The following is a 115343-nucleotide window of genomic DNA, read 5'->3' as shown; positions in this document are numbered from 1 at the left end:
AAGACTGGGTCAAGCTTTCGAAGGAACTGCAGTGACCGCGCTGCCAGCACTGCGGTGACCGATTCGGCTTCCGGCGGCCCCTTCCGCGCCATGACTTTCACGGTCAACCCGGACGCCGGATCGCGACGTAAAGATGAAGCAGACAACGTCACTCCTGCTCGAAGACGATCGACCAATCGGAACAGTCTCTGGCGCTACACCGGGTAACCCAACGCCGCCCGCACCGCCACGATGTCGGCGGCATCGACCTCCATTGGCTTGTCCCCCAACCGAATCAACGTGCCAGTGGGCAGCTCCTCTACCACCGCAGATTGGGGGAGTTTGCTGCGATCGAACGTAACTCCTGAATGGAAGTATGTTTCCCATCCCACCTCCACCTCACCTTTCGACCGATTCTGAAGGTGCCGGTAGTCGCCGATGCTCCACCGAGCCCGAACTGCCCACGATCGCGTCGCCGGGTACCTTGCGCTGAGGCGATGATTCGGTCCGGTGGTAGAGCACGGTGACGCGAGAGTCCCAGATATCGGCCAGCCCCTGTACGACCCTGAACGCCAGCGCAATCAGCGATTCGTCGGCAATGGTGCAGGAAAACGAGTCGATGCGTGAGGTACCCCCCGAAACCGATCATGACCTCGAGATCCCTTTTGGTCAGACAAATTGATCATCTGCTCTTGGGAGACTGGATCCCAGACACGTGCCACGTGGGGCAAGACCGCACACAAATTTCTTAGACTGTCTCCAGTCTGGATATCCAAGGCGCAGGCTCTAGGCACCGAGTCCGACGTTGGTCCAGATATCAAGGTAAGTGGAGTAATCGACCAATTCAGGGGGTTCCGTCGATGACCACACAACACCCCTTGTCGATTCCTCACCAAAGTACAAGCAAAGATAACCGCCGCCGCCCGATCTGAATGTCGCGATGCAACGAGCCGGATCTGGGTATTCTTCAGGGGACAGCCCGTCCAGAATAGACCATTCAAAGCTGTCAATTCGAAACATATCTTCAAGAGGCAGTGGCCCGACAGTCTTACCGGCAATATAATACCAACCGTTGTGCAAATTTGAATAGAAATTCTTTAGACTGGGGGGGAATTTATTCCAATACCCTGGAAGTTCATCACCATCCACTACCGGTGGCGTACCCAAATAGTAGAGATCGGTCCCGTCTGCCATTTTAATTTTATATAGAAGAAAAAACCTATTTTCAGACCTGAGCAACCGAACATCGGATAGATTCTCTTTAATGTTTCTGTAAGTGTCGCCCAATATCGGTCGCCCAAATACATCCCATTGGTCCAATATCCCCGAAATTCGAGCTGCAAGGTCACCATTTAGTGCATCCAACCAATAATTCGGAAGCGCCGTACGTTCAAGTGGTGTCAAGTCGTCAATCTCCACAAGCACGGGCGAGTCGATATACCGCGAAATCTTGACCAGATCCACTACTGAACTCCATTCAATATACTAGATATCATTTGACGAATTTCCTCAGTAAGATGAGTTTCGATTTCGATCATAGCATCCCGGAATTCAGGGGAAACCGGGATTCCGCCCTTCACATAGCCCCACCAGTCTGCCCAACTCTTGGCGCCCTTTGACGTATTCGCAGTCGGGCTCAAACCCAGGAAGTTATCGACGTAGTTCAATACTTGAATTTGCTGCTCGAAGGTCAACTGCGTAAAACCAGGCATGTCGAATATGACCCTCATCGGTACGGTGTGATCCGCCTCGAGGACGTCGGGCAATGTGAGCCCGGGAAGAACCGGGTCCGGTCCGCCACCTTCGTGGTCAAGGTTAACTATGTCGCGGATCACATTTGTCGGCGTTTTTCGACGCAGCGACGCATACAATTGAGCTAAGTCAGCGGCCGTCAGCGGGTTGCCTTCGGAATCCAAGCGAGGATCCTCGGGTGCAGCCTCACCCGAATCAGATGACTGCTGCGGAGGTGATTCTGGACTTGTCTCGGCACCATCGGTGAGTGAATCTACGACTTCTTGCACCGCGTGAATGAAGTTCGACGCTAGTACCCGCTCGACGGATGAACGTTCGGTGGGATCTGGGCGGACCGTCGGATCGGCGATCGTGCTCGGGTCGGGATCAAAGGGGTCGAACTCCGGGGGTCCGGGCTGGGTCGGCGCACCGGGAGTCTCGGGATCGACCGGAATGTGGCCTGGGTTGACCGGATCGACGGCCGGTTGCTCGCCAGGTTCGGGAGCCGAAGGTTGTTCGGGGTCAACTAATCCAGGTGTGGTGGTGCCGGGGTCTACTGGTGGTTCGAAACCCGGATCCGACGGTGTTGCCGGATCGCCTGAATCCGGCTCGCTGGAGGGATCTTGCGGCTGGGTCGGATCGTGATCACCAGGCAGACGCGGTACAGGCCGCGGCGTGGGCCTCCGAGGCGGCGGCTTCGCGGCAGGTCCGGCCGGCCCGGGCTGGGTGTGGCCGGGAGTGTCCTGCTCATGCGCTGGGGGCAGTTTCACGAACGGAGAAAGGACAGTGCGAAGAAGTGCCTGATCCTGCGGAGAAAGCAGGGCTATAGCCTTCACAAGCACTTCGGCGAGATCTACTCCGGCCTCGAGCGCCCATTCCTCGAGGCTTTCCATGCGGCCGAACAGTTCCGAATCCCCCAGACCCACACCTGCAAGGATTTGCGCGAACAAAGCTGCGATTCCAGCGGTGAGCATGAGCCCGGCTTCGGCTGCACTGAAGATGCCGCCGATGATCGGAATTCCTGCCAATTCTGCTTGCGGTGTGTCGGTTTCGTTCGGTGTAGCGGGCGCTGGGTCGATGGATGGGGATGTCCCGGCACCTGGTCCGTCCCCGCCGATGTCCTCGGCCGGCGACTGCTGCGGGATCTGCTCCGGCACTTGCGCCGGAGCCTGCTCAGGGACTTGCGCCGGTGCCTGCTCAGGGACTTGTGGTTCGGGCTCGACCGCGGGTGGGACTGGTGGTTGAGTGGGTTTCGGTTTCTGGACTGGTGGATTGGGGGCCTTGTGGCCTTCGACCTGCGGTGTCTCGTTCCAATGTGGACCGTCATCTGAGCGGGTGCCGTCGTCCTCACCGGAGATTTTGGTCGGGCGCGCCGGAGCAGAGGATTTCTTGCCGCTCTGTGTGCGATCCTGCGGGTCCGCCAAAATCGGATACAGCACGTTCTCGATACCCGTGGTGTCGACGACCTGCACGAGTTGCCCGTCCCGGATCTCGTAATGCGTCGGGATGGGTGTGCCGTTGGCGTCGTACGCCCACGGGGCATCGATTGTCGAGACCGGATTCCCGTCGGCGTCGAAGACGGTGACCGTGCCATCGGGGTTGACACTCATGTGACCGCCGGGCGGCACCGTCACCGGAATCACGGATTCGTGCGACGACGTTTCGTCGTGGATCAGGAAGAAGAACCGGCTTCCGCCGGTGATCGGATCGAACACCCGCAACGAGGACTGCCCGCCAGGTGCGTACGCAGTCAACGGCGACGCGACAGTCCCGACCGCCTGGGAGAGTACTGATTCGGGCGTGCGGGGGCTGAAAGGTCCCGGCCGCCCGCGCACTCCGATACCCGCAGCGGTGAACGCTGCAGCGCCGATCAGGGCGAGTTCGAGATACCGGTCACGGCCCGAGTCCTCCCCGGCGGTGGAAACATCTGTTGCCGGGTCCGGAACCGTTTGGGCCGGTGCGATATTCGAATCCGAATCCGCGGGGATCGGTCCGGGACCACGATCGGTGGTGGTTCCCTCACCCGGGGTGGGTGTGGGTGAGGGAACCGCTGATGCCGATGCATTGGGGAATGCACCGACACCAGTTTCCGAGGCCGGGGACTCGGAAGCAATGGGCGGAACCTCGATCGTCGGAACCGGGACGATGGGGGTGCCGTTGTAGGTGGGAAAGTTCGTCGGAGCATTGGCCCCGACATTCGGGCCACCGCCTGGAGCCTGCGCACCGGGGAGCCCGACAGTGGTCGTCGGCGCAGCTGTCGACGTCGTGGACGGCGCACTCAGGCACGGGTTGATGATCTCTGGCGGGATGGGCGCACCAGGTGGCAGCGACGCAATGAGATTCAGGTAGATCTGATGATCACGTGCCCGCACCGCCGCGCAGTCTTCTTCCGGCGTCGCGTTCGCCGGAGCGGCGGAGAGTGCGATTCCCGCACCGATCGCTCCGGCCGCTCCGGCCGCTCCGGTCAACAGCGCCCCAGCGGCAAGCACTCCCGCGAGAGTCCGGCGAAGTCGTCTACCGGACTTCACCGGTGCGCACCACGATTGTCACTCTTCTTCGTTCGGAGTAGCGCGATGAGTTTGTCTGCGCCCCAGAAGAACAACCGTCCGGAGATCGACATCCACAAGAAGAACGCCAGGTAAACCAGGATCGTCCCGTAGTCGTTCGCCCAGCCGGCAAGCTTCCCGATCACCGCGAATGCCGCGATCAGCAACCCCAGTCCAACTGCCGTAGCGATCACAGCCTTGGAGAGTGGACTGAGTTCACTGTCCGGATCCCAGTCATCAACGTCTGCAACGTCTTTGCTGTCGACGGCAGCGGGTTCCGGTTGGACACTGCGACGTTCGGCGTTGTTGACGGTCATGGATGGAACTCCAAATAGGAAGGGGGAGCGGGGACAACGGGTCGCCGGCGTTCGGCCTGGTATCAGTTCCAGTACTGCTCCGTCAGCACTATGTGCCCCTCACTGGCGGGGTGATTCGGGTCGGAGACAAAGACATTGGCATGCCCACCACGCGCGGCTGCTTCACCGAGCACAGCTCCTTCGAGGGCGTCGACCTTGCCATCGGTAACAGTTATCGCGGAACCAGGCGCCAACCAGACCCCCCTCAGCGAACCTGGAACGATGTTCGCAATCGCATCAGGAATCGGGCTCGCCGCCAGCGCCGCCGTTTCGGCGTTCGAAAGCGAAAGTCCGATCCGGCCATGTTCCGGTTGCACGATCGGAGTTGCAGCAGATGCCACGCCGGCGCCGAGAACACCGATCAGGGCAATACCTGCGGTGAGGGTTCCGGCAGTGGCCAAGGTACGAATCTTCATGATTTCTCCTTTGTGAGCATGATGAGTAACCACCCCGGGACGGGACGGATCGGGAATAGTCGCCAGCAGCGCTGACGACGGCTGCGTGGGTTAGAGCCAGGTGGGATCGGAGTACACGAACAACGTGTTGTCGGACGTCGCCGTCGACACCGAGAGTTGTGCGTACGAGCGGATCGTCACCGGCCCCATGCACGCATCAACCTTCACGTGCACGTTCTCTGCCGTGATCGACGCCTTCGACGACTCGAGATCCTTCTTCCCCAACGGAATCGTCGTGATCGTGCCCGGCGCAATCGTCGACTGAATACTCGGATTCACCGACGCATTCACACCCACGTTCGCCGACGGGACACCCGAAATACTCACACCGACAGACGGGCCGAGCGAAAAGCCAAGCCCCAAGCCAAGTCCGGAGGAGACATCGATCTGGCAGCCGATCTGCAATCCCTGCTCGACATATCCGGTCTTCACTGCCGAATCGCCCTGACCACCGATCGTGCCGGTCACCTTCGCCGACACGAACCCCTCACGGGTGAACGCCGTCGTAGCCAGATTCGGCACCGGGTTCGCCGACAGTTTTGTGGCCGCAAGATCCAACGACCAACCGTCATCGGTGACCGTGCTCGCGAATTTGTCCGCCAACGCCGTCGGCGTTGCCGATGCACTCCCTGCGAAGACCACACCAGACGACAGCGCGGCAACCGCACACGCCGCGAGCCCTACCGCGACCCTCGATCGACGATGGGATAGGCCGTTTTGCGATTCGAGCGACATGAACTGCTCCTCCACGTGACACAGCAACCAGAGCGGTAGCCGACAACTAACTGAATTAGTTACCGGACGGTACCAATCGTCCCGTTTGCCCGCCAGCGCGCCATCTCCCCCATCCTGGATTTAGGGTGAACTTTCGGTAACAGATATATATCGACAGGCTTATCAGCAGCGAAAAGGACTTAGGTCCCACTATGAGCAAGGTCACCGTTTACGAACGAGAAGATCCCTCAGAAACAGTGCGGCAAATCGAATTGAATCCGCATTTCGCGGGCCTCAGAGCAGTTGAAGGCCGAAAGTGCGGGTACCAGGCCGGTGCGCGTACTTGAACATGAAACTAACAGGCATTACTTGGCAATCAATCGTGAAGTACGGCGCCCGAGCGGGGCCTGGGAGCGCAACTCTGCACGGTAGACGCGGAAATACGCACTTCGTGGTCGGCGCGAAATCGTAGAACCCACTGGCATCGCATCGTTAGCTTGTCAATCACTGATTCGCGCAGACGACGCACACAAGTAGTACGCAAGTACGAGAAAAGGCTCTGACCAAGACCGCAGTCCTTGATCAGAGCCCTACCAACTCGGGGTCGAAAGTTATGCCGGTTCTCTCATGATGCCGATATGCCGTGCAGTCCCGGACACCCCAGGAACCTCTTGCACCGGAGACCAGGTGTTCAGCCCGTCCGTGCTGTCGGAGTAGAGATACTTTCCTTCGGTATAGGCGTCGAGATAGATCCGCCAGTCGCCGCTCGGCAACTGAACCACGGCCGGACCTTCGACAAGCGAACCCCAATTCCCGGGCGGGACAAACGAATAAGGTCCCGTCACCGAAGGAGCGACCGCATGCTCGACGACCTTCTTCGTCTCGTTCTTGGTAAACGCATGATAGGTCGATCCGACTTTGACCACGGTGGTGTCGATGTGGTCCGCACCGATCCCGGCGAGCGGAACAGGCGGGCTCCACAACCGGAGCGACGGTTCCAACGCCGTCATCAGATACGGCACAAATCCTCCACCGGTCGACATCGACAGGATGACGTTGACGCGATCGCCGTCCACAAACCATTCAGGCGCCCAGGCCTTGGTGACGAATGGTGACAGCGACGGTCCGTCGCTGAATCCGGCCGAACCCGAGAAGCCCGGGGGGCTCGCAGAACCGGTGCCATCTCCCGTGCCAGGCATCAAGGCGCAGCAAAACGGAACCGGATAGTTCCCCAGCGGCGTCCAGTTGATGCGGTCGCTGCTGCGTGCGAACCCGATATTCGCCCCACCACCCGTCGTGTAGGTGAGGTAGTACAACCCGTCCGTGTTCCGGAAGATGCTCGGATCACGCACGAGCCCAGACGGCGGCCTGTACGCCGACTGCTGGACGAGCTGAAAGCCGGTGCCGTCGACCGACTCGTAGACATCCATGTCACGGTCGCTGGCATTGCTGAACGCCACCATTGTGTATTTCCAGTCAGGCGGCGGCGCGGCGCTGCTGGCAGGGGCTGCGACCAGCAACCCCGCGACGACGAGGATCACCAGCGATACAACAGAAAGGCCGGTCCGTTTTGTCGGAATCACCGATGAAGTATGTATGACAGCAGGCCCACTATGGGTAACTTCGGTCGGAGGCAGAGCAGGATCGTTACCTAAGGCGATTCGTCTTGTAGTGACGGCGGGACGCCGGCAAGGTCGGCCGTTAGCATCACGCCATGGAACTTGGGGTGCATTTCGCGCTGTCAGACAGCGTGGCAGCGGAACTTCTGGACGCGCGCGGCGACGACGACAAACTCGGCGCTGTGGTCGAGGACATCGAGGAGACGGGCCGATCCGAGTTCTCGTGCGACACGGACAAGGCGTGGGATCCGATCCTGTGCGCCCTCTCCAGCACGGGGTACGAGCGCGTGTCCGAGAACTGGCCGGCCTACGGCGTGATCTTGGGGGACGAAGACCTCAACACCGACACCGACGACCAACTCGTCACCTACCTGGCACCCGATCGGGTCGCCGAAGTCTCCTCGTACCTGGCGGAAGTCACCGAATCCGAGTTCGGCGTGCGCTACGACGCGATGCCACTCGACGACCGCAACCCGGAGTACGGTTCCGACGAGCGCGGGTACGCCTGGGGCTGGCTTCAGGAAGTGGCGGACTTTTTCCAGCGCGCGGCCCGCGAGCGTCGCCACGTGGTATTCACCGTGCGGTTCTGACAGTCGAGAGCCCACTGCCGAAGCAGCGCGCCCTCGAAGAATGAAAGACCGCTTTTACAGTGGCGCTCAACTGCGGAGAACCCTCTGCGCGGGTTCTTGCTCTGACAATTCCTGTGCCGCAGCGTTTCTGGGTGACCGCGTACGTGCCCTTCTCGCAGTTAGACCGGGCAGTAACGGAACCGTAACGACAGCCCGCGCACTTCTCCGGCATTCACGATCTTGACCAGCAGTTTCACTGAAACAGTTTATTCTTCAACAGATTTCCAGTAGTGAGCTGCATCTCAAACCAACCCAATGGATTGCTCATTGTTTGCGACATGTCGTTGACTGTTACCGGAAGAATCAGACAAAGTGGCCCGTGGAGGCGCCAACACGAGTGGGCCACCGACGAGGGAGAAGCCGAATGACGCACCTACGCAAGATGATTACCGCGGCCGCATTGATACCTGCCGGTATCGCAGCCATCGCACTCAGCGGCGCGGGCGCCGCATCAGCTGTTACTCCGATCGCCGACAACGGGCGCATCGGCGTGCAACTGAACCAAGGGGAGACGGCATTGTTCGGCCAGCTCAATGCCGGCGCTGCGATCGAAAGCATCACTAACTCCAACCAGATCGGCGTGCGCCTCGCACCAGGATCGCGCTTCGAGAGCGGCCCCAACGTCGTCTGGGGACGTCTCGACCAGTTCGCCAACGAAGCAGCCTCCCGTGGTGGAGAAATTTCTCTCGGCGTACTCAACCCGGCGAGGGGTTCACAGCAGTTCTTCTTCATTCAGAACTGGTAATACGCTCCGCCGTCGAATTGATGCTTCACTCTTCCTCCGGCGGGGCGGAGCATTTTTCGTTTCCCGTGGCAATGTTCGTCGCCGAGTGTTGAACAGGCGACGTTATCCCGGACGACTTTTGCGAGGACTGCAAACGGGCACCGATGCGTGCGGGAAATTCCCTGTGCCGCTGCGTAATAACGCATCCACAACCGACCCGTGAGGCGAACGAATGAGCTGGACTCGAAAAGAGATAGCGAACATCGTGACCGCCACCGCGGTCGGGCTGGTCGTCGTCCTGGTGGCCGGGGTCAATCTCGCCGCCTCCGTGGTGAAACGGGTGCTGCCGTCATATGAAGCGGTCGCCGAAACCAGCCAGCGATTGACCGACACGGATATGCAGTTCCCGGATATCGACTGCACGCCAGTCGAATGGCGCGGCGACATCACCCGTCAGAAGAGGTATGCGGAAGGGGTGGTGGCCTGCCTGGACGAGATGTGGAGCCCCGCTGTCGACAGAGAACTCAGAGGCGGCAACCTCGTGACACCTCACGTCGACATGCGCCTCGAAGGCGACGATGCACCCATCCTCTGCGGAGAAGGCGCAGACGTCTACGGGATCAGTTTCTACTGCCCCAGAAACCAGACCATCCGCATCTGGACGTACGACAGTTTCAACGAACTCGACCTCGTCAGAGTCGCCACCCACGAATACGGACATCACCTTCAGGAGGCGATGGGGATCGAATCGCAGCTGTCGTCATTGGCCGCGCAGGAAAACGATCACCGCGAGGTGATGTTGATGACCAAACGCCTGGAAGCTCAAGCTGAATGCCTGTCCGGCGTCAGCGCGAATCACATCCTGCCCTACCTCGCCGAACTGTCCGTACAAGAAGACGACATCAACATCCCTGGCGAAGACCCCGAAGACACCCACCCGAGTCAGGCCAACAACAGAATGTGGTTCAACCGAGGAATGCAGGAGGGACTCAGCTCCTGCGACGCGTGGAACGCACCGGAATCAGAGATTCGATGAATGCGTAACGCCGCCTGAGTCCTTTTTTGGGGGCATGGCTAGTCATTCATTTCGGACGGAACTGGGGCGGTGGAGTGGTTGCGAGATTGCGGGAAGTCCCCGACAAGAGTGATCCGCGATTCTCCGACATTTTCAACGACCTACTCGCCCACGAGTACCTCCCCGACGAGGTCAAAGATCTGCTGCGTTCTGCCAATGCAGCTTCGTTCGCTTCTGCGGTCGACTGCACCGGAACTCGACGGGTACTCGACGGGTACTCGACGCCAGAGCCTGCTCGACTGCGCCGTTTCCGGGCAAAAACTACCCAACGAGCGATACATGCCGCCGTCAAAGGCCGGATCGAGCCCTCGATGGAACTGGCAGCGATGTTGCTCGACACCGACGCGGACCTCGTCGACGACGATCTTGGCGCGATCGGACACGAAAGGGCCCTCACCTGTATGAACAAGTGCGGGGCATCTGCGGAAGCGGAGGGAATTTGAACCCTAATCGACCCTCAGGTCAGAGGCTCGATTCCGCTCCTACCTGCATAAACACGACACTGCAACTCACTTAGGTTCACCCCGTTTCGTGGGCAAGTGTGGGCAGGCTAGCTAAGTGGGGTGCCCATGTTGAACTCCTCAAAGTTCAGGAACATCCGCTCGATACCCTCGATCGCCTTGAAACCACCAAGGGCGTAGAACTCGCGTACTTTCGGATGATCAATGGGGTCAGTCACGAAGAACACACCACCAATCAAACGGACAGCTTCGTAGGCGGTCACGTAAGCGTCAGCCAGCAGCTCGATACCAAACCCAGAGCCCCGCAGTTGCTGGTTGAGCGCCAACTTGCCAAGGAGCACACCCGGAGCCGTCATATCGGGGTAGTGGCGTGGTCGAAGCTTCTTGAAAAATGGCTCATCGTCGTCTGCTTCAGCGACCGTAGTCTGAAGCAATGTGAAGTAGGCGAGGACAATGTCGTCATCATCGACCCAGACATGCGTCCGCGATCGTCCGAGAGCTTGATCCTTTAACGCCTGCTTATCCAGCCACCGATCGAGCGACGGCACCCCACAATCGAGGTAGCACGTTCGATGGTCGTCAGTAAGAGGCGTGGCTGCAAACGCCACCGGCGCTACTTGCCAGAAGCCTTGGCGCGACGCTCTACGGCTGCCCGGAAGGAAGTTGACGGCGTTGCCGCGGTCGTGCGCATCTGCTGAATCTGCCCACGCCGGACCTTTGTGACGTCGGCGGAGGGAGTCTTACGTGCAGTAGCAGCCATGCAACGAGAATACACGCGCGCGGAAGGCGTTGACGGGTTGTGACGAAGACGTGCCGCAGAAGAGTTTGGCACCCCTCCAATGTGGACTGCCAGGTAGTCCATGTTTGTATCCCTCCCAGTTGTTTCCGTCACGGGGGAATTGACCACCTGGTGTGGTCCTTGGCGTTCGGTGATCGGCGTCTGGTGTCAGCGACATGCAGCAGGTCGGACCGGTCGCAGTCGCGGACTACGGCGGGCGAATGAGAAAATCGGGAGCTTCTGCCCCGGGATCGCCCCTGATCAGCATCGGTTTCCGGCCATACGCAAAAATTTTGACTACCGGGCAGTCATGCTTTGGGGGCACTTCGATATTCTCAGGAGTCGGCTCCGGGTGCGATGAAGAGTGGTCGATAGCTCCGCGCACCCTCCGAATGGTCATAGCGACTCCAACCGAGTGACGCCCAGAACTCGTCAGCGTCCTCGCTGAACGCGACGAGCGTGCGATCTGGCTGGATCTCGGCGACGGCCAGCACGACCTCGGTAGCGATCCCCTTCCTCCGATACGGCGAGGCGACTTCGATGAATTGAATCTCAAGCGCCTTTTCTCCGAGCGAAGGAGTGTTCTCGTAGTGGCCGAAGCTCACACTGTTGTCCAGTTGCATTCGTGCGACCTCGACACCGTCTTGCTGAAATTCGAGGCACCATGGGTCGGAGATCTGGTGCCAGCTTCTAAACGACCACCAATGCGGTGTGAAGCCCGCATCGTCTCCGAATGGCCGCCAGTTGTATTTGTTGTCGCGACTGGTTCGTCGCTTCTCAATGAGCTGCAGGGGCATCGCTTCAGGATCGCAGAACACCCCGCGCTGTCCTGGCTGCGGGGTGTTCTGGTGGCGCTGGGCCGCAATCGGAGTTACTGATCCTGCCAGGCCTATTCGCGGTCCATCCGTTCCGCGCTCGGCCGGTTTAGGAGTTCGGCCGCGGTGGGGTTGACGCCAAATCTGCGAAGGTCAGTGGAACCAGGCGCCTCTTCGGCGAGGTTCTTGCCGTCGTCGCCCTGGCTGTGTGCGATCTCTGAAATCGGATCGCGTCACTGGGCAGGGAGGCGAGGACTTCGCCGAGTGCGCTGTCGTTGCTGAACAGGTGATCCAGTGGTCTCGGCGTGACGGTGGGATCTTGCCGGCCCTGATGGTGGCGGTGACCTTGCCCTCGACCTGGCGGCGCGCGACTGCTGCGATGAGGTCGCGGCCCTTCTGCGCTTCGGCCTACAGGTGAGTCAGCGACTCGGGGTCGATCGCCGCCAGGCCGGCCTTCTTGGCTGCGGGAACCGGGTCGCCGGCGTCAACCTTGGCCAGGTCCTCGACCACTGCCAGGATGGCAGTGGTCGGCGGGGTAGGTATCGATGGGCAGGTCGAGTAGCGCGAGCAGCGTGGTGCCCTGTTCGTTGTCGAATTCGATGGCAGTCATGATGTCCTCTCGGGTCAGCCGGCCAGGGCGGTGATCTTCTTGGCGGCGTAGGGCTTGTCGACGGCAAACGCCGGTACGGCGAAGGCCTGCACCCACGTCGATCGGGTGGCTTTGTCGTCCCAGACTTCGACGGTCAGCGGGTGCTCGAATCCAACGGTGCTGACCGGACTGGACGGTCCCCGTGCCGGCTGTGACGCGAGGGTTGGAGAACAGTCCGACCCCTGCGCTTTTGAGCATGTCGTCGAGGTTGTCGCCGTAGGCCACGCGCAGCGCATGAGCCTGGTTGGTCTGCACGATCAACAGGCCATGCTTGATGCCGAGCTCTTGCAAGTCCGAGGCAAGCTGTGCGGCCGATAGGTCGGCGGTCAGGCGGCTGGCCGAGGGGGTGATGTCGTCGAGCGGGCTCACGGTGACCAGGTTGGTCCAATTGTGTCCGGTCACGATGTTGTCATCGATGACGAGCGCCACGACCATGGCCATTGCGACCACGTCGAGTTTGCGGGCGATGGTGTTCGACAGTTGCGTGACCTGCTGATCGAGGTAGGACACATCGTTGCGGCTGATCTGCTCCGAAGTGATCTGGAACTTGCCGCCGTAGTCCTCGACGGTGGCGAGCTTCTGTTCGGGGTCGGCGCCTTCGACGACCTTATATTCCGAACCGGGCGAACGTCGTTCGATGTCGGAGGTGAAAAAGTCCGAGGCCTTGATCACTGAGTAGAGCATTCCGCCGTCTTCGACCCGGGCGCCGAGGTTGTGGAAAACTTCGGCAACAGGATCTGTCGTCAAGCGAGCTTGGCGATCCTATTCCGGATGCTGGTCGGCTGCTTGAGAGCGGTGTCGACGGTGAGGCGCCGGCCGGACAGTTCCGGGATGAGTGGAGAGGTCATGATCTGTCAATCCTGTTAATTAGAGGGAGATTTCGGGGACACCTGATGCGGCACCGATGAGGGCGTAGCCGACTGCCACGCCGCTGGTCTTGGTGACGGCCTTGCCGGCGGTACCGACCTCAACTTGCCGATCATCAGCAGCGGTCCGTAGCGTCCCGCCCGCTCGATGACTCGCCAGAGATCGGAGTACGTCAGCGCACAGGACACCTCACGCGATTCTGCAGGGTCCGAGAGTAATTCGGGTAGCTCGACGCCTGATTTTATTGTCTGCACCGATCACGGTGGTGGCGATGTGACGGCCATTGGATTGGTCATCCCTTTCGGTTCGTAGAGCGCCCCAGCTCGGGAGTGAGCTGGGGCTCTTGCGTTTCCTGGTGTCGGTGCAGCGGCACCAGGAAGATTGAGATAGAGCAGGGACTGGTAGTTTTCGAGGAAGTCAGGTTGGTTGCGTCAGAACGGATCAGCGATCTCGATGGCACGCGTGAGATCGGCCAGCACCTTGCGGGCTTCGACGATGCCCATGAGGGCCTCAGTGTCATCGCCGACCGTGATGACGCTCGACGGCACAAGGTCCTGGGCATCGAGCCACATCCCAACAATGAGCGGCGTCGACTCGTCGAGGTCGCGGCGTTCACCGTTCTTGCCCAGGCTCGCCTGCGTGTAGCCCTGCCAGAGGTGCTCACCCATGCTGCACGGATGCGGTGCGCATCCGTTGTCGCACCAGGACCGGGAGAAAAAGAACGCCCCACCTGCGTAAACAGGTGGGACGTTTCTGCGGAAGCGGAGGGATTTGAACCCCCGGTGGGTTTAACGCCACGCTCGCTTTCAAGGCGAGTGCATTCGGCCGCTCTGCCACGCTTCCGTGGGCGATCCTATCGGGTGTTCCCACGGACCGCGAAAACGGCTCCGGCCTCAGCGCTCGCCAATGGCTTTGTCGACCTTCTCGAAGACGTCTGCCAGCACGTCCAGTTCCTGGGGAGTCAGCAGATCGACCAGATTGTTCCGCACTCCGGCCACGTGAGTAGGCGCTGCCTCGGCGAGACGACGCCTACCCTCTTCCGTGATCCGCGCGAGCACCCCGCGACCGTCTTCGACGCAGGTGTCTCGCACGACGATGCCCTGGGATTCCATCCGCCTGATCTGGTGTGTGAGGCGACTCCGCGAAGACAGCACGCCGTCTGCCAGGTCACTCATCCGCAACGACCCGTCAGCTGACTCCGAGAGCATGACCAGAATGCGGTAATCGGCCAAGGACAGGTCGTGCGAATCCTGTAGTTCGCGGTTGAGAACCTCCATGAGGCGCTGATTACCGTCCATGTAACCGCGCCATGCACGCATCTCGCATGGCGTCAGCCACGGTGTCTCACCGTGCGCCGCCTGCGATGTCTCCTCGGTTGTCGCTTCAGCTGTCACAGGTTCCAAGTTTAGACCTGTGTCCGCCCGTCACAGTAAGACTCACCCTAAAGTCACGAATTGGACATGAGGATCGAGGAATCGATTTCGGCGACCGATGCCAGCCCCGCCAGCCCCATGGTGAGATCCAGGTCTGCCAGGAGACTGCGCAATGCATGACGCACTCCGTCCGCTCCGGCCAATCCCAACCCGTACACCCACGGTCGCCCATACAGCACTGCGTCGGCACCCAAGGCCAGAGCCTTGATTACGTCTGCGCCACAACGAATTCCGGAGTCCATCAGGATGTCCACCTCATGCCCCACCGCATCAGCGACGGGACCGAGAGCGTCGAGTGCCGAAATCGACCCGTCGACCTGACGCCCACCATGGTTGCTCACGACAATGCCGTTGGCGCCGGCCGCGACGGCCTCACGTGCGTCGTCGGGATGGACAATTCCCTTCACCGCGATCGGAAGTGTCGTCCACTGGCGAAGTTTCGCGATATCCGCGATCCGCACCGCGTGATTGCCGAACAACGACACCCACGTCAGAACCGCGATCTGCAGGGCTTCTGCACTCTCCTCGGGAGGCGTGGCCAGTTTTGCGCGGAACACCGGATCCGACAGATAGTTGGCAATACCCTTCGCCTGCAGGAACGGGAGGTGACCGAGTTCGAGATCCCTTGGACGCCAACCCATACCGGGAGTGTCGGCAGTCAGGACGATTGCCTTCGCACCCGCCGTCTCCGCCCGACGGACAAACGACTCGGCAAGCTCGTCGTCGGCCGGCCAGTACAGCTGGTACCACCAGTTCTCGCCCGAGGCCGCCGCTACGTCTTCGATGGTCGAGGACGCCGCCGTCGAGAGAATCGATCCGATCCCCAACTCGGCAGTGACCGAACCGACCGCAACCTCGGCGTCGTCGTGGACCAAGCCGAGCACTCCCACCGGAGCCGTCAGAATCGGTGCGGCCAACCGCGTCCCCAACACCTCGACGCTCAGATCGCGCGCGTCGGGCGCCGCAGTCCCCCGCAACATCCGCGGCACGATCGCATGCTTGTCGAACGCCCGCAGATTCGACACCGCGGTCCGTTCGGTCGACGCGCTACCGGCGATGTACCCGAAAGCCTCTGGTGAGAGTTGCTCGCGCGCGGCATCTTCCAAGCCCGCCGCAGTCATCGGCAAAGCCGGCTTCGCGCCGCTCAGTCCCGTCAGATAGATCTCGTTCTGCATGTTCCCGAAGTAAGTCACGTCCGCGACGGTAGCGGCAAAACACCCGTCAGCGGGGAGATTCGCTAGCGTCGTATCCATGTACGCCATAACGATCGATCAGCCCGGCGGTCCCGAGGTCATGAAATGGGCGCAGCAGCCCGATCCCGAACTGCCTCGCGGGCACGTACTCGTCGAGGTCGCCGCGACCGCCGTCAACCGCGCCGACCTGCTCCAACGCCAAGGCTTCTACCCGCCGCCGCCCGGCGCGAGTGACATCCTCGGCCTCGAATGCTCGGGCGTGATCGTCGAACTCGGCGAAGACGTCACCGGTTGGTCCGTCGGCGACGAAGTCTGCGCACTGCTGGCCGGCGGCGGTTACGCCGAGAAGGTTGCGGTCCCGGCAACACAACTTCTCCCGGTTCCCGCGGGCGTCGATCTCCGAGTCGCAGCGTCACTGCCGGAAGTTGCGTGCACGGTGTGGTCCAACGTCGTGATGCGCGGCGGCCTACGACGCGGACAGGTCCTCCTCGTCCATGGCGGTGGCGGCGGAATCGGCACCCACGCCATCCAGGTCGGCAAAGCCCTCGGCGCCCGCGTCGCAGTTACCGCGGGTTTGGAGGACAAATTGAACCGCTGCCGCGAATTGGGCGCGGATATTCTCATCAACTATCGCGACAGCGACTTCGTAGCATCACTCGCCGAAGCCACCGACAACCACGGCGCCGACGTGGTTCTGGACAACATGGGAGCGTCGTACCTCGGACGCAACGTCGACGCACTCGCCATGGACGGCCACGTCGTGATCATCGGAATGCAGGGTGGCCGCAAGGGCGAAGTCGACATCGCCAAGCTGATGGGAAAGCGCGGAAACATCACGTCGACGGGCCTACGCGGGCGTCCGCTCACCGGCCCCGGAGGTAAAGCGGACATCGTCGCCGACGTCCGTGCGAAGTTGTGGCCGTTGATCGCCGACGGATCGGTTCAACCGATCGTGTCGACCGAACTTCCGATCACCGAGGCACCATTAGCCCATCAATTGCTGGATTCGCCGGAAACCGTAGGCAAGGTCATCCTCACCGTCACGTGAGCCGAGCGGGGTCGATCAGCCCAGGGCGCCGAGTTCGGCGACCAGCTGATTGATCTCGTACCGAGTCGTGTACGGCGCGAGGCCGACGGTGACGGCACCGCCTTCGTCGTTGACACCGAGTGCGTCGAGCAGCCTGGAACCACCGTGCGTGCCGCTGACCGTCGCGATGCGCTTGTCGGCCAGGTGCGCCGCGACCTTGTCTGCCGCCATCCCCTCGAGCGTGAAGCTGAGCGTCGGCACCCGCGTGGGTGCGCCGCCGATCACCATCACGTTGGGCAGGGCTGCGAGAGAACGCATGAGGTGATCGAACAGTCCGTCCTGGTAGTCCTGCAACGAGCTGATCGAGGTTTCGAGGCGCTCACGCCTGGTTCCCGTTGCCGATTCGTCCAAGCCCGCGAGGAAATCGATCGACGACGTGAGACCGGACAGCAGCGCGAACTGATGACCGCCCACCTCGAGTCGCTCGGCGCCACGTGCATACGGATTGAGCGACACGGCCGGAATTCGGTCGAGCAGTCCGGGATCACGGAAGACGAGCGCGCCCACCTGCGGACCGCCCCACGACGGTGCACTGACGGCAACGATGTCCGCTCCGAGATCAGCCATGTTCACATGCGCATATGGCGCTGCACCGACGGCATCGACCACCATCAGCCCACCGAACTCGTGCAGACGATCAGCTGCGGCACGGACGTTCGGAGCCGAACCGACGATCGGCGACGCGGCCGTCAGGGCCACCAAGCGAGTAGTCGAGGTGATGAGATCGTTGAACTGCCAACTCGGGAGCTCGCACGTTTCGATTTCGACTTCGGCCCATCGCACCTGAGCGCCGTAACGACTGGCCACACGGAGCCAGGGCGCGACGTTCGCCTCTTCGTCGAGGCGCGAGAGCACCAGACCGGTTCCGAGGCCCAACCGCGAACTCAGCGACTCGGCGAGCCAAGCCAACAACACCGCTCGGTCTGATCCGAGAACGACTCCCGCAGGGTCTCCGCCGACCAGATCGGCGACAGCGGTGCGCGCACTCTCGAGGATGGCAGCACTACGACGGTTCGAGACGTGGCGACCGGAAGAAGAAGATGCAGAGGCACGGAACGCGGTGGAGACCGTCCGCGAGACGGCGTCCGGGATCTGCATTCCGGCCTGCGGATCGAGGTGGATCCAGCCGTCACCGAGTGAGGGAATCAACCCCCGTACGCGGGCAACGTCGTAAGCCATGCTCGACACTCTAGGTGCAGACGCCCGCTTAGTCGAAGGCAGTCACCCAATTACCCGTCAGTACAGTTATTCCATAGCTAACTTTTTGGGGGTTACGCGGCGTTTGTCGCCCACACACGACAAGATGGAAGCATGACGAACCCCGACAAAGAGCAGGTACTCGTTATCGGACCCGACGGTCGACCCGTCGCGATGCCGGCGGCCGAGGCAGAAGCCGCCACCTCCGGCACCACCGAAGGCGCGGAAACAGAAGCCGAGTCCGTCGCCGAGATGGTCGAGCAGCCGGCGAAGGTCATGCGAATCGGCACGATGATCAAACAACTCTTGGAAGAAGTGCGCGCCGCGCCGCTCGACGACGCCAGCCGCAAGCGCCTCAAGGACATCCACACCTCGTCCATCCGAGAACTGGAACAAGGCCTGGCACCCGAACTCCGTGAAGAACTCGAGCGACTGAGCCTCCCGTTCACCGACGACTCCATTCCCTCCGACGCCGAACTGCGAATCGCGCAGGCCCAACTCGTCGGCTGGCTCGAAGGACTGTTCCACGGAATTCAAACCGCACTGTTCGCCCAGCAGATGGCAGCGCGCGCTCAGCTCGAACAAATGCGTCAAGGCGCACTCCCTCCCGGCATGAGCATCGGGGCTCCGCATTCGCCTGCGCATCCAGACCAACAGAGCCCGGGAACCGGCCAGTATCTGTAACGAGCAGCGCTGCGTCCCCAGCTGAAGTCTTCACGGTGTTGCGCCCCGGTAGGCTCGGTGCTCGTGCCCGACTCCGCGAACTGAGCGGATTCAATCCCGGCGACGCCGAACCGGGGAGCCCGCCCAACCAGGCGCTCCACCGGATGCAAGGAGCAGAATGACCGAGAACGTCAGCATCGAAACACGCGGAGCGTGCGTCGACTTCCCGATCTTCGACGCGAAATCGCGTTCGCTGAAAAAGGCGTTCCTCGGTCGTGCAGGCGGCGCAATCGGACGAAACGACTCCGACGTCGTTGTCGTCGAAGCTTTGAGGGATGTGACGTTGTCCCTGAAGGAAGGCGACCGCATCGGACTCGTCGGCCACAACGGTGCAGGCAAATCCACATTGCTCCGACTGTTGTCCGGGATCTACGAGCCGACTCGCGGATCAGCCACAATTCGTGGCCGCGTGGCCCCTGTCTTCGATCTTGGGGTGGGTATGGATCCCGAGATCTCGGGATACGAAAACATCATCATCCGCGGAATGTTCCTCGGAATGACCCGTAAACAGATGCTCGCGAAAATGGATGAGATCGCAGACTTCACCGAGTTGGGCGACTACCTCTCGATGCCGCTTCGTACCTACTCGACCGGAATGCGGGTCCGAGTGGCGCTCGGTGTGGTGACCAGCATCGATCCGGAGATCCTGCTCCTCGACGAAGGCATCGGTGCCGTCGACGCAGAATTCATGAAGAAGGCGCGAACCCGTCTCCAAGACCTCGTCAAACGATCTGGAATCTTGGTTTTCGCGAGCCACTCGAACGAATTTCTGGCGCAACTGTGCGACCGCGCGATGTGGATCGATCACGGAACGGTCAGACAGTCCGGTGGAATCGAAGAAATCGTCCGCGCGTACGAGGGCAACGATGCCGGCGACCACGTCGCTCATGTGATTCGCGAAATGGAACGCGAAGATGCCGCGGCATCGGCGATTGCCGAAGCGAGCTCGGACGATGCCTGAGCGGATAATCGGCGTCGTCGTCACTCATCGGCGTCGTGAACTTCTCGCTTCGTCCTTGAAAGTACTCACAACCCAGACGCGCCCACTCGACCATCTCGTCGTCGTCGACAACGCCGACGAATCCGATGTCCGGACGCTCGTGGACAACTGCTCGATCCCCACCACGTATATCGGGTCGGCACACAATCTCGGCGGCGCCGGTGGTTTCGCCCTCGGAATGCTGCTGGCATTGTCGCTCGGTGCAGACCGAGTCTGGCTTGCCGACGACGACGGCCGCCCCGAGGGACCCGAGGTACTCTCGACGCTTCTCGATTGCGCAATTCGTCACAACCTGGCGGAGGTATCTCCCGTCGTCTGCGACATCTCCGAACCCGACAAGCTGGCCTTCCCGCTGCGTCGTGGGGTCGAATGGCGTCGACGACGTAGCGAGCTGGGTGAAGGTGATCTACTCCCGGGAATCGCGTCCCTCTTCAACGGTGCGCTGTTCACCGCGGAAGCGATCGAGACCGTTGGCGTTCCCGATTTGCGGCTCTTCGTCCGTGGCGACGAGGTGGAGGTTCATCGCCGACTGATCCGTTCAGGACTTCGGTTCGGCACATGCTTGCAGACTGCGTACCTGCACCCCGACGGCGCCGACGAATTCAAACCCATTCTCGGCGGCCGCATGCATACGCAGTACCCGGACAACGAGACCAAGCGTTTCTACACCTATCGCAACCGTGGCTATTTACTCTCGCAACCCGGGATGCGACGGCTCCTTCCACAGGAATGGGTGCGATTCGGTTGGTACTTCCTCGTCACCAGGCGTGACGTCTCCGGACTGCGTGAGTGGAAGAGGTTACGCAAGCTGGGTAGATCCGAACGCTTCTCTCGCATCTGATCGGGCCCGCTCGGCGACCGAGTAGGCTTGGCGGCTGTGTCTGCCCCAACCCTTGCCGACAAGGCCCCCATAGCGCCGGCGTCCCGCACGTTCGCGCGAGCAATCCAGGATCTGCGCGAGGGTCTCGGCCATCGTGAACTGTGGTTCCATCTCGGGTGGCAGGACATCAAGCAGCGCTACCGACGATCCATCCTCGGACCGTTTTGGATCACTATCGCCACTGGCACCACTGCAGTCGCGATGGGCATCCTCTACTCGTCATTGTTCAATCTGGACATCGCGGAGTTCCTCCCGTACGTCACTCTTGGCTTCATCGTGTGGAACATGATCTCCGGTGCCATCCTCGAGGGCGCCGAAGTCTTTATTTCCAACGAGGGACTGATCAAACAACTACCCACGCCGTTGAGCGTTCACGTGTATCGGCTGGTCTGGCGCCAGTTGATTCTCTTCGCCCACAACTTCGTGATCTACATCGTCATTTTGATCGTGTTCCCGAAACAGCTGTCCTGGACGGATCTTTCGTTCATTCCCGCTTTGGCGTTGATCGCGATCAACGCCGTGTGGGTTTCCCTGGTTTTCGGCATCCTCTCCACTCGGTACCGTGACATCGGCCCGTTGCTCGCGAGCGTCGTTCAACTCTTGTTCTTCATGACTCCCATCATTTGGACCGAGAAGTCACTGCAAGGAACAGCCAACGCTGAACGAGCACGAATCGCGGAGCTCAATCCCCTGTATCACTTCCTCGACATCGTGCGAACGCCGCTCCTGGGCGGGGACCAGCAGCTATACCACTGGGTCATCGTGCTCGCCGTCACCGTCGTCGGGTGGGGCCTGGCACTTCTGGCCATGCGCAACTACCGTTCACGCGTCGCGTACTGGGTGTAGTCACCTGTGTGTGGAAGGAACCATCTGCACGATCTGTAGGTGGTTCAGCGGTGTCGCTGTTTCGACAACGAACCCTCGCTCTGAAAGTTGCGTGAACAGTTCCGTGTCGATGAAATGGAATGGCTCGAAATTCCACACGACATTGGCCGTATGAAGTAGTGCCTCATAGCTCTGACGCTCACCGTCGGTGACGACCCACACGGTCTGGCAGCCCTGTGCCCGCTCGGCCGTCTCGTCCACTGAATATTCGGAATCCCATAGCTCGTCGATCGAGTTCGCATCATGCTCGAGGCCGACATCTCGCAAACCTTCGATCGAGTCGGGCCGCACCTCGGCGATGGCATGCAACGAACTCGGCGCCCAGGACACCACCGGTTGGAACGCGACGCAATCGCCCGCATTCGCATTGGCTTTCAGAAAATCCGCAGCCGTGCTGTAGTCCATCCCACCCGATTTTCCCCACGGCTCTCGCTGGCTGACGTACGAAGGTAGCGACGCCGCAGCAAGAAGTATCATCGCCGCCGAGGCCAGGACCCAGCTCGACGTCAGGCGGCTGATCATGACACCCAGCAGCAACGCCACACCTGGCGCAGTGAATATGACGTACCGATCGATGTAGATGTTTCCCAGGACGAACGAATACACGAGAAACAGCGCCATCGGGACCAAAATCCACACCAGTGCGACAGTCGACGCACCGCGATCCCCGACAGTCCACCGACTGCGTGCGAAGAAATAGCCCGCCGTCCCTGAAAGCACGATGATCCCCGCTACGACAGCAAACAAGGGACTCGAAAGGAACCATTGGTCAAGGGCAATCGTCGTGAAAATATGCCGATCCAGCGGTGGTATCCAACTGACTTGCCTCGATTGTCCGAGCGACAGGGCGATCAGCGGGGACACAAGCAGGACCGCGGACGCGGAAGCACCGACAAAACACAACCCGTTGAAGCGACTCCGCTTCGAATCCGCCTCCGGAATCACCTGGGCGCCGAACACCACGATGACAGCGTGTACCAGTAGCAGCGCGGCACTGTAGAGGAACAGCGCTACAGAGACAGCAGCCAACAAGCCGTACAGGATCCACCACGCGCGCTTCGACGTTCGTAGCGAACACACCAGCACCAGCATTGTGACCGTGGACAATGCCAGCACCATTGCATACGAGCGTGCCTCGGTGGCTGCCCAGGTAACTCGGGGAAGCACCATGAAGGTCACGCCGACAATAACGCCGAGCCTGGTACCCCCGAACATCCGCGCCAGCACAACCAACGCTGCCGTCGCGATTCCGACTGCCAGCCCACTCGGTGCTCGCGCAGAGAATTCCGATACCCCGAAAACCTGAAACCACCAGTGGATCAGCACGTAATAGAGCCCATGGACCGCATCCACGTGTCCGAGGGTGGCCAACGTCGAACGGATCGATCGGTCCGCCATCGAGACCGTCGCCGCTTCGTCCCACCAGAACGACGGACGACCGGACCACGCGACACCCACGACGGTAGCCGTGAGCCCCAGTAGAGCCGGCAAGCGCCACTGGGCTAACCTCTGCCCCAGCGGGAGGGCCACAAGCTATCCGATCTTGTTTCCGTACAGACGTGTCCAGTTCTCGGCGCTCGTGAGGCGCGGCATGGCGTCCGAATACGCCTTCTTCATCTCAGGCGCGCGCTTGCGCAGCTCCCAACAGACTTTGGCCGCACGCTTGGCCAACTCGGTAGCCTGCTTCTTGTTGCGCCGACGGACGCGAACGCCGTTCTGCGACGCGTCCGTGACAGCCGCATTTTCGAACAACGACACATGCCACCAGTCGCCGAAGATCGCAGGAACCGTTACCGGTCGACGGTCGACACGCCCAGTCCACTGTTGAACTACACGTTTGAGAAGCACCAGACCCTCGCGGTTCTCGTCGGGCTCGAACTCCCACACCGTCATCTGCGTATGTGGATCGGACTCCGCACCGACCGCCGAGGCCGGCTGCATTTTCGTCTCAGGGTATTCATCACGTAGAGCGCGAACGTCGACAAGAGCAGATTGCCCGCCGTCGTTAAGGAAGTCAGGCCCCTGCAGGAAATCCTCAGCCGCCTTGACGAATGTTGCCGCCAACCCGTACTGCATTCCTACGATGAGCTGAGTAATCTTGCGCAACAAGAACTTCGAGATCACCTTACCGTCGAACGGGCCGTAGATCGAAGAAACGATCAACCCATTTCGAATGCTGAAGTACCGGGACCAGTCGTCGTAATCCTTCAGGTGGAAATCCGCATGCCAGACACCGGCATTGGGCAGAGTAATCGTCGGGTGGCCCGCGAAGCGCGCTCGGATTCCGTACTCGATGTCATCCCACTGGAAGAAAAGCGGTATCGGCAAGCCCAGCTCGGAGATGATCTCTGCCGGCAACAGGCAAGTCCACCAACCATTCCAGCCGGCGTCGAAGCGCATCTCCTGCTTCTTCTTCAACAGGTCGACGCCCATCATCGCGCCAGGAGTCAGGACCCCGGCCTTGAGCTCGTCGAGGACCTCTCGCTCCGCACTGACATGCAACATGGTCGGATTGTTCAGTGACAACATCTGAGCCCCGACGATTGCCGGCTCGACCGTCATGTTTGCGAATGCATTCATCCTGAGCACCGATTCGGGCTCACAGAGAATGTCGTCGTCCATGAGGATGACGTTGGCGTGCTCAGAACCTGACGAGGAGGTGATTTCGAGCATTCCACGCGAGAATCCGCCCGCGCCGCCAAGATTCGGCTGCGTCAGGTAAATCAACTTCTTGCCGAGATCATGCGCGACAGTCTTGAAACGATCCCTGGATTGAACCTGATCCGTGCCCTGATCGACCACACAGACGGCGTCGATTCCGGTCATCGCACCCGTATCGGACGCCATGGTTGCGACGGTTTCGACACAGTCGTCGGCGCGATTGAAAGTGCAGATGACAACAGCCGCCGGGCGTATGAACTCGGGGGCCGAGACAGTCCATGACACGCCGGAAACCACAACTGAACCTTTGGTCGCGACGAATTCCAACCACATTGCCCCGCCGTCGACGAAATGAGCGAGCGGCGCGTCGATCGAGAGTTCACCCGATCCGGCGACCGAGTGAAGCGAAATCGTCCGCTTGCGTCCGCGCACATCCGATGCACGCAGGCTGACGTCGAGCCCGCCGTCGCCGACGTAGCTCAGCTGAATCCGCACCGAGCTCACACGCGTCCACCGCTGCCAGAAACTGGCAGCAAATCGTCCGAAATACGTGTTGGTGCTCGCGGTCGCCGCTTCGCCCAATGTCAGAGAATGCCGACCGACGAGCGCGTCTCCCTTGGTAACCACATACATTGCCTCTGGCACCTTGGGGGACATCGATCGGAAGATGCCACGCTGGACCAGAAATCGATCCCCGTGTGGATGCTCGACCATTACCTCGTCAAGCACAGCCGTGTCATTTGCGACCGGCGTATCCGCGGAGGCCTCGTTCATCTACTGATCCCTACCGTTGTTGATGTAGCTACATCTGAGCACGTATCGGGCTCGAGGGTATCAACCGCGGCGATCGGAGATTCAGCGGACGACGGATTCTCCGGCTGAATACGTTGCCTCGACACCGGCCTTCTGCGGACGCCACCACTGTTCGTTGTCGCGGTACCACTCGACGGTGGCTTCCAGACCGCTTCGGAAATCGCGGTACTGCGGCTTCCACCCAAGTTCCTGCTGCAGTCGCGTCGAATCGATCGCATACCGCAGATCGTGACCGGGGCGGTCGGTGACGAAGTCGAAATCGTCCGGCTTGCGTCCGAAGATTTCGAGCAGGGCCGCGATCACCGTTCGGTTGTCGGTTTCACCGTCGGCGCCGATCAGATACGTCTCGCCGGACTTGCCTCGGTCCATGATGTCCCAGACTGCACGGTTGTGATCCTCGACGTGAATCCAGTCGCGGACGTTGCGGCCCTCGCCGTACAACCGAGGACGTACCCCGTCGATCAGGTTCGTGATCTGGCGCGGGATGAACTTTTCCACATGCTGATAGGGGCCGTAATTGTTGGAGCAGTTGGAGATGGTCGCCGCGATCCCGAACGACCGCACCCAGGCGCGCACGAACAGATCACTCGATGCCTTCGACGCCGAGTACGGACTCGACGGGTTGTACGGTGTCGTCTCCGTGAACCTCGTCGGATCATCCAGTTCGAGGTCGCCGTACACCTCGTCGGTGGAAATGTGGTGATAGCGGACCCCGTGCGAACGCACTGCCTGCAAGAGCGAGAACGTCCCCATGACGTTGGTCCGCAGGAACGGTTCCGGATCGGCGAGGGAATTGTCGTTGTGGCTTTCGGCAGCAAAGTGCACGACTGCGTCGGAACGCGAGACAAGGTCGTCGACCAGAGGCTCGTCGGCAACGTTGCCGTGAACAAACGTGATCCGGTCCTCGACGGACGCAAGGGACTGGCGATTTCCGGCGTAGGTCAGAGCGTCGAGAACCGTGACTTCCACGTCGGGACGAGTCGACACCGTCTGATGAACGAAATTGGCACCGATGAAGCCGGCACCCCCGGTTACCAGTAGTCGCACTTCATCTCCTCAGGTTCATCGAACGAACTCCCACTTTAGCGGCCGAATTCGCAGTGTCCCGTTTGCGTCGGCAGGCAGGAGTGCAGGACACTGCACGCATGCGCGGAATCATTCTGGCCGGTGGCACCGGGTCGCGGTTGCACCCGATCACCCTCGGAGTGAGCAAGCAACTCTTGCCTGTTTACGACAAGCCGATGATCTATTACCCGCTCTCCACTCTCATGCTCGCCGATATTCGCGATATCTTGATCATCACGACTCCGCACGATGCGGAGCAATTCCGTCGAGTGCTCGGCGACGGCTCACAATTCGGCGTGAACCTCACGTACGCGATCCAGCACGAACCCAATGGCCTTGCAACGGCATTCACCCTCGGCGCGGATCACATCGGATCCGAGTCCGTGGCGCTCGTCCTCGGCGACAACATCTTCTACGGCCCCGGCCTCGGAACCCAACTCAGGCGTTTCTCCGATATCGACGGTGGCGCCGTGTTCGCTTACTGGGTATCGAATCCGACCGCCTACGGTGTTGTCGAATTCGACGACTCGGGTCGGGCGGTGTCCATCGAGGAAAAACCGACGTCACCGAAATCCAATTACGCCGTCCCCGGTCTCTACTTCTACGACAGTGACGTCGTGGACATCGCACGCACTCTGAAGCCCTCTGCGCGTGGTGAATACGAAATCAGCGACATCAATCAGCACTATCTCGAAGCTGGCAAACTTTCTGTCGACGTCCTCCCTCGCGGAACCGCGTGGCTCGACACCGGCACACCCGATTCCCTGCTCGAGGCAGCGAACTACGTGCGGACCATCGAACACCGCCAAGGCCTCAAGATCGGTTCACCTGAAGAGGTCGCGTGGCGTCAGGGATTCATCAACTCCGACCAATTACGCACTCAGGCAGAAGCATTGGGAAAATCCGGCTACGGCAACTATCTACTCGAACTGCTCGAGCACGGCAAGGAATGGTGACGTGGAAATTCGTCCACTGAAAATCGCCGGAGCCTGGGAGATCACGCCGAAGCAGTTCGGCGACCATCGCGGCGTCTTTCTCGAATGGTTCAAAAGCTCCACCTTCACCGCCGCGACCGGCCGCACTCTCGACCTCGCTCAGGCCAACTGCTCGGTTTCCGAAGCCGGCAGCCTCCGCGGGATCCACTTCACCGACAATCCGCCCGGACAGGCGAAGTACATCACCTGCGTCAAAGGTGCCTTCCTCGACGTCGTCGTCGACCTGCGCGTCGGATCACCGACCTTCGGCGAGTGGGATGCGGTGGTGATCGACGACGTCGATCGACGAGCAGTATTCCTGGCGGAAGGCCTCGGCCACGCGATCCTTTCACTCGAAGACGGATCGACAGTGATGTACCTCTGCAGCATCGAATACTCCCCCCATCTGGACCGCGACCTCGATCCCTTCGATCCGGAACTCGCGATCGACTGGCCGAGGACGGATCGTCAGGGCAAGCCCCTGACCTACGAACTCTCCGCAAAGGACGCTGCTGCACCGTCCCTGACAACGCTCCGCGCAGACGGTCTGTTGCCCGGTTTTGTGGCCGAAGAATCGCCGAATCGGTAATCTTCACCTTTCACACTCGATGGGGTGACGACCGGCGGGACGGACGGCTGGATGACCAAACGCGCGAGCAGACGCGGCCTGTGGACGGCAGTCGTTCTCGCAGCCGGCCTCGGCGGTCTCGCGCTGGTCGCCCCACCCCTGACTCCAGGCACGATCGAGTCCGCCCCCGTCACGGTCATCACGACCACCCCACCCGCGCCCGTTGTTCCACTCACTCCGGAGGAGCTCTCGGCCCGGGTGGTCCCCACCATCGTCACCATCACGGCGCCGGCCGGATTCACCACCACTGCCGGGACCGGGATCGTGCTCTCCCCTGACGGGGTGGTGCTCACGAATCACCACGTCATCAGCGGAGCCTCGGACGTCACCGCCGTCAGCATGTCCAACGGGTTGATCTACGACGCCGAGATCCTCGGGTACGACAGCGTCAGCGACCTTGCCGTCCTGCGCCTCGCGGGCGCCACCGATCTGCCGGTGGCAGTGGTCGGGAAGTCCGCGGAAGCCGCTCGCGGGGATGCCGTCACCGCAATCGGAAATGCCGAAGGTGGCGGCGTACCCGTCCCAGCTCCCGGCGTCATCACCAACCTCGGTGTCACCGTCAACACCCGCAACGCGTCCGACGGATCGCGAAACCAGTTGAAAGGCCTCATCGAGGTGGACGCGGACATCCGGCCAGGCGATTCCGGTGGCCCGCTGGTCAACGCCGTGGGCGAACTGATCGGCGTCAGCAGCGCGGGCAACGCCGTCACCGACCGCACCGAAACCTCGCCGGCGCCTCAGTCCTACGCGATACCGATCGACACGGCACTACCGATCGTCGATCAGGTACTCGGTGGCCGCTCCTCCGAAACCGTGCGCGTGGGACCGACTCCCGTGCTCGGTGTCGCGGTGAAGGACCACGCAGACATGCCGGCCGGCGCCGAAGTTGTTGCCGTGAGCTTCGATTCGCCGGCCGAGCGGGTGGGGCTCACCAAAGGTGCGGTCATCACGGAGTTCGGGGGTAGCCGGATCGCGTCGTCGGCCGATCTCAATGCGGCGATGAGCTCGCACCGCCCCGGCGACACCGTCGCAGTGACGTGGGTGGACGCAACGGGACAACCCGGGACCGGTTCCCTCGTCCTCGACGAGGGGCCACCTCGCTAGTCGGACAATGCGCCAGCCGTGAAAGCATCGTGGCATGACCACGGTTCTCCTGCTCACCTGTGACGGCGCCGCCCGCGAGGCGGATGTCGAAAGCAAACTCGTCATGGAAGCTCTCACCACCTACGGCATTGCGTCGACAATGGCGCCGTGGTCGAGTCCGTCCCTCCACGACATCGACGCCGACCTGGTTCTGATCCGTTCGACCTGGGACTACACCCAGCGCCTCGACGAATTTCTTGCCGTTCTCGCTCAGCTGACCGCTCCGATCGCCAATCCGCTCTCGATCGTGAAGTGGAACGCCCACAAGGGATACCTGACCGAACTTGCCGCGGCCGGCGTCCCCATCGTCCCCACTGCGGTGATCACCCCCGGAAGGAGCGAAACACTCACCCTCCCTTCGTTCGAGAGTGCCGACGTCATCGTCAAGCCTGCGGTGTCAGCCGGCGCTGTCGGAGTGGGAAAGTTTGCCGCGGGGTCCGCGCAGGCCCGCACTCACCTCAGCTCGATCCTCGACGGCGGTAACGACGCATTGGTTCAGCCCTTCATCTCGGACGTCGTCGACGGTGAGCGCTCGATCATCCACCTCGGTGGGCGCTACTCCCATGCCGTCCGGAAGATCCCGGCCACCAACGACTTCCGTGTGCAGGAGTTCCACGGCGGAACCAACCACGTCCACGAACCGTCCACCGCCGAACTCGCGGTGGCCGACGCGGCGCTGGCCGCAGCCCCCTGCGGTCCCGGCGAATTGCTTTATGCGCGTGTGGACGTCGTGGGGCCGGTGGATCAACCACTGCTCATGGAAGTGGAATTGATCGAGCCCGAACTCTTTCTGCCCTTCGCCCCCGGATCTGCCGACGCCCTCGCAAGTGCAGTTGTCGCGTCTCTAGGTCTGTGAAGCGCCTCGGAGTGCCTTCTTGTCGACCTTCCCCAAGGCAGTGAGCGGCAACGCTTCCAGAATTGAAATCTCCTTGGGCGCCCAGATCGGGCCCTTGTGTGATCTCACGTGTGCGACGAGCTGCTCGGGCGTGACCGACCATCCCGTCTTCAGTACGACTGCCGCGGTAACCGCTTCTCCCCATTGAGGATCGGGGACACCGAATACTGCACAGGCGGCCACTGCGGGATGATGTCCGAGCGAGTCCTCGACTTCGCGCGGGTAGACATTGAATCCACCACTGATGATCGTGTCCTTGATGCGGTCGACGATCGAGATGAGCCCAGTTTCGTCGATCCGAGCAACGTCGCCGGTGTGCAACCACCCATTCGCGAGCGCTGCAGCGGTTTGTTCAGGTTTGTTCCAATAGCCGTCCATCACGAGCGGACCTCGCACACAAAGCTCGCCGGGTACGCCCGTCGCGGTCTCGTTTCCCTGCTCGTCGAACAACACCACTTCGACACCTGGCATCGCGCGCCCACAACTCCCCAGAACTGCGGGATCGTCCGTGTGCTCACGTGTATCGAGCACCGTCAACGCATTCGGGGCTTCGGCCTGACCGTAGTGCTGGCTGAGGATCGGCCCGAACACCGCCCCTGCCTGCGCGAGCCTGGTGGGGTCGATGGGTGCAGCACCGTAAAGCATCCAGTTCAGCCCGGACAGATTCGCATCCGACAGACGTGGATGGTCGAGCAAGGCGTAGAGCATCGTAGGAACGACGAATGTAGCTGTGACTCCGTCATTTTCGATTGAATCGACAACCCTGTCCGGGTCGAACGACCGGTGCAACTCGAAGCTTGCACCTCGCAGCAGACCGGGTGCGACGAGCAGACCGGCAGCATGAGACATCGGCGTAGTGAGCAGCATGGTGGTATCAGCCGGCCACTCCCACGTGGTGCAGGCCCAGGCATTGGCGACCAAGGATCGATCCCTGAGCATGACGCCCTTCGGCTCACCGGTAGTTCCACCGGTGTAGAAGAGATACAAAGCTCGACCCTGACCGCCGAAGCCTGAACCTGTTCCCGCCGTAACTAATTCACACGCCGATTCGAGGGCTGACAGTGACATCACTCGAGTCTGCGCCGCTTCGGCGCGCGCCTGGAACTGTCCGTCGGCAACCAACAGGAGATCGGTACCACTGTCTTTCAGCACCATCCTGTCGTTCTCTTCGGTCGCGAGCGGATGGAGTGCCGTGTAGCGCACGCCCGCCAGACACGCCGCGGCCATGACCGTGAATGCTTCAGGACACGGACCCGCCAGCAGGGCTACCCCGCCTCCGTCCGGCAGAGCGAGGCTACCGAGGACACCTGCAATCCGCTCGATCTGTTCCGCGGTCTGCCGATATGTCAGCTCGGCCCGATCACCGTTCCGATCCGTGAATCGAAACGCGATGTGGTCTGGTCGGCGTCGCAGCGCCGACAGAATCAGATCCGCATATCCCGCTTGCTCGTGCAAGCCTGGCGCCATCGGTTCATCGTTCATCATGTCCGCGTTCATCGTGGCCCTCCCAAGATCGTGACCGCGGCGACGGCTTCCTCGATGCCGTAGAGACCTCCGCCGTTCTCTGCGACCGCGATTCGAGCCCCGGGAACCTGTCGCCGCGCTGCTTGTCCACGCAACTGCGTGACAAGCTCGAAGACCTGCGCCAGTCCCGTTGCCGAGACCGGATGACCACGGGATTCGAGCCCACCTGACGGATTGACCGGACGCACGCCTCCCAATGAACTCGCACCGGACGCCGACCATGCGCCGCCCTCACCGATCGGGCAGAACCCCAAATTCTCGACCTGCTGTACTTCACCGAAGGCCGTGGCGTCGTGGACCTCTGCCACATCCACATCGCCTGGCCCGACTCCGGCTTCCTCGTATGCGCTCACTGCCGCTCGGCGACCGATGTGACTCTCCACGTCATCTGCGGCCCGATCCGTGCCTGACACCAAGCTGCAACCGAGTACCCGCGCCGCCCGCCGAGAGGAATCGTGCCTTCGCGCAAAGTCTGCAGTGGTCACAACGACCGCCGCTGCACCGTCACTGACGGGCGAGCACATCGGAACGGTCAGAGGCCACGCGACTCGCCTCGCGGCAAGCACCTCGTCGACAGTGAAGGGTTTGCGAAAGTGCGACCGCGGATTGTGCACGGAATGCGCATGATTTTTGGCTGCTACGGACGCGAGTTCGAACTCGGTCGTTCCGAATCTCTCCATGTGCGCCCGGGCAAGAGAAGCGTAGATCTCCATGAACACCGAACGCTCACCCTGCGATCCGAGTTCACCCGGCACCGGAGCGGACAGCGAAGCAAGGCTGGCGAGCGTCTCGTCGCGATGCGCAACGTCGAGCGCACCGTCGAACACCTCCAGACTTCGAGCCGGATCCGAGCACACCAGCTTGTCCACCCCGACCGCCAATGCGACCTCGGACAGACCGGCGCGAACGTGGGCGATCGCCAGCCAGAGTGCCGTTGCCCCGCCGGCGCAGGCATTTTCGACATTGACGACCGGGACTCCACCGAAACCGTAAGGCCTCAAGGCAATCTGGCCTGGGATCATGTGCTGCCGGTCGATCGCCTTCTGACTGACGGTCGCGTAGAAGACTGCACCGACGTCACCGCGGGTCAGGCCCGCGTCTTCGACGGCATCGATCGCCGCACGCCCCGCCAATTCCGAGGCCGAGGTATCCGCGTGCCGCCCGAAGGGAGTCGCGCCGACACCGAGAACCATGACTTCGCCGCTCACGCCACCACTCGATTCCTCAATACACCGAGGCCGGCGACCTCGAGTTCGACTACGTCTCCCGGTTCGAGGAACCGCCCGTGTTCCAAGCCGCATCCACTCGGCACGGTGCCGGAACAGAAGACTTCACCCGGGTACAGCCGCGTGGAAGTCGAGGCGAACGAAATCACGTCCTCGAAACGATGGTCCATGTCGGCGCTGGTTCCTCGGCTCACCTCGTCTCCGTTGATTCTCGCGGTCATCTCGAGTTGGTAGGGGTCACCGACTTCGTCGGCCGTCACGATCCAGGGGCCGAGGACATTCGCGTTCGAAAAGTCCTTGCTCTTACTGAGACCGAGTCCGGTGGAGATCTCCTCGAGCTGAGTATCGCGGGCGCTGAAATCGTTGAAGATGGTGTAACCGAAGATATGCGCAGAGGCATCCGCGCGTGAGATGTCGGTTCCACCGCGCCCCAGCACACAGGCGAATTCGAGTTCGTAATCGCGCAGGCTCGAGTACTCGGGCCACACGACGTCGGATTCGTGTCCGGTCACCGCCAATCGGTTCGCTATGTAATACAGCGGGCGCTCCAACTGGATCTTCGGCAGTTCGACGTCCTCGAGTGCGACCCCTTGAATTCGGGCGCGAGCGTTGCGGAAGTGATCCATGAAGCAGCCGAAGTCTCGGATCTGGACCGGCTGAGGAAGCGGCGACATCCAGCGCACATCACCCGCGTCGACGATTGCACTTGCCGGCTGCTCGTCTGCAAGCCGATCCAGGATCTCCCGTGCCGCCGGACCACCTTCGATGATGGTTTGCATGGTTTCCAGTTCTGGAGCCGGTTTTCCCGTCACATCATGATGAGCTCGCTCGAGTAACAACAGTTGCTCGCCGCTGCCCGTCACCAGAGCCGTCTGCTGGGTCTTTTCGTATTCGACGGTCGCAAGTTTCACTGTGAATCAATACCTTTCACTGAATTGTTCGTTAGTTGAGGCGGGAATTCTGCTCAGACGAACGCGACCACACGAGCCGGGGCAGCGCTGGCTCGCGCAAGCTTGATCGGGAAAAACGCCACGTGAAATCCCGAGGGCGGAAGCGCGGCGAGGTTCGACAGCTGCTGAACGATGAATACTTCACGTTCGCGTCCGGCCCGGTGCCCGTCCCAGAGAACCGAGTTGTCGCCGGTGTCGCGAAATTTCTGCGCCATGACTGCAAAGCTCAAGTCCCAGCCGGCAGCGTCGGTGCCCAGCACCTTCGCGCCTTGCTCGGCGAGAAACAGCGTGCCTTCGCGACTCATCCCTGGATACTGAAAGAACCCTGGATCGGCCAAGGTGAAGCTCTCTTGTCCGGTACGGAGCAACACGGCACCACCCTGGGGAACGGACGCACCGTTTTCCGCCAGGGCAGCTTTCAGCGCGTCCACCGAGATCGGCTGATTCGCCTCGCACCGGCCGCGCAAGTCGAGCACCACTGTCTCGCAGAATAATTCATCCAACGCGATGTCTGTGATCGTGCGAGAAGGCTTACCCTCTGAGGTTGATCCGTAGTGCAACGGCGCGTCGACGTGTGTGCCCAGATGGCTGTTGAACTCACTCAACATCTCCGATCCCCACCCCTCACCGTCCGGAAGATCATGAACTCCGCACTGCAGTGCTGCCGCGAACTCGTCGCGTCCGGCACCTGCGGGGTGCGAGTAGGCCACCGAGGGGGCAACGACGGAAGCCAGTGCCTTCAAACCCTCGGGGAGCAGTTCCCGATCGGCCGGATCGAGAGTTCTAGTCAGATCGATGAGTTCCATGTCCGCCCATTTCCGTTAAGTTATTGGACGCTCAGCATAGAACTGGACTATCAACATAGGCAAGAGGGTATCGAGAGAGGAATACGGCCGTCCGATGGCCGGCCTCGTAGCATGAGTGCCGGTGCGCAGGTCTCGGCCCCGACGGGCACGTCGACGTCACCGCGTGCCGGAATTGGCTGCACTCGAGAACGAAAGAAGGCAGGAACACCGAATGGCGTCGACACGCAAGCAGGAGATTTCCGAGGAAACCAGACGGCGACTGGTGAAGGCCGCGGCCGAACTGGCTGCGGAAGGCGGGTCGGCCGCTATGTCCGTACAAGCCGTGGCGGAAAGATCCGGCATCAGCCGAGGGTCTGTGGCCTGGCACTTCGGATCGAAAGACGGGCTTCTACGAGCCGTCGTCGAAGACGCATTCCGGTGGGGCATGGAGAAGTTGCGCGCAGAGTTGGCATCATCCTCGGCGACCGGAATCGAAGCATTGATCGAAGCCAACTTCGTGTTGATGTCGTACCCCGAGGCACGAATTTTCTCGACCATCCTGATCGAAGCCGTGATTCCCGGGTCCACCATCCGCGAGACCTACGCAGAGCAGTACGTCGCAATGCGAACGCTGTACGCGGACTACCTGCGTTCGATCGACACACCGGTCGCCAATCCGGAGTTGGTTGCCGTCACCCTTCTGGCCGGCACTCTCGGGATCAACCTCCAACATCGCCTCGATCCCGACAACGTCGATCGACGTTCGGCGGTAACCGAACTCGAATCGATCTATGCCCGAGCACACGAGAATCCATAGGTGGAACGGAAGTTCAACTTCCCGAACAACTTTCGCCCGCGGCCTGGGGTGGGACCGCATCGAGCCTGGTGCGAATGAACCTGGCAACGTCGCGTAACGCAGCCCGGCTCTCCGGCAAGCCAGGCCACACGGCGGGAAACGCGTGAACCTGACCGTTCCAGATCTGCAGCGAGCATGGCACCCCCGCGGCGGCGAGCCGCTGCGCCATCACCTCCGAATCAACTCTGAGAACCTCGGATTCGGCGGCGATCAGCAACGACGGTGGCAGCGCGGCCAGATCGCCGTCGACAGGTGAGTTCGTCTGTCCGCCAAGCTTTCCGATCGCTATCAATGCCGACACCGGGGCGATGACATCGCGTCGAGCGTTGGCGTGAACCGATTTGGTGGTGCAATCGAGATCGAGGAGCGGCGAGAGTCCGACCAGTCCGGCCGGAACCTCGAGCCCGGCGGAAACAGCTGCAAGCGCCGTCGCGAAAACCAGGAAACCTCCGGCCGAATCACCAACGAAGACAACCTTTTCCGGCAATACTCCCTGTTCGAGGAGCCACCGGTATGCACCCAGACAGTCGTCGACGGACCCACTGATGCTCGTGCTCGGCAACTGCCGATACGCGACGTGCAGGACCGGAAGGCCGGTTCGCTTGGCGATGCCGGCAACCACCGGTCGATGCGTGTTGAGCCCGCAACACATGAACCCGCCGCCGTGCAGGTAGAGAACTACACCGTCGCGCAGATCAGCCGTCGAGCCTGCCGTCCGCACGAGCTCACCGTCGAAACCTGGAAAACGAATCGCTTCCCGATCGATCCCGGAGGGAATGCGTACACCCGCGGCCGAGTCCAGCACTGCGGCGCGGCGCATGGCGCCAGGCGTCAGCGGAGCAATCCCGACCACTGGCCGAAGCATCCATCGACACGCGTTGTAGAGGACTTGCGATTCGATACTCGGCCTGCCGTATCGAGTTCCGGTCCTACGACTGACAGTCGGCAACAGAGACATCTGTCCAGATTAGAAGCGATCAGGCACCGAAGAGGTCGACTTCGTCGAGATCGTCGACGATCGTGACCTTTCGTTTCCGCCCGCCGATGACCTTGCCCAGACCGCGCAGTCCACCGGACTGAGCTTTCGGGGCGGGTTCGATGCGCTGCGGCGCAACTCTCGTCCGCGCTGCGCGCTGTACGGGCTTGGGCGCGGGAGCTGATGGCGGTGCCTCCGGAACGACGGGCGCTGCGGGAACCACAGGGGCCGCGGGTTCGGGAATCTCTGCTGGAACGACCGCTTCCGGCTCCACGAAGCCCTGAGCAACCGGGGCCTCGGGTGCGACCTCAGCCACCTGCTCCACCTGCACCGGTCCGTCGATCAGCGGGATGTCCGACGCCCACCGGATCCGATACTCGAGGCCGCGCGCCGCCAGTTCACGCGCGAGATCCGCGTGCCAGACCCCGTCTTCGCCGTCGCCGTACGCCCGTGCGTCGGAACTGACCCAGATCACGTCGACGCCCGGGTTCCGGTCGGCAAGATCGAGCACGGTCAGCCAGTTCAGGGTCGCCGGATATCCGTCACGTTTCTTCTTGTCGGTGTAGGGCCGACGCAGCGAGATCGCCCTCTCGGCCACCTCGAGATGCGAGACGTCAACTGGATCGACCACTTCGACGCCGATCGCCACGAGGTCTTCGATCACGTCGTCGACATAGCCGTCGGCCTTGTCGTGTGCTGCGTCGACGAATCTCGTGAGGTCGCGCCGCAATCCCAGTCGGTCGTACATACGCGCCTGGACGCTCAGGGCCGCGATCATCTCCGCCGATTCCTCGCGATAGCGACTCGCAACTTCGAGAACGACCAATCGCGGCACGACGACGCGGTGTCCGAGTGCGCGAGCGTCGGCGATGGCGGCGTCGAACCGTGCGCCCCTGGTCAGGGCCGAGGAATCGAGAACGATGATCATGGGCTCGATTCTCTCCCACGAAACCGGACGAATGCGCTAATCCACCCCGAACCGTTACTTGATCTTGAAGATCACTGCCCGCTGAACGATGAAGTTGATGACCGTCGCGGTGCCCTGCGCGATGACGAAGGCCAGCGGTGTCCGCCACCAATGTTCGTCGAAGACATGGACCATCACTTCGTTGAGTCCGACCTGGACCGCAAAAGTGACCGCGTACAGCGCAACAACCGCGATGAAGCGGGCGCGAGAAGGCTCGGCCTTGAACGTCCACCGACGATTGATGAGGTACGCCGTCGTGGTGCCCGCGACGAAGCTCAGCGATTTTGCGGCGACGCGCGGCAATCCCAACGCAAAGAGCAGCACGTACAGCCCGTAGTCCACGACCGCCGACAGCCCACCCGTCGCGACGAACCGGACGATCTGCGTTTTCAGGTCCATCGCGTCGTCAGCGATGTCCGTCGTGACAGGAATCTCGACGGGCAGCGGGACGTGGGGTTCGTGCTGGTGACTTGCAGGTGTTTCGGGCACGACGACGAGAGTAACCACTCGAGTCGGAGCCGTCGGCACTACTCCCAGGTAACCTCTACCTTGATGTCCACGACAGCAGAAGAGACGCCGAAGCCGGCTCTCCACACCCAAGCCCGCACCCTCACCGGTTGGGGACGCACCGCCGCCACCACCGCACAGGTGCTGTCCACCCCCGACGTGGAAGTGATCGCGAACGCGGTCGCCCAGGTTGCGGAACAGAACGATTCCAAGCCCTCGCATCTGCGACGCGGCGTCATCGCGCGCGGCCTCGGCCGCTCGTACGGCGACCCGGCGCAGAACGCCGGCGGGCTGGTCGTCGACATGAATGCACTCAGCCGCATTCATCGCATCGATCGCGACACCGCTCTGGTGGACGTCGACGCCGGCGTGAATCTGGACCAGCTGATGAAGGCTGCTCTGCCGTTCGGCCTGTGGGTTCCGGTCCTGCCGGGTACTCGCCAGGTCACGATCGGCGGCGCCATCGGCTCGGATATCCACGGCAAGAACCACCACAGCGCGGGCAGCTTCGGCAACCACGTCGTGTCGTTGGATCTGCTGACGGCCGACGGCAAGGTTCGCACTCTCACCCCCAAGGGCGGGCGCAACGATCCCAAGGCCGCGCTGTTCTGGGCCACGATCGGCGGCATGGGCCTGACGGGCATCATCCTGCGCGCCACCATCAAGATGACACCGACCGAGACGGCGTACTTCATTGCCGACGGCGACGTCACCAACAGCCTCGACGAGACCATCGCGCTGCACAGCGACGGCAGCGAGGCCAACTACGAGTACTCGAGCGCCTGGTTCGACGCGATTTCCGCGCCCCCGAAGCTCGGTCGTGCGGCAGTCTCGCGCGGATCGTTGGCGAAGCTCGATCAGCTTCCGGCCAAACTGCAGAAGAACCCGCTCGCATTCGATGCACCGCAGTTGCTGACGTTCCCCGACGTCTTCCCGAACGGGCTGGCCAACAAGTTCAACTTCACCGCGATCGGTGAGGTCTGGTTCCGCAAGTCCGGCAAGTATCGCGGCAAGGTCCAGAATCTGACGCAGTTCTACCACCCCCTCGACATGTTCGGTGAGTGGAACCGCGCGTACGGATCCAACGGATTCCTGCAGTACCAGTTCGTGGTTCCGCCCGAGGCCGTCGACGAGTTCAAGAAGATCATCGTCGACATCCAGCGCAGCGGGCACTACTCGTTCCTCAACGTGTTCAAACTGTTCGGCGAGGGCAACCAGGCGCCGCTGAGCTTCCCGATCCCGGGCTGGAACATCTGCGTCGACTTCCGTATCAAGCCGGGCCTGAACGAGTTCGTCACCGAACTCGACAAGCGTGTCCTCGAATTCGGTGGACGCCTCTACACGGCCAAGGATTCGCGAACGTCCGCGGAAACCTTCCACGCCATGTACCCGCGCATCGACGAGTGGATCGCGACGCGCCGCAAGTACGACCCCACAGGCGTTTTCGCCTCCGATATGTCCAGAAGGCTGGAACTGTGATCAACGCTGTAGGTAACCCGCAAACCGTTTTGCTTCTCGGTGGAACCTCCGAGATCGGCCTCGCCATCTGTGAGGAATACCTGAAGAAGGCGCCGCTCCGCGTCATTCTGGCGGCTCTTCCCGGCGACCCGGGACGCGAAGCTGCGGTCAAGCAGCTCGAAGCGAAGGGCGCCACCTCGGTGGAGCTCATCGACTTCGACGCCGTTGATTTCGAATCGCACCCGAAGGTCATCGACCAGGCGTTCTCCAACGGGGACGTCGACGTCGCCATCGTCGCCTTCGCGCTGGACGGTGACTCCGAAGAGCTGTGGCAGAACCAGCGCAAGGCCGTTCTGGTGGCAAACGTCAACTACACCGCGTCCGTCTCGGTCGGCGTTCTTCTCGGCGAGAAGATGAAGGCTCAGGGCTTCGGCAAGATCATCGCGATGTCGTCGGTTGCCGGCGAGCGCGTCAAGCGTGCCAACTTCGTCTACGGCTCCACCAAGGCGGGCCTTGACGGCTTCTACCTCGGACTCGGCGAGGCTCTCGCGGAATTCGGACCGCAGGTAACCGTCGTTCGCCCCGGCATGGTGCGCACCCAGTTCAGCGCCCACGTCAAGGAAGCTCCGCTGACGGTCAACAAGGACATCGTCGCGAAGCTCGCTGTTGCCGCCTCGGACAAGGGCAAGGAAATCGTCTGGACTCCCGGCCCGTGGCGCTTCGTCATGATGGGTCTTCGCCACGTGCCGCGCCCGATCTTCCGGAAGTTGCCGGTTTAAGCTCCTCCCGTGCCAGAAACAACAACTGCTCCGAGTACAGACCTTTCGACCCCGTCGCCGTGGCGTAATGCCGCGGCGACGGTGGTGGAAATGGTCCTCGGAGCGCTGGTCGCCGCTGTTGTAGCCGCTGTCGGGCTCTTTGCTTTCGGCCGAGTGCAGTGGCCGGCGTTCACGTCGTCCAACGTCACGCAGGCGGTCACGACGGTCCTGCAGGTGCTCTGCATCGCGGTGATCGGAATCGCGGTTCTGATGTTCCGCGCCCGCAAAGCCGAGCGGGTCGCGAAGCTCCTCTCGTGGGCAGGGCTCTCCGGCTTCGTCACCACGACGCTCGGTCTTCCCCTCGCGGCGACAAGTCTGTATCTGCACGGCGTCTCCGTCGATCAGCAGTTTCGCACCGAATACCTGACCCGATTGACGGATTCTGCTGCGCTGCAGGACATGACGTACGTGGATCTGCCGCCGTTCTACCCGGCCGGCTGGTTCTGGATCGGTGGACGCGTCGCGAACCTACTGGGCATGGACGGCTGGGAAGCCTTCAAGCCATATGCGATCGGTTCCCTGGCAGTCGTCGCCGTCGTCGCACTCGTGTTGTGGACCAAGCTGATTCGACGCGATTGGGCCGTCGTCGCAGCACTGGCCGTCACTGCCGTCGTGTTGGCGTACAACTCTCCCGAGGCGTACGGCGCCGTCATCAACCTCCTGATCCCGCCGGTGCTGATCCTGGCGTGGGGGGCTCTCGATCGCCCGGGTGCCTCTCGATTTGCCGGAGCCGGCGCAATTCTCGGAACGGGCCTGTTCCTCGGTTTCGCCGCAACCGTCTACACGCTGTACCTCGGATTCGCCGCATTCGCCGTGACTCTGATGGCCGTCGTTGCCGCAGTACTTGCCGCACGCGCCCAGAACACGTGGAAAGCCGCGCTTGGCCCCCTCGTCAGGCTCGCTGTCATCGCCGTGATCTCCGGACTGGTCGCTCTGACCGTGTGGACTCCGTACCTGTTGAAGGCACTCTCCGGTGCCACCGCAGAATCCGGCACGGCAATGCATTACCTCCCCGATTCCGGTGCGGTGCTGCCCTTCCCGATGCTGAGTTTCTCGCTCGTCGGCGGCCTGTGCCTACTCGGCACGGTCTGGCTGATTTCGCGGTTCCTGTTCTCCCGCCGCGCCCGAGCACTCGGTATCGGTGTCATTGCCGTCTATCTGTGGGCGCTGCTGTCCATGACGTTCACCGTTGCCGGCAGCACGCTCCTCGGATTCCGGCTGGAGCCAGTGCTGATCGGACTGCTTGCCGCCGCCGGTGTGTTCGGTTTCTTCGAGTTCGCCGGCTGGATCGTCCTGGCCACCAGCGAAAATCCCCGCGTCAAAGCGGTACTGGTTGCACTCGGTGTCATCGGAGCCATCGCCTTCGCGCAGAACATCCCGCAGGTGCTGGCACCGGATATCGCTGTGGCATACAGCGATACCGACGGCAACGGTGAGCGCGGCGACAAGAGGCCACCCGGGGCCGAAGCCAATTACGCCGACATCGACCGGATCATCCGCAAGCAGTTGGGACGCGAACCCCACGACACGGTGGTGCTCACTGCCGACATCGGCTTCCTGAGCTTCTACCCGTACTTCGGCTTCCAAGGATTGACGTCGCACTACGCGAACCCGCTCGCCGACTTCCGCGCCCGCGCCGCGCTGATCGAGCAGTGGTCGGAACTGAAGACCCCTGACGAACTGATAGCTGCACTGGACTCGGCGCCGTGGCGCAGCCCCGACGCCTTAGTCTTCCGCCAGGGCGCCGACGGGTACACCCTGCGGTTGGCAGAGGACGTCTATCCCAACGACCCGAACGTCCGCCGCTACACGGTCACGTTCCCCAAGGAACTGTTCGACGATCCGCGATTCACGGTCACAGAGCAGGGCCCGTTTGTGGTCGTTACCCGCTCTGACGCGATCTAACCAGGAGATACGTCACAAAAGGCTTACCGCCGGGGTCGTTGACGCGACCCCGGCGCACCCCTAACTTCATACCGTGACCCGAACCGATGCCCGAGCGGCAATGATCGATGCAGCCGAGCGTCTGGTTGCCGAACGAGGTCTGGCCGCTCTGACGCTTCGAGATGTTCAGACCGAAGCCGGGCAGGCCAACAAGTCGGCTGCGCAGTATCACTTCGGTTCACGCGAGGGTTTGCTGGCGGCGGTCGTCGAGTCCAGAATGCGACCTGCCGGCGACCGTCGGCGTGACTTGCTCGATGCATTGGACCTGGAGTCGGATCCGTCCACGATGCGTGCTCTCGTCGAGGCTCTGGTCCTGCCGTTGGCGGAACAGACCATCTACCGTGAGGGCACTTTGTACGCACGGTTCCTGGTGCAGTCGATCTTCGACCCGGCCATGTCGTCGACCATCCGCGATCACATGCAGGCCGAGAGCTTCCGCGAAGTCCAGCGACGGATCGTCGCTGCGTCCTCGTTGCCGGCAGAAATCGCCGAGCTTCGGGCGGGAACTCTGACCGTGCTCGCCGTCGTCACTTTTGCCACCTGGGAGGGCCGCGTCGACAGCCGAGAACGTGCTCACGTCATCGTGGCCGACCTGATCGAAAGTTGCCTCGGAGCACTCTCGGCCCCGGCTGCGCAAATCTGACACGCCACCCGGCGAGTTTGTTTCCGAAACTGCCGGGGTACTCAGCCCCTCCAAGCGCAGTCGAGCAAACGGCCGCATCAACCACCGGCGGGGTAGGTGATGACAGTGAGCGAACTCGTTGCGCAAAGCCGCGAGCTTGTACCGCATCGTGCAGTTCTCGATTCCGCAGAGCATGTTCTGGTCATTGCACGTGGCAAACCGTTCGGGCGCGAGCAGGCCTTTCACGAAGTGTTGAGTGTCGCGATTCGCAACCGCATCGAAGTCCTCACTCTGGCAAGGGCTCTCATCGACGTGTCCGAGTCTCGCGACTACCGCGCGATCCCGACCGACACCGCGCACACCGTTGCGGTGCTCGAATGGGGCGAACTGCTCGAGATCCCGACCGAACACCACGAGAAGTCCAGAGCCGAATCGGCTGGGGACGTCGATGAATCGAGCGAACCCGACGACCCGGTCGAACCCGAGTATCTGGTCGAGACCGACGTGGGCGGGCGCGTGGTCTTTGTCGCCCTCGCGTTCACGATCGGCGGGATAGTCGGATTCTTCGCGCACGACTGGGCACTCCTGCTTCTGATCACCGCCGTGTACCTCGTGTGGATCGCGGCACGACTGGTCGCGAAGCTCGTGAGTGTTTCCCGCAGCGCTCATTGGGCGGACGCGGAGCCTATTCGTGGCACCGCGTCAACCACTCACAGCGCGGAACGCTCCCACCACCACGCTGTTGCAGCGTGACGGCGGGAGCGCCGGTACTGCACTACAACCGTTGCGGCACACCGTAAGTAACTACGGTATCGCCATTCGAGGTGACAGCCTTCGCGTACGGCCTGATGGTCACCGGCCCGATTGCTCCCTGAACGTATCCGTGAACTCCGGAAAGCCGAACGGCCGCTTCGGGACCGTCGAATTCCTGATCTTCGAGCAGCGCGACGTCGGTGATACCGCCCGGCGCCAGATCGACGTCCAGTTCCTGTGAAGGAATGATGTCGCCGCCGATGGCGAACCCGTTCGAAATGTCCAGGCCCAGTTCGAAGTCCGGAACCAGACCGATACCGAGGTTGGTTCCACTCTCGACAGCCCAGTCGAGACCGGGGCTGTTGAGAACGACCGTCGCGCCGGTCAACGCGATCGGATAGCCGATCTGATAACCGATCGTCAGCTTCGTGCCGGTGAAACTTGCTGCGTCCGGCCCGTCGATCTTCACGCCGGCAACCCCGTCGTGGAAGAACTCGACGCTCAGCGGTGAGCTGTCGAGAGGCGGAAAGACGTGGATAGCGGTATCAGCCTGGTAGACCTCTATCCGATTTCCTTTGACGTCGGTGATCGAACTGGTGTTGTCGACGCCTGCCGACGCCGTCCCACCCCCCAGGACAACGGCCAACAGGGCCACTGCCCCCACTGCGCTACTGCGAACTGCTGTCTTCGACATGCACAAGCACCATCCCATCCGGTATAGGCCCCGGACGTAGGTTCCAACTCTTCGTCGAGGATGGGATTCGTCGGGGCTGCCTGAACAAACGCGAGCAAGATCCTTGTTGCGATACCCCGGTCACGAACCCGTCAAACGATGCACGAAAACATTACTTTCCGGACAAGTCGGTCGGACCGGTTTGTCCCGCTGGCTACGCCCGCTCGCGGACGCGAACCGTTTTGTTCGTTACTCTGACAGTGGAAGTTATCGAATCGAGACCTAAATAGGCCACCCCGAACTTCTGAGAACTGCGACTTCAGGGATGGGCGCCAGAACCGAAAGGCACCGACTGCATGACCGAGACCTTGCCCGACGTCCAACTGCTCGAAGAAGCACGTCCAGGGCGGGTCCGTTCAGCAGTGCGGCGCTCGGTCGTCCAGCGTGGGCGTCTTGTGGACCTCGCGATCATGGCGACGTTCACCGTTGCGGCGATCTACGTGATGTCGAACCTGTGGAGCGATCTTCAGTCCGGCTACCTCTTCAACGCAGGACGCGATCAGGCGATGTGGGAATGGTTCTTCGCCGACACCGCCCACGCGCTCGCCCAGTTCCGCAGCCCGCTGTTCAGTGACCTGCAGAATTACCCGCTCGGTGTGAACCTGATGGCCAACACCGCGATGTTCGGCATCAGCATCCCGCTGGCCCCGATCACGCTGATCTTCGGACCGACGGCCACGTATGCGATCGGGCTGACCGCCGGCCTCGGCGGCACTGCCATCGCTTGGTACTGGGCATTCTCGCGGCACGTACTGACCGGTGTCTCCGTCCGCTCCAAGATCGCCGCCGCCGTCGGAGCGGGGTTCTGCGGATTCGCGCCCGCCATGATCTCGCACGCCAACGGTCATCCGAACTTCGTCGCTTTCTTCGTACTCCCCTTCATCTTCTTGCAGGTAGTACGCATTTCGAACGGCAAGCGTCCGGTTCGCGACGGAATCGTTCTCGGCCTACTCGTCGCGTGGCAGATCTTCCTCGGCGAAGAGCCGCTCCTCATCTTCACGATGTCAGCCATGGTGTTCGGCGCCGCATACGCCCTGCCCGACCTGGCCAAGTCCCGCCAGGCGATCAAGCGCGCGATGCCCGGCCTCGTGATCGGCGGCGCAGTCACACTCCTGATCACCGCGGTGCCGCTGTGGTCGCAGTTCTTCGGCCCGGCGAGCTACGACGGCGTCTCACACGGTCAGGCCGGCAACGACACCGCTGCACTCACCACGTTCCCGACCGAATCGGTCGCGGGCGATCCCGAGGGCGCGGAGTTCCGGATGAACCCGACCGAGGAGAACGCATACTTCGGCTGGCCGTTGGTGCTCCTGCTTCTCGGTGCAACGGTGTGGTTGTGGCGCATCCGCCTGACCCGCGCTGCGGCCGCAGTGATCGTCGTCATGGGTGTGCTCTCACTCGGGTCAGAACTGACCATCGACGGTGACAAGACCGGCATCACCCTGCCGTGGAAACTCCTCGCCGACTTGCCGTTGTTCGAATCGGTGCTCGAATCCCGATTCGCCATGGGCGCGATTCCGGCGATCGGACTGCTGCTCACCCTCGGCACCTACCGCGCTTTCGTCGAACTTCGTGGACCGCGCCGCACGGCAGCCGGTGTCTGGCTGGTGGCGCTCGCCGTCGCGATGATTCCCCTCATCCCGACGCCCATCGACGCCGATCAGCGATCTGCGACCCCAGAATTCATCACCAGCGGCTCGTGGGAGAACTACGTCAGCGACGGCACCTTGGTGACGGTCCCCGTCGCGAGCGCCGAAGACGCCCGCGCACTGAGCTGGCAGGTCGACGCCGACTTCGGCTTCCCCATCGCCGGCGGGTACTTCGTCGGCCCGGATTCGAAGACCCGCGCCGGAATCTACGGCGCCGAGTCCCGGCCCACCTCGACCCTGCTGGTCAATGCCAAACAAACCGGCAAGGTTCCGTTGATCGACGTGGGCACCAGAGCCAACGCGCTGACCGACCTACGGTACTGGCACGCCGACGTCCTGGTGCTTCCCCGATTCTCCGGCGACGACGCCCTGCGCCACACGGTCGACGAGCTGGTCGGCTTCGACGCCAAGCGCGTCGACGACGTGTGGGTGTGGGACGTACGAGACCTCGTGAGCGGCAAGACCTCGAACCAGAGCTAGCCAACTGCAGGGTTGATCAGCGGGTCATGATCACCGGACCGTCTTCGGTGATCGCGACCGTGTGCTCACTGTGCGCAGCCCTGGCGCCCGAAACGGTACGGAGGGTCCACCCGTCGGCGTCGTGCCGGTAGTCGTCGGTTCCGTCGGCGATGAGCATCGGTTCGATGGCGATGACCAGGCCGGGCCGTAGCCGGAAGCCTTTGCCTGCTCGACCTTCGTTGGGCACGTCCGGCCCTTCGTGCATCTCGCGGCCGATGCCGTGCCCACCGTGATCGGCCAGCATGCCGTACCCGCGTCCGCGCGCGTACTGTCCGATCGCGGCACCGATGTCGCCCAATCGGTTTCCGGGCTGAGCGGCGGCAATGCCACGGGCAAGTGCCTCGTCGGTCGCGTCGATCAGTGCCTGATCCTCATTGCTCCCCTTCCCGACGGTGAAGCTGATGGCGGAGTCACCACACCAACCGTCGAGTCTCGCACCGCAGTCGATGCTGACCAGATCACCGTCACGGAGTCGGTACCCATTCGGGATACCGTGCACCACGGCATCGTTCACACTCGCACAAATGGCGCCGGGGAACGGTGTCGGTGCCGTTGCCGGCCGGTAGTTCAAGAACAGCGCCGAGGCACCGGCTGCCGAGATAACCTCCACGGCAACGGCGTCCAGTTCGAGCAACGTCACCCCGACGTTCGCCGCCGCACGCGCCGCAGCCAGAGCCTGCGCCGTGATTCTTCCCGCCGCCGTCATCGCCTCGATTTCGCCTGCGGTCTTGATTTCGACCATCTCGAACACCTTCCTTGTCGAATAACTATACCGGTATTACTATAAGCACATGGTGCGCGTGCCGCTGACGGCGGAAGAACTCGAACGAGGACTACGACTGGGTGAACTGCTTCGATCAGCGCGGGGGGACCGAAGCATGGTTCAAGTAGCGCTCGACGCCGGGATCTCGGTCGAAACTCTGCGCAAGATCGAAACCGGACGCATCGCGACACCCGCCTTCTTCACCATCAGCGCGGTCGCGGAAGTGTTGGGTATTTCACTCGACACCATCGCCCGAACACTTGAAACACCACAATCCGAACAGGAAGTTGCATCCTGAGTAGTTCTCTCAGGATGTGCGGGCCCGCACTCGCCTAACATCGTTCCTTGTGCCGTCTGAAGTAGTAGTGCCCCCGAAACCCGTGCCCACTGGCCCCGACGCTCCCCGAGAATCGGATTCCCAGAGAGTCCGGACGGCACGACTCATCGCGATAGTCACCGGCCTTCTGGGCTTGCTACTTGCACTCGCGACGCCCTTCCTGCCCGTCAAGCAAGAAGCCGCGAGCATCGACTGGCCGCAGGGTGGGACCGTCAACAGCGTCTCGTCGCCGCTGATCTCCTACTCGCCCACATCGCTGGACATCAGCATCCCGTGTTCGACCTTCGGCCAATTGGGCGAGCGCGGCGGCACACTGCTCTCGACCATGCCGAACGGTGCTCCGGACCGAAACGCTCGCGGCCTCACCGTCCGCACCACGGCCGACCGCCTCGAAGCACTCACCCGCGATTCGGTGCTGATCTCGGCCCCGCTCGATCAACTGAGCGGATGCACCGCGCTCACCATCACGACCAACTCCGAGCAGACCGTCGCGGCCGTCACCGGAATCGACGGCGTCGGCGCCCCCTTGACCGGCGACTACCGCCCACAGGTGGTCGGCATCTTCACCGACCTGCAGGGCGCAGCGCCCGCCGGACTGTCCGCCCACATGGACGTCGACTCCCGGTTCTCGTCCAGCCCCACACTTCTCAAACTGTTCGCGATGATCGTCGCGGCACTCTCGACCATCGTCTCGCTGTACGCACTGCACCGGATCGACGGCGTCGACGGCCGTCGTGCGCGGCGGTTCCTACCGGCACGGTGGTGGAAGTTCACCGGCATCGACGCCCTGGTTATCGGCACGCTGGCGCTCTGGCATGTGTTCGGCGCCAACACTTCCGACGACGGCTACCTGCTCGGCATGGCCAGAGTCTCGGAGCACTCCGGGTACATGGCGAACTACTTCCGTTGGTTCGGGGTCCCCGAAGCCCCCTTCGGTTGGTATTACGACGTGCTGGCGCTGTTCGCGAAGGTCAGCACCGCGAGCATGTGGATGCGCCTGCCCGCGTTGATCGCCGGCATTCTGTGCTGGATGGTGATCAGCCGCGAGGTGATACCGCGACTCGGTGTTGCGGTGCGCCGCAACAAGGTTGCCATCTGGACCGGCGGGCTCGTGTTCCTCGCCTTCTGGTTGCCGTACAACAACGGCCTGCGTCCCGAGCCCATCATCGCCCTCGGCGCTCTGCTGACGTGGTGCTCCATCGAACGCGCCATCGCCACCGGACGTCTGTTGCCCGCCGCGATGGCGGTGCTGATCGCCGCATTCTCGTTGGCCGCCGGGCCTTCGGGCCTGATCGCGATCGGCGCGTTGATCGCCGGCGCCCGGCCGATCCTGCAGATCCTGATCGCCCGCGGCAAGCGCGTCGGCTTCCTGTCCCAGATCATGCCGATCCTCGCGGCCGGAACCGTGGTGCTCGTCGCCGTCTTCGCAGATCAAACCCTCGCGACAGTTCTCGAATCCACCAGGGTGCGAACCGCCGTCGGGCCGAACGTTCCGTGGTTCGAGGAACGGTTGCGGTGGGACGCACTGATGACCATCTCCCCCGACGGTTCACTGGCGCGCCGCTTCGGCATGTTCGTCATGATCGTCGGACTCGTCTTCTGCGTGATGATGATTTTGCGCAAGGGCCGGATCCCCGGCACCGCGATCGGACCGTCGCGCCGAATCCTCGGCATCGTGTTCGCATCGCTGCTCCTGATGCAGTTCACCCCGACGAAGTGGACTCACCACTTCGGCGTGTACGCCGGGCTGGCCGCCACGGTCGCCGTGCTCGCTGCCGTCGGTGTGAGTGCGTCGAGCATGCGTTCCAAACGAAACCGCGCGCTGTTCGCCGCTGGCATCCTGTTCATACTCGCTGTGGCGTTCACGAGTTCCAACGGCTGGTGGTACGTCTCGAGTTACGGCGTCCCGTGGTGGGACAAGCCGCCGTCAATCGCCGGCAAGGGATTCTCGACGGCCTTCCTCGGTCTCACCATCCTCGCGCTGCTGCTGGCAGCCTGGTACCACGTCATGGAGCCGCGCGAGCGAAACGGCACAGAAGACGGCGTCGAGAAGACGGACAGCGTCGAGACGACAAGGCGCCTTCGCCTCCTCGCCCCGTCACCGTTGACCATCGCAGCGGGAGCTGTCGTGCTCTTCGAGGTGCTGTCCCTACTCAAGGGAGCAGTCGCGCAGTACCCGGCGTATTCGATCGGCAAGTCCAACATCGAATCGGTCTTCGGTGGCAGCTGCGGTCTCGCAGGCGAGGTACTCGTCGAGTCCGATCCGAACGCCGGCGTTCTGCAATTGGTCGACAGGCCCACCGATCTCGCCGGCGCCGGTGCATTCGGCGCGAGCGAATCGACCGGATTCTCCCCGGACGGGGTCGCAGGCGATCTCACGGCCGATGCCGAAGACTCGACGGCAGGTAGTGCAAACAGCCTCGACACGACCACATCTCAGTCCGGCACCACCACCACGCCCGGAACCGGATCCGGAACTGCCGGCGGCTCGCAGTCCACGGCGGGCGTCAACGGCAGCAACGTCGCGCTCCCGTTCGGGCTCGATCCCGCAAAGACGCCGGTGCTCGGCAGCTACGGAGCACCCCAGAACGCGTCGCTGACCACCGGTTGGTACTCACTACCCGAGCGCAACGACGCCGCACCGCTCCTCACCGTCGCGGCGGCGGGACGTATTCGCTACGTCAATTCCGACGGCATCGTCACCCCCGGCGCGGTACTGCAGGTCGAGTACGGCAAGAAGCAGGCCGACGGAAGCGTCGACGCGCTGGGACGAGTCGATCCGATCGACATCGGCCCGTCGCCGTCGTGGCGCAACCTGCGCGTTCCGATGGATCAGCTGCCCGCCGACGCCGACACCGTGCGTCTGGTGGCCAGTGACACCGACATCAGTGCGGACCAGTGGCTGGCGGTCACACCGCCGCGAGTGCCGACGATGCGCACGCTGCAGGACGTCGTCGGATCCACCGATCCGGTCCTGATGGACTGGGCCGTCGGTCTGGCCTTCCCGTGCCAACGTCCGGTCGATCATCTGTACGGCGTCGCCGAGATCCCCGAGTGGCGCATCCTGCCCGACCGCATCGGCGCAGAGTCCACCAACGCCTGGCAGGACCACTACGGTGGCGGACCACTCGGTTGGACCAGCGAACTGCTCTCGGCCAGAGCGTTGCCCACCTATCTGGACAACGACTGGGATCGGGACTGGGGTTCGCTCGAGCAGTACACACCGCTCGATTCGGACGCGGTTCCCGCGCAGATGAACGTCACCACCGAGACCCGGTCGGGCACCTGGACACCGGGCCCGATTCGTTACCAGTCGTAACTGTTACGCGTGGACCTACCAACCACCCGGGCACGGTAGGTCCACGCTCAGCCCTGACATACCATCGGTAGCCGTGCCCGACGCCGTGACAGCTTCACCTCAGACTTCGAGTTCGCCGCCTCCTGCTGGTCAGGATGCCCGCGAGCGTTTCCATCGCACTCGATGGGTCGCGATCATCGCCGGCTTGCTCGGCTTCGTGCTCGCACTGGCAACTCCGTTGCTTCCTGTCGTGCAGACGACGGCCACGGTCAACTGGCCACAGAACGGCGTGATCGGCGACGTCGAGGCACCTCTGATGGCGCAGGTTCCCATCGACGTCAACGCGTCGATCCCCTGCACCGCGGTCAGCTCGCTCCCCGACGGTGGCGGCATTCTCATGTCGACAGCGCCTGCTCAGGGCGACGGCGCCGCACTCTCCTCGATGTTCGTCCGCGTGTCCGCGACCAGCGTCGACGTGCTCGATCGCAACGTCGTGGTCGCTTCGGCGGCGCGCGAGGACGTCGAGTCGAGTCGCTGCGGAGCCATCGTGTTCAGCTCGGACGTCAATCGGACCGCCGCCGAGTTCGTCGGACTGACCTATCCCGACGGCAACCCAATTCGTGGCCAGCTCGACGGCGACTTCCGCCCGCAGGTGGTCGGCGTCTTCAGCGATCTGCCCGACGGCGCTGCCCCCGACGGCCTCGGCTTCTCGATGACGATCGACTCACGATTCTCGTCGAGCCCCAGCGTCCTGAAGCTGGTCGCGATGATCGTGGCCGTCCTCTCGACCATCGTCGCGCTCATCGCCCTGGCCCGCCTCGACGGCACCGACGGCCGCAAGCACCGACGCTTCCTGCCTGCACGCTGGTGGAAGTTCTCCGGCATCGACGGAGTTGTGGTCGGCACACTGGTCGTCTGGCACTTCATCGGCGCGAACACCGCCGACGACGGTTATCTCCTCACCATGGCCCGAGTCTCGCCGGACGCGGGATACATGGCCAACTACTTCCGTTGGTTCGGCGTTCCCGAGGCTCCGTTCGGTTGGTACTACGAAGTGCTGGCCGTGATGGCGAAGATCTCGACCGCGAGCCCGTTCATGCGCCTGCCCGCTCTGCTCGCCGGAATCCTCTGCTGGATGGTCATCAGCCGCGAGGTCGTCCCGCGTCTCGGCCGGGCGGTTCGCCGGAGCAACGTCGCCCTGTGGACCGGCGGGCTGGTGTTCCTGTCCTTCTGGCTGGCATACAACAACGGTCTTCGCCCCGAGCCCATCGTGGCTCTCGGCGCACTGCTCACCTGGTGCTCCATCGAGCGCGCCATCGCCACCGGACGCCTGCTTCCCGCGGCCACCGCAATCTTGATCGGTGCCTTCACTCTTGCCGCCGCGCCCACCGGATTGATGTGTATCGCAGCTCTTCTCGCCGGTGTGCGCCCATTGGTGCGCATCGTCGTCAAGCGTCACCGACTGGTCGGCACACTGCCGCTTCTCGCTCCGATCGCCGCTGCCGGAACCATCGTGCTGGTGGTCATCTTCGCCGATCAGACCTTTGCCGGCGTCATGGAAGCCACGCGCGTCCGAACGATCATCGGCCCCAATCTCGAGTGGTACCAGGACTTCCTGCGCTACTACTACCTCTTCGTCCAGACCGTCGACGGCTCGGTTGCCCGACGCTTCGCGTTCTTGACGATGATCCTGTGCCTCTTCACGACGCTCTTCGTGTTGTTGCGCCGCGGCCGCGTCCCCGGCGCGGCAACCGGTCCGTCGTGGCGCCTGGTCGGCGTCGTCTTCGGCACGATGTTCCTGATGATGTTCAACCCCACCAAGTGGACTCACCACTTCGGTGCGTACGCGGGCATCGCCGGTTCTCTCGCCGCGCTGACCGCCGTCGCCGTGTCCGCGTCGGCCCTGCGCTCACGTCGTAACCGATCGGTGTTCGTGGCCGGACTGCTCCTGATGCTGGCGTTGACGTTCGCCGGTATCAACGGCTACTGGTACGTCTCGAGTTACGGCGTGCCGTGGTTCGACAAGACCATCTCCTACGACGGCCGTGAATCCAACACACTGTTCCTCGCGCTCTTTGCTCTCGCCTTGGCCTTTGCCGCCTGGCAGTATCTGCGTGAGGGATTTGCAGCTCCGCCCGAGAAGCCGAACACAGCCAAGGGCAGACGAATTCGCAAGTTCGCGGCCGCTCCGCTCACCGTGATCGCCGGTCTGATGGTCCTGTTCGAGGTGCTCTCGCTGCTCAAGGGAGCGGTGTCGCAGTACCCGGCGTACTCGCTGGGCCGAAGCAACATCGAGGCACTCGCGGGCAAGACCTGCGGCATGGCCGAGGACGTTCTGGTCGAGACCGACGTCAATTCCGGGAATCTACGGCCGCTCACCGCTCCCGGATTCAACGCCGAGGATCCGTTGTCCGGAGTTGATTCGAAGGGCTTCTCCCCCAATGGGGTTCCGAGCGATCTGACTGCGGATTACATCGAAGTCAAGCAGGGCATGGGCAATACCGACACCCAGAGTGTCGGCCCCAGCTTCGCCACCGGTTCCGGCGCCGGAACCAGCGGCGGCACCGGCAACATCGGCGTCAACGGCAGCACGGCCAAACTCCCCTTCGGTCTCGATCCGTCGAAGACGCCGGTCATGGGCAGCTACCAGCCCGGCGTGCAGGAACCTGCTTCCCTCATCTCGAGTTGGTACGGATTGCCCACTCGCAGTGAAGAATCACCGCTGGTGGTCATGTCCGTGGCGGGCCGCGTGTGGTCCGTCGACAACACCGGTGCGATCACGTACGGCCAGTCGCTGCTGGTCGAGTACGGAAAAACTCAGCCCGACGGAACCGTGCAGGTCCAGGGTTCGTACATGCCGCGGGACATCGGGCCCGCGCCGTCGTGGCGCAACGTCCGCATCCCCATCGACGAACTCGCGCCGGACGCCGACGCCGTTCGAGTGGTCGCGTTCGATCCCAACCTCACAGGCGATCAGTGGATGGCATTCACGCCGCCGCGCGTGCCGAAGCTCGAGTCCCTGAACTCGTACATCGGCAACGAGCAGCCGGTCCTCCTGGACTGGGCTGTCGGCCTTCAGTTCCCGTGCCAACGTCCGTTCACACATCAGAACGGTGTGGCCGAGATGCCGAACTTCCGCATCCTCCCGGACCGTCCCCTGGCCGTCAGCTCCACCGACACCTGGCAGTCCGCGGACAACGGTGGCCCACTCGGATTCACCGAGGTCCTCGCCGGTGCGACGACGGTTCCGACGTACCTGAAGGACGACTGGGCGCGGGACTGGGGATCACTCGAGCGGTACGACCGGTACTTCCCGAATGCTGTTCCGGCAGAGGTGGAGACGGGCACGGCAACCCGCTCGGGCATGTGGATGCCCGGCGAGATGCGGGTGCACTAGCCTGCGCTGCCTACTCGGGTGACTGCTCGGGTGCGACGTACGGAGACGGCCGAGACCGCTCCGACAACGACGACGCACCCGAGTAGTTGCCCAAGGCCTGGCCGTTCGCCGAGCAGCACAACCGCCAGCAGTACCGCGAGCACCGGTTGCATGAGCAGGAGCGTCGCGCCCACCTCGGCGGGAAGCCGAGGGAGCGAGTGTCCCATCAGCATCCAGCCGAACACCTGGCCCACCAGCGCCAGTGCCGCGAGCCAGCCGAACGCTTCCCAACCCGGGACGAAATCGATCCGGCCCCACAGTGATCCGATCACGGAGCCGGCGATGCCCGCGGACGTCGTCGAGATCAACACCTGGCTCGCTGCCCGATCCGCCTCGCCCGTCCGGCCGACCACGAAGATGTAGCCGCCGTAGGCGATTCCGGAGACGAGCGAGAGCGCCGTTCCCCACAGGAGTTCGTCGCCAGTGCCCCCGCCCCCGAACACGCCGCCCGCCAAGGCGATTCCCGTGAACATGAACGGCAGGGCAAAGACGAAGCGCATCGGAACCTTGTTGCCGAACACCAACCAGGACAGTGTGGGCACCACGATCACCTGCACGTTCACGACGACGCTCGCCATACCCGCGCCGATCATGAGAATCGACTGCGACCACAACGCGAAATCCAGTCCGAGCAGCAGACCACCCAGCACCTGCAGAACGACTGCCCGCCTGCTCGGCTTGCCCACCCGGCGGTACTCCCGCCACGCCAACCACAACAGCGGCGGCAAAGCCAGGAAGCAACGGAAGAAGACTGCCGTCGAAGGCCCGGCATCGGCCAGCTTGATGAGGAGCGAACTGATCGAGATCGCAGCTGCGCCTCCCACGACAAGCAGTCGAGGGTCGATGCGCCCCCGAGGAGTTCGGGTGGGTGTCGGTGTCTGCGCAGTCGCGGAGGTCAGAGTAGTCACTCGACAATGTTCCTGCCGCTAACTATTCAGCACAAGCAAATGTTCAGACCGTATATTCAGTAGTATTACTACCGTGTTGAATCTCGAAAGACTTCGCGCCCTGCACGCTGTCGCCGAGAACGGATCAGTGGCGGCAGCCGCCCGCACCTTGCATGTCACACCGTCCGGCATTTCGCAGCAGTTGAACAAACTCGAGCGCGAGGTCGGTGTTCCGCTCCTCGAACCACAGGGCCGCGGTGTGCGACTCACCGAAGCGGGCCGGATCCTCGCGCGCCGAACCGCAGAGGTTCTCTCGACGCTTGCTCAGGCCGAGGCGGAAATCGCGTCGCTGCAGAGCGAAGTGACGGGCCGCGTCCGTATCGGCGCCCTGGTCTCCCCCAGCAGGACGGTGCTGCCGCGAGCCATCGCCGAGATCAGGCACGCACACCCCCAGCTCGAAATCACCTTCAACGAAGGCGAATCCGAAGAACTGCTCCCCGCACTGATTCGCCGCGACCTCGACGTCGTGGTGGTAGACAGCTGGAGCACTCTGCCCGTCGAACTTCCCGACGGACTCTCCTTCACACCCGTGTACGACGACGTGGCGCTACTTGCACTCCCGGCATCACATCCGCTGGCGGAGAACAAGGTTGTCGCACTGAGCGAGCTGTCCGAGCATGCCTGGGCGACGTGGACGCGGGGAACGGATTTTCACACCTTCACCGTCAGGACCCTGCGTGCGCAGGGGTTCGACCCTCGAATCGAGTACGAGGTCGCCGAGTTTCCCACCCAGGTCGAATTCGTCGCTCAGGGTCTCGCCGTCGCTTTGATCCCGCGACTGGCGAGAGTTGTACCGCCGGAAGGTGTTCGAATGCTCGACACTGTTCCGCCGTTGGGGCGCGACATCTACCTCGCCTGGCGGACCGACAGCGAGAGGCCTGCCGTCCTGGCGGCGATAGAAGCGCTACGCCGCCAGTTCGACCTTCTGGGATGAACCTCAGTGATCGCTTCGCCAACCCGTTCCGTCGAATGACGGACACCGTCGGCCAACAGCATGATGTTTGAGGGCTAACCGACCGATACCCTTTGTCATACATGCCTTTTAGGCTCGAGGGTATCCACCCCTTCGAGTACCAGGAGCATCATGATCGATCTGACCGGCAAAGTTGCACTCGTAACGGGGGGCTCTTCGGGTATCGGCAGGGCTATCGCTGAAACACTGTCGGCGGCGGGTGCCCGAATCGTGGTCGCCGATCTTTCCGAACAACCGCGAGAGGGTGGACCCACGACTACGGAGTTGCTCGAATCGCGTGGAGGAGTGTCCGAGCACGTCCACCTCGACGTCTCGGACAGCAGAGAAGTGACAACCGTTTTCACCGAGACCTCTCAGCGACACAACGGAATAGACATACTCGTGAATAACGCCGGCATTCTCGTCGCCGGGACTGTCCTCGAAACCGACGACGATCTGTGGCGTCGACAGATGTCGATCAATGTTGACGGCACGTTCTATTGCACCAGGGAGATGATCCGACAGCTTCGCGCAATCAATCGGGGTGGAAAGATCGTGAACATCAGTTCCATCAGCGGGTTTCGAGGAAACCCCGGCTTCGCGGCCTACTGCGCCTCGAAGGGCGCGATCGTCAACTTCACACGACAGGTAGCGCTCGACTACGCACCTTACGGCATCAACGTCAACGCAGTAGCTCCCGGATTCGTAACGACTGCGATGACGGATTCATACGACCAACCAACACGCGAGATATTGACCGGCCAAACCCCGAGGGGGCAGTGGGCCACTCCGAAAGATATTGCAAACGCTACCTTGTTCCTGGCATCCGATCTCTCCGATCATGTTGTCGGAGAGAATATCCTGGTCGACGGAGGTTGGACCATCGGCACTCCGACGGGCGGACAGTAGCAAAATCGTCGGGCGGTCTCGGTGTCGAGCGACGCCGAGACCGCTTCGTTGTCACCGCAGCGGCAGGACAATGCCCTCAGCAGTCGCGATTCCCGCCGCCGCCACTCGTGAGTGGCAGTCGAGTTTGTCGAGTATGCGTTCGACATGTGTTGCAACAGTGCGATGACTCGCATGTAATTCTCTGCCTATTTCGGCGTTACTGAGCCCGCGGGCGAGATACGTGAGTACCTCGAGTTCCCGAGCCGTCAGATTCCGGGGCGCCTTTTCGTGACGGAGCGTCACCAGCGATCCAGCAGCTACGGGTGTGACGGACATACGCATCGTATGTCCGTCGGGCGAAACCCAATAGAGACTTCGAGGGCCGCCGAGGGAAACTGCAATACGCATTTGTTGGTACAGCGCACCATCCTCGTGGAGATGTTCTCCACGCGCCGTGCCCTCAACATCGGACACCGATCCTTCGTCGGTCAAGAATGCAGCCTCTTCCGAACCATCGACCAACAGTTCCCAACTGTCCCCATCGTTTGCCCGCAAACCGTCGGTCAGCGTCGCGATGAGGGGCTGAACAGCGATCAAACAGTCTACGGCCGCGTCACTCAATGGAACCGGAAATGTTGTGCTCAGGTGAAGTGAGCCTGTATATCGACCGTCCCGTGTGAACAGACAAGTCGTGACTCCTTCGTAGAAACCGGAAGGTTGAAAGACCTCTCGCGCACTGAAGTTGTCAGCGTAATTCGGAATATCGCACCAGCGCAGCGGCCGCGAACGTCGAAATCGCATAGCGAGAAAGGCGGGGTCGTCGACGGTGAACCCCTGATTGAGATACGAACTCACTTCTCCCGGGTATTCGGATGCTGCAACGGTGAAGTGACGCTGCCTTCCCATGTCGTAACTCGCGATCGATGCGGCCTCGAACGGTATCTCCTCGTTCAGCCGATCCATGACTGCCGATGCTCTCTGGCCGACAGGTGCATTTTCTAAGCATATCGACGCGATGTCCGCCACAGTGGCGAGCGTGTGATGAGTGAGCGCCATGTCGCCATCCTCACTTCGATCGATGCGCGCCACATGGCGACAATCGACCAGTCGGTTTCTCGTGCACGATCCCTGTCGAAAGTTGAAGCGCATCAAGACTTTTCCAGGGATTCATCCGAAGATTCATCGGCTGATAGCACCGTAGAATACCGCGGAACCACGCTTTTCGGGTGACAATGACCGCTTTGCCGAGACAGTGGGCTGCCTCCCCGGGCGGCCATCAACAGATCGCTCGCAGTCGGCCGGAGCCGCTGCCCGAGGATTCCGCGAAACGGACTCCTAGCAGCGACTCCGACCGAATAGTGAGAACGAAGCGATGGGTGTGTGAACGGCATCCAGTCAGGACGCTCGCAGTGCCCCGTCCTGTCGCACACGCACCGGGCTCCGACCGGCCTCGAAAAGGGTATCGACGCGACGACGATCTGCGTCGGTCCGACCAGTGATCGCCGAGACCGACAGGAAGACAACGAGGTTCACTGCCATTCCGACGATACCGGCGGTGAGCCCGCCAAGGCCCGCAATGTCGTCAGGGTAGATCCAGGTCAAGATCACCGCGACGCTGAACCCGGAGAGCATGCCGGCAACAGCACCATGCTTGTTACCACCGCGCCAGAAGAGTCCCAGAAACAGAGGAATCGACAATTGCACGATCCCCTGGTACGAGATCTGAGCAAGGAGCTGCAAACGAGCCATGTCGAACGTGAGATACGCGACGACGCCGGCGACCGCCATGAATACGACCATGCTGGACTTTGCAACAGCCGTCAACTGTCGATCCGATAGCGGACGCTTTTCCGAATTGATGATGTCGTTCGCAATCTGCAGACCGCACACCTGGACGCTGCCGTCGATATGCCCCATGGATGCTGCGAAAACAATCGTGACCGCCAGACCCAGCATCCAGGTTCCACCGTATTGGTACATCAGGGTGAACCAACCATTCTGCGGCACCTCGTGCACTTCTGCGATGGTCGACGCAGCGAGTCCCACAAGCATCAACAAGCTGTAGAAGACCCCCGAGATCAAGACGGTGCGGATAGTGCCCGCCTTGACTGATCGCACTCCGGAGGCCGTGTAGATACGCTGGAAACTTGTTGGCCAACACAGTGATCCGACAACACCAGTGAAGATCAGTGCAAACAGGTAGAAGGGCCCGTATGCGTCGCCATCACCTGGTACCCGCAACATCTCCACCGGCAGTTCCGCCAACGCCCCGAAGCTGATGGGTGATCCACCAAATCCGACGAGCATGAGCAGACACACCAATCCGGCAACCACGTAAGCGACTATCCCCTGGAACAGGTCGGTCATGATAAGCCCGCGCATGCCCATCTTGACTGTCCAGATCTGGCGAACGACGATGAGCGCCAAGCCGACCAACAGGCAGGTTGTGACGGACCATTTGCCTTCGCTGGCAACTTCGAGGAGTTGCCCCAGCGCTTGCATTCCGAGCACCACCCACGGGAACAACGACACCACACCGATCACACTGGCAATCTTCTTGACCAATGTCGAGTCGAACCGCAGCCCAAGAAGGTCTGGTTGAGAACGTAATTCGTATCGAGCTCCCCATCGCCAGGCCTTTGTGGCCATGAAATACATCATCGCGACGCCTAGCCCCGAGTAGGCCAGTCCGTAAAATCCGAATACTCCGGCACCAGCCGCCAAACCGAAGAAGGCGATGAAAACCGCACCCGGCCACCAAGAGTTGACGTAGGACATCGCGACGAACCATGGACCATAGCTACGACCACCCACCGAATACTCGGTGAAGGACGGCGCTTCGCTGCGCTTGGTGGCGTAGAGGATATAGACGACGACAGCATAGAAGACTGTCAACATTCCGAGCATGATCAACATGTCATTCTCCAGTCGGCGAACTCGGTGACCCAACAGAGGGGCCGGATACCACAGCGAAGGCCTCGTCCAGCTCGCCCCTGATGCCTTCGACCAGATAGAGCGCCCACAGACTCAGCCCGACCAACAACCCGTCGAAGAGCCAGTAGAAGACACTGAACGGCAGCCCCAAGATTCGTGTCGAGACACCACTTGCTGCGAGATACAACGGAGGAAACAGCGCGAGCAGAAGGCTTATGCCATATAGGAAACCGAATGTCACATGAATTGTTCGCGGCTCGAGTTGCCGAATGAACTCTTTCATTCTGCCTGCTCCTCGAGTCCACACCAGTCGATCGCAAGCGCGGCAAAAGTTCTTGCAGCAGTGTGAACTTCGTCGATCAGACAGTACTCGTCATCTGCATGAGACACCCGCAGGTCGCCGGGTCCGTAGCTGATCGCGGGAACGCCTGCCATTGTGAGAAAAGAAGTATCCTCAACCGCACAGAACCCGGCAACGGTTGGTGCACCGGCAAACCGTGTCCCACCCGCGGCAGCGATGTGTGCCTGGGAGATCGCTTGGGTGATCTCAGCTGCCGACTCTCCCGGGTCGTTCGCCGGCCAACTGAGTTTCCATTCGACGGTCGGCGGATTGTCCCGCAGCCAGCCGTCGGTCCGCGCTATCGAGTCGATTTGCGCCTCGATCTCCTGCTTGACTGTTTCAGGGTCGTCCTGAGGTGGGTACCAAACGCAGTACTCGATGGTCATGTATTCCGAAAGAATGAACGGCACAAGCACTCCGTGTGGACCACCCGTCACTACACCGGGATGAATCGAGAAATGCCCAGGAGCGAAGAGCGGGTGCGTCTTCGTGAATGCCCATTCTTCTTCGAGGCGTTGAAGTGCCTGAAAGACGAGAAACCCCTTGTCGATTGCGTTGACGCCGACCTTGGACCCGCCACCGCCGGCTCTGATCGTCTGACCACGCATCGACGAGTGAGTAGCTTTTCCTGCCACTGTCACCGAGAACCAGAGCAGACCTGGGGTCACCGGGATTACGCCGAGTTGAGTCGGACCGCTCGGTTCGGCCACGACAGCAGCATCAGCCCGGTACCCGCGTTCCAGGGTCGACGAGATCCCGCATTCATGGTCCATGACCTCTTCCCCGACAACCGCCTGGATGATCAGATCGCCACGAAGTGAGATACCGGCACGTTGCAGTGCCTTGACCGCGAAAGCCTGTGCGACCAGCCCTGCTTTCATATCGCTTGCGCCGCGACCCCACACTCGGTCACCGTCGACTCGACCAGAGAACGGGTCTCCCGATTCCCACCGCGCAACATTTCCTGGGGGTACGACGTCCACGTGCCCGTTGTAGATCAACGAACGCCCACCACCGGAGCCGGAAACAGTCCCCACAGCGTTGGTCCGCTTGGCTTCGACTTCCCATCTCTCCACATCGGCGCCACTGTCCTGATAGATCTCGGACAGCACGTTACTGACTTTGCCCTCCAGGCCTACGACTTGGTCGTAGGCCTGGCCGGGATATTTCGGATTCACGCTGGGAATAGCGATGATCTCCGACAACACTGTGACCATGTCCTCAGCCAACGCATCGACAGCGTCGAACGCGCGACGTTTCGCTGCCACTTCGGATGGGGGTCCGGACAACTCCGTGGGATTACTCACCATGTGCTCCTGGAATGTAGGTGAATCGACTTGAACCAGAAAGAGTCCCGTGCATTCATGGACGGAATACTTACTGCGGCAGCAGATTCGCCGCGAGTAGACAAAGACTAGATGTGAACAAGGTCACGCAACATCAGCAACTCGACCCCAGATGAGCACCTGCGGGGACACGTTCATCCGTCAATCAACGGATCCCTGGATCGTCCGACAGGCAGCCCGCACCCGGATCGACCCAGATTTCGGCACCGGCTGGCAGCCGGATCACACAATCCGACGCTATCTTGTTTTATTGCAACAGAACTCAGGATTCGGAGTCGGTACGAACTTCCAGGACGGTGGTTTTGGTCTCTGTTCGTCCAGCCGGTCCCCGGGCAGTCACCGAGATTCGAGTTCGATCGGCGCGAAACAGGTCGCGTGAGTATTCGAACGGAACGCCCGTCTGGTCTCGGGTGGTGCGCGTGATCAACAACAGAGCAGCATCAACGCGGGTGCCGAGTACCGAAGCCTCAGTCGTGGTGGCGTTGACAGCTTCGATCTGCTCCTCGGCCGCACCGGGAACCAAACCGTATGCCTGCTCCATCAATTCGTAGAGCGAGCCGCCGAGAGGACGCTCCAGCAGACCCGGAAACCTACCAGCCGGGAGTTGTACGTGTTCCAACGAGATGGGAGACCCGTCGGCGAGCCGAATGCGCCGAATATCGATCACGAACTCGTCCTCGCCCAAACCCAGCGCATCTCGCGCGCTACGGTCGGGAACGGTCATTTGAGTGGAAAGGATCCTGCTGCCGGCTACGTATCCTTGGCTCGCCAGATACGCGGGTAACCCGATGACACCGGAGAGATCTCGCTCGACCGTTGCATGACTGATGAACGTCCCGCCGGAACGCCCGATCGCTCGACGAACGACCCCGGCTTCCTCCAATGCAGCAAGAACCTGCCGCAGACTCGAGCGGCTGACTCCGTAGTGTTCTGCCAGTTCCCGCTCGCTCCCGAGCCTCGACCCGGGAGGCAATGCTCCGGAATTGATCTCGGCAACGATACGCCGCCGGACCTCCTCAGTTTGCGCACCCATGGGGCAGCCTCCTGAACATGGCGGGTATTCGGTCTGACCAAATAATAGCCGTGCGCGCCGACGACGGATTCACCGGGGACAGGTGAATCCGTCGTCGCTTGTCTTACATTTCGCCGAGCGCCATCGCCGACTCCGGAAGGACCTGTCCCCCATCCACGATCAACGACTGACCGGTGATGTACGCGGCTTCGTCCAGGGCAAAGAACAGTGCCGCATTGGCGATATCCTCGACGCTGCCCAGACTGCCGGCCGGGACACTGGACGCCATTTCGTCCAGATACTGCTGTCCCAAACCGTCGAGTCCCTCGGTGATCACATTGCCGGGCAAGACGGCGTTGATCGTTATCTTCTTCGGGGCCAACTCAATGGCAGCAGTTCGGATGAAGCCCATCTGCGCGGCCTTGCTTGCCCCGTAGTGCGACCAACCCGGATAACCGGTCACGGGCCCGGTGATCGAAGATGTCACGACGACCCTTCCATGCCCGGAAGTTTCGAGCCACGGCATGCACGCTTGCACGGCGTGGATGGTGCCCTTGACGTTGACGCCGAATACGCTGTCCATGTCCTCCGAGGTCATCTCCCCCAGCCGCTTCGACGGGAAGATCCCAGCGTTCGCGCACAACACGTCAATTCCCCCGTGTCGCTCAGCCGCAACTTCTGCCATACCGGCCAAGGAGTCAGGATTCGTGACGTCGACTTGAAGCGTGGAGACGGTGCCAGGAAGATCGTTCAAACCCTCCGCCGCACGTGCGAGAGTCGGAGCGTCTCGCGCGGTCATGAGCACATTGGCCCCTGCGCGCGCGAATACCCGAACCATTCCCAAGCCGATGCCCTTGCTACCGCCGGTGACGACGACCGAACGACCTTCAATGGAGTTGAACATTTGGACCTCATCAGAGTTGATTGATCGGGACTAGTCGGTCAGCGAACAGAACCGGTTCGTTCGAGTGAGGAACCGGCGGAATCGAGGTATCTAGTCGCCAGATCGCACGTTCCCGCCGCATAACTCGAACTCTTTGTGCGCGACTCTTGGGAATGCGAGTGGGAACCCATCCAGGCCACCAGGAGCATCCTGCGCAGCATGACGAATGTAGCGAGCATGTCTTCGTCCTCGTCGGACAATTCCGCGACGGTTCGGTACCCGGACATCCACGCTTCCTGCCAACGCGGCAATGCCGGGTCGTGCTCGATGAAAGACACGGCGGTACCGAAGTCGTACAGGAACCAGCCGAAACCACAATCGTCGAAATCGATCACGTTGACCTGATCTGCATCGACGAGAAGATTCGCCAGTCGGAGGTCTGCGTGCACCAAACCAAATCGGTCCGGGCCCTGCCCGTATCGTTCCAACCTCCGGTGGATCAATTCCACGGCAGGCTCCAACGTCGCAATCTCGTTGGTCCCGATGCCGACGGCATCTTGCCAGCGCCCCCACCGCGGTGTCTCGCCGAGTGTATTGGTCCAATCCCAGGAGAAGCGAGCGAAACCCGCCGGCTTGCGCCAACGCTTCGAATGAGAATGAAGTCTCGCTGTCACCGCTCCGAGTGTATGAAAGTCGTTTGCACAAATTCCCGCTTCATCCGGCTCCAAGCCACCCATCGTCTCGAAAAGGACGGCGTGCCGCGTTCGTCCGGAAACTTCCGTCGTCACGATTCGACGCCCGTCCGATGTCCGAATAACTTTGGAGGCATCAACGATGTTCTCCTCGTGGAGGGCATCGAGCCAATCCAGTTCTGACTCGATCGCCTGCGCATTGTGGTAACCCTCCCGATGCACGCGGAGGATTCCACCCGAGCCTGTCCCCGGGTCTTCGACCAGATAGGTCGCATTTTCCGACAAATTGATCATGCGCCACTGCGCATCTCGCGAGAACGTGTATTCCTTGATCGCACGATCTGCGACCAGATCTTCGGCCGATCCCGCACCTTCGACAAACATCAGGTGGTCCTCCTCTCCTCTCAGAAAACTGACTCAGCCGTGTTCGCGGCCTTCGATACCTGCCAAGACGTCCGTGATCCTGTCTCGGGCCGACGTCACCTCTTCGGTCGATCCTGCGATATACAGCCGTCCGGCTGCACCGATCATCTGCACGTCTACGAGAGTGATTCCCGGAGCTGCGCGTTCGGCCTCGTTGGCGGCCACCGTCGCGAACAGCGCCGGGGTCATTTCGTACACGAGCAGTGACTGCCCAGGCATTACCATCGATGCCTGTCTGTTCCGATTGATGATCACCGCATGCTGATCCGTGATGTCCTCGATCACGTCGTGGTAGAGCACCTTCGGTCGCAGCTGATCAGCTGCCTCGCTACCAGTGCCGTCCAAGATCGCCTGACCCGCACGTTCCACATCGGCGAGGTTGTTCGCATGAATCTCGAGAACTCCGAATTGCCTTTCCACGTAAAGTATCCCGGGCTCGACCGAAGGAACCGCCCTCAGCGCGAGGTCCATCACGCGTTCGATCGCGAGAGCTGGTGACACCTCGACGATGAGTGCGTAATCGTGCTCATACGGCGGGTACCCACGCGCGCGAGTGGGTGTACCCATGTACGCCGCAAACTGACGTTGCAGGTCGTGCACCATCAGGTAGACACGGATATCCGTTGTTGATTGCACTTGTGCGGACACCGAGGTGCCTCCTCCTCAGATTTTGATCCCGCCAGGACGTTGACCCTGCTGGGCCTAACCGATGCGAGCGAGCTACTTGGAGACCACCGAGAAGTGCGCACCGAGTTCGGCATGCGGACGCGGAATCACATGGACGCTTACCAATTCGCCTACCTGAGAAGCTGTTTCAGCACCAGCCTCCGTGGCGGCCTTCACCGCCCCCACTTCACCGGTGACGATGACCGCCACCAATCCGTCCCCGACCTCTTGCCGATCCGTGATGGTGACGTTGGCTGCCTTGACCATTGCATCGGCGGCCGCCAACGCTGCAACGAATCCCTTGGTCTCGATCATTCCGATTGCTGTGCTGGACATTTGTCGACTCCTTTGTTGACGGTTCTGTCGCGAGGTACGCAGACAGGAGGATCACGATCCGGTCAGAGACCGGAGTTCGGGGGAACTTCGGGGGTGGCGTCTCGATCGATCGATCCGATGACGAGAGCGTCCACAGGTGGTGGTGTACCGGGAAACCAGTTGGATGCGACGGAGCCCTGCGCAACGAGGACGTGCTCGCCGACACCCGAACCCAGAACATCGAACGCGATGAATCGGTCGCCCGACTCCAGAGCCTCGACGCGCAGAAGCGCGCCGTTCGGCAGTCCGTCGATGCGTCGCGACGACCAGATGCTTCCCGTGACAACTGCGGCAATCATCAGCGCTCCTTTTCGAATGAGACCCCGAGAGCGCGTGCCTTCTCGCGAGCCAGCGGGGTTATCACTGCTTTGCGCCCGAGAACAAGGCGCGCACCGGATTCTGCAAAGCGAGCTATGTGCCGCTCGGTCACCACACCCTCGTCGATACGGTGAACTGCCGATGTTGGTCCTGCCGCCTTGGGGCCGGGGGCGAGTGTGAATTTCAATCGGCCGGCACGCAGGTCTTGCCGCGATTTCGGATTCTCGAACAATTCCAGCAGCTTGAACACGAAGGTCTGCAGTTCGGCGCTGGTGCTCAGCCGCACTGCTTCGGTCTTGTTTCGACGAGAGACAGCCATCGGACCAGTCGGCGTCGGAGCGAGCTGAGATGAGGCGGGCTTGCTCGGGGCGGGTTTATCCGGAGTGAGTTTATTCGGGACCTCAGGTGTGACTTCCCGGATGATCTCTCGAATCATAGTCCGAAGCTCTTCGGGCGGAGGCAATTTCATCAGAATTCACCTCCCAGAGCACTCTGAGCTGCCTCGGCGGCCTGCCGCACATCTGCTTCACTACCCGATAGATACACTCGACCAGTTGCACCCATCATGCGAAAGTCGACCACCTTGACGTCGGCTGCCTTCTCCGCCTCGTTCGTGGCCAGGATCGCATATGAGGCAGGCTGAACTTCCAGAACGAACAGCGAATCTCCAGCCAGCACCATCGATCCGATCTTGTTGCGATTGATCAGGAACGCATGCTGCGGTTCGATACTGGAAATGATCTTCGAAGCGAGAATTGTCGGCGAGATCGCAGAAGATCTGGTCGCCTCGAGTGCGTCCAGCGCCGCGTCTGCGGCAGAAGTCACCGCCCCTGTTTCACCGTGAAATTCCAAGTACCCGAATTGCCTTTCGACAACCAACACGCCAGCCTGCACATCAGCATGTTTGAGGGCAACGTCGGTTATGCCTTCGATATCGAGTCCTGGCGCAACCTCGATAATTTGAGCGGCAGAATCGGCCCGCGGAAGCGTTCCGCGGATGAAGGTACCCAGATAGGACATCGTCTGTGGTTGCAGCCTGTCAATGAAAATGAACGATCGAAGTTCAGCCATGGGTCACCTCTTGTTCAGTTGGGAGAGTTCTTCGACGACTATCCGACGAAGCTCTGCACGGAGCCGATCCGCATCTGTCGACGAGCCTCGAACAGGCGAGTCAGCGCGGATTATCCGCGGAACCGATTTCGGCACAGCCACTCCCGACCTGGGGGCAGCGTTCGAAGCGATGGGGTAAACCGGCACGGCACCGGCCGGCACCTGCCAGATTTCGACGCCCGAAAGATTCGCCATGCGGACACTTTCGTCCGAGTTGTAGGCGACGCGAGCCCAGTTCAGTAGATGCTTCGGCTCGAGATTGTCACCGATCGAACTGCGCCCGGCGAATCCGGTACCGATCGTCATCGATGGAGCCAGATTCGTGTCGAGTCCAGCGCTACCCGTACTGTTTCCGACGTTCACCGAAATACGCAGCACCGGCACCAGCGCCGCATAGTTCATGATCGTGTGCGAATTCTCGCTGTGAATCGCCGCAGAATGACCGGCGCCGGCGATACGGACCACTGCCCGCGCAGCTCGTACACCTCGATCAGCGTCAGGGACCCGCACCATCCCGATCACCGGTGACAGTTTCTCGTGCGCCAGAACCTCTTCGGAGCGAACAACATCGAACGGAGCTACGAGCAGTCTGGTTTTCGCGGTCAGTCGCAGTCCGATCTTGTCCGCGATCCACACTGCATCCTTGCCGACGACGTCCGTGTTGAGGTGGCCCTCGGGAAACATATACTCGCGCAGTCGATTCACGTCATCGACATCCAGGAAGTGAGCCCCCACACGCTGCATCTCGCGCGTCAAGCCATCCGCAACTGCATCCTCGGCGATGAGTACGGATTCGTTGGTGCACAGAAGAGAATTGTCGAAAGCCTTGCTGTCGACGATTCGTTGTGCAGCCAAACGCACATCCGCGGTGGCGTCCACGAACACAGGTACATTGCCCGGACCCACTCCTAGAGCCGGATTGCCCGACGAGTAAGCCGCGCGGACAACGCTGGACCCACCCGTTGCCACGATGACGTCTGTTCGATCGTCCGACATCAGCGCTTCCATCAACGGAATCGTCGGCTCGTCGACCACCTGAATGATGCCGTCCGGTGCGCCTGCTTCCACCGCTGCGGCACTGAGCATGTGCGCCGCATCCGCACACGACAGCTTTGCCCTCGGATGTGGTGCAACCACGATGGCATTTCGGGTCAACATCGCGATCAATACTTTGAAGTACACCGACGAAACAGGATTGGTAGTAGGAGTGAGAGCAAGCACGACACCGGCAGGGCGTGGAATCTCGACTATCTTGTCGAGCTCGTCCACCCTGGGGCTGACAAAATCTTGCCCACGGTAAAACTCGAGGATTCCGCGTGAGCATGCCTGATTCTTCCGAATCTTGTCTGCAACCACCCCCATTCCCGTCTCGCGAACTGCCCATTCGGCATAGTGCCCAGACGCTTCGTATGCCGCGTCGGCTACCGCCTGTGCAATACGACCCACCGAGTCGGCGTCGTAAGTGGCAAATGACTCGGCGGCCCAAACGGCGCGTTCGAGCATATGTCCGGCAAAAGCCGTACTCATCAGATTGCCCTCCGGTCAGAGTTGTGAACGTCGTCGCGTGCTCGTCCGACAGCAACTTCAACGCGGTCGAGGACGTCTTCGCATAGCTCACGCGACATGAGAATGCCTGGTTTGAACTGCAGCACACGCGGATCCAAAGTCGAAAAGATCGCCCATACTCCCAGTTCGTACAGCTGGCGCATCACGAACTTCGCCCCTTCGGGGTGGTCGAATCGCAAACCGAGGATCACTCCGTTCTGACGAATCTCGGCGAACCAACCGGGGTATTGATCTTGAATTCTGCGAAGCCCGGCACCCATGAGTTCGGAGATGTAATGCACCATCGATCTCACCTCTGGGCGGGTGGTGATCTCGAGTGTCTTGAGCGCTGCGACACAACCGAGTTCGGCGCCACCGAACGTCGAGATGTGACCGAAGCCGTCCTGCTCGAGCCACTGCCCCGCCCGATCACTGAGCAGCACAGCCGCGATCGGATAGATGCCGCCTGAAATTCCCTTACCGGTCACCATGATGTCGGGGTCGATCCCGTGCTTGGTGATACCCCACAGTTCACCGGTACGCATCAGCCCTGTCTGCACCTCGTCTGCGATGTACAGAGCGTCGTACGCTTCCGTCATCGCTTTGACCGCCTCGAGGTAGCCCGGCTCCGGTAGTGGAAATCCGTACGTTGCCGGAATCGTTTCCATGATCACCGCTGCTACGTCACGGCCAGACAAGGCCTTGTCCATTGCATCCAGATCACCGAACGGCACTTGAATGAACTCGTCCGGTCGATCCGCGAGGAAGAGCTTCGCGAACCGATCGTCACCGGTGCCTACCGCAAGTCCGGTATGACCGTGATATGCCTTCACGATCGATACGATCTTTCGCTTCTGCGTTGCGTGCCGAGCACTTTTGAGCGCGATGTCTATCGCCTCTCCACCTCCGGACGCGAACGCAACCTTCGTCAGACCTGCAGGAGCCGTCTGGACCAACGCTTCAGCGAGTGCGGTGCGCGCGACCGAGGGAAAGTGGTGGTTTCCGATGTCGAACAGTTCGAGTCCCTCGGCCACTGCCGCCACCACCTCCGGATTTCGATGCCCGAGGTTGTAGGTGCCGCCATTCAAATGAAGGTCGATGAGGCGGCGGCCCTCCATATCCCACAGCACGTAACCCTCGCGTCGGCCGATGACCAGATCGATGCCACTGTCGGTCCAGAACTGAGTCTTGTCGGGGTTCCAGTACCGTTTGGCCTTCTCCAGCACTTCGCTCTTGGAATCGAAGCTGAATGAGCCGTAGTCGTACATATCCCACCTGTCCTGACTCGGGCCCGATTCGTTCGGGCTTTCGACTCTCTGTACATGTGAATCATTAATGGTCGGACCAATAAAGTCAATGCCTTGGGTAGGAAAAGGTTGAATCTGCCGACTTTGCACCTCAATAATGCTGCACAACATCATGATTCGAACGCCAACCGGCTTACTCGCAACCAGACATACCCGGTACGCCATGATTGGTCATACCAAATGAGAATCAGTTGATCGAAGGTTCAGCTTCCGGTTCCGATTCAGGTGTGTCATCCAAGACGATGCGTCCGATTCGGGCGTATCGTTCGGGAGCTCGGTACTTGTACCAAACTGCGACGAGCATTCCGAAAAGAAACAGTCCGCCCACGATGTACGGACTCAAGCGGAACAGCAGGGTATCCGCAGCAGCACCCGCCGCGAAACTGCGGTTCTCCCACAAGAGGTACACCACGTACAGCATTCCCAACCCGCCGAGGAGGGGAGCCAGAAGAGTTCGAAACCAGTTGGCCGTTTCCGGGTGGTTCCGGGAAACATGGAAATAACCGATGACTGCAAAAGCGCAGAGCGACTGAACAATCAGGATTGCCATCGTACCGAGAATCGCCAACAACCCGAATAGGTGGATGTACGGATCCATACCGGCAACCGCGAAGGCGATCACAATCGCAGTGGCCACGACGGTCTGGACGAACGACGCGATGTGTGGCGACCCGTGCACGGGGTGGGTTCGACCGACGGAGGCTTCGGAACCGGGAATCAGCCCCTCCCGCCCCAGCGCATAGATGTATCGAGATGCGCACTGATGGAAGGCCATTCCGCACGCGAAAGACCCTGAAATGAGTAGTACCTCAAAGACACTTACGGCCCAACCACCGACGAAATCACGTGTCGGACCGAAGAATATTTCACTGGAAGTCGAGGAATCTTGCGCCAGCTCGATGGCCCGGGCCGGACCGGTGCCGGCGATGGCCATCCAGGAAACGAATACGTAGAACAGTCCAATTCCCAGAACCGACAGCAGAATTGCACGCGGAATGATTCGTTTGGGGTCGCGCGACTCCTCGCCGTACATTGCCGTCGACTCGAAGCCTACCCACGACCAGAAGGCGAAGAACAGTCCGATACCTGCCACTGCACCGCCGACGCCTGCCGCAGGCTCGAATGCATTCACCGGGTTGATCGAAGACACCGCGAACCCGTCCGGACCACCGCCGTGAACGAGCACTGCAACGGCCATCAGTCCCAACATCAAGATTTCCGTTACCAGAAAGGCCCCCAAAACCTTTGCAGCCAAATTGATATCGAAGTAGGAGAGGATCGCGTTGGCCGCGAGCATCACCAAAGCGAACACGATCCACGGAACGGATATGCCGGTGTATTTCTCCACCGTGCTGTGCGAGAAGAAGCTGAAGATGCCGACGAGAGATGCCTCGAACACCACGTAGGCCATCGTGATGATCGTCCCCGAGGCCATCCCGAGTACCCGTCCCAGCCCATGACTGATGAATCCGTAAAACGCCCCGGTCGCGGTGATATGGCGTGCCATCGCTGCATATCCGACTCCGAAGAGGCCAAGCACGATGGTCGCGACCAGATACCCCGCCGGAGCGCCACTGCCGTTGCCGAAGCCGATAGCAATCGGAACATTCCCGACCATGGCAGTAATCGGCGCAGCGGTCGCAACAGCCATGAAAACCACACCTGCGAGGCCGACTGAATTCTTCTTCAGACGTTGGACTGGCTGACCAGACTTGTTCTCACCGGCGGCGGCCGCACCGTCGGCCTCGGATACATCGGTCACGACGAAGGTCCTCTCAGTATTTGCCGAACGGATTCGACGACTCGAACTGCGACCTGTCGCCGCAGCGCACCTTGCGATCGACTGAGTGTGACACACGTAACATACCAAAACAAGACCTGTCTAAACCTTTTAAATGGCTATGTACTGCGGTTATTCCAATTGGATTGAAATTTGGTATGGCCGTTGGTTGAGAATAATCAGCGTTTGGTCCAACTCTCTCAGTGCTCATTTAAAGGGGTCAACCATTCGACCCCGCCAAGACGCTAGAAGCTCCGATCAACCGCCCACCATGCGATAAGCTGCCGAAACAGACCGCAGCGGCTCCAGCAGTGTGCGGGATTGGCGAATGGGTGATGAACGTGCCGCACTCCGGCGCCGGGGCGGGAGGCGATTCCGATGACGACTGGCATGGGTGGGCCGGTAGCCGAGCAGGTTCGCCGAAAGATTCTGAGCGACATCAGTTCCGGGATTCTCAAACCTGGGGATCGTCTCCCGAGCGAGCGAGACCTGGCCGAACACTTCCAAGTGAGTCGATCCACATTGCGGGGCGTTCTGACAGGTCTGTGCCAGGCAGGAATCACACATCGCCTACCAGGCCGGGCTGGAGGCACCTTCATCGCGCAGCGGAAGTTCGAGCGGGACCTTGATCGAGTTGACGGGTTGCCGTCCTATCTCGCGAGGCAGGGGATGACATCCGGGTCACAGGTGCTGTCAGCCGTCTTGCAAAACCCTGAACAGTCGATTCGAATCCGACTCGGCCTCGACGACGAAGCCTCGCTGGCGTTCAGCATCCTCCGATTGCGTTTCGCCGACGGAACTCCATTGTCCATAGAGCAGGCATGGCTCCCTGCTCAACGCTTCCCCGGGCTACTGGAGCGGCCATTGGGTGGCTCCGTCTACGAACTTCTACGAAGTGAGTACGACGTCGAGGTCGTGAGCAGCGAGGAAAGACTCGAAGTAGCCTCGGCGACACCGGAAGAGGCTCGATTGCTTTCCGTCCACACCGACGCGCCACTCATTTCAATTCAGCGAACTGCGCGGGACGCGGCCGGCGCAATCATCGAATGCTCGAACGACCTGTTCCGAGCCGACCGCACCCAGATCCTCGTTCGCTCGGCCGGTCACGGGATACGTGCCGAATCGGATAATTCTGATTCGGGGGTAGAACTCAACCTCATCTATTGAGCCAACCCCCCGACCGAACCCGCCAGTCAGTACCCCTCAGAAAATTAGAGCGGCATCAAGTTGTGCTTGCGCGGGTTCTTGAAGATCGTCTTGTCCTTGAGCAACTTCAGAGCCTTGCGGATTTCGAGACGCGTCTGCGAAGGCTCGATCACCGCGTCGATGTATCCGCGCTCGGCCGCGATGTACGGCGTCGCGACGAACTCGTTGTAGAAGTTGATCAGCTGCGCACGCACTGCGGGAGCATTCTCGCCCGCCTCGGCGAGCTGACGACGTCCCATGATGTTGACGGCACCCTCGGCGCCCATCACGGCGATACGAGCGGTCGGCCACGCGAGGTTGATGTCGGCACCGAGCTGCTTGCAGCCCATGACGGCGTAACCGCCGCCGTACGCCTTACGGACCACCACGGTCACCTTCGGCACGGTGGCTTCGATGTACGAGAACAGGAAACGTCCGCCGCGCTTGATGACGCCGACCTTTTCCTGATCGACGCCGGGAAGGAAGCCCGGTGTGTCGACGACGAACACGAGCGGGATGTTGAACGCGTCGCACAGGCGCACGAAGTGTGCGGCCTTGTCGGAGCTGTCCGCGTCGAGGGCGCCACTGAGGTAGGTGGGCTGGTTGGCCACGACACCGACGGGCAGTCCGTCGACGCGGGAGAACCCGGTGATCACGTTGTGCGCGACCTGGGCTCCGATTTCGTGGAAGGTTCCGTCGTCGAAGATTCGGAGAATGATGTCGTGCATGTCGTAGCCGGCGTTGTCGGCATCCGGCATGAAGGCATCGAGTTCGAGATCCGACTCGGTGATCTCGGGTTCGAGACCCGGGTTGATCAGCGGAGCCTTCTCCTGGCACGAGGACGGCATGAAGCTCAGGTACTCACGCACCCAGTCGAAGGCAGCCTTCTCGTCGGGAGCGACGTGATGGATGTTTCCGTACTCCGCCTGCTTACGCGCTCCGCCCAGGTCCTCGAGGCTGACCTCTTCGCCGGTGACCGACTTGATGACGTCGGGTCCGGTGACGAACATGTACGACTCTTCGGTCGCGACCACGACATCGGTGTTGATCGGGGCGTACACGGCACCGCCGGCGCACTTGCCGAGGATGACCGAGATCTGCGGGCACAGGCCCGACAGCGGCTCCTGACGTGAACCCATGTTGGCGTACCAGGCCAACGAGGAAACCGCGTCCTGGATACGGGCTCCACCGGAATCGTTGATACCGACGACCGGGCAGCCCACCTTCAGTGCAAAGTCGTTGACAGCCGCGACCTTACGGCCGAACATCTCTCCGGCGGCACCGCCGAACACCGTCTGATCGTGCGCGAACACGGCAACCGGACGCCCGTCGACGGTTCCGTGACCGGTCATGACGCCGTCGCTGTACGGGTTGCCCTCGCCCGCCATCTTCACCAGGGCGCCGATCTCGATGAAGCTACCGGGGTCGAGCAACATGTCGATGCGCTGGCGCGGCGTACTGTGCCCTGCTGCATCGCGCTTGGCAATGGCCCGAGCCGAGCCGGGTTCCTTTGCCTTCTCCAACTTTTCGCGGAGTTCAGCGAGCTTCTCCGCGGTGGTTGTCGTCACTTCTGAACTCCGGTTTCCGCTGCTTTGGTCTGAGCTGTCTCGATCTGGGCCAGCTTGGTGGTGAGGTCTGCCGCAACCTTCGCGATGTACGGCTCGTCGACGATCTGCAGGTGGTCCCCGCCGATGTAGACGACCTCGAGGTTCTTCACGTAGTCACCCCAGCCACCATCCGCCTTGCGAGTCTTGAATGCAGGCTCGAGCGTCATCAGCTCGTCGTGGTACTTGTCGGCCATGTAGAGCACGACGTCGCCGTCGTAGCTGCTGAACTCGGCGGTCTGGATGGCGCGGTTGTCCAACCAGGACGTTCGCTGATGCTCGATGATGCCGCCGGGAATCTTGGCGCCGCTCATCTTGATCATGTCCATCAAGATCTGGATCTGATCCTCGTCGGCTTCGGTGGAGGCCAGAACATCGAGCGGCAGCGGAACATCCAGGTTGTAGGTGCGCTTGGCGAACTTGCCGTAGCGCTCCCACCGCTTGCGTCGTTCCGCCTCGGTGTCCGGCACGACCTCGCCGGCCATGACGGTGTCGAGCAGTCCGACCACACGCACGTCAGCGCCCTGCTCACGCAGCAACTTCGCGACCGCATACGACATCACGCCGCCGAACGACCAGCCGCACAGCACGTACGGCCCGTCACCCTGGATCTCACGAAGCAGCGGAACGTAGGCCGCAGCGCGGGTTTCGATCGAGCCTTCGACCCGCTCGAACCCGTACATCGGCGTGCCGGCAGGCAGGCGCTTGAGCAAAGGCTCGTACGTCACCGTCGAACCACCGGCAGCATGGAAGACGAATACCGGTACGGCCGTGGAGCCTTCGGGACGAGCACGCAGCGTACGAACGAGTCCGTCGATCTTGCCGTCGTCCTCGAGGTACTGGCGAACGACGTCCGCGAGTTCTTCGATGGTGGTGGAGTCGAGCACGTCGTCGAGAGTGATCTCGCCGCCCGCACGCTCGGAAAGCCGAGCTGCCAGCTTCTCGGCGACCTCGTCACCGACGATCGGCAGATCGTTGAAGATGCCCTTGGCCGACTTCCCGGTGACGACGGCCCACGTCGCAAACGTCAAGCGCTCGGCCGCATCTCGCGGCGGAACGTCGGAGCCGGCGTCGTCGGCAGTTCCGGCACGGGAGGGATCGGCAGGCGCGGCAGCAACCGGAGCAGTCGCCGGCAGTTCCACCGACACCTCGGCGGGAGCAGCGTCCTCGTCAGCAGCATCGGCCGCCAGCTTCTCCGCGGCCTGCTTGGCGGCCATCGCCTGAACCTCTTCGCGATTGTCGATCGCGTAGCGCAGGTACTTGTTGACCTCGTTGAGGCTCGCGTCCTTGACTGCCTGGAGCTGGAGTTGCGGAATGTCGAACTCGTACTCGACGCGGTTCTTGATACGCATCGCCATGAGCGAGTCGAGGCCCAGTTCGATCAGCGGAACCTCGGCCGGAAGATCCTCCGGCGAGTACCCCATCGACTCGGCAACGACGATCTTGAGGCGGTCGTCGAGGCTCTGCGAACCGTTCGGATCCCACTTGTCTCCGGCGTCTTCGACGACCTCGGCCAGGGTTTCCATCGGCGCACTGGTCTTGACCGGCGCACTGACGACCAGCTCGGGAAGCGGCTCACCGGACGTGACGACGGCGTCGAACAGCAAACGGAACGTAGCGCCCTCACGAGCGTGCACCTGCACCGACGCTCCACCCGGGTGCGGGTTGAGAGTTGTCGTCAGGGTCGCAGCACCGGCCAGCTCACCGTGGGGAACCGCAGCCGTCAGAGCGACGTCCGAAAGAACCTGTCCGGCAGCGGCAGTCACGAGCACCGCCAGGTCGGTGACGGCGGAAGCGTCGACCTCCCACACGTGACGGCCGTCGGGCAGAGCGACGTGCGAACCGGGAACGCGAGCCGACCCGCCGGCACTGACGCGAATGTCGAGCCAGTACGGCTTACGCACGAATGCGGTGCGTGGCACCGACGCGAAATCGCCTGCGGGAAGCAGAGACTCGAGATTCACGGCATGACCGTGGACGTACAGCTGCGCGAGAGCTGCAAGCACACCCGCGGACTCGTCTTCCTTACGCTTGAGCGTCTGGATGAGCTCCATGTCGTGCAGACCCGAATCGAAAGCAGTAGCCGCCACCGACATCAGCGTCACCGGGTTGGGTGCGAGCTCGACGAAGGTGGTGTGGCCGTGGGCAACCGCACCGCGCACCGCGTTGGTGAAGTACACGCTGTGGCGAAGACCCTTGACCCAGTACGCCTCTTGATGGATCGGCTCGTGGCCGGGACGATAGAAGGTGTCCTTGTCGACGGACGAGTAGACACCGAGCTTCAACGTCGTCGGCTCGATACCGGCCAACTCCGCGGCAAGCTCACCGAGCAACGGATCTACCTGCGAAGTATGGCTGGCACCCTTGGTCTGCAGGACACGCGCCATCTTGCCGTCAGCCTCGGCGGCCGCGACGATCGCCTCGATGTCCGGCTGCGGTCCACCGATCACCGTGTGCGTCGGAGCTGCGTAGACGCAGACCTCGAGCTTGGGGTACGTAGGCAGCAACGCCTCGATCTCGGATGCGCTGTACTCGAGCAGTGCCATCAGACGGATGTCGTCACCGACGAGTGCGCCCTCGGCCTCACCCATCAGCCGTGAACGTGAACAGATCACGCGCACAGCGTCTTCCAGGTTCAGACCACCGGACACGTATGCGGCAGCGGCCTCACCCATCGAGTGCGGAACCACGGCTTCCGCCTCGGCGCCGTGGTGACGCAGCAACGCGGCAAGACCGACCTGGATGGTGAAGATTCCCACCTGTGCGGTCTCGACGTTGTACTCGATTGCATCGTCGAGGAACATCTCGACCATCGAGTAACCGGCCTCGTCCTGGATCAGCGCGTCGACCTCGTCGACGGCTGCCTTGAAAGCCGAGTTCTCCGTGTAGAGCTGCTTGGCCATCTTGCGGTGCTGCGAGCCGAAGCCCGAGAACACCCACACCGCGCCCTTGGGCGACGGCGAGTCGGCCGAGAAGACTCCCTGGGCCGGCTTGCCCGCGGCGACGGCGCGCAGCGAGCTGATGGCCTCGGACCGCGTCTTTGCCAGAACAGCGGCACGCGAGCGGCCGTGGTTGCGACGCGCGAGTGTGCGGGCGACATCGGCGAGGGGTGTCTTGCTTCCCTCTTCGGTTTCGAGCCAGTCAGCCAGATCTGCAGCTGCGCGACGACGACGCGACGGCAGCGCGCCGGACACAGCCAGCACAACGGTGCTCTCGTCTTCCACAGGTGCATCGACGACAGGGGCATCCACTACCGTCTCGGCGGGCACGTATTCCTTGACGACGACGTGCGCGTTGGTACCACCGAAACCGAAACCGGAAACACCGGCGACGGCCTTGCCGGTGTAGCGCGGCCAATCGGTGGCCTCGGGCGTCACCTGCAGGTGTGCCTTCTCGAAGTCGATGTGCGGGTTCGGGCCCAGGTAGTTGATCGTCGCGGGAATCTTGTTTTCCTGCATCGCCAGAACGACCTTGATGAGGCCGGCGGCGCCTGCCGCTGCCTCCAGGTGCCCGAAGTTGGTCTTCGCACTACCGAGCAGTGCCGGCTTGTCGTCGTCACGGCCACGACCGACGACACGGCTGAGCGCGTCGGCCTCGATCGGATCACCGAGATCGGTACCCGTCCCGTGTGCCTCGATGTAGTCGACTGTGGTCGGCACGATGCCGGCGTCGCGGTACGCGAAACGCAACACGTCGGCCTGGGCGTCCGGGTTGGGCGCGAGCAATCCGTTGGAACGGCCGTCCTGGTTGACCGCGGATCCGGCGATCACGGCGAGGATGGAATCGCCGTCACGCTCGGCGTCTTCGAGACGCTTGAGCACGACGAGTCCGCCGCCCTCGCTGCGAACGATTCCCTGAGCCCGTGCGGAGAAGGCACGCAGTTTGCCGTCGGGAGCGAGCATCCCGGTCTGGTCGAAACCGAGGGTTCCGGGAGGGGCCAGCAGCATGTTGACGCCACCGGCCAGCGCGATGTTGGAATCACCACTACGCAGCGAACGCACAGCCTCGTGAACGGCAACCAACGACGACGAGCATGCGGTGTCCAGAGCGATGGACGGTCCACGGAAGTCGAAGAAGTACGAGACACGGTTAGCGACGATGGCCGTCGACGTTCCGGTCAACGCGTAAGGATGCGCCGTCGTCGGATCGCTGACCGCGAGCAGCTGGTAGTCGTTGGCGGAACTGCCGATGAAAACACCGACCTGCTTGCCCTTGAGCCCACTTGCCGGAATGCGCGCGTGCTCGAGCGCTTCCCACGCGAGCTCGAGCGCGAGGCGCTGCTGCGGATCGACGTTGACGACCTCGAGCGGAGACATCGCGAAGAACTCGGCGTCGAAGCCCTTGACATCGTCGAGGTACCCACCCTTGGTGTTGGCGTTCTCGACCGCGGCCTTGATGGCGGGATCCGACATGAACTCGGCCCAGCGGTCCTCGGGGAGGTCGCTGATGCCGTCGCGTCCGGCTGCCAGCATTTCCCACATGTCCGAAGGCGTGTGCCCGGCACCGGGGAATCGTGTGGACAGTCCGACGATGGCGATGTCGTGCGCGTCCGTCGCGCCGCCTGAGACGTAGTACGACGCGTCGACGGTCTCCTCCGGCGCCTCGGGCTCACCTTCGATGATCCGAGTCGCCAGCGAAGCGATGGTGGGGTGTTGATAGGCAACCGTGGCGGTCAGCGTGACGCCGAGCAGATCCTCGATGTCTCCGCTCAGAGCGACTGCGTCTCGCGAGGCGAGCCCGAACTCTTCCATCGGGCGATCGTCCGTGATCGCCCCGACCGGCTGACCGGTCGCGTTGGCGATCCAATTGCGAAGCCACTCCCGCAGCTGCGCGACACTCATCTCGCTCACGACGTCTTTGCTCTGCGCACCATCTTGTTCAACCATCAACTCGCCAAGCCACCGATCATGAAGGGACTGCTCCTCAAACGCTATCGGGGAATGCGGTCTGCTGATAGCCGCCTCGCAGCGTTCCCTCGATATAGCTCGCCTTACATGCGCGGCGAGCGATCTTGCCGCTGGACGTTCGCGGAATCGAACCGGCAGGAACGAGCAGGATGTCTCGGGCTGTAACGCCGTGACGGGAAGAAATCGCCGCACGCACGGTGTCCGCGATCGGCTGCGGATCGGCCTTGCCTGCGCCGGGAGCACGCTCGGCCACGATGACCAACTGCTCCGAGGAATCGTCGTCGTCGAACTTCAGACCCGAATGCGTGTTGGAGAACACGACGGAGGGCAGCTGGTTGGCCGGCACGGCAAACGCAGCGATGAAGCCGGGGCGCAGGGCGGGGCTGGCTTCCTGAGCCGAAGCCTCGAGATCCTGCGGGTAATGATTGCGGCCGTCGACGATCACGAGGTCCTTGACGCGACCGGTGATGTACAGCTCGCCGTCGACGTAGACGCCGAAGTCGCCGGTACGCATCCAGTTGGCATCCGCGGGCGTGCCCTCGGTGTGGCTGTCTTCGCTCAGCCGGTTGTCCAGCTTGTTGTGGAAGGTCTCCGCCGTCTCGTCGGGGCGTCCCCAGTAGCCGATGCCGATGTTCTCGCCGTGCAACCAGATTTCACCGACGTGATTGTCGGGGACCTCGGTCAGCGTCTCGGGATCGACGATCGCCGCCCACTGACTGCGCGAGACGTACCCACAGGAGACCTGCGCGATGGCGTTCTCGGAGTACTGGTCGACGATGACCATGCGGCCCTTGTTGAGTTCCGTGCGGTCGACGTAGATGACCTTGGCCTCGTCGGAATGCTTGGTCGAGGAGACGAAGAGCGTCGCTTCGGCCATGCCGTACGACGGCTTGATCGCAGTCTTGGGCAGACCGTACTGAGCAAAAGCGTCGTTGAACTTGCGCATCGACGACGTCGTGACCGGCTCACTGCCGTTGATCAGTCCGATGACATTGCTCAGGTCCAGGGTCTCGCCGTCCTTCGGCAGGCCGCGCGCGGCAGCGTGCTCGAAAGCGAAGTTGGGAGCGGCAGCGAAGGTGCCGGCGCCGTCGGAGACCGCAGCCAGTTCCTTGATCCACCGGTACGGCCGCTGCACGAAAGCACGCGGGCTCATGATGGTGATGTACTTGCCGCCCAGAGCAGGCAGGATGACCGTCAGCAGGCCCATGTCGTGGAACAGCGGCAGCCACGTGACGCCGCGTGAGTCCTCGTTGAGTTCGATCGAGTCGACCATCTGGAGCGCGTTCGTTCCGACAGCGCGGTGGGTGATCTCCACGCCGGCGGGAACTCGGGTCGAACCGGAGGTGTACTGCAGGTACGCGATGTCGTCGAGTTCGATGTCGGGACGAACCCACGTCTCACCGACGGTGTCGGGAATCGCGTCGACGGCGATGATGCGCGGACGCTCGGCAGCGGGAAGCGAGCGGAACAACTGACGAACACCGGCCGCCGACGATGCGGCAGTCAGAATCGCAGTCGGCTTGCAGTCACCGAGAACAGCGTGAAGACGGTCGGTGTGCCCGGGCTCGTCCGGATCGAAGAGCGGCACCGCGATGGAACCGGCCTGGATGGCGGCGAAGAACGAAATGACGTAGTCGAGTCCCTGCGGAGCAAGAATCGCGACACGGTCGCCACGCTTGGTGACCTGCTGCAGACGGGCCGCAACAGCGCGCAGACGCACACCGAACTGCTCCCAGGTCAGCTCCAGGGCTTCACCGTCACGTTCGCGTGAGTAATCGATGTACCGATACGCGAGCTCGTCCGCGTTGACACGCGAGTGTTGCTCGACGTAGTCGACCAGCGTGAAGCCTGGTTGCAGGCGGATCTGGCCCTTCTCGTCGAGAAAGCCATCGAACAGCGCGTTCATTCCATCTCCTCCGAAGCGATCACACAAGCACTGTCTTTCATGCCTGCGCCCCAGACTTCCTTCGCTCTCTCGGGTCCATCTTCGATCAATCGAATCGCACTTTGTGCGCAACTCACCTGAATCACTTCATCGATCCCAAACCATCGATATGTTACAGATTCGCATCGTCCGTATTCTCCGGCCTACTCGCCCGCCAGTAACGGGATGATCGGGGCGAACGCTTCCATCTGCGTCGGGAAGACCCCCACATACGACATCGACGTCTTCTCGCGGACCAGTCGAATCTGGTCTGCGATCTCCTCGAAAGTGCCCACAGCCAGGTATGGAGAGTTCAGCAACTCCTCCACGCTCAGCTTACGATCCACTTCGATGTTCGGCGGAAAACCTTGGCCCAGAGCGGCGATTGCCATCTCGGCAGCCTGCTCTCGGTCGTCGGTGATCATGATCATGGTGATGGTCCAGTTGAGTTCGATCTCATCGAAACGCTCGCCGGCAGCTTCGCGGATGCGCTCGACACGTTCGATGGTCTTTTCCATCGTGATTCCGGAGAGCAGAAGTCGCCCGTCACGGTTGGTCGGTGTGGCGACCGAGATGATGTCCGCGTACTTCGCGGCGAGAGCGAGCATCTTCGGTCCGCCGCCACCGACGATGATCGGCGGCCGCGGGCCCTGCCGCGGTCGCGGGCTGCCCTTGAGACCACGCACCTGATAGTGCTTGCCTTCGAAAGTGCATTCCTGCCCGCGCAGCAGTGTGTCGAGAATCTGCAGAGACTCCTCGAGTTTCTCGATTCGAACGCCGGGGCTTTCGTAGGCGATGCCGCCCTTGTCGAACTCTTCCTTCATCCAGCCTGCGCCGATACCGAGTTCGAGTCGACCACCGGACAGCACGTCGATGGTCGCCGCGTCCTTCGCGAGCACAGCAGGATGACGGAAGCCGTTGGCCAACACGGCAGTGCCGAGACGAATCTTGTCCGTGGCCACCGCGAGCGCTCCCAGAGCGGCAATCGGGCCGACCTGATTACCCAGGTGATCCGGAATCATGAACGAGTCGTAGCCGAGTTCCTCGGCCTTCTGCGCAAGCTTGACGAAGCGTCGCGCACCACCCTCTTCGGCGTTGCCCTCGCCACCGGCCGCAAACCGGAATTTGCGTAGGGCATCGCTGCCGTGGGTGGAACTCATATAACGATTCTCCTGTGATGGACACGTACGTCGTACTCGGACTTCGAAACCGGACAAATCGAACCTACTCGCCAGTCACTTACGTGACAGCACTGTAGAGGAAGCCCCCGGACCGTGCAGCACTCTACCGGGACCAAACGAGCAGATTACCCGCGAGCGAACTCCCGAGACGCCCGATTGTGACGAATCAACAGTGCGGCGGTGACTCAACTGTGGGGCGGCGTCGGCGCGGCGTCGATCTTCTCCGCAGCCCACTGTGCCATCCATTGGGTGGCCGTCGTGCCGTTCGGATCGACTTGGAAGGAGTTGTACATCGCGTGCACAGGGTTGTTGTAGTACTCGAGCAGGCGCGGCGCCGAACTCAGCCAGTTGGTCGGATTGAGAGCGGCGGCCGGAGCGTCGCAGATACCGTCACTGGGCGCGCATATCTGATAGGTCCGATCGTTGAGGTCACCGAACCCGCCGGGCCTCGGGCCGGTCATCGTGAGACCGGGAAGTTTCAGCCCGTTCAGTGACAGCTCGGCACCGACGCCGGCAACGCTCGGGCCAACGGTGTTCCCGAACGCCGGATCGCGCCGACCGTCGGCGATCAGACCGACGCCGAGAACCAGATCGGCCGGTACCGCACCGGTACCGTCACCGATGCTCGCGGCGACGTCACCCGCGATCACCGCGCCCTGGGAAAATCCGGTCAGGACGTAGCTCGTGAGCGGGCACTCGGCGTGCCGCTTCATCAGAAAGTCGTTAGTGGCAGCAGTTCCCGCCGCCCGACTGTTGTTGTAGGACTGCTGTCCGTCCGGCGGGATCGCAACCGGATTCGAAAACTGTGCGACGTACGGAACGGTGTAGACGTCGGCCCTCGAAGTATCGAACTGCTCCTGCAGAGGACGGGTCACGTTCAGCATCAGCGACGCCGGATTGGCCGTCGGGTTGTACGGGTCGTCGGCAGCGCTCGACTCCCACGTACCCGGTATGGCTACTACCTGGACATCGGGGCAACTGGCCGGCTGAGACACCGGCGGCTCCGGACTCGGCGGGATCGGAGTCGGCGAAGGCACCCGCCCGGCCAGGATGTACCAACCGCCGATCACGACCGCTGCGACCACAAGAATGATCAGCAGCGGGATCAGGCACCCACGACGCTTTCCAGACCTCGCCATGACCCGCGCCTACTTGCAGTAGGTGGCGTTGGCGACGTCGACGTAGATCTGAGCGTTCGCACCTGCCTGCTCGGGAGTGATCTGCTTGCCTTCCGCCGACGCTTCCTGGCCGACGAAGGCAGTCACGAAGGTCAGGACCTCGTCGTCGGTCTGAGGACCGGCAGCACAGATGTAATTGGCTGTATTGACGGCGATGCTTCCGTCACCGGCCGGGGTGATGCCCTTCGCCTTCAGTCCGTCGAGGAACTTCTGAGCCTCGGGACTGACCTCGACGACTGTGGGACCCGGGAAGCCTTCGATGCTCTGCGGCTGCTCCGGCGGCGCGGTGGCCGCTGCTCCCGGACTGGTGGGCGCAGCCGACGCCGTCGTGGTCGCAGAGGCGGACGCAGACGCCGAACCGCTCGAGGACGAAGCCGCAGCGGACGTCGTGGTGACCGGATTGGAGGTTGCAGTGGAGTCGTCACTACCGCACGCGACCAGTGCGCCACCCGTGGCGAGCGCCAAGGCGCCGACCGCGATCGCGCGTGCACAAGTGTTTCGGTTACCCGAGAAAAGCGACATCAATGTCCGTCCTTGCCTTCAGTCGAAAGTCCATCAACAGGTTACGCAACGCACGCGGGCGGGCACCGATCCGTGATCGGGCCCGCCCGTCGTGCACCACTGTGAGTTAGTGAACTTCTGTCTTGTCACCGATCACCGTGATGTAGCCGAACTGGAAGTTCTGCTGGACACCACCGGGAATGTCGAACTTGTCACTGATCGGGAATCCGAGGCGGCCGCCTTCGTATCCGACGCTCTTCCAACCGTCGAACAGCGGGCCGTTCTCGACGGACCATGCACCGGTGCCGGGGCTCCAGTAGATGTTGCCGCCCTCGAACTCGGTGAAGCGTCCGTTGTCCTTGATCGGAACCTCGTTCGACTTCGGGAATCCGAGCCAGCCGTTTTCCCAACCGAGTTCGCCGTACTTGCCCATGATCATTCCGAGAACGGCATGAGTTCCGTTGGCGCTGCTATACATCGCGCCGATCTCGAATCCCTGAACCTTGCCGGGCTTGCCGGGGGTCGCGATCTCGTCGGCTGTCGGGTAGCCGAGCGGGCCGCCTTCCCATCCCTGTGCGGACCACTCGGTGAGGATGTCGCCGCTGACGGGGTGAGCGCCGGTCTGCGGGGTCCAGTAGATGGAGCCGTTCTGGAAGTGGTTGAAGCGTCCGCGTCCGTCGGGGGTACCGAGTTCCGGGGTACGCGGGAAGCCGAGCGGGCCGGCCGCTGCTCCGGTGTTCATGTACGCGCCAGCGATACGACCGGCGACAGGCTGGGCGCCCGTTCCACTGGTGAAGTAGATGCGACCGTTGCGGAAGTCCTGTGCCAGGCCACCCGCGACGCTGTACTCGGGGGTGATGCAGTCGCCGATCCAGCCGTTGGCTGCGGCCGTCGCACCGATCGCACCCGAAGTGCCACAAGCCGGCTTCTCGACCTCGACGCCGATGGCGTTGGCCAACTGCGGCCACAGCTGATGAAGCTCGAACTGCCAGTACGGCCACGAGTGGGTTCCGGACGGGCGGTAGTTGACCTGTGCGGGGATACCGAGCTGGTTGAGCTTGGTGGCGAAAGTCTGCGAAGTCAGGCGAGCGAGAATCTCGAGGCCCATACCTGCGTAGTTGGTGCTGACACCGGGAATTCCCGACGGCTGGTCGTAGGGGCCGGTCGTACCGCTACCGCTCGAGACGTACAGGCTGACGCCCTTGAGCTTCTCGGCGAGCGCGTACGGATCATGTGCGGCCCACTGCGGGTTGGACGGGGGTCCCCACATCGCGGCGGAGTTGTATCCACCGGCGTCGGTCATCGCGAACTGGATTGCCTGAGGCATTCCGAGCGAGGTGGTGGTGAGGATGCCGGAGAGCGAAGCGGCGAACTTGAAGAAGCCGGGGTTGCGCGCCGTGAGGAACATCGCGGACGTGCCACCCATCGACAGTCCGACGACACCGCGTGTCTGCGTGGTCCGCCAGTCCTTTTCGAGGATGGGGGGCAGTTCCTTGGTCAGGAACGTCTCCCACTGGTAGTTCTTGCCGTTGTCGGGCTGGAGCCAGTCGGAGTAGAAGCTGGACTGACCGCCGACCGGGAGGATGACGTTGACGTTCTTGTCCGCGTAGAAGGACTCGGCGTCGGTCTCGTAGGTCCAGGCGTTCTCGTTGTCGGTCGCGCGAAGACCGTCGAGCATCCAGACCGAGGGGAAGCTGGCCGACGGATTGACGTTCCAATCGCGGGCCAACAGGATCTGCACCTGAATCGGGGCGCCCATCGCGGGAGAGTTCACCCACAGCGCGACGCGACGCTCGCTGAGCCAGTCGACTTTCGTGACCGCTGCACCGGTGGGGTTCTGGGTGGCGGCCGGTGCGGCCTGAGCAGGTGCCGGCGCGGCTGCCGCGGTTCCGGCCGTGGTCAAGCCCGCGGCGATCGGCAGAACCAGCATCGCTGCCAGTGCGCCGACGACCTTTGTCCGGAAGGTTGCCCGGGACCGGCGACGGTCCTCCGTGGCAAGGCCTACTCGCATGAGCTCACTCTCTTTCCTTACAGTCGGTCCGCGCGTCGATCGTGTGGCCGCCTGAGCAGCCAGACCCCCGTTGAAACTATTTCTACACGCAAACGATCCCCGCTTGGGGTAGCCGCGCTGTTACTGGTGGTGCAATTGTTACTGACATCGGGCGCTTGTGCAGCACCTGAATACACAAGTGCCGTCCCGGTTCTCCTTCGAGGGAGTCCGGAACGGCACTGGTGAAGTGACTAGGTCACGGGATCGCGCACGATCACCAAGCGTTCATGGTGTCGAGGATCTGGCCGCGAGCCTTCCACAGCTCTGCCGACCAGTACGGCCACGAGTGCGTGCCGTTGGGCGGGAAGCTGTAGGTGGCCGGGATACCCAGCGAGTTCATGCGGATCTGGAATGCACGGGTGTTGACCAGAGCGAGAGCTTCGAGGCCCATGCCGTTGGCCGTGTTGTAGTAGTCGATCGGTGCGCGCGGGTGGTCGTATTCACCGGGCAGGCCGCTTGCCGACGAGATGTACATCGACAGGCCCTGCAGACGCGGTGCGAAGACGAACGGGTCGTTGCGCAGCCAGGACGGGCTCCACGGCGGTCCCCACATGGAGTCGACGTTGAAGCGACCGGCATCGAGCATTGCGACGCGGATTGCTTCGCGCATGCCGGGAGCCGAGATGTTCAGGTAACCCGAGAGCGAGCCGGCGAACTTGAACTGGTCACGGTGGTACGCAGCCAGCGTCAGAGCAGCGCTGCCGCCCATCGAGAGACCGAGAACCGCGTTGTTGGTGGGCGAAACGCCGTAGTTCGCGAGGAAGTTGGGGAGTTCCTGCGTGAGGAACGTTTCCCACTTGTACGTGATCTGCTGGCCGTTGAAGTTCGACGGTGCGTACCAGTCGCTGTAGAAGCTGGACTCGCCACCGACGGGCATCACGAGGGTGATGTTGTCGTTCTTGTACTGGTCCCTCGCGTTGGTCTCGAAGCTCCACGCGTTGGCGTCGTTACGCGCACGCAGGCCGTCGAGGAGGTAGAGAGCAGCGTTTCCGCCGCGTGCGGCCCACTGGACCTGGACCTTGATGTTGCCCATCGAGGAGGGCACCCACAGCTCGTCGTATCCGCCCGAGGGAGCGGTGTGGCTCGGAGCAGTGTGCGCGGGCGCAGCAGAGGCGACAGCACTACCGGCAACACCTGCAGCAAGGGGGAGCACAAGTGCTGCGGCACCGATGGCCAACGCTCGGTGCTTGAGGCGCTGGGTCAGCCTCTTTCTGGCAAAACGCATGGATACTGCTCTCTCTCTTCGTCTGCGGAACCCACTCGGTGGAGTGGTTCCGGCGGATTCCGTCGGGGAACAGGCTTTTCTGCCAGCCCGAACGAGTTCGGGTCGGCAGCGGACCTCTTCCAAGTCACACTGCGCTCGCTGGACTTTATGTCACAGGTTCAGCTGTGACAAATAGGTGGACCGTTACGTCCCAGTCTGCGAGCGACGCCGTCTTCACCCCTGGGGGTGATTCAGGTTAGGTGAATCGTCTTCGAGTACATCGTGGTCAATCAATTCGGTGTTACTGAATCGAAATATTCAAACCTTCAACAGCCGGTGATGCTGATCACATCACCGGGGTGGCTCTGGCGGAACGAGCCCGCAGCGTTCCAATTCGTAGGCCGGAACCCGGTCGAATCGGTACTTCGCGAAGTCGAATGCCTGCTGGAAATTCTGCTTGAATCTCGCCCAGGTCAACTCGGAGCGGTACGACGTGAGCAGCTCCTGTGTTTCCGGGCAGGTGATGGCCAGCTTCGCATCGGCAACCCAGTCTTCGTCGAGGAAGAACGGCAGCCACGGGCGAACGTCGATCATTCCCGTATCCGCGACCACCCAGTCCGGATAGAGATTCTTGTCGTGGCCGATCCGGCCGTCCTCGAGTCGCTCGGTGTGAGCGGCCAAGGGGTACGCCAGCCCCATCTGATCGAGCACCCGAACGTCGAGCCCGACGTTCATGCTCGTCATTCCGAGGTTGAGGAAGAAGACCACGTGCTCGGCCGGCTCCTCGAGCGGCCCCGGCGGGGGGACGACGAACCAGGAATCGTAGTTGGCGGACGGCAACAGCAGCCCGCCCTCCGGAGTCCGTGCGATGGTCTCGACCATGGCACGCATCCGTGGATAGTCGAGGTAGTCCTCGGCAAGGATCGGGTGCTTGTGACCGGTGTTGAGGGCGTAGAACGCTCGCTCGTCGACGATTCCCGAGCGCCCCACCACGGACCCTTCGGGCATACCCGTCGTGTTCGCGGCGAAGAAGGCCCAGATGATCGTGCCGATCCACAGCACCGCCGAGACCCCGAAGATCGCGGTGTCTCGGTTGCTCCCGAACGCTGTCCGCGCCGGAACTCGCAACGGAATGACGGCGACCGGGATGAGCAGGCAGAACAGCACCGGCAACAGGACGCGTCCGTGCATGAAGTCACCGCCGACGCGCAGAGAGTAGATCCCGAGAATCAGTCCGCTGCCGAGAATGAACGTGACGACGGCCCGCGGCGTGCGCAGAAACTGTTGAAAGCGCTGCCACAGCGGGCGTGCAGGTCGATCGGTGGTGGTGGCCGGTGCGTCCGCTCGGTTTCGCCACACGAGCAGCAGCGCACCGATGAGCAGGAACAGCAGCGGCAGCCAGAGCAGGTACGGCCCGACGAGGTTCCACAGGTACGCAAATCCCTGCGCCCACTTCGCGCCACCGGCGTCCTTCGACACTGCCGTGTTCGGGTACGGCAGGGCGTAATAGCCCATTCGCCAGATCTGATAGCCCACCGGGACAAGTCCCGCCACGACCACGATCAGTGCGCGAATCTTCCAGGTCAGGCCGGCGGAGAGAACGATCATCATCAACGCGGCGGCACCGGGAATTGCCATCTCGGGTCGGACCAGTGGTCCGAGTCCTGCCACGAACGAGAGAATCAGGATCGACGCCGTGGACGGCGTCGACGCCTGCGCCCACCGAACGAGCAGTAGCCATAAGAGCGCGATCCAGAAGATCACCAAGCACGTCTCGAGGCCGGAAGTGGCGAAATCTCGCGCAGGCGGAACCGCGATGTAGACGAGAACACCGGCCGGTACCAGCAGGATCGTTCCGCCCGCCGACGGCCGTACGCCTCGGTACAGACGACCGGTACCGAGCATCGCCAACACGACGGCAGCAGTCGAGAGTACGAGCGCGATCGTCAGAACGACGTATTCGAGGCGGATCTGCGTGAGCCAGCTGAATGCGTAGACGATGTACGTCCACGCGGTACTCGTGTTCGCCTCGACGCGCTCACCCGCGTTGAAGACCGGGCCGTTCCCCGCGAGCAGGTTGCGGACGGTTCGCAAGACGATGAGTCCGTCGTCGGCGATCCAACGACGCTCCCACGCACCCCAGAACATGAGGGCAGCAGCAAGCACCACCCCGCCGAGAAAAACTCCTCGACTGAGGGTGGTGCGGTTCGCCGCAGTGTCGACGTGCGGGTCGGCCTCGGTGCGTGGCTCAGACGAGGTAGACAGCGACACCCACTACTCCGATCCACGCAATCGCGAGGAGTTGCAGCACCCGGTCACCGAGCGCGATCTCCTCAGGCTCTCCGGCTTCGCCGCCGTCGACGTCCACCGCGTATCGCAGCACCGCGATGGTGAACGGCACCATCGAGATGGCGTACCAGTTGGTGCCCTTGATGGCGTCCTGCTGGAACGCCCACAGTCCGTAGCAGAGGACCAGCGTCGTCGCTGCCATCGTCCACACGAAACGCAGGTACGTCATCGTGTAGCTCTCGAGGGACTTACGGATCTTCGCGCCGGTCTTCTCGGCCAACTGCAGTTCGGCGTAGCGCTTGCCTGCCGCCATGAACAGTGAACCGAACGCCATCATCAGCAGGAACCACTGCGAGAGGTCGATCTCGGCGGCAACGCCACCGGCGATCGCTCGAAGCAGGAAGCCGGACGAGACGATGCAGATGTCGATCACGGCCTGATGCTTGAGACCGAAGCAGTAGGCGAGCTGGATGACGATGTACACGCCCATGACCACGGCGAGTTGCCAGTTGGCCAGGAACGACAGTCCGATCGCACCGGCCAGCAGCACGACTGCCATGCCGTACGCGATGTTGACGGGTAGAACTCCGGCCGCGATGGGACGGAAACGCTTCGTGGGGTGAGCGCGGTCGGCTTCGACATCCATCGCGTCGTTGACGAGGTAGATGCCCGATGCCGCCATACAGAACACGACGAACGCCAGCGCGACGGGCAACAGCACGTCGGCTTCGGTGGCGGTTCCGGCCGCGATGGGCGCTGCCAGCACAAGGACGTTCTTGACCCACTGACGTGGGCGAAGCGCCTTGACGATGCCGGCGGGCAGGGACTTCGGGGGTCCGCTGACCGTAGCCGGTTCCTCGCTCATTTATCTCCACATTTCTGTTCGGCTCTGGCTTCTTCGACCCGGCGAACTACCGCCGCGGATGCGGCTCCCAGTGCCGCTCCGGCGAGTACGTCGGTCGGGTAGTGAACTCCCAGGACCAGACGCGAGAGCATCATCGGGGGCACCAGCAACGCCGGTAAGGGTAGCCCGGTGAGCCGACCGATCAGCACAGCCGCCGCCGTCGTCGACGTCGCGTGTGAGGACGGGAAGCTGAGCTTGCTCGGTGTCGAGACGTTGACCTGCACCGAAGGGTCGGAAGGTCGCTTGCGCCTGACCACTCGTTTGATCACGACGGAGGCGGCGTGTGCACCGAAAGCTCCGACGGCTGCTCCGGCCCATTCACGTCGACGCGGCTTGTCCACGGCAGCTCCGACGGCAGCGATCGCGATCCACCCGAGGGAGTGCTCACCGAAGTGAGACATACCGCGAGCGACCTTCACTGCTCCCGGAAGCTGCCCGACGGTCGATTGAATCCCGGCCAGAATCTGTACTTCAGGAGATGCCGAAGACACGTTCCCACCTTTCCGTGCTGGTCAGTGAAGGAACGGCGTCCTGGTACTGCTTCTTGAGCTCAGGGAAACGTGCGGCGAGTTCGCGGCGCAAACGCATGGCTTCCTTGAGCAGTTCGAGGGCCTGCTTGGGGTTGCGCTTGCGGTAGACCACGCCGCGGCCGTCGGCGGTGGTGACGGTGACGCCGTCGACCTGCGAGAGCAGGTACCACCGGGCGTCGATGGTCGGCACGTTGAGCTGAGGACGCTCGTGATGCTCGGAGTGCGCAGGCTTGAGGTTGTGTACCACGGCCTTGCCGACGCGGACGATTTTCGCGACGGGGTTGGTCGGCGCGCTGACGTCCCCGACCTCCGCGCCGGAGGGCAGCGGTAGTGCGGTTGCCGAGGACACCACGACAGCGTCGGGATACTCCTTGCGCTGCGCATGGACCTCACCGAGTGCGGTGGGCAGCATGTTCGCGACGTGTTCCGGTCCGGCGAGGAAGTCCGCGATGGCCTTGTTCTGGATCGCAACGGTGGAGTACTCGAGGCACAGCAGGTGCTTGAGAGTCGCCTTCACCGTGTTGACGACCAGGCCGCGGCCGTTGCCCGGCATGTGGAGCGCGGCCACCACCAGACGGTTACGGAGGTGGAAGTACGCCTGCCAGTCGATGGCGTCGTCCTTGTCGCTCCACGCCATGTGCCAGATCGCGGCACCGGGCAGCGTGACGGTCGGGTATCCGGCTTCCTTTGCGCGCAAACCGTATTCGCAGTCGTCCCACTTGATGAACAGCGGCAGCGGTTGCTTGAGCTCTTCCGCGACCTGGCGCGGGATCATGCACATCCACCAACCGTTGAAGTCGACGTCGATGCGGCGGTGCAGGAGTTTCGAATCACGTAGCGAATTCTTGGAGAAATCGTGATCGTATTCGACGTTCGGCGCCGCAGACCACATGAAGATCCCGCGGTTGACCACTTCACCCATCACGTGGAGGTGGCTGCGTTCCTGCAGGTTGAGCATCTGCCCACCCACCAGCATCGGAGACTTCGCGAAGCGCGAGAAGGCAAGCGCACGCAGGATCGAGTCGGGTTCGATCTCGATGTCGTCGTCCATGAACAGGATGTGCTGGCACTGCGTGGTCTTGAGCGCCTCGTACATGATTCGGCTGTATCCGCCGGAGCCGCCGAGGTTGCCTTGATCGTGAATGGCGAGCCGATCACCAAGTGCTGCAGCAGCTTCGGCGAACCCGGGCTCGTCACGCACCTTACGGGTGCCCTGATCCGGCATGATGACGGCCTTGATCACATCCGACACCAGAGGATCCGACGACAATGCAGCCAGCGCCTTGACCGCATCGGTCGGGCGATTGAACGTCGGAATACCAACGGCGACCGTCGCCTCACCGGGAGCCTCGACGGGCGCGTACCAGCCGCCGCTCTCGACGACCACTGCCGTGTCGGTGGTGATGTCGAACCAGATCCAGCCGCCGTCCTCGAACGGCGCCAGTTCCACCTCGAGTTCCACCGCGGCATCACCGTCGGCAAATTCCTTGCCTTCCACGTGAATTCGCGAGGAGTCCGCCTTGGACCGGTAGACATCCACGCGACCGTGTCCGGACAATTCGAGTCGAAGGACCACAGAGTTCAGGATCGACCAGCGACGCCAGTAGCTGGCGGGGAACGCATTGAAGTAGGTGGCGAACGAGACTTCGGTCTCGGCGCCGAGCGCTACGGACGTCCGCGAGGTGGAGTGCGCCCGACGACTGTTGGTCGAAGCTTCCTCCAAGTACAGCGTGCGGACGTCGAGCGGTTCGCCGGCGCGGGGAAGGATGATCCGAGAGAGCAGGGACTTACCGAGGTAGGTCACCTCGTCGCCGGTGACGGCTTCTTCGCCTTCGAGTAGATGACGTGCGTTCATTCGCTCTCCCCTGCCAATTCCGCACCCGATTCGAGATGCGGGCGCAGGGTGTTCTCGAACATGGTCAGCGCGCTGGCGATCGCCATGTGCATGTCCAGGTACTGGTAGGTGCCGAGCCGTCCACCGAAGAGGACCTTGTTCTCCGCGGTCTCCTTCTTGGCGCGCGAGCGGTACGCGGAGAGCTTCTCGCGGTCCTCGGGGGTGTTGATCGGGTAGTACGGCTCGTCCGTCGACTCGGCGGCACGTGAGAACTCACGCATGATGACGGTCTTGTCGGTCGGGTACTCGCGCTCCGGGTGGAAGTGACGGAACTCGTGGATACGGGTGAACGGCACGTCGGCGTCGTTGTAGTTCATGACCGGGGTGCCCTGGAAGTCTCCGGTGGGCAGAACCTCGGTTTCGAAGTCGAGGGTGCGCCATCCCAGCGCACCTTCGGAGTAGTCGAAGTAGCGGTCGAGCGGGCCCGTGTAGATGACAGGTGCGTCGGGGCTCGCGGCGCGCAGTTCGTCGCGGACGTCGAAGTAATCGGTGTCGAGACGGACCTCGATCTTCGGATCCTTCGCCATGTTCTCGAGCCACGCCGTGTAGCCGTCGACGGGCAGGCCCTCGTACGTGTCGTTGAAGTAGCGGTTGTCGAAGTTGTAGCGGACCGGCAGGCGGCTGATGTTCGCCGCGGGCAGCTCGGTGGGGTCGGTCTGCCACTGCTTTGCGGTGTAGTCGCGCACAAATGCTTCGTAGAGCGGGCGCCCGATCAGGGAGATCGCCTTCTCTTCGAGGTTGGAGGCATCCTTCGAATCGATCTCGCTGGACTGCTCGGCGATGAGGGCACGTGCTTCCTCGGGCGTGAAGTACCGGCCGAAGAACTGCGACACGAGGCCGAGCCCCATCGGGAACTGGTACGCCTGTCCCTTGTGCAGCGCGAAGACGCGGTGCTGGTAATTCGTGAACTCCGTGAACTGGGTGACGTAGTCCCAGACCTTCTTGTTGGAGGTGTGGAACAGGTGGGCACCGTACTTGTGGACCTCGATGCCGGTCTCCGGCTCAGCCTCCGAGTATGCGTTCCCCCCCAGGTGGTGACGGCGATCCAGCACCAGCACGCGCTTACCCAGCTGGGTAGCGGCACGCTCGGCGATGGTCAGCCCGAAGAATCCCGAGCCGACGACGATCAGGTCGTACTGGGCACGGGCGGTCTCTGAATTTGCAGCGGTCACGATGAACCAGGGTATCGGACCTGTTCGGAAGCCGAGGGTTGGATGCGTCACCAGGGACTATGGCCCTTGCTTCCTGATTTCAGCATCTTTGGCGGGTACTGCTCGAGAATTACTTGGCAATACCAACGATTGTCTTGCCAATCATTGGTCACGCTGCTTATATTTTGGGAACAGTGACCATCAAGAGAATTCGAGGGAGATCATCGTGATCCAGGAACTGTCGTATATCGGAGTCGCGTCACCCAGAGCTGAGGACTGGAGAAGGTACGGAACGGGACTTCTGGGCGCGAAACTGTCACCAGACGGACCGGATGGCGCAATCCGGCTCGCAGTAGACGACGTCAACTATCGAATTGCCGTCCACCCCGGCAAGGTAGACGAATTCCTGTATGCCGGTTGGGCAATGGCCAATGAATCCGATCTTCACTCGTTTGCCGCACACCTCGACCGGAGCGGCATCACGCTGCACTACGGCAATCCCGACCTGCTCGCCGAGCGGCAAGTCGCCGAACTCGTGTGGTTCACCGACCCATGGGGAACTCGCCACGAAATCTCGTGGGGAAAGGCATCGACGCCACTGTCGTTCACACCGGGTCGTGTCATGCGCGGCGGATTCGTGACCGGAGATCAAGGCCTGGGCCACATCGTTTTACAGGTACCGAATATCGAGGAAGCCAACAAGTTCTATGTGGATGTGCTGGGATTTCGACTCTCGGACCGGGTCACCGACGATCAATTCACCGTGCGCTTCTATCACGTCAACGGACGTCATCATTCACTCGCGCTGGCCGAATATCCCGGCCACGTCGGCTTCAACCACCTCATGCTCGAAGTCGAATGCATGGACGATCTCGGACGCCTGATCGATCTTCTCGACAGCCACGACACCGAGGTCATGCAAACACTGGGGCGCCACACCAACGACCTGATGACATCGATCTACATCGGCAGCCCGTCCGGTCTCCAGATCGAGTACGGGTTCGGTGGACTCACCGTTGACGATCTGAGTTGGGTGGCAAGAACTTACAACCAACCGAGTTATTGGGGCCACAAGCGTCCAGCCAAGACGAGCAAAAGAATACCCGGAATCATCAGGCCTCTGACGGCCGCGCCGTCGGCCCCGTGAGCTTGGCGGATACGACCGTCAATGTCTCACGTTCCTGATCGGTCAACGACTCGAAAACCTCTTGTTCGACGGCGTCGAGGGCCTCATCGCCCTCGATCAACTTCGCTACTCCGGAGTCCGTGATCGAGACGACCTGCCTACGCCGATCAGATTGATCACGTTCGCGCACAACGTATCCTGACTCCTGCAGACTGTCGAGATAGGCAACTATGTCACCGGGGTCGACCACCACTCGGGAAGCAAGCTCCTTTTGATGGCATGGGCCGAGCTCGTCAAGTGTGCTGAGAATGGCGTGATGATTGGGCAGCAGTCCGGCGTGAGACAAGGCCTCTGCGTATGACTGCCTCACGCGGAGTGCGGCTTTGACCAAGCCGTACCCGATTCGACTCGAAAGCGGCCTGCCGGAGAGCGATGGCGTCGATTCGGTCGCAGGCATGGCCCCATTCTATGCAGGACTCGCAACATATATCGAAGGTGCCGTCGGCAGACCGTCCGCGTCGAACCGAACCGTGATCGGTTCGTCGACGGAGAAGTGCGCGGGAAGCAGAAGGAGTCCCTCCGACGCGCAGCGTTCGAGAAGTTCGCGGCGGGTGACCCTCGCGATCTCGGGATCCGCGTCGCCGCCCTGACTGAGGTCCGGGTACAGAAACTGGATCGGATGGTGGATCACGTCGCCGGAGATGACGGCGCCGCCGTCGGCAGTGCGAATCTCGATCACGATGTGGCCCGGAGTGTGGCCGGGCGCGCTGCGCACGACGACGCTTGTGCCTGCCGATTCGGCCAGGACGTGACCGTCGCCGACCGCCTCCCACTTCGCCCCGTCCAGAACGGGACGGACGCTGTCCTCGAAGGTCTGCGCGAGATCCGAGACCACTCCTTCGTGCGGACCGTCGGCGGCGAGTTGTTCGAGCGCGGCCAGTTCGGTGCGATCGAAAACGTAGGTCGCGCGGGGAAAGGTAGGCCGCCAGGTTTCGGCGTCGAGGGCGGTGTTCCAACCACAGTGGTCGGGGTGCAGATGTGTGCTGACCACCAGATCGACGTCGTCGACGGACACACCGGTGGCTGCGAAGCGGGAGAGGTAGTCGGTACCGAACATGTGATGCGGCAGGAGGTTCGGCCGGTGCTTGCTGTTGCCGTTGCCGGTGTCGACGACGATGGCTTTGCCGCCGATCTCCACCAGGTAGGTGTGGATGGCAAGTACGAGGTCACCGCTACCGGCGTCGAAGAACTCCGGTGTCAGCCGTGCCGACGCGTCCTCGATCTCCGCCTCACCCGCGTGCGGAAAAAGCTCTCGCGGCGGAAACGGCCAGTGTGCCAGCTCTGTCAGTTGGGTGACGCGCGCCGATCCGACGTCGATGGTGAAGCTCATCAGTGATTGCCTTCCGAACAGCTCGATACCGCTTGTAGGCACACACAAAGGCACCCACCGAAATGCTCGGTGGGTGCCTGTTCGGTGTCAATGGTTTTCGACGCCGGTGATCAAAGACTCTTCGCGATGATGCCCTTCATCACTTCGTTGGCGCCGGCGTAGATCTTCTGGACGCGGGAGTCCTCGTACATGCGCGCGATCGGGTACTCACGCATGTAGCCGTATCCGCCGTAGAGCTGCACGCACCGGTCGACGACGGCGCATTGCTGCTCGGTGAGCCAGTACTTGACCATCGCGGCGTCTGCGCCGTCCAGCTCGCCGTTGAGGTGATCCTCGATGCAGTTGTCGAGGAAGACACGGCAGGTGCGTGCGATCGTCTGGCACTCGGCCAGCTCGAAGGCGGTGTTCTGGAACTCGAAGAGGCTGTGCCCGAACGCTTGACGCGCCTTGGTGTACGCGACGGTCTCCTCGACGGCGCGCTCGATGGTGCCGATGGCCTGCGCGCCGATGATGAGGCGTTCCTGCACCAACTGTGCCATCAGCTGACCGAAACCGAGCCCCTCGGACTCACCGAGGAGGTTCGAGACGGGAACGCGGACATCGGTGAAGGACAGCTCGGACGTATCGGCGCCGTGCTGACCGACCTTGTCGAGGACGCGGCCGACGGCAAAGCCTTCGCAGTCACGCAGATCCACGATCAGGAGCGAGACACCCTTGGCGCCGGCCTTGGGATCGGTCTTGACGGCGAGCACGATCATGTCTGCGCTGCCACCGTTGGTGATGAAGGTCTTCGACCCGTTCACTACGTAGTGGTCACCGTCGCGGATCGCGGACGTGGTGATTGCCTTGAGGTCGGAACCTGTTCCCGGCTCGGTCATTCCGATCGCGCCGAGGATTTCACCCGTCGCCATCCCTGGCAGCCAGGCCTTCTTCTGCTCTTCGCTTCCGTACTCGAGCACGTAGTGGGCGACGATGCCACTGTGCACGGAGTTACCGAGTGCATAGTCACCGCAGTAGCCCTGCGCCTCGAAGACCGCGAGATCGTGTGCGAAAGTTCCACCGCCCCCGCCGTATTCCTCGGGAATCGAGCAGCACAGCAGGCCGAGCTTGCCGGCTTCGAGCCACACGGACCGGTCGACGCGATGCTGGGCGTCCCACTGCTCACGCTTGGCGATCAGTTCACGATCGAAGAAACCACGGGCCAGTTCGGCCACTGCCGTGATCTCGTCGTCGTGCCACGACGGCTTGCGCTTGGTCGCCATGATCAGACCCGCTTCAGCAGGGCAGCGAGTGCCTGTCCGCCGCCGATGCACATGGTGACGATGCCGAATTCGAGGTCGCGGCGGACCATGTCACGGGCGGCGCGCAGGGTCAGGATGGCTCCGGTGGCGCCGACCGGGTGTCCGAGGGCGATTGCTCCGCCGTACGGGTTGGTCTTCTCCGGATCCAGGCCACTGTCACGGATGACGGCGATGGCCTGCGAAGCGAACGCCTCGTTGACCTCGGCGGTGCCGATGTCGGACGGCTTCAATCCTGTTTGCGCAAAGAGCTTTTCGAGGGCGAGCACGGGCGCGTAGCCCATCAGGCCGGGCTCCATGGCTGCCGTCGTGACAGTTTCGAGCGTGACCATTCCGGTGAGGCCGCGCTTGGCTACCTCGGTGCCCGTCGCGAGGACGAGTGCGCCGGCGCCGTCGTTGATGCCCGACGCGTTACCGGCGGTGACGGATCCGCCCTCTTCGAATGCGGGGCGCAGCTTGGCGAGGGTTTCGACGGTGGTTCCGGGCTTGGGGTGTTCGTCCTCGGTGACGGTGACCGAGCGCCGGCCACCGGTCTCGACGGGAGTGATTTCCTCGGCGAATGCTGCCTTGGCTGCATCGGTTGCAGCGCGGCGCTGAGATTCGACGGCGAACTCGTCCTGCTGCTCGCGGCTGACGCCGTACTTGCGGGCGACGGCTTCGGCGGTGCGGCCCATGTGGGCTTTGCTGAACGGGTCGGTGAGCATGGCGACGGTGCCGTCGACGAGGCTGCGATCGCCGAGCTTGTAACCCGAGCGGGCGGCGAAGTCGTAGAAGGGCATGCGGGACATGCTCTCGTCACCGCCGGCGAGCGTGATGGCAGCTGCGCCCCAGCGCATCTGCATCGCCGCCGACCACACTGCCTGCAGGCCGCTGCCACAGAGGCGGTTGACGGTGTAGGCGGGGACGTTCTCGGGCAGTCCGGCGGCAATGCCGACGCGGCGTGCGTTGTAGGCGTCCGGGCCGACCTGGCCGATGCAGCCCATGACGACCTCGTCGATGTCTTCGGGTGCAACGCCGGCGCGGCTCAGCGCAGCCTTGGCTGCTGCGGCACCCAGCTCGTGCGCGGGTACGTCCTTGAAGACGCCGCCGAAGCTACCGACTGGGGTCCTGGCCCCGTCGACGATGACGATCGGTTCGGGTGTGGTCATGATTGTCCCCATCTGCTGTGCTCACGTCGATTTCTCTGTCCGTGGCCGATACTAGGACATCGAAGTATCTCGCAGATGGGGACGTTGGTGTCAGGGTGTGGGAGCGCTCTCGGCTACCGGCACGACCTCGGCTTCGGTGTCTTTGTGGTTCCGGTAGCGGTAGAGCCCGATACCCACGAGGATCGCTGCGAGTCCCAGGGACACGATCATCTGACTGCGCGTCGAGTCCAGGGTGAGCATGCCGATGCAGAGCGCGATGATGGCGGCGATCGTGGCGTAGGTCAGATACGGGAAGAACCACATCTTCAGCTCGAGTTCCTGGCCCGAGGCTTCGAGCTTGCGGCGGGTGCGCAGCTGAGACACCGAGATGACGAGCCAGACGAACAGCGCGATCGCTCCGGAGGAGTTGACCAGGAACAGGAAGACCTTGTCCGGGGAGAGGTAGTTCATGCCGACGGTCAGGAAGCCGACGATCGTCGAGACCAGGACGGCGCGCATCGGGACGCCGGTCTTCTCGATGCGTGAGAGCGACTTGGGGGCGTCGCCGCGGCCGGCGAGGGAGAAGATCATGCGGCTGGCGGTGTAGAGACCGGAGTTGAGGCAGGACAGAACCGACGTGAGGACGACGACGTCCATGATGTTGCCTGCGGCGGGAATGCCGTAGGAGTCCATGACGGCGACGTACGGGCTGAGCGCGACCGACGCACTGTCCCAGGGAAGCAGGGTGACGACCACCGCGATCGAGCCGATGTAGAAGATGAGAATTCGCCAGACGACGGACTTGACGGCAGCGCGAACGGCTTCGAGCGGGTTGGCCGATTCACCGGCGGCGATGGTGGCGATTTCGGCGCCGAAGAACGAGAACACGACCACGAGGACTGCGGCGAGCATGGCTCCCGTGCCGTTGGGCAGGAAACCGCCGTGACCGGTCAGGTTGGTCATTCCGGGTGCTTCGACGCCGGGCATCCAGCCGCAGATCGCCACGATGCCCATGCCGAGGAACGCGATGATGGCGACGACCTTGATGGAGGCGAACCAGAACTCGAACTCGCCGAACGACTTGACCGAGATGATGTTGGTCAGCGTCAGCACGATCATCAGAATCAAGGCCCAGGTCCACTGGGGAACGCCGGGAACCCAACGATTCATGATGAGAGCACCGGCGGTGGCCTCGATGCCGAGCACGATGATCCAGAACCATGCGTACAGCCAGCCGATCGAGAAGCCCGCCCAGCGGCCGATTGCCTTGTCGGCGTACGAGGAGAACGAGCCGGTTTCCGGCGACGCTGCCGACATCTCGCCGAGCATGCGCATCACGAGGATGACGACGACGCCGGCGAGCGCGTAGGAAATCAGGACACCCGGTCCTGTCTCCTGGATCGCCACACCGGAGCCGACGAACAGTCCGGCGCCGATGACGCCCGCGATCGCAATCATCGACAGATGCCGCTTCTTCAGCGTGTGCTGAAGTGCCGGCTGGTCTGTACTGGACATCAGTACTCCTTGTGGGCTGTTCGGGACGTGGATCTCGGTGACGCTCTTCTGGAGCGCATTTTCGATAGCGCCAGTGTCGGACCTTCGGCAAGCTCGCGTCAGGCTCCACTTTGTACAAACGTGACCGCAGGCACTACAAAGTGGCGAGTCCGAGGTGTCAGACTGGACCCATGCCCATCACGCTCCGCCAGCTTTGTGCGACCGAACAGTTCGGCCTTCGCGTCCTGGCTGGGCACGACCAGCTCGACCGCACCCTGACCTGGGCACATGTCTCCGAACTTCCCGACCCGACGCCCTTCCTCGACGGCGGTGAACTGCTCCTCATCACCGGGGTGTCACTACCGACGACGGCCGCGGAAACGACCCGATTCGTACGGACCCTGGTGGCGGCCGGAATTGCCGGAATCGGTTTCGGAACCGGCCTCGGATACGAGCAGGCGCCACAGACTCTGGTGGATGCGGCCACCCGTTTCAGTGTGCCCCTTCTCGACGTCCCATTGCGAACACCTTTCATCGCCCTGACCAAAGCGGTGTCGAAGGCGCAATCCGACGACGACATGAAAGCGCTGCGCAGCAATTACCAAAGCCTGCGGCGGCTGCTTCAAGCTGCGGTGACGGTCAACGGCACCCGGGCAGTCGTACGACGGGTGGCGGAATTGATCGGCGGATGGGCGGCCCTGCTGGACTCCGCCGGCCATACCGTCGAGATCTCACACACCGCCGCGGCCGCAGGAATCGAGCGAACGGCCCCCGAGCGCGACGCCCGCCCGATGGAAGTCAGTTTCCTCACGAGCGAGAACGAGGACGTCATCTCCCACCCTCTGCTGACGTCGAGGGGAAAGCTGATGGGATATCTCGTTGCCGGCTGCCCCGGCGCCGTCGGTTCTCTGAATCAGGGCATCGTCATCGCAGCCGCGTCTCTGCTCACCTTGATGACGGCTCGAACCCGGGACGCGCAACTGACGATGAACCACCTGCGCACCGTTGCGATGCATCAGCTCTTCGAAGGCCAGAATGCGCTCGCCCGCAACATCTCCGGGGAATTGTGGGGAGGATTTCCGGTCGAGCCTTTCCAGGTCTTCCATGTGGCGGGCCCGAGCGGACTGCTCGAGAGCGTGTCCGTCTCACTGCTCGACGGCCTCAGCCGCGATCTGGCATTCGGCATCACCGACGGTGCGCTGATCGCCGTCGTCTCAGCCACGGACAGCGGGCGAATCCTCGCCCGTGTCAACGAAATCGACGTAACCGTCGGCGTGTCGGACATGTTGTGGTGGGACGATCTCTCGCGCGCCAGACGCCAAGCCGCGCAGGCAGCAGCCGAGGCCGGCGCCCGCAACCTGCCTTCGATGCGGTTCGCCGAACTCTCGGAGAGTGGATTGTCCGCGTTTCTCGATCAGGATCGCTCGACGGCATTCGCGGCGGCACACTTGCGCCCGCTTCTGGAAGCGAAGGGCGGTAGCGATCTCTACCGAACCTTGGCCATGTGGTTGGCACACAACGGGGTGGGCGACGCCGCGGCCACTGCACTCAACATTCACCGGCATACGTTGCGCAGCAGACTCGCTCGGATCGAGAGCCTTCTCCAGCTCGACCTCGGCTCCCCCACCGAACGTGCGGAGTTGTGGCTCGAGTACCGCCTGCTCGGTGACGCTCCAACCATCTGACCGTCAACCGATACAACACCCGAAGCGACCTGAAGGGCCCCCACCGGATTGCGGCGGAGACCCTTCAGAGTCGATACGTGCGAGTTGTTACCGACCGACCTTCCCCTAGCTTCCGCCCGTCGGTATCCACTCGCGGAGCACGTTGGCATCAACTACCTGCGCACCCAAAACCTTTGTCCAGATGATGGTTCCGTTTTCGTAGACACGGAAAGTGCCTGCTTCGGAGGGCAACTGCATCTCCGGGCCGACAGGAGCACCGAGAGTGCCGGTTTCACCGCCGAGCTCCCGATACTTCTTCTCGATCTGCGTCTCCGTAACCGTACCCGATGGATCCTCGGATGGCGAATTGGATTCCGGCACTGTCGATTCCGAATCAGGCGCCACTACCACACCAGCCCCGTCACCAATGGTGAACCAGTCCGATTTGAGGCCGAGTTTCTGACGGAACTGAATACCGGTAGCGCCGACAGTTGCACCCGTACCGACTACCTCGACTGCCGTCACTCGCCCACCGTCGGTACCGAAGCCGTTGCGCGAGAGAATCTTGAGCGACTGCAGCTCGCCGACACCGAAAGCGTCCGCAATCTGCCCTGCGGTCAGATTCACGGTCCAGTCATGATTGGGAGACAGGGCGTCACCAAGATCCTCGACGGCCGGGAATTCACCGCCGGAGCTGTAACCTCCTGTGGACGAAGAGAATTCGGTGGCCACGATCTTGCCGTCACGCGACAGAACGGCGCCGGCGGTGGACCGAACGGCCTCGGTGGTGCGGGGATCTTCCTTACCTGCTCCCCCGTACACCTGGCAGTCCTGTGTATCGCAGGTGTCGGCGTACGAAGACCGATGTTCGGTTGCAGCGTACGAACGTGCTGCCACCGCTTGCGCCCGTAGTGCTTCGGCCCCACCGGAATCGGCCCATTCCGCCTTGGCCTCGACCGGCACCACGCCGAGCAGGTAGTCCTCCATGTCGAGAAGATTCACCGTCCGCGCCGAGCCGTTGTCGAGCACCACGCCGAGGGCACCTCTGTAGGGCGCGTCGTTGTCGCACAGCTTCAGGAACTGGTCGGCGGGTCGATCAGGACTGAGATCCACCGGATCCACCCACGGATGATCGGTGACCGCTTCCCAGACGACTCCGCCACCGCAACCACTGGTGACAACCACCTGTGCACCGCCGCCAGGCAGCGCGGTGAGATGGGCCGCCTCGCCGGGCGCGGTGCGCTGACCGTTGACCACGAGGCCGGCGTTGGAGTAGACGACGAGTGTCGAGTTGTCCTGAGCGGTCAGCCGCACACTCATCTGCGCGGGCGGCATGGAGTCCAGGACTGTTCCGCCGTAGTAGTGACTGAGGATTCGCTCGCCGGACCAGCCGTCGTTCTTGGCGTAACCGTAAGCGCCCCACTGACCCATTCCGCGGCCATGCCCGTTGCCGTGACCGGAGAGCGTGAATTGCGTGTCGGCGGCGACGGCGTGCAAAATCGACGGCTCGTCAGCACGGATTTGCGTGAAACCTCCGATCGCGACGCCGAGTGCGAGAGCTGGAACCAGCCCGAGGACCGAGACCCGCATCAGCGAGGTCCGCCTCCCGGGTCCGCCCACCAGAAAGCGACCTGCGCGACCGGATGCAGGCTTCTTACCTGCAGTTCCGCTTCTTCCGCTTCTCGCCATCAATGCTCTCCTCATCGCTACCGGCCTCACGAGTCCGCGAAGTCGGTACTCCGCGCGCAGGCCAGTCCACAACGATTTAACTAAAGTCTCACCCTAAGGTTGAGCGTTATGGACTTTTGTGACTAGTGTGGCAAGAGTGTTTGGAGTTAGCAACACCAGTCACACGAGTCACACCAGCATCACGAGTTGCAGACGTACGCGTCCGAAAACTGGAGTTCAACCCCAGAACATGGCATCCGACCTGCTCGGATCCGGTTTTGAAGGATTCCGTTCACGGCCGTCATCGGCCCTGAAGTTCGCTCGCAAGTAACTACAACCGAGGAGTAATCCCTTGCCACACCGTCGACCGAAGCCCTCGCTCGTACTCGGGGCTGTAGCCGCAGTGGCTGTCGCAAGTCCTTTTGCGGTCTACGGCCTCACGAGCACTACGTCCGATGTACGTTCCGCGAACGAGACGACGTCAGTAGCAGTGCCGACCCAGATCGCAGAGGTGCTCCTCGCGTCGGTGCCCGACATCATCATCCCGGTCAAGGAGCTGACCGGTCTCGATCTGCCCGACATCAACCTGGGCGATCTCAGAAACCTCAAGCTCCCGACCGAAATTCCGCTTCCGCCAGGGATCACGTTGCCGACCGAACTCTTCCCGGCACCCGCTGCTCCCGGCACTCCGACCGAAACCGCTCCGGTTCCTTCCGAGGAAGAGCCAGGCGCAGTGGTCAAGGAAGTCACCCGCGACACTCCGTTCAGCATGGTCGCGTTGACCTCGGACACGATCGCCTCGGCGCAGTCCAAGGTCCGCGCCCTGGCCGAAGACGGCACCTGGGGCCCGTGGTTCACCCCTGACGCCATCGACTCCGCCAGTTCGGATCAGGCCACCAACGCCGGTACCGCCACCGAACCCGTCTTCGTCGGCGCCACCAAGTCCATCCAGATCCTCACCCCGCAGGGCGTCGCGGCTCCCGCCGCCGAGGCTGTGCCGGCTCCCGCGCCGGAAGCTGTCCCCGCCCCCGCACCTGCTGAAGCGCCCGCCGAAGCACCTGCACCTGCTGAAGCACCGGTGCCTGCTGAAGCCCCCGCAGCCACCGGCGAACTCGGATACACCCCAGCTTCGGTGTCCAAGCCGCTTCGCCAGGCGACGACGGCAGCAGACGCCGTCACCGCCGTGTTGATCGATCCGGGCGCCAGCGAGGCAGACAGCAATCTGCAGGCCGTCGCAGCGCCGCTCGGCGGCAGCGGGCCTTCCGTCATCACCCGCGCACAGTGGGGAGCTGACGAGTCACTTCGCTGCGACTCCCCCACGTACGACGACTTCATCGGTGGCGCGACCGTTCACCACACCGCAGGTAGCAACAACTACACGAAGGCCGAATCGGCCGGAATCGTCCGCTCGATCTACGCCTACCACGCACAGACTCTCGGCTGGTGCGACGTCGGATACAACGTCCTCGTCGACAAGTACGGTCAGACCTTCGAAGGCCGCGCAGGCGGACTCGACAAGGCAGTTCAGGGTGCACACGCCGGCGGCTTCAACGAGAACACCACCGGTATCGCGATGATGGGCGACTACTCCACCGTCGAGCCTTCGCAGGCGACGCTGAACTCCGTCGGCAAGTTCCTCGGATGGAAGCTCGGCATGGCCGGCCTCGACCCGAAGGGCCGAACGACGATGTACTCCGAGGGCACCGAGTTCACGCCGTACCCGCAGGGCGCAGCAGTCGACCTGCCGATCATCTTCGCGCACCGCGACGTCGGAAACACCGCTTGCCCGGGTGATGCCGCGTACGCACACATGAACGACATCCGGAACATCGCGGCCGCGAATATCGGGGGAACGTTGAACCCCTCGAACCCCTCCAATCCGTCGACGCCTGCGCCCAAGCCGACCACTCCGGTCGACACGGTCACCGGTGGCACCGGTTCGTCGATCCCGGATCTGGTCACCCAGATTCTGCAGATCACCGACAATTCACCGCTCGCGCAGAAGTGGATCGCCGAAGGTGGCGAAATCGGCCGCCTCGGCCAGGCTCTGTCCGGAATTCTGCAGGCGAAGCTCGGCAACCAGGGTGCGCTGTTCCAGAACGGTGCTGTCTACACCTCACCGAACGGCGGAGTGTTCACCGTGCTCGGCGAGATCTTCAAGTCGTGGCAGAGCTTCGGTTCCGACGCGGGTGAACTCGGATTGCCGATCTCGGACGAGTACTCGATCCCGGACGGCTTGCGCAGTGACTTCGAGAACGGTTCGCTGATCTTCAACCAGATCACCGGCATGGTCACGAAGGTCCTCAAGACCTACAACGAGACCTTTGCCCAGGAAATGGCCAACAGCGCGCCTGTCGGCTGACGCTCGAGCAGTACACGTCCTCGGGCGCTGGTGGGTTCTACGACCACCAGCGCTCGAGGACTTTTGCGACCCCGTTCTCCGAATTGGCGTCGGTGACCTCGTCGGCTGCGGCTTTGGCTTCGGGGTGAGCGTTACCCATGGCCACGCCGAGCCGCGCCAAGCCCAGCATCGGGATGTCGTTGGGCATGTCCCCGAAGGCCACCAGACCCGACAGGTCGAAGCCGAACCTTTCCGCCGCGGCAACCAGCCCCGACGCCTTCGTGATTCCCGGTGCCGAGAGTTCGATCAGTCCGTTCTCGGTGGAGTACGTCATGTCGGCGAGTGCACCGACGTGCGGAGCAAGAGCGTCGTACATTGCCGTGCTGGTCATGCCTGGACGGCGAATCAGGAGTTTGACGGCCGGCGCCGCAAGCACTTCGTCCTCGGACATCTCGGTGTTGTCCGGGTTGAGCCAGGCATGTTCGTAATCCGGTGAGCTGACGAACTGTGGAGTGGCGGCATCGTGTGCGCTCTCCCCCACCCGTTCCGCGGCCAGCCCCGCCCCGGGGAGCGCGACCAGAGCCAGCTCGGAGAGCTCGGTGAGTGCGTCGACCGACAAGGTCGCTGCGCTGAGGACGCGGTCGGCGTAACTGTCGTAGACAACGGCTCCGTTGGCGCAGACGGCAAGTGGCGCGTATCCCAAACCTTCGACGACGGGCGAAATCCATCGCGGAGGACGCCCGGTTGCCAGCAGGAACGGCGTGCCGGATTCGACGACGGCATGCACGGCGGCGCGGGTGCGGGCGCTGACCAACTCGTCGTGATCGATGAGGGTGCCGTCGACGTCGGAGGCGACCAAGGTCGGACGGTCAGGGCTGATACGACGGTCTGGGCTCACACCGCCATTGTGCCTGTTGGCTACGACGGTCTCGCTCAGCGCGCCCGCTTCGCGCGTCCTTACCTGAGATCGCGAACCCCGAGAGATTCCCGCAAATCACATTTCAGTCCGACCGGTCTGGTATCTATTGCGGGAGAACCAGACATTCGCCCTTACCTGAGTACCGCTGCCCTGCTCATTCGGCACACCTGACTCAGGGTCCCTTCGTCTCGAACCCGAGACGATGAACCTTCGCAAGGAGAACACCCATGTCCGTGCCGCCCGATCTGCCGCCGCCTTACGGGAGCTCGCAGCCTCCATTCCAGGTTCCGCCACAACCGCAACCTGAGACCAAGAAGTCGAAGAAGTGGCCGTGGATTGCCGGTGCAGTCGTCGCATTGCTCGTCGTCGCAGGCATTCTCGGCGGACGAGACAAGGACGACGCAGAAACCACCAGCGCTGCACCGACCTCGAGCGCCTCCTCACAGACCACTACCAGTGCCGTTACGTCGCGCGCCTCTGTCTCACCGATCGTCAGTTCGCCGGCCGCTGCTCCTGCCCCGCCATCCAGCAAGGTGGCGGCGCCCACGACGACCACGTACCAGGCGCCCGCACCTGTGGTTACTCCGACAGTTGCGCCTGCCCCGGCCAGGCCGCAGGTCAGCTCCGGTCAGCGGAACGCCGTCCGATCCGCCCAGCAGTACATCGACATGACTGCCTTCTCCCGCAGCGGACTGATCGAACAGCTCGAGTACGAAGGTTTCTCCACGGAGGATGCGACGTACGCGGTGGACAATTTGAACGCCGATTGGAACAAGCAGGCTGCACTGAGTGCCGAGCAGTACCTCGAGATGACGTCGTTCTCCAGGTCAGGACTGATCGAGCAGCTCGAGTACGAGGGCTTCACGAGTGCGCAGGCCGAGTACGGAGCCAACGCCGTGTACTGACGCATCAGTGCAAGCGCCGTCTGTTCAGCGCGCCCGCTTCGCGCGTTCCTGTGCGTCCATGGCTACGGCTTCCTCGGGTGTCGGCGCGCCACCGCCGAGTCGACGAGGCACCCAGTACGCCCCGGGCTCGTGCACGAACCCGTCCTGAACGTGGCGCAGGATCGCATCCATCTCGATGCGCAGGATCTCGCTCAGCGCTTCGGCGGGTTCGACCGGATCGATCGGTGCACCCACCTCCACCGAGATCGGGAAATGATTGCGGCCCAGATTCTTCGGTCCGCCCTTGGTGACGATCCGCTGGGCGCCCCAGACGATCAGCGGAATGATCGGCACGCCGGCGTCGATGGCCATCCGAGCTGCTCCGGATTTCATTTCCTTGATCTCGAAGCTCCGACTGATCGTCGCTTCCGGGTAGACGCCAACCAGTTCGCCGCGCTCGAGGGCGTCGACTCCGGCTCGATACGCCTGCGCTCCGGCAGAGCGATCGACTTCGATGACGCCGCATCCACGCATGAGGAAGCCGAGTACCTTGTTGTCCGCAAGCTCAGCCTTGGCCATCACCCTGAGCTTGCGTTTTGCGGTCCCAACCGCCAGAGCCGCCGGGATGAAATCGAGGTAGCTCGTGTGGTTGATCGCGATGACGGCACCGCCGGACACCGGGACGTGCTCCGTCCCGGTGCGGGTGACTTTCACGCCCTGGAAACCGCTCAGACCACGCGCGACTACCTCGACGGCGGTGTAAACGGGTTCGAAGGACATGGGTCAGCCTTCGGACTTCCGTGCCTCGCGTGCTTTGGCTTTCGCCTCAGCCTCGTCGGCATCCATCTTGTCGGCCTGCTCGAGCGTCGGCGCGCTGCCACCGAGGCGGGCCGGCACCCAGTACTCGCCGGCCGGATGGTCGTAGCTCTTCTGCAGATCGAGTAGCAACTCCTGCATCGTCGACCGCAGCTTCGCCGTCAGCTCACTCGCCGGTTCGAAAGGCGCGATCGGCTCGCCGACGGCGATGGAGATCGGAGTGTTGGTGCGGCCCAAACGCTTCGGATAGCCCTTCGTCCAGACTCGCTGAGCGCCCCAGATGACGACGGGAACGATCGGCACTCCGGCCTCGATCGCCATCCGAGCGGCGCCGGACTTGAATTCCTTGATCTCGAAGCTCCGACTGATCGTGGCTTCGGGGTACACGCCCACCAATTCGCCGCGTTTCAGGAAATCGACGGCGGCCTTGTAGGAGTCGGCGCCTGCCCCGCGATCGACCGGGATGTGCTTGAGGGCCCGCATGATCGGTCCGGAAATCTTGTTGTCGAAGACTTCCTTCTTCGCCATGAACCGGATGTAGCGCTTGGGGGTCCGCGCCGGCAGTCCCGCATACGTGAAGTCCATGTATCCGGTGTGGTTGATCGCGATCACGGCGCCACCGGACGCCGGGATGTTCTGCTCTCCCTTGACGGAGAACTTCAGGCCCTCGAAAGCGAAGACGGTACGGGCGATGCCGATGACTGTTCTGTAAACGGGATCCACAGTTCGCTAGCGTAGACGGGAATCCGTGATCTGACCCGCAGCAGTTATGGGGTGGATGTTGGTCAGAATGTCGCAAAAGGGGCGTACGAACGAATGAAGTCGGCAGGACGAGCGGCAGTGGGGGCAGTCGCACTCGCCATGACGTTGGCGATAACCGCATGTGAGGACGACGGACGGACGGGAATCCTGACGGACGAACCGTCTCCGCCGACGACTGAAACCACGACGACAACCACTCTCACGCCCACGACCACCACTGCGCCCGCCGCGCCGGTCGCGCCACCTCCGGTTGGTGACGTGCCCGGCAATCCGGCTGCTGCGCTGGCGCTGGCGGCCTGGGCGACAGACCTGGTGTCTTTGGACGTCGACGCGCTCACGAACGCATGCTGGACGATGCCGCCCACGACGATCGCCGACCGATACTCGGACGTGCCTGCCATCTTGACGGCCATCGCCGCGCCAGGTGTCGACGGCCAGTACGCGGTCACCTGGAGCGGCGGTGGACTCTCCGTCGCCGCCAAGCGCTCGGAGATCGCTTCCGGCTATGCCTGCCCGTTCGTCTTCCCTGCGGGGCAATCAAACTTCTACACTCCGGCCGACGCTTCCCACGCCGTCGTCAGGTTTCTCTCGCGCGCAACGGGGCGGCCGGTCAACACCCGTGACGTCGAGACGTTCTATCCGCTGATCTGCCCAGGCAACAGCCCGTGGGATCCGGACGGCACCGGCGCCACCGGCCAGCCGCCACTCAAGCTCGATCCGAATCAGCTGGCCGGTATCAAGTCTTTCGACGCCGACGCTGCAACAGTCACTCCGGTTCGAGGCGACTACGTCCGTGTCACGCTGCCCGTCACCGACGGGACGGGTAACTCACGCTCGACGCAGTTCACTCTGTCGATCGGCCCCGAGGGTTATTGCCTCGGGGCCGCGACCTGAACTGTTCCGGTCAGGAACCGAACGGAAGGAAATCGCTCGAACCAGCGCTGCCTGAACCGAGGCTGCCCGTGCCACCGCCGGTTGCGGCCTTGATCTGAATTGCCTGGGCCGTCGAGGTCGAGCCCGTGAATCCGGTTGCACCACTGAAGATTGCCGAGATCGAGTGCGCACCAGTGGTGGTGAAGGTGTGGTTGAGCGCCGCAATCCCGTTGACCACTGCCACAGCGTCACCGATCGGTGTATCCCCATCCATGAACTGCACAGTTCCACCGTTCTGCACCGAGGTCACGGTCGCCGACAGTGTCACCGACTTGTTCACGACGGCATCGGTAGGCACCGTCACCACAGTCTCTGTGGTGACATCCGAAGGTGCAGGGTCCGTAACGTTCACCGTCCGGGCCGGAGCCGAGGACCCGACTACGCCGGTTCCACCCGAGTACACCGCCGTGATGCTGTGCGCTCCGGCGGAGGTAAACGTATGCGATAGACCAGCGACTCCGGCCGTCACCGCTTCAGGACCGCCGATTGCGACGCCACCGTCGTAGAACTGCACGGTACCGACACCGACAGCGTCATCCGACGAAGTGCGGACGGTGGCCCACAAGTCGGTTGCCACACCAGTTTTGGCGTCAGTGGGGATATTCAGTTCGACTACGGATTCCTGATCGAAAACACTGACCTGAATGGACTTCGCACTCGCAACCGAGTTCTTGAATCCGGAGCCAGCGGTGAAGTCCGCGGTGATGCTCTGAGCACCAGCAACATCGAAGATATGCGAGAGAGTCGCGGTCCCACCGGAAACCGTCACCGGAGAACCGATCGCCGTGCCGTTCGACTTGAACTGCACCGTGCCCACCGCGTTGTTCGGAGCAACCGTCGCGGTCAGATCAACTGCCGTACCCGTGACCGCCGTCGCGGGAACCGAGAGCGACGTCGTCGTCTCCACGTCCACCGGAGCCGGATCAGAAACCGTCACCGTCTGAGCAGATGCCAACGAACTCACAAAGCCAGCGCCAGCGGTGAAATCAGCGGTAACGCTCTGCGCGCCAGCAACATCGAAGGAATGCGACAGAGTCGCAACACCCGAGGAGACTGCCACCGGGGAACCGATCGCCGCGCCATTCGACTTGAACTGCACCGTACCCACAGCGTTGTTCGGAGCCACGGTTGCGGTCAGATCAACCGCGCTGCCCGTGATCGCCGTCGCCGGAACCGACAACGACGTCGTCGTCTCGATATCCACCGGAGCCGGATCGGACACCGTCACCGTCTGCGCAGATGCCGAGGAGTTGACAAATCCTGCACCCGCGGTGAAGTCAGCGGTAACACTCTGAGCACCAGCAACATCGAACACATGCGACAGAGTCGCAACACCCGAGGAGACTGTCACCGGGGAACCGATAGCCGTGCCGTTCGACTTGAACTGCACCGTACCGACCGCATTGTTCGGAGCAACCGTCGCCGTCAGATCAACCGCGCTGCCCGTGACCGCCGTAGCCGGAACCGACAGCGACGTCGTCGTCTCGACATCCACCGGAGCCGGATCAGACACCGTCACCGTCTGCGCCGCCGCCGACGAACTGACAAACCCCGCACCAGCGGTGAAATCAGCGGTAACACTCTGAGCACCAGCAACATCGAACACATGCGACAGAGTCGCAACACCCGAGGAGACTGTCACCGGAGTGCCGATCGCAACACCATTCGACTTGAACTGCACCGAACCCACAGCATTCGAGGGAGCCACGGTCGCCGTCAGATCAACCGAGCTGCCCGTGATCGCCGTCGCCGGAACCGACAACGACGTCGTGGTCTCGACATCGACCGGAGCCGGATCAGACACCGTCACCGTCTGAGCTGCCGCCGACGAACTCACAAACCCAGCGCCAGCGGTGAAATCAGCGGTAACACTCTGCGCACCAGCAGCATCGAAGGTGTGCGACAGAGTCGCGGTCCCACCGGAAACCGTCACCGGAGAACCGATCGCAACACCATTCGACTTGAACTGCACCGAACCCACAGCATTCGAGGGAGCCACGGTAGCGGTCAGATCAACCGCACTACCCGTAACTGCCGTAGCCGGAACCTGAAGCGTCGTGGTTGTGCTCTGCGCTGAGCTCGAGATCTCAATGGACTGAGCCTGAGAACTCGAACCGCCGAAACCTGCAGTGCCGGAATAGACCGCGGTGATCGAGTGTGTTCCCGTCGCGGTGAACGTATGATCCAGGGTCGCTGCTCCGGCAGTCACCGCGATGGGTCCGCCGATGTCCACGCCACCGTCCCTGAACTGGACCGTTCCACCTTCGGCTGCCGGTGCAATGTTTGCGGTCAGCGCGACCGAGGTCTGCTCGACCGCGCTGCTCGGCACCGTGAGCGACGTGGTCGTCTGCACATCGGCAGCAGCCACACTGACTGTATGCGCCGCCGATGTGGAGGTCAGGAACTCGAGAACTCCGTCGTACACAGCGGTGATGGAGTGATCTCCCGCCGCGGTGAATGTATGAGGCAGCGTGGCAACGCCATTGACAACGGTCACGGGGGCGCCGATGTCAGTCCCGCCGTCCTTGAACTGAACGGTGCCGCCTGTCGGTGCCGGGGAGACCTGCGCAACCAAATCCGTCGATTGACCGATCGTTGCCGACCCGCCGGACGTCACTGCAGTCGTGGTCCCGGCTTGCGCGACGACGTTGACGGTGGCCAACGCCTGACCGCCCGCATTCAATCCCGCGCTGCGTGAATCATGCGGTGAGCAGTTGTATCTCTCCCAGTATGCGACGGTGAAGAAGTCCTTCTCGCGCTGCAAGAAGGTGAAGGCATTTTTCGGAGAATCAAAGGATCCCGAATTGCCATCCGTCACCCTTAACTTCGGCTGCACAGTGCTACCCGCACCACCGGCAATCACCGTCACATCGATCGCCGGCAACCGGAATGTCTTTCCAGCCTCCGCGCCGATGCCGCCATCATCGTTCTTACTTGTGCTCGGACCGTTTCCACCGCCGCCGTTGGAGTCAGCGGTCTGGTTGTTCCCAGCAATACGCAAGTGAGTACCTGCAGCATCCGGCGAACCACCGTCGTTGATTCGAATCACCGAGGGCGCCGCACCCGACAAATTCGACGACGTACCCGCCACTACCTGAGCGTCAACCAAAGACACCCCGGCAGGAATGTCGAAGTCGTACTTCATCCGTGTCCACCTGATCGCCGAACGCCCCGCATGACCACTCGTGGGAACAGTCATCGCGCCTGGCTGAACTCGGTAGGTGAACGTCGACCCCGCCACGACCTTCTCCGGAGCCGAGATCGTCACGCCCGTGGAGTGGAATTCGTCGGAGATGCTGCCCAAGCCAGGATGCTCGTAACCATCGCAACCCAGCTTGAACCCGATCGAGTTCTCCACTGCGGGAGATGACGTCGGAGCTGCCGAAGCAACACCGCCGGCCACCAGCACGCCACCGACCAACGCCGCCACCACAACCGCGGAACTTCTTCTCACCAACACGAACTCTCCTCAGCTAGCAACAAACGTGAATCGGGAACCGCACGGAAGGAGGTCACTCGAACAGGGCGGAATCGGAATGAGCTGGACGCTCGTACAGTACCCGTCAAAAGTAGTACTTGTATCAGTTATTTCAGACAAATATTCGCGAATTGCCGATAGTTCCGCTAACGACCAATCATCGATTTGCGAAGAGCGATGCCCCTTGCACCCGTGGGTGCAAGGGGCATCACGTCATCGGAGAATCAAGAACCGAACGGCAGCGACAACGATCCGAGCGAACCGAAGTCACCACCCCCGTTACCGACGTTCACAACCGACGCAGTCGACGTGGAACCCGTAACGCCCTGGGCTCCGCTGTAGACCGCGGTGATCGAATGGTTGCCCGTCGTGGTGAAGGTGTGGCTCAACACAGCCTGCCCACCGACAACATCGACGGCAGCACCGATCGGAGTCGTTCCGTCGAAGAACTGGACGGTTCCCGACGTCGCGCCGGAAGAACTGATCACTGCCTTCAGCTGCACCGACGTGCCGACCTTTGCAGAAGACGGAGCCGTCAACGACGTGGAACTCTCGACATCCGACGGGGCCGGAACGGTGACATTGACGTCGACGGATTCCGCAGTGGACGACGTGAACACACCGGATCCACTGAATACAGCCGTGACTGCAAAGGTGCCTTCAGCTCCGAACACGTGCGGGAGCTTGGCAACTCCGTCCACAACCGCGACCGGGGCGCCCTGATCGACTCCACCGATCTTGAACTGGACCGTTCCGCCGGATGGCACCAGAGCGTCCGAGGGATCTTCGGACACTGTCGCGAAGAGATCGACGGGGAGTCCGACCTTGGCTTCACCCTGAACGCTCAGAACCGTCTTCGTCGCTTTGTCGACCGGAGTCGGATCGGAGACCGTCACCGTCTGCGCCGACGCCGACGAACTCACAAACCCTGCACCGGCGGTGAAGTCAGCCGTAACACTCTGTACACCAGCGACATCGAAGGTATGCGACAGCGTCGCAACACCCGAGGAGACTGCCACCGGAGAACCGATCGCCGCACCGTTCGACTTGAACTGCACCGAACCCACAGCATTCGAGGGAGCAACCGTGGCCGTCAGATCAACCGCGCTGCCCGTGATCGCCGTCGCCGGAACCGACAGCGACGTCGTCGTCTCCACATCGACCGGAGCCGGATCGGACACCGTCACCGTCTGAGCTGATGCCGACGAACTCACAAACCCTGCACCGGCGGTGAAGTCAGCCGTAACACTCTGTACACCAGCGACATCGAAGGTATGCGACAGCGTCGCAACACCCGAGGAGACTGCCACCGGAGAACCGATCGCCG

Annotated in this window: 98 protein-coding genes, 1 tRNA gene and 2 pseudogenes (1 of these 101 running past the window's edge); 31 read left to right on the top strand and 70 right to left on the bottom strand. The window is 62.2% G+C overall.

Annotated features, from left to right (window positions below; all coding sequences use genetic code 11):
* The 8 genes and pseudogenes from G8767_RS22245 to G8767_RS22210 form a co-directional block, all read right to left on the bottom strand.
* Positions 1 to 146: the 5' end (the start) of a hypothetical protein gene (locus G8767_RS22245; RefSeq protein ID WP_232508997.1), read on the bottom strand. It extends 544 nt beyond the left edge of the window; the window shows 146 of its 690 coding nt (coding positions 1-146); it begins with the start codon at positions 144 to 146; its stop codon lies off the left edge, out of view.
* A 48-nt stretch (positions 147 to 194) separates the two neighbouring features.
* Positions 195 to 434 (bottom strand): annotated as a pseudogene (locus tag G8767_RS22240) (hypothetical protein); the annotation flags it as partial.
* Between the two features lie 331 nt (positions 435 to 765).
* Positions 766 to 1443, bottom strand: coding sequence for an SMI1/KNR4 family protein (locus G8767_RS22235; protein WP_065455076.1), 678 nt, complete (start codon positions 1441 to 1443; stop codon positions 766 to 768).
* Entirely contained in the window at positions 1443 to 4238 is a 2796-nt protein-coding gene (locus tag G8767_RS35900; protein ID WP_346843019.1) for a hypothetical protein, read from the bottom strand. The genes G8767_RS22235 and G8767_RS35900 overlap by 1 nt, the downstream gene beginning before the upstream one ends.
* Positions 4235 to 4573, bottom strand: a complete 339-nt coding sequence (locus G8767_RS22225) for a hypothetical protein (RefSeq protein WP_133728303.1) — start codon at positions 4571 to 4573, stop codon at positions 4235 to 4237. Before G8767_RS22225 ends, G8767_RS35900 begins: the two co-directional genes overlap by 4 nt.
* A gap of 62 nt (positions 4574 to 4635) precedes the next feature.
* A complete protein-coding gene (locus G8767_RS22220) occupies positions 4636 to 5028 on the bottom strand; it encodes a hypothetical protein (RefSeq protein WP_029254241.1) in 393 nt (130 codons plus the stop codon).
* Between the two features lie 90 nt (positions 5029 to 5118).
* On the bottom strand, positions 5119 to 5802 hold the full coding sequence (locus tag G8767_RS22215) for an MspA family porin (RefSeq protein ID WP_166811793.1): 684 nt from the start codon (positions 5800 to 5802) through the stop codon (positions 5119 to 5121).
* Positions 5803 to 6392: 590 nt separating this feature from the next.
* A complete protein-coding gene (locus G8767_RS22210) occupies positions 6393 to 7244 on the bottom strand; it encodes an arabinofuranosidase (RefSeq protein WP_240952597.1) in 852 nt (283 codons plus the stop codon).
* Positions 7245 to 7495: 251 nt separating this feature from the next.
* Between G8767_RS22210 and G8767_RS22205 the strand changes: the two genes are divergently transcribed.
* From G8767_RS22205 to G8767_RS22190, 4 genes are all read left to right on the top strand, one after another.
* On the top strand, positions 7496 to 7990 hold the full coding sequence (locus G8767_RS22205) for a DUF1877 family protein (protein WP_030535796.1): 495 nt from the start codon (positions 7496 to 7498) through the stop codon (positions 7988 to 7990).
* 403 nt (positions 7991 to 8393) lie between these two features.
* Positions 8394 to 8774 carry a hypothetical protein gene (locus G8767_RS22200; protein WP_019746448.1) on the top strand — a complete coding sequence of 127 codons (381 nt, stop codon included), beginning with the start codon at positions 8394 to 8396 and terminating at the stop codon, positions 8772 to 8774.
* Positions 8775 to 8985: 211 nt separating this feature from the next.
* Complete coding sequence (locus G8767_RS22195; RefSeq protein WP_166811791.1) at positions 8986 to 9789, top strand: neutral zinc metallopeptidase; 804 nt, start codon at positions 8986 to 8988, stop codon at positions 9787 to 9789.
* A gap of 74 nt (positions 9790 to 9863) precedes the next feature.
* The gene (locus G8767_RS22190) at positions 9864 to 10271 is read left to right on the top strand and encodes a hypothetical protein (RefSeq protein ID WP_166811789.1); all 408 of its coding nucleotides are present in this window, start codon (positions 9864 to 9866) and stop codon (positions 10269 to 10271) included.
* Positions 10272 to 10378: 107 nt separating this feature from the next.
* Here the strand turns inward: G8767_RS22190 and G8767_RS22185 are convergent, their stop codons facing one another.
* The 9 genes and pseudogenes from G8767_RS22185 to G8767_RS22150 all read right to left on the bottom strand — a co-directional run bounded on the left by G8767_RS22185 (position 10379) and on the right by G8767_RS22150 (position 16084).
* A complete protein-coding gene (locus G8767_RS22185; RefSeq protein ID WP_166811787.1) occupies positions 10379 to 10897 on the bottom strand; it encodes a hypothetical protein in 519 nt (172 codons plus the stop codon).
* A gap of 5 nt (positions 10898 to 10902) precedes the next feature.
* Entirely contained in the window at positions 10903 to 11049 is a 147-nt protein-coding gene (locus G8767_RS22180; protein ID WP_166811785.1) for a hypothetical protein, read from the bottom strand.
* Positions 11050 to 11402: 353 nt separating this feature from the next.
* Entirely contained in the window at positions 11403 to 11690 is a 288-nt protein-coding gene (locus G8767_RS22175; protein ID WP_166811783.1) for a GNAT family N-acetyltransferase, read from the bottom strand.
* A 676-nt stretch (positions 11691 to 12366) separates the two neighbouring features.
* Complete coding sequence (locus G8767_RS22170) at positions 12367 to 13278, bottom strand: major capsid protein (protein WP_240952576.1); 912 nt, start codon at positions 13276 to 13278, stop codon at positions 12367 to 12369.
* Positions 13279 to 13398: 120 nt separating this feature from the next.
* Positions 13399 to 13506: pseudogene (locus tag G8767_RS35895) on the bottom strand (DUF2190 domain-containing protein); the annotation flags it as partial.
* Between the two features lie 323 nt (positions 13507 to 13829).
* Positions 13830 to 14066, bottom strand: a complete 237-nt coding sequence (locus tag G8767_RS22165) for a hypothetical protein (protein ID WP_166811781.1) — start codon at positions 14064 to 14066, stop codon at positions 13830 to 13832.
* Between the two features lie 88 nt (positions 14067 to 14154).
* A tRNA-Ser gene (locus G8767_RS22160) sits at positions 14155 to 14241 on the bottom strand.
* Positions 14242 to 14291: 50 nt separating this feature from the next.
* A complete protein-coding gene (locus G8767_RS22155; RefSeq protein WP_020968140.1) occupies positions 14292 to 14717 on the bottom strand; it encodes a MarR family transcriptional regulator in 426 nt (141 codons plus the stop codon).
* Between the two features lie 128 nt (positions 14718 to 14845).
* On the bottom strand, positions 14846 to 16084 hold the full coding sequence (locus G8767_RS22150) for an alpha-hydroxy-acid oxidizing protein (RefSeq protein ID WP_054825478.1): 1239 nt from the start codon (positions 16082 to 16084) through the stop codon (positions 14846 to 14848).
* Here G8767_RS22150 and G8767_RS22145 point away from each other — a divergent pair.
* Complete coding sequence (locus G8767_RS22145; RefSeq protein WP_166811779.1) at positions 16083 to 17072, top strand: NAD(P)H-quinone oxidoreductase; 990 nt, start codon at positions 16083 to 16085, stop codon at positions 17070 to 17072. The two genes, G8767_RS22150 and G8767_RS22145, sit on opposite strands and share 2 nt — an antisense overlap.
* A gap of 15 nt (positions 17073 to 17087) precedes the next feature.
* On the opposite strand, the gene G8767_RS22140 is transcribed toward G8767_RS22145, so the two are convergent.
* Positions 17088 to 18290 carry a cysteine desulfurase-like protein gene (locus G8767_RS22140; protein WP_124566822.1) on the bottom strand — a complete coding sequence of 401 codons (1203 nt, stop codon included), beginning with the start codon at positions 18288 to 18290 and terminating at the stop codon, positions 17088 to 17090.
* A gap of 132 nt (positions 18291 to 18422) precedes the next feature.
* On the opposite strand from G8767_RS22140, the gene G8767_RS22135 reads away from it, so the two are divergent.
* The 4 genes from G8767_RS22135 to G8767_RS22120 all read left to right on the top strand — a co-directional run bounded on the left by G8767_RS22135 (position 18423) and on the right by G8767_RS22120 (position 21757).
* On the top strand, positions 18423 to 18992 hold the full coding sequence (locus G8767_RS22135) for a bacterial proteasome activator family protein (protein WP_021342495.1): 570 nt from the start codon (positions 18423 to 18425) through the stop codon (positions 18990 to 18992).
* 157 nt (positions 18993 to 19149) lie between these two features.
* The gene (locus tag G8767_RS22130) at positions 19150 to 19992 is read left to right on the top strand and encodes an ABC transporter ATP-binding protein (protein ID WP_095969513.1); all 843 of its coding nucleotides are present in this window, start codon (positions 19150 to 19152) and stop codon (positions 19990 to 19992) included.
* Positions 19985 to 20872 (top strand): glycosyltransferase family 2 protein, encoded by an 888-nt coding sequence (locus G8767_RS22125; protein WP_095969512.1) that lies wholly within the window; start codon positions 19985 to 19987, stop codon positions 20870 to 20872. The genes G8767_RS22130 and G8767_RS22125 overlap by 8 nt, the downstream gene beginning before the upstream one ends.
* 36 nt (positions 20873 to 20908) lie before the next feature.
* Complete coding sequence (locus G8767_RS22120) at positions 20909 to 21757, top strand: ABC transporter permease (protein WP_095969511.1); 849 nt, start codon at positions 20909 to 20911, stop codon at positions 21755 to 21757.
* Here G8767_RS22120 and G8767_RS22115 read toward each other — a convergent pair whose 3' ends face one another.
* The 3 genes from G8767_RS22115 to rfbB form a co-directional block, all read right to left on the bottom strand.
* Complete coding sequence (locus G8767_RS22115) at positions 21758 to 23287, bottom strand: glycosyltransferase family 39 protein (RefSeq protein ID WP_240952572.1); 1530 nt, start codon at positions 23285 to 23287, stop codon at positions 21758 to 21760.
* Positions 23288 to 23329: 42 nt separating this feature from the next.
* Positions 23330 to 25231: a glycosyltransferase gene (locus tag G8767_RS22110; RefSeq protein ID WP_095969510.1), complete on the bottom strand. Its 1902-nt coding sequence runs from the start codon at positions 25229 to 25231 to the stop codon at positions 23330 to 23332.
* 81 nt (positions 25232 to 25312) lie between these two features.
* Complete coding sequence (gene rfbB / locus G8767_RS22105) at positions 25313 to 26317, bottom strand: dTDP-glucose 4,6-dehydratase (RefSeq protein WP_095969509.1); 1005 nt, start codon at positions 26315 to 26317, stop codon at positions 25313 to 25315.
* Positions 26318 to 26415: 98 nt separating this feature from the next.
* Here rfbB and rfbA point away from each other — a divergent pair, with 98 nt between their 5' ends.
* From rfbA to G8767_RS22085, 4 genes are read left to right on the top strand one after another with little or no spacing between them, the layout of a single operon-like run.
* The gene (gene rfbA / locus G8767_RS22100; RefSeq protein ID WP_031331137.1) at positions 26416 to 27291 is read left to right on the top strand and encodes a glucose-1-phosphate thymidylyltransferase RfbA; all 876 of its coding nucleotides are present in this window, start codon (positions 26416 to 26418) and stop codon (positions 27289 to 27291) included.
* Position 27292: 1 nt separating this feature from the next.
* A complete protein-coding gene (rfbC, locus tag G8767_RS22095; RefSeq protein ID WP_166811777.1) occupies positions 27293 to 27898 on the top strand; it encodes a dTDP-4-dehydrorhamnose 3,5-epimerase in 606 nt (201 codons plus the stop codon).
* 24 nt (positions 27899 to 27922) lie between these two features.
* Positions 27923 to 29041 carry a trypsin-like peptidase domain-containing protein gene (locus G8767_RS22090; RefSeq protein ID WP_253252807.1) on the top strand — a complete coding sequence of 373 codons (1119 nt, stop codon included), beginning with the start codon at positions 27923 to 27925 and terminating at the stop codon, positions 29039 to 29041.
* Between the two features lie 34 nt (positions 29042 to 29075).
* Positions 29076 to 29936 carry a hypothetical protein gene (locus G8767_RS22085; protein WP_166811775.1) on the top strand — a complete coding sequence of 287 codons (861 nt, stop codon included), beginning with the start codon at positions 29076 to 29078 and terminating at the stop codon, positions 29934 to 29936.
* On the opposite strand, the gene G8767_RS22080 is transcribed toward G8767_RS22085, so the two are convergent.
* Genes G8767_RS22080 through G8767_RS22065 form a run of 4 tightly spaced genes read right to left on the bottom strand, consistent with a single transcriptional unit; the run spans position 29925 to position 34481 of the window.
* Positions 29925 to 31472, bottom strand: a complete 1548-nt coding sequence (locus tag G8767_RS22080) for an AMP-binding protein (protein WP_166811773.1) — start codon at positions 31470 to 31472, stop codon at positions 29925 to 29927. The two genes, G8767_RS22085 and G8767_RS22080, sit on opposite strands and share 12 nt — an antisense overlap.
* The gene (locus G8767_RS22075) at positions 31469 to 32707 is read right to left on the bottom strand and encodes a thiolase family protein (RefSeq protein ID WP_166811771.1); all 1239 of its coding nucleotides are present in this window, start codon (positions 32705 to 32707) and stop codon (positions 31469 to 31471) included. The genes G8767_RS22080 and G8767_RS22075 overlap by 4 nt, the downstream gene beginning before the upstream one ends.
* Complete coding sequence (locus tag G8767_RS22070; RefSeq protein ID WP_097388030.1) at positions 32704 to 33636, bottom strand: fumarylacetoacetate hydrolase family protein; 933 nt, start codon at positions 33634 to 33636, stop codon at positions 32704 to 32706. Before G8767_RS22070 ends, G8767_RS22075 begins: the two co-directional genes overlap by 4 nt.
* Positions 33637 to 33689: 53 nt before the next feature.
* A complete protein-coding gene (locus tag G8767_RS22065) occupies positions 33690 to 34481 on the bottom strand; it encodes a cyclase family protein (protein WP_124566829.1) in 792 nt (263 codons plus the stop codon).
* 211 nt (positions 34482 to 34692) lie between these two features.
* Between G8767_RS22065 and G8767_RS22060 the strand changes: the two genes are divergently transcribed.
* Complete coding sequence (locus tag G8767_RS22060) at positions 34693 to 35277, top strand: TetR/AcrR family transcriptional regulator (RefSeq protein WP_143538629.1); 585 nt, start codon at positions 34693 to 34695, stop codon at positions 35275 to 35277.
* Positions 35278 to 35290: 13 nt separating this feature from the next.
* Here G8767_RS22060 and G8767_RS22055 read toward each other — a convergent pair whose 3' ends face one another.
* The 3 genes from G8767_RS22055 to G8767_RS22045 are packed head-to-tail and all read right to left on the bottom strand — an operon-like array spanning position 35291 to position 37748.
* Positions 35291 to 36274 carry an alpha/beta hydrolase gene (locus G8767_RS22055; RefSeq protein ID WP_166811769.1) on the bottom strand — a complete coding sequence of 328 codons (984 nt, stop codon included), beginning with the start codon at positions 36272 to 36274 and terminating at the stop codon, positions 35291 to 35293.
* Positions 36275 to 36293: 19 nt separating this feature from the next.
* A complete protein-coding gene (locus G8767_RS22050; protein WP_166811767.1) occupies positions 36294 to 37220 on the bottom strand; it encodes a PIN domain-containing protein in 927 nt (308 codons plus the stop codon).
* A 54-nt stretch (positions 37221 to 37274) separates the two neighbouring features.
* On the bottom strand, positions 37275 to 37748 hold the full coding sequence (locus tag G8767_RS22045) for a GtrA family protein (protein ID WP_269590777.1): 474 nt from the start codon (positions 37746 to 37748) through the stop codon (positions 37275 to 37277).
* Positions 37749 to 37811: 63 nt separating this feature from the next.
* On the opposite strand from G8767_RS22045, the gene G8767_RS22040 reads away from it, so the two are divergent.
* The 5 genes from G8767_RS22040 (at position 37812) to G8767_RS22020 (ending at position 43361) form a co-directional block, all read left to right on the top strand.
* Positions 37812 to 39245 (top strand): FAD-binding oxidoreductase, encoded by a 1434-nt coding sequence (locus G8767_RS22040; protein ID WP_124566833.1) that lies wholly within the window; start codon positions 37812 to 37814, stop codon positions 39243 to 39245.
* Complete coding sequence (locus tag G8767_RS22035) at positions 39242 to 40003, top strand: decaprenylphospho-beta-D-erythro-pentofuranosid-2-ulose 2-reductase (protein WP_019746424.1); 762 nt, start codon at positions 39242 to 39244, stop codon at positions 40001 to 40003. The genes G8767_RS22040 and G8767_RS22035 overlap by 4 nt, the downstream gene beginning before the upstream one ends.
* A 90-nt stretch (positions 40004 to 40093) precedes the next feature.
* Complete coding sequence (locus tag G8767_RS22030; RefSeq protein ID WP_166811816.1) at positions 40094 to 41947, top strand: galactan 5-O-arabinofuranosyltransferase; 1854 nt, start codon at positions 40094 to 40096, stop codon at positions 41945 to 41947.
* Between the two features lie 73 nt (positions 41948 to 42020).
* Entirely contained in the window at positions 42021 to 42629 is a 609-nt protein-coding gene (locus G8767_RS22025) for a TetR/AcrR family transcriptional regulator (RefSeq protein ID WP_166811765.1), read from the top strand.
* Positions 42630 to 42728: 99 nt separating this feature from the next.
* Positions 42729 to 43361 carry a hypothetical protein gene (locus G8767_RS22020; RefSeq protein ID WP_206029639.1) on the top strand — a complete coding sequence of 211 codons (633 nt, stop codon included), beginning with the start codon at positions 42729 to 42731 and terminating at the stop codon, positions 43359 to 43361.
* Between the two features lie 22 nt (positions 43362 to 43383).
* Here the strand turns inward: G8767_RS22020 and G8767_RS22015 are convergent, their stop codons facing one another.
* On the bottom strand, positions 43384 to 44055 hold the full coding sequence (locus G8767_RS22015) for an MspA family porin (protein ID WP_020968119.1): 672 nt from the start codon (positions 44053 to 44055) through the stop codon (positions 43384 to 43386).
* Positions 44056 to 44390: 335 nt separating this feature from the next.
* On the opposite strand from G8767_RS22015, the gene G8767_RS22010 reads away from it, so the two are divergent.
* Positions 44391 to 46223 (top strand): glycosyl transferase, encoded by a 1833-nt coding sequence (locus G8767_RS22010; protein WP_019746419.1) that lies wholly within the window; start codon positions 44391 to 44393, stop codon positions 46221 to 46223.
* Positions 46224 to 46239: 16 nt separating this feature from the next.
* On the opposite strand, the gene map is transcribed toward G8767_RS22010, so the two are convergent.
* Complete coding sequence (map, locus tag G8767_RS22005) at positions 46240 to 47004, bottom strand: type I methionyl aminopeptidase (RefSeq protein WP_166811763.1); 765 nt, start codon at positions 47002 to 47004, stop codon at positions 46240 to 46242.
* 49 nt (positions 47005 to 47053) lie between these two features.
* Here map and G8767_RS22000 point away from each other — a divergent pair, with 49 nt between their 5' ends.
* From G8767_RS22000 to G8767_RS21990, 3 genes are all read left to right on the top strand, one after another.
* The gene (locus tag G8767_RS22000; RefSeq protein ID WP_003943854.1) at positions 47054 to 47323 is read left to right on the top strand and encodes a helix-turn-helix transcriptional regulator; all 270 of its coding nucleotides are present in this window, start codon (positions 47054 to 47056) and stop codon (positions 47321 to 47323) included.
* 82 nt (positions 47324 to 47405) lie between these two features.
* A complete protein-coding gene (locus G8767_RS21995) occupies positions 47406 to 50681 on the top strand; it encodes an arabinosyltransferase domain-containing protein (RefSeq protein WP_166811814.1) in 3276 nt (1091 codons plus the stop codon).
* A 73-nt stretch (positions 50682 to 50754) separates the two neighbouring features.
* Entirely contained in the window at positions 50755 to 54057 is a 3303-nt protein-coding gene (locus G8767_RS21990) for an arabinosyltransferase domain-containing protein (protein WP_166811761.1), read from the top strand.
* On the opposite strand, the gene G8767_RS21985 is transcribed toward G8767_RS21990, so the two are convergent.
* Entirely contained in the window at positions 54054 to 55004 is a 951-nt protein-coding gene (locus G8767_RS21985; protein ID WP_166811759.1) for a DMT family transporter, read from the bottom strand. The two genes, G8767_RS21990 and G8767_RS21985, sit on opposite strands and share 4 nt — an antisense overlap.
* Before the next feature lie 73 nt (positions 55005 to 55077).
* On the opposite strand from G8767_RS21985, the gene G8767_RS21980 reads away from it, so the two are divergent.
* Positions 55078 to 55977, top strand: coding sequence for a LysR family transcriptional regulator (locus G8767_RS21980; protein ID WP_003943909.1), 900 nt, complete (start codon positions 55078 to 55080; stop codon positions 55975 to 55977).
* A gap of 150 nt (positions 55978 to 56127) precedes the next feature.
* Entirely contained in the window at positions 56128 to 56904 is a 777-nt protein-coding gene (locus G8767_RS21975; protein WP_124566839.1) for a 3-oxoacyl-ACP reductase family protein, read from the top strand.
* Between the two features lie 51 nt (positions 56905 to 56955).
* Here the strand turns inward: G8767_RS21975 and G8767_RS36375 are convergent, their stop codons facing one another.
* From G8767_RS36375 to G8767_RS21900, 15 genes are all read right to left on the bottom strand, one after another.
* Positions 56956 to 57939, bottom strand: coding sequence for a response regulator transcription factor (locus tag G8767_RS36375; RefSeq protein WP_166811757.1), 984 nt, complete (start codon positions 57937 to 57939; stop codon positions 56956 to 56958).
* 339 nt (positions 57940 to 58278) lie between these two features.
* Positions 58279 to 59799 carry a sodium:solute symporter family protein gene (locus tag G8767_RS21965; protein WP_166811755.1) on the bottom strand — a complete coding sequence of 507 codons (1521 nt, stop codon included), beginning with the start codon at positions 59797 to 59799 and terminating at the stop codon, positions 58279 to 58281.
* Between the two features lies 1 nt (position 59800).
* On the bottom strand, positions 59801 to 60100 hold the full coding sequence (locus G8767_RS21960; RefSeq protein ID WP_166811753.1) for a hypothetical protein: 300 nt from the start codon (positions 60098 to 60100) through the stop codon (positions 59801 to 59803).
* Entirely contained in the window at positions 60097 to 61464 is a 1368-nt protein-coding gene (locus tag G8767_RS21955) for an ArgE/DapE family deacylase (RefSeq protein WP_166811751.1), read from the bottom strand. The genes G8767_RS21960 and G8767_RS21955 overlap by 4 nt, the downstream gene beginning before the upstream one ends.
* Before the next feature lie 301 nt (positions 61465 to 61765).
* On the bottom strand, positions 61766 to 62536 hold the full coding sequence (locus G8767_RS21950) for a GntR family transcriptional regulator (RefSeq protein WP_124566844.1): 771 nt from the start codon (positions 62534 to 62536) through the stop codon (positions 61766 to 61768).
* A gap of 103 nt (positions 62537 to 62639) precedes the next feature.
* On the bottom strand, positions 62640 to 63419 hold the full coding sequence (fabG, locus tag G8767_RS21945; RefSeq protein WP_166811749.1) for a 3-oxoacyl-ACP reductase FabG: 780 nt from the start codon (positions 63417 to 63419) through the stop codon (positions 62640 to 62642).
* Between the two features lie 38 nt (positions 63420 to 63457).
* On the bottom strand, positions 63458 to 64474 hold the full coding sequence (locus tag G8767_RS21940; protein WP_124566846.1) for a phosphotransferase: 1017 nt from the start codon (positions 64472 to 64474) through the stop codon (positions 63458 to 63460).
* Positions 64475 to 64507: 33 nt separating this feature from the next.
* Entirely contained in the window at positions 64508 to 65116 is a 609-nt protein-coding gene (locus G8767_RS21935; protein WP_050794046.1) for a microcompartment protein, read from the bottom strand.
* A 117-nt stretch (positions 65117 to 65233) separates the two neighbouring features.
* Complete coding sequence (locus G8767_RS21930) at positions 65234 to 65515, bottom strand: BMC domain-containing protein (protein WP_124566847.1); 282 nt, start codon at positions 65513 to 65515, stop codon at positions 65234 to 65236.
* Positions 65516 to 65577: 62 nt separating this feature from the next.
* Positions 65578 to 65853: a EutN/CcmL family microcompartment protein gene (locus G8767_RS21925; RefSeq protein ID WP_124566848.1), complete on the bottom strand. Its 276-nt coding sequence runs from the start codon at positions 65851 to 65853 to the stop codon at positions 65578 to 65580.
* Positions 65853 to 66191: a hypothetical protein gene (locus G8767_RS21920; RefSeq protein WP_308115616.1), complete on the bottom strand. Its 339-nt coding sequence runs from the start codon at positions 66189 to 66191 to the stop codon at positions 65853 to 65855. Before G8767_RS21920 ends, G8767_RS21925 begins: the two co-directional genes overlap by 1 nt.
* Before the next feature lie 149 nt (positions 66192 to 66340).
* Positions 66341 to 66943, bottom strand: a complete 603-nt coding sequence (locus tag G8767_RS21915; RefSeq protein ID WP_003943811.1) for a BMC domain-containing protein — start codon at positions 66941 to 66943, stop codon at positions 66341 to 66343.
* 3 nt (positions 66944 to 66946) lie between these two features.
* Positions 66947 to 68509, bottom strand: coding sequence for an aldehyde dehydrogenase family protein (locus G8767_RS21910; protein ID WP_166811745.1), 1563 nt, complete (start codon positions 68507 to 68509; stop codon positions 66947 to 66949).
* Positions 68509 to 69795, bottom strand: coding sequence for an aminotransferase class III-fold pyridoxal phosphate-dependent enzyme (locus G8767_RS21905; protein WP_124566851.1), 1287 nt, complete (start codon positions 69793 to 69795; stop codon positions 68509 to 68511). Before G8767_RS21905 ends, G8767_RS21910 begins: the two co-directional genes overlap by 1 nt.
* 226 nt (positions 69796 to 70021) lie before the next feature.
* Entirely contained in the window at positions 70022 to 71485 is a 1464-nt protein-coding gene (locus G8767_RS21900) for an APC family permease (RefSeq protein ID WP_240952592.1), read from the bottom strand.
* A 507-nt stretch (positions 71486 to 71992) separates the two neighbouring features.
* Between G8767_RS21900 and G8767_RS21895 the strand changes: the two genes are divergently transcribed.
* Entirely contained in the window at positions 71993 to 72781 is a 789-nt protein-coding gene (locus G8767_RS21895) for a GntR family transcriptional regulator (protein ID WP_124566853.1), read from the top strand.
* Between the two features lie 44 nt (positions 72782 to 72825).
* Here G8767_RS21895 and G8767_RS21890 read toward each other — a convergent pair whose 3' ends face one another.
* The 13 genes from G8767_RS21890 to glf all read right to left on the bottom strand — a co-directional run bounded on the left by G8767_RS21890 (position 72826) and on the right by glf (position 94137).
* Positions 72826 to 74367, bottom strand: a complete 1542-nt coding sequence (locus G8767_RS21890; protein ID WP_095969492.1) for an acyl-CoA carboxylase subunit beta — start codon at positions 74365 to 74367, stop codon at positions 72826 to 72828.
* Positions 74364 to 79289: a polyketide synthase Pks13 gene (pks13, locus tag G8767_RS21885; protein WP_166811743.1), complete on the bottom strand. Its 4926-nt coding sequence runs from the start codon at positions 79287 to 79289 to the stop codon at positions 74364 to 74366. Before pks13 ends, G8767_RS21890 begins: the two co-directional genes overlap by 4 nt.
* Positions 79290 to 79326: 37 nt before the next feature.
* Complete coding sequence (gene fadD32, locus G8767_RS21880) at positions 79327 to 81216, bottom strand: long-chain-fatty-acid--AMP ligase FadD32 (protein WP_003943899.1); 1890 nt, start codon at positions 81214 to 81216, stop codon at positions 79327 to 79329.
* A 182-nt stretch (positions 81217 to 81398) separates the two neighbouring features.
* Complete coding sequence (locus G8767_RS21875) at positions 81399 to 82394, bottom strand: LLM class F420-dependent oxidoreductase (protein ID WP_095969490.1); 996 nt, start codon at positions 82392 to 82394, stop codon at positions 81399 to 81401.
* Positions 82395 to 82600: 206 nt separating this feature from the next.
* On the bottom strand, positions 82601 to 83554 hold the full coding sequence (locus G8767_RS21870) for a cutinase family protein (RefSeq protein WP_166811741.1): 954 nt from the start codon (positions 83552 to 83554) through the stop codon (positions 82601 to 82603).
* Between the two features lie 9 nt (positions 83555 to 83563).
* The gene (locus G8767_RS21865; RefSeq protein WP_095969488.1) at positions 83564 to 84115 is read right to left on the bottom strand and encodes a DUF732 domain-containing protein; all 552 of its coding nucleotides are present in this window, start codon (positions 84113 to 84115) and stop codon (positions 83564 to 83566) included.
* A 106-nt stretch (positions 84116 to 84221) separates the two neighbouring features.
* Positions 84222 to 86105: an alpha/beta hydrolase-fold protein gene (locus G8767_RS21860; RefSeq protein ID WP_095969487.1), complete on the bottom strand. Its 1884-nt coding sequence runs from the start codon at positions 86103 to 86105 to the stop codon at positions 84222 to 84224.
* A 253-nt stretch (positions 86106 to 86358) separates the two neighbouring features.
* Entirely contained in the window at positions 86359 to 87369 is a 1011-nt protein-coding gene (locus G8767_RS21855; RefSeq protein WP_166811739.1) for an alpha/beta hydrolase family protein, read from the bottom strand.
* 330 nt (positions 87370 to 87699) lie between these two features.
* Positions 87700 to 89619: a flagellar motor control protein ZomB gene (gene zomB / locus G8767_RS21850; RefSeq protein ID WP_124566856.1), complete on the bottom strand. Its 1920-nt coding sequence runs from the start codon at positions 89617 to 89619 to the stop codon at positions 87700 to 87702.
* Positions 89597 to 90502 carry a decaprenyl-phosphate phosphoribosyltransferase gene (locus tag G8767_RS21845; protein ID WP_003943808.1) on the bottom strand — a complete coding sequence of 302 codons (906 nt, stop codon included), beginning with the start codon at positions 90500 to 90502 and terminating at the stop codon, positions 89597 to 89599. The genes zomB and G8767_RS21845 overlap by 23 nt, the downstream gene beginning before the upstream one ends.
* Positions 90499 to 91032 carry a phosphatase PAP2 family protein gene (locus G8767_RS21840; protein ID WP_003943893.1) on the bottom strand — a complete coding sequence of 178 codons (534 nt, stop codon included), beginning with the start codon at positions 91030 to 91032 and terminating at the stop codon, positions 90499 to 90501. Before G8767_RS21840 ends, G8767_RS21845 begins: the two co-directional genes overlap by 4 nt.
* Positions 91013 to 92926: a glycosyltransferase gene (locus tag G8767_RS21835; protein WP_095969484.1), complete on the bottom strand. Its 1914-nt coding sequence runs from the start codon at positions 92924 to 92926 to the stop codon at positions 91013 to 91015. Before G8767_RS21835 ends, G8767_RS21840 begins: the two co-directional genes overlap by 20 nt.
* Entirely contained in the window at positions 92923 to 94137 is a 1215-nt protein-coding gene (gene glf / locus G8767_RS21830) for a UDP-galactopyranose mutase (RefSeq protein WP_095969483.1), read from the bottom strand. The genes G8767_RS21835 and glf overlap by 4 nt, the downstream gene beginning before the upstream one ends.
* Before the next feature lie 205 nt (positions 94138 to 94342).
* Here glf and G8767_RS21825 point away from each other — a divergent pair, with 205 nt between their 5' ends.
* Complete coding sequence (locus tag G8767_RS21825; RefSeq protein ID WP_172436510.1) at positions 94343 to 95263, top strand: VOC family protein; 921 nt, start codon at positions 94343 to 94345, stop codon at positions 95261 to 95263.
* On the opposite strand, the gene G8767_RS21820 is transcribed toward G8767_RS21825, so the two are convergent.
* From G8767_RS21820 to G8767_RS21800, 5 genes are all read right to left on the bottom strand, one after another.
* A complete protein-coding gene (locus tag G8767_RS21820; protein ID WP_095969481.1) occupies positions 95229 to 95699 on the bottom strand; it encodes a MarR family transcriptional regulator in 471 nt (156 codons plus the stop codon). The two genes, G8767_RS21825 and G8767_RS21820, sit on opposite strands and share 35 nt — an antisense overlap.
* Before the next feature lie 9 nt (positions 95700 to 95708).
* The gene (locus G8767_RS21815; protein ID WP_095969480.1) at positions 95709 to 96632 is read right to left on the bottom strand and encodes an MBL fold metallo-hydrolase; all 924 of its coding nucleotides are present in this window, start codon (positions 96630 to 96632) and stop codon (positions 95709 to 95711) included.
* Positions 96633 to 96742: 110 nt separating this feature from the next.
* Complete coding sequence (locus G8767_RS21810) at positions 96743 to 97894, bottom strand: acyl-CoA dehydrogenase family protein (RefSeq protein ID WP_007731824.1); 1152 nt, start codon at positions 97892 to 97894, stop codon at positions 96743 to 96745.
* 2 nt (positions 97895 to 97896) lie between these two features.
* The gene (locus G8767_RS21805) at positions 97897 to 99078 is read right to left on the bottom strand and encodes a thiolase family protein (RefSeq protein ID WP_124566859.1); all 1182 of its coding nucleotides are present in this window, start codon (positions 99076 to 99078) and stop codon (positions 97897 to 97899) included.
* Between the two features lie 90 nt (positions 99079 to 99168).
* On the bottom strand, positions 99169 to 100572 hold the full coding sequence (locus G8767_RS21800; RefSeq protein WP_095969479.1) for an amino acid permease: 1404 nt from the start codon (positions 100570 to 100572) through the stop codon (positions 99169 to 99171).
* Between the two features lie 170 nt (positions 100573 to 100742).
* On the opposite strand from G8767_RS21800, the gene G8767_RS21795 reads away from it, so the two are divergent.
* The gene (locus tag G8767_RS21795) at positions 100743 to 102236 is read left to right on the top strand and encodes a PucR family transcriptional regulator (RefSeq protein ID WP_003943944.1); all 1494 of its coding nucleotides are present in this window, start codon (positions 100743 to 100745) and stop codon (positions 102234 to 102236) included.
* Between the two features lie 105 nt (positions 102237 to 102341).
* On the opposite strand, the gene G8767_RS21790 is transcribed toward G8767_RS21795, so the two are convergent.
* The gene (locus G8767_RS21790) at positions 102342 to 103904 is read right to left on the bottom strand and encodes a SpoIID/LytB domain-containing protein (RefSeq protein ID WP_166811737.1); all 1563 of its coding nucleotides are present in this window, start codon (positions 103902 to 103904) and stop codon (positions 102342 to 102344) included.
* 331 nt (positions 103905 to 104235) lie between these two features.
* On the opposite strand from G8767_RS21790, the gene G8767_RS21785 reads away from it, so the two are divergent.
* Entirely contained in the window at positions 104236 to 106245 is a 2010-nt protein-coding gene (locus G8767_RS21785; RefSeq protein ID WP_166811735.1) for an N-acetylmuramoyl-L-alanine amidase, read from the top strand.
* A 37-nt stretch (positions 106246 to 106282) separates the two neighbouring features.
* On the opposite strand, the gene G8767_RS21780 is transcribed toward G8767_RS21785, so the two are convergent.
* Entirely contained in the window at positions 106283 to 107104 is an 822-nt protein-coding gene (locus G8767_RS21780; RefSeq protein ID WP_095969678.1) for an HAD family hydrolase, read from the bottom strand.
* 266 nt (positions 107105 to 107370) lie between these two features.
* Between G8767_RS21780 and G8767_RS21775 the strand changes: the two genes are divergently transcribed.
* Complete coding sequence (locus G8767_RS21775) at positions 107371 to 108048, top strand: Ltp family lipoprotein (protein ID WP_166811733.1); 678 nt, start codon at positions 107371 to 107373, stop codon at positions 108046 to 108048.
* Positions 108049 to 108072: 24 nt separating this feature from the next.
* Here the strand turns inward: G8767_RS21775 and G8767_RS21770 are convergent, their stop codons facing one another.
* Complete coding sequence (locus tag G8767_RS21770) at positions 108073 to 108807, bottom strand: lysophospholipid acyltransferase family protein (RefSeq protein WP_166811731.1); 735 nt, start codon at positions 108805 to 108807, stop codon at positions 108073 to 108075.
* Positions 108808 to 108810: 3 nt separating this feature from the next.
* On the bottom strand, positions 108811 to 109566 hold the full coding sequence (locus G8767_RS21765) for a lysophospholipid acyltransferase family protein (protein WP_042921233.1): 756 nt from the start codon (positions 109564 to 109566) through the stop codon (positions 108811 to 108813).
* Between the two features lie 93 nt (positions 109567 to 109659).
* Here G8767_RS21765 and G8767_RS21760 point away from each other — a divergent pair, with 93 nt between their 5' ends.
* Entirely contained in the window at positions 109660 to 110499 is an 840-nt protein-coding gene (locus tag G8767_RS21760) for a hypothetical protein (protein ID WP_166811729.1), read from the top strand.
* 10 nt (positions 110500 to 110509) lie between these two features.
* On the opposite strand, the gene G8767_RS21755 is transcribed toward G8767_RS21760, so the two are convergent.
* Both G8767_RS21755 and G8767_RS21750 read right to left on the bottom strand, forming a co-directional pair.
* Positions 110510 to 113992, bottom strand: a complete 3483-nt coding sequence (locus G8767_RS21755) for an Ig-like domain-containing protein (RefSeq protein WP_166811727.1) — start codon at positions 113990 to 113992, stop codon at positions 110510 to 110512.
* A gap of 248 nt (positions 113993 to 114240) precedes the next feature.
* Positions 114241 to 115343 (bottom strand): Ig-like domain-containing protein (locus G8767_RS21750; RefSeq protein WP_166811725.1); only part of this gene is annotated, 1103 nt, incomplete at its 5' end.

The organism is Rhodococcus sp. IC4_135 (assembly GCF_011602025.1).
Classification (GTDB): Bacteria; Actinomycetota; Actinomycetes; order Mycobacteriales; family Mycobacteriaceae; genus Rhodococcus_F; species Rhodococcus_F baikonurensis.
The sequence above is the reverse complement of the archived record's forward strand: the minus strand, read 5'-3'. Positions and strand labels throughout refer to the sequence as shown.

Coding starts and splice junctions, on each gene's coding strand:
- G8767_RS22225 (WP_133728303.1), bottom strand. CDS start 4,573: ATGACCGTCAACAACGCCGAACGTCGCAGTGTCCAACCGGAACCCGCT.
- G8767_RS22220 (WP_029254241.1), bottom strand. CDS start 5,028: ATGAAGATTCGTACCTTGGCCACTGCCGGAACCCTCACCGCAGGTATT.
- G8767_RS22215 (WP_166811793.1), bottom strand. CDS start 5,802: ATGTCGCTCGAATCGCAAAACGGCCTATCCCATCGTCGATCGAGGGTC.
- G8767_RS22210 (WP_240952597.1), bottom strand. CDS start 7,244: ATGGTGGCGTTCAGCAATGCCAGCGACCGTGACATGGATGTCTACGAG.
- G8767_RS22205 (WP_030535796.1), top strand. CDS start 7,496: ATGGAACTTGGGGTGCATTTCGCGCTGTCAGACAGCGTGGCAGCGGAA.
- G8767_RS22200 (WP_019746448.1), top strand. CDS start 8,394: ATGACGCACCTACGCAAGATGATTACCGCGGCCGCATTGATACCTGCC.
- G8767_RS22195 (WP_166811791.1), top strand. CDS start 8,986: ATGAGCTGGACTCGAAAAGAGATAGCGAACATCGTGACCGCCACCGCG.
- G8767_RS22180 (WP_166811785.1), bottom strand. CDS start 11,049: ATGGCTGCTACTGCACGTAAGACTCCCTCCGCCGACGTCACAAAGGTC.
- G8767_RS22175 (WP_166811783.1), bottom strand. CDS start 11,690: ATGCAACTGGACAACAGTGTGAGCTTCGGCCACTACGAGAACACTCCT.
- G8767_RS22165 (WP_166811781.1), bottom strand. CDS start 14,066: ATGGGTGAGCACCTCTGGCAGGGCTACACGCAGGCGAGCCTGGGCAAG.
- G8767_RS22155 (WP_020968140.1), bottom strand. CDS start 14,717: ATGCGTGCATGGCGCGGTTACATGGACGGTAATCAGCGCCTCATGGAG.
- G8767_RS22145 (WP_166811779.1), top strand. CDS start 16,083: ATGTACGCCATAACGATCGATCAGCCCGGCGGTCCCGAGGTCATGAAA.
- G8767_RS22150 (WP_054825478.1), bottom strand. CDS start 16,084: ATGGATACGACGCTAGCGAATCTCCCCGCTGACGGGTGTTTTGCCGCT.
- G8767_RS22140 (WP_124566822.1), bottom strand. CDS start 18,290: ATGGCTTACGACGTTGCCCGCGTACGGGGGTTGATTCCCTCACTCGGT.
- G8767_RS22135 (WP_021342495.1), top strand. CDS start 18,423: ATGACGAACCCCGACAAAGAGCAGGTACTCGTTATCGGACCCGACGGT.
- G8767_RS22130 (WP_095969513.1), top strand. CDS start 19,150: ATGACCGAGAACGTCAGCATCGAAACACGCGGAGCGTGCGTCGACTTC.
- G8767_RS22125 (WP_095969512.1), top strand. CDS start 19,985: ATGCCTGAGCGGATAATCGGCGTCGTCGTCACTCATCGGCGTCGTGAA.
- G8767_RS22110 (WP_095969510.1), bottom strand. CDS start 25,231: ATGAACGAGGCCTCCGCGGATACGCCGGTCGCAAATGACACGGCTGTG.
- rfbA (WP_031331137.1), top strand. CDS start 26,416: ATGCGCGGAATCATTCTGGCCGGTGGCACCGGGTCGCGGTTGCACCCG.
- G8767_RS22085 (WP_166811775.1), top strand. CDS start 29,076: ATGACCACGGTTCTCCTGCTCACCTGTGACGGCGCCGCCCGCGAGGCG.
- G8767_RS22080 (WP_166811773.1), bottom strand. CDS start 31,472: ATGAACGCGGACATGATGAACGATGAACCGATGGCGCCAGGCTTGCAC.
- G8767_RS22065 (WP_124566829.1), bottom strand. CDS start 34,481: ATGGAACTCATCGATCTGACTAGAACTCTCGATCCGGCCGATCGGGAA.
- G8767_RS22060 (WP_143538629.1), top strand. CDS start 34,693: ATGGCGTCGACACGCAAGCAGGAGATTTCCGAGGAAACCAGACGGCGA.
- G8767_RS22055 (WP_166811769.1), bottom strand. CDS start 36,274: ATGTCTCTGTTGCCGACTGTCAGTCGTAGGACCGGAACTCGATACGGC.
- G8767_RS22050 (WP_166811767.1), bottom strand. CDS start 37,220: ATGATCATCGTTCTCGATTCCTCGGCCCTGACCAGGGGCGCACGGTTC.
- G8767_RS22040 (WP_124566833.1), top strand. CDS start 37,812: ATGTCCACGACAGCAGAAGAGACGCCGAAGCCGGCTCTCCACACCCAA.
- G8767_RS22030 (WP_166811816.1), top strand. CDS start 40,094: ATGGTCCTCGGAGCGCTGGTCGCCGCTGTTGTAGCCGCTGTCGGGCTC.
- G8767_RS22020 (WP_206029639.1), top strand. CDS start 42,729: ATGACAGTGAGCGAACTCGTTGCGCAAAGCCGCGAGCTTGTACCGCAT.
- G8767_RS22015 (WP_020968119.1), bottom strand. CDS start 44,055: ATGTCGAAGACAGCAGTTCGCAGTAGCGCAGTGGGGGCAGTGGCCCTG.
- G8767_RS22010 (WP_019746419.1), top strand. CDS start 44,391: ATGACCGAGACCTTGCCCGACGTCCAACTGCTCGAAGAAGCACGTCCA.
- map (WP_166811763.1), bottom strand. CDS start 47,004: ATGGTCGAAATCAAGACCGCAGGCGAAATCGAGGCGATGACGGCGGCG.
- G8767_RS22000 (WP_003943854.1), top strand. CDS start 47,054: ATGGTGCGCGTGCCGCTGACGGCGGAAGAACTCGAACGAGGACTACGA.
- G8767_RS21975 (WP_124566839.1), top strand. CDS start 56,128: ATGATCGATCTGACCGGCAAAGTTGCACTCGTAACGGGGGGCTCTTCG.
- G8767_RS36375 (WP_166811757.1), bottom strand. CDS start 57,939: ATGGCGCTCACTCATCACACGCTCGCCACTGTGGCGGACATCGCGTCG.
- G8767_RS21965 (WP_166811755.1), bottom strand. CDS start 59,799: ATGTTGATCATGCTCGGAATGTTGACAGTCTTCTATGCTGTCGTCGTC.
- G8767_RS21960 (WP_166811753.1), bottom strand. CDS start 60,100: ATGAAAGAGTTCATTCGGCAACTCGAGCCGCGAACAATTCATGTGACA.
- G8767_RS21950 (WP_124566844.1), bottom strand. CDS start 62,536: ATGGGTGCGCAAACTGAGGAGGTCCGGCGGCGTATCGTTGCCGAGATC.
- fabG (WP_166811749.1), bottom strand. CDS start 63,419: ATGTTCAACTCCATTGAAGGTCGTTCGGTCGTCGTCACCGGCGGTAGC.
- G8767_RS21940 (WP_124566846.1), bottom strand. CDS start 64,474: ATGTTTGTCGAAGGTGCGGGATCGGCCGAAGATCTGGTCGCAGATCGT.
- G8767_RS21935 (WP_050794046.1), bottom strand. CDS start 65,116: ATGGTGCACGACCTGCAACGTCAGTTTGCGGCGTACATGGGTACACCC.
- G8767_RS21930 (WP_124566847.1), bottom strand. CDS start 65,515: ATGTCCAGCACAGCAATCGGAATGATCGAGACCAAGGGATTCGTTGCA.
- G8767_RS21925 (WP_124566848.1), bottom strand. CDS start 65,853: ATGATTGCCGCAGTTGTCACGGGAAGCATCTGGTCGTCGCGACGCATC.
- G8767_RS21920 (WP_308115616.1), bottom strand. CDS start 66,191: ATGGCTGTCTCTCGTCGAAACAAGACCGAAGCAGTGCGGCTGAGCACC.
- G8767_RS21915 (WP_003943811.1), bottom strand. CDS start 66,943: ATGGCTGAACTTCGATCGTTCATTTTCATTGACAGGCTGCAACCACAG.
- G8767_RS21910 (WP_166811745.1), bottom strand. CDS start 68,509: ATGAGTACGGCTTTTGCCGGACATATGCTCGAACGCGCCGTTTGGGCC.
- G8767_RS21905 (WP_124566851.1), bottom strand. CDS start 69,795: ATGTACGACTACGGCTCATTCAGCTTCGATTCCAAGAGCGAAGTGCTG.
- G8767_RS21900 (WP_240952592.1), bottom strand. CDS start 71,485: ATGGCTGTTGCGACCGCTGCGCCGATTACTGCCATGGTCGGGAATGTT.
- G8767_RS21895 (WP_124566853.1), top strand. CDS start 71,993: ATGACGACTGGCATGGGTGGGCCGGTAGCCGAGCAGGTTCGCCGAAAG.
- pks13 (WP_166811743.1), bottom strand. CDS start 79,289: ATGGTTGAACAAGATGGTGCGCAGAGCAAAGACGTCGTGAGCGAGATG.
- fadD32 (WP_003943899.1), bottom strand. CDS start 81,216: ATGAACGCGCTGTTCGATGGCTTTCTCGACGAGAAGGGCCAGATCCGC.
- G8767_RS21875 (WP_095969490.1), bottom strand. CDS start 82,394: ATGAGTTCCACCCACGGCAGCGATGCCCTACGCAAATTCCGGTTTGCG.
- G8767_RS21870 (WP_166811741.1), bottom strand. CDS start 83,554: ATGGCGAGGTCTGGAAAGCGTCGTGGGTGCCTGATCCCGCTGCTGATC.
- G8767_RS21865 (WP_095969488.1), bottom strand. CDS start 84,115: ATGTCGCTTTTCTCGGGTAACCGAAACACTTGTGCACGCGCGATCGCG.
- G8767_RS21860 (WP_095969487.1), bottom strand. CDS start 86,105: ATGCGAGTAGGCCTTGCCACGGAGGACCGTCGCCGGTCCCGGGCAACC.
- G8767_RS21855 (WP_166811739.1), bottom strand. CDS start 87,369: ATGCGTTTTGCCAGAAAGAGGCTGACCCAGCGCCTCAAGCACCGAGCG.
- G8767_RS21845 (WP_003943808.1), bottom strand. CDS start 90,502: ATGAGCGAGGAACCGGCTACGGTCAGCGGACCCCCGAAGTCCCTGCCC.
- G8767_RS21835 (WP_095969484.1), bottom strand. CDS start 92,926: ATGAACGCACGTCATCTACTCGAAGGCGAAGAAGCCGTCACCGGCGAC.
- G8767_RS21820 (WP_095969481.1), bottom strand. CDS start 95,699: ATGCCTGCGACCGAATCGACGCCATCGCTCTCCGGCAGGCCGCTTTCG.
- G8767_RS21815 (WP_095969480.1), bottom strand. CDS start 96,632: ATGAGCTTCACCATCGACGTCGGATCGGCGCGCGTCACCCAACTGACA.
- G8767_RS21810 (WP_007731824.1), bottom strand. CDS start 97,894: ATGGCGACCAAGCGCAAGCCGTCGTGGCACGACGACGAGATCACGGCA.
- G8767_RS21805 (WP_124566859.1), bottom strand. CDS start 99,078: ATGACCACACCCGAACCGATCGTCATCGTCGACGGGGCCAGGACCCCA.
- G8767_RS21800 (WP_095969479.1), bottom strand. CDS start 100,572: ATGTCCAGTACAGACCAGCCGGCACTTCAGCACACGCTGAAGAAGCGG.
- G8767_RS21795 (WP_003943944.1), top strand. CDS start 100,743: ATGCCCATCACGCTCCGCCAGCTTTGTGCGACCGAACAGTTCGGCCTT.
- G8767_RS21790 (WP_166811737.1), bottom strand. CDS start 103,904: ATGGCGAGAAGCGGAAGAAGCGGAACTGCAGGTAAGAAGCCTGCATCC.
- G8767_RS21775 (WP_166811733.1), top strand. CDS start 107,371: ATGTCCGTGCCGCCCGATCTGCCGCCGCCTTACGGGAGCTCGCAGCCT.
- G8767_RS21770 (WP_166811731.1), bottom strand. CDS start 108,807: ATGTCCTTCGAACCCGTTTACACCGCCGTCGAGGTAGTCGCGCGTGGT.
- G8767_RS21760 (WP_166811729.1), top strand. CDS start 109,660: ATGAAGTCGGCAGGACGAGCGGCAGTGGGGGCAGTCGCACTCGCCATG.